General features: G+C 40.8%; 98 protein-coding genes, 2 tRNA genes and 1 other RNA gene (1 of these 101 only partly in view). 52 read left to right on the top strand and 49 right to left on the bottom strand.

Annotated elements, in window-relative coordinates; all coding sequences use genetic code 11:
- The 15 genes from FO440_RS21685 to FO440_RS21620 form a co-directional block, all read left to right on the top strand.
- Positions 1-961 carry the 3' portion of a DUF4832 domain-containing protein gene (locus FO440_RS21685; protein ID WP_144250408.1) on the top strand. It extends 545 nt beyond the left edge of the window, so only the last 961 of its 1,506 coding nucleotides appear in the window; its start codon lies beyond the left edge, outside the window; the stop codon is at positions 959-961.
- Between the two features lie 9 nt (positions 962-970).
- The gene (locus tag FO440_RS21680; RefSeq protein WP_144250407.1) at positions 971-3,013 is read left to right on the top strand and encodes an alpha-amylase family protein; all 2,043 of its coding nucleotides are present in this window, start codon (positions 971-973) and stop codon (positions 3,011-3,013) included.
- Between the two features lie 107 nt (positions 3,014-3,120).
- On the top strand, positions 3,121-4,272 hold the full coding sequence (locus FO440_RS21675) for a phosphotransferase enzyme family protein (protein ID WP_144250406.1): 1,152 nt from the start codon (positions 3,121-3,123) through the stop codon (positions 4,270-4,272).
- A 37-nt stretch (positions 4,273-4,309) separates the two neighbouring features.
- Positions 4,310-6,241, top strand: a complete 1,932-nt coding sequence (gene nagB, locus FO440_RS21670) for a glucosamine-6-phosphate deaminase (protein ID WP_144250405.1) — start codon at positions 4,310-4,312, stop codon at positions 6,239-6,241.
- 2 nt (positions 6,242-6,243) lie between these two features.
- Positions 6,244-7,629, top strand: a complete 1,386-nt coding sequence (gene glmM, locus FO440_RS21665; RefSeq protein WP_144250404.1) for a phosphoglucosamine mutase — start codon at positions 6,244-6,246, stop codon at positions 7,627-7,629.
- A gap of 378 nt (positions 7,630-8,007) precedes the next feature.
- Complete coding sequence (locus FO440_RS21660; RefSeq protein ID WP_144250403.1) at positions 8,008-9,147, top strand: phosphotransferase enzyme family protein; 1,140 nt, start codon at positions 8,008-8,010, stop codon at positions 9,145-9,147.
- A gap of 61 nt (positions 9,148-9,208) precedes the next feature.
- Positions 9,209-12,406 carry a SusC/RagA family TonB-linked outer membrane protein gene (locus tag FO440_RS21655; RefSeq protein ID WP_186292748.1) on the top strand — a complete coding sequence of 1,066 codons (3,198 nt, stop codon included), beginning with the start codon at positions 9,209-9,211 and terminating at the stop codon, positions 12,404-12,406.
- A 12-nt stretch (positions 12,407-12,418) separates the two neighbouring features.
- Positions 12,419-13,882, top strand: a complete 1,464-nt coding sequence (locus FO440_RS21650; RefSeq protein WP_144250401.1) for a RagB/SusD family nutrient uptake outer membrane protein — start codon at positions 12,419-12,421, stop codon at positions 13,880-13,882.
- Between the two features lie 43 nt (positions 13,883-13,925).
- Positions 13,926-15,320, top strand: a complete 1,395-nt coding sequence (locus FO440_RS21645; RefSeq protein ID WP_144250400.1) for a DUF4832 domain-containing protein — start codon at positions 13,926-13,928, stop codon at positions 15,318-15,320.
- Positions 15,321-15,341: 21 nt separating this feature from the next.
- Positions 15,342-16,202, top strand: coding sequence for a PKD domain-containing protein (locus FO440_RS21640; RefSeq protein ID WP_144250399.1), 861 nt, complete (start codon positions 15,342-15,344; stop codon positions 16,200-16,202).
- Between the two features lie 133 nt (positions 16,203-16,335).
- A complete protein-coding gene (locus FO440_RS21635) occupies positions 16,336-17,619 on the top strand; it encodes a sugar MFS transporter (RefSeq protein ID WP_144250398.1) in 1,284 nt (427 codons plus the stop codon).
- 67 nt (positions 17,620-17,686) lie between these two features.
- Positions 17,687-19,036: a Gfo/Idh/MocA family protein gene (locus FO440_RS21630; RefSeq protein WP_144250397.1), complete on the top strand. Its 1,350-nt coding sequence runs from the start codon at positions 17,687-17,689 to the stop codon at positions 19,034-19,036.
- A 138-nt stretch (positions 19,037-19,174) separates the two neighbouring features.
- Complete coding sequence (locus FO440_RS24565) at positions 19,175-19,330, top strand: hypothetical protein (RefSeq protein WP_186292747.1); 156 nt, start codon at positions 19,175-19,177, stop codon at positions 19,328-19,330.
- A 43-nt stretch (positions 19,331-19,373) separates the two neighbouring features.
- Entirely contained in the window at positions 19,374-19,664 is a 291-nt protein-coding gene (locus tag FO440_RS21625) for a hypothetical protein (RefSeq protein ID WP_144250396.1), read from the top strand.
- A 6-nt stretch (positions 19,665-19,670) separates the two neighbouring features.
- Positions 19,671-19,865, top strand: a complete 195-nt coding sequence (locus FO440_RS21620) for a hypothetical protein (protein WP_144250395.1) — start codon at positions 19,671-19,673, stop codon at positions 19,863-19,865.
- On the opposite strand, the gene FO440_RS21615 is transcribed toward FO440_RS21620, so the two are convergent.
- Together FO440_RS21615 and FO440_RS21610 are read right to left on the bottom strand one after the other, a co-directional pair.
- On the bottom strand, positions 19,837-22,089 hold the full coding sequence (locus FO440_RS21615; RefSeq protein ID WP_246104292.1) for a GH92 family glycosyl hydrolase: 2,253 nt from the start codon (positions 22,087-22,089) through the stop codon (positions 19,837-19,839). The genes FO440_RS21620 and FO440_RS21615 overlap by 29 nt on opposite strands.
- Before the next feature lies 1 nt (position 22,090).
- Entirely contained in the window at positions 22,091-24,310 is a 2,220-nt protein-coding gene (locus tag FO440_RS21610; protein WP_144250394.1) for a GH92 family glycosyl hydrolase, read from the bottom strand.
- 372 nt (positions 24,311-24,682) lie between these two features.
- Between FO440_RS21610 and FO440_RS21605 the strand changes: the two genes are divergently transcribed.
- From FO440_RS21605 to FO440_RS21580, 6 genes are read left to right on the top strand one after another with little or no spacing between them, the layout of a single operon-like run.
- The gene (locus FO440_RS21605; RefSeq protein WP_144250393.1) at positions 24,683-25,873 is read left to right on the top strand and encodes a glycoside hydrolase family 172 protein; all 1,191 of its coding nucleotides are present in this window, start codon (positions 24,683-24,685) and stop codon (positions 25,871-25,873) included.
- A gap of 39 nt (positions 25,874-25,912) precedes the next feature.
- Positions 25,913-28,489: a GH116 family glycosyl hydrolase gene (locus FO440_RS21600; RefSeq protein WP_144250392.1), complete on the top strand. Its 2,577-nt coding sequence runs from the start codon at positions 25,913-25,915 to the stop codon at positions 28,487-28,489.
- An 18-nt stretch (positions 28,490-28,507) separates the two neighbouring features.
- Positions 28,508-30,094 carry an aldehyde dehydrogenase (NADP(+)) gene (locus FO440_RS21595; protein WP_144250391.1) on the top strand — a complete coding sequence of 529 codons (1,587 nt, stop codon included), beginning with the start codon at positions 28,508-28,510 and terminating at the stop codon, positions 30,092-30,094.
- Positions 30,095-30,096: 2 nt separating this feature from the next.
- Entirely contained in the window at positions 30,097-31,755 is a 1,659-nt protein-coding gene (locus tag FO440_RS21590; protein ID WP_144250390.1) for a UxaA family hydrolase, read from the top strand.
- A 16-nt stretch (positions 31,756-31,771) separates the two neighbouring features.
- Entirely contained in the window at positions 31,772-32,608 is an 837-nt protein-coding gene (locus FO440_RS21585; protein WP_144250389.1) for a fumarylacetoacetate hydrolase family protein, read from the top strand.
- 32 nt (positions 32,609-32,640) lie between these two features.
- Positions 32,641-33,882 (top strand): DUF6786 family protein, encoded by a 1,242-nt coding sequence (locus tag FO440_RS21580; protein WP_144250388.1) that lies wholly within the window; start codon positions 32,641-32,643, stop codon positions 33,880-33,882.
- Positions 33,883-33,957: 75 nt separating this feature from the next.
- Here the strand turns inward: FO440_RS21580 and FO440_RS21575 are convergent, their stop codons facing one another.
- The gene (locus FO440_RS21575) at positions 33,958-34,842 is read right to left on the bottom strand and encodes an AraC family transcriptional regulator (RefSeq protein ID WP_144250387.1); all 885 of its coding nucleotides are present in this window, start codon (positions 34,840-34,842) and stop codon (positions 33,958-33,960) included.
- Positions 34,843-34,856: 14 nt separating this feature from the next.
- Entirely contained in the window at positions 34,857-36,743 is a 1,887-nt protein-coding gene (locus tag FO440_RS21570) for a glycoside hydrolase family 127 protein (RefSeq protein ID WP_144250386.1), read from the bottom strand.
- 131 nt (positions 36,744-36,874) lie between these two features.
- On the opposite strand from FO440_RS21570, the gene FO440_RS21565 reads away from it, so the two are divergent.
- Complete coding sequence (locus FO440_RS21565) at positions 36,875-37,948, top strand: arabinan endo-1,5-alpha-L-arabinosidase (RefSeq protein WP_144250385.1); 1,074 nt, start codon at positions 36,875-36,877, stop codon at positions 37,946-37,948.
- A gap of 223 nt (positions 37,949-38,171) precedes the next feature.
- Here the strand turns inward: FO440_RS21565 and FO440_RS21560 are convergent, their stop codons facing one another.
- Complete coding sequence (locus FO440_RS21560; RefSeq protein WP_144250384.1) at positions 38,172-40,622, bottom strand: ABC transporter permease; 2,451 nt, start codon at positions 40,620-40,622, stop codon at positions 38,172-38,174.
- A gap of 380 nt (positions 40,623-41,002) precedes the next feature.
- Here FO440_RS21560 and FO440_RS21555 point away from each other — a divergent pair, with 380 nt between their 5' ends.
- Both FO440_RS21555 and FO440_RS21550 read left to right on the top strand, forming a co-directional pair.
- Positions 41,003-41,194, top strand: coding sequence for a cold-shock protein (locus FO440_RS21555; protein ID WP_144250383.1), 192 nt, complete (start codon positions 41,003-41,005; stop codon positions 41,192-41,194).
- A 2-nt stretch (positions 41,195-41,196) separates the two neighbouring features.
- The gene (locus FO440_RS21550) at positions 41,197-41,649 is read left to right on the top strand and encodes a cold-shock protein (protein WP_144250382.1); all 453 of its coding nucleotides are present in this window, start codon (positions 41,197-41,199) and stop codon (positions 41,647-41,649) included.
- A gap of 362 nt (positions 41,650-42,011) precedes the next feature.
- On the opposite strand, the gene FO440_RS21545 is transcribed toward FO440_RS21550, so the two are convergent.
- The 5 genes from FO440_RS21545 to FO440_RS21525 all read right to left on the bottom strand — a co-directional run bounded on the left by FO440_RS21545 (position 42,012) and on the right by FO440_RS21525 (position 44,268).
- Complete coding sequence (locus FO440_RS21545) at positions 42,012-42,614, bottom strand: hypothetical protein (RefSeq protein WP_144250381.1); 603 nt, start codon at positions 42,612-42,614, stop codon at positions 42,012-42,014.
- 130 nt (positions 42,615-42,744) lie between these two features.
- A tRNA-Leu gene (locus FO440_RS21540) sits at positions 42,745-42,829 on the bottom strand.
- 113 nt (positions 42,830-42,942) lie between these two features.
- Positions 42,943-43,015 (bottom strand) — tRNA-Gly (locus FO440_RS21535).
- A 113-nt stretch (positions 43,016-43,128) separates the two neighbouring features.
- Positions 43,129-43,611, bottom strand: coding sequence for a regulatory protein RecX (locus tag FO440_RS21530; protein WP_144250380.1), 483 nt, complete (start codon positions 43,609-43,611; stop codon positions 43,129-43,131).
- A 45-nt stretch (positions 43,612-43,656) separates the two neighbouring features.
- A complete protein-coding gene (locus tag FO440_RS21525; protein WP_144250379.1) occupies positions 43,657-44,268 on the bottom strand; it encodes a hypothetical protein in 612 nt (203 codons plus the stop codon).
- A 113-nt stretch (positions 44,269-44,381) separates the two neighbouring features.
- Here FO440_RS21525 and FO440_RS21520 point away from each other — a divergent pair, with 113 nt between their 5' ends.
- The 3 genes from FO440_RS21520 (at position 44,382) to FO440_RS21510 (ending at position 48,167) form a co-directional block, all read left to right on the top strand.
- The gene (locus FO440_RS21520) at positions 44,382-46,844 is read left to right on the top strand and encodes a bifunctional UDP-N-acetylmuramoyl-tripeptide:D-alanyl-D-alanine ligase/alanine racemase (protein WP_144250378.1); all 2,463 of its coding nucleotides are present in this window, start codon (positions 44,382-44,384) and stop codon (positions 46,842-46,844) included.
- Positions 46,845-46,992: 148 nt separating this feature from the next.
- On the top strand, positions 46,993-47,292 hold the full coding sequence (locus FO440_RS21515; protein ID WP_144250377.1) for a hypothetical protein: 300 nt from the start codon (positions 46,993-46,995) through the stop codon (positions 47,290-47,292).
- A 281-nt stretch (positions 47,293-47,573) separates the two neighbouring features.
- On the top strand, positions 47,574-48,167 hold the full coding sequence (locus tag FO440_RS21510; RefSeq protein ID WP_144250376.1) for a DUF502 domain-containing protein: 594 nt from the start codon (positions 47,574-47,576) through the stop codon (positions 48,165-48,167).
- Here the strand turns inward: FO440_RS21510 and FO440_RS21505 are convergent.
- Genes FO440_RS21505 through FO440_RS21485 form a run of 5 tightly spaced genes read right to left on the bottom strand, consistent with a single transcriptional unit; the run spans position 48,141 to position 53,649 of the window.
- Entirely contained in the window at positions 48,141-49,436 is a 1,296-nt protein-coding gene (locus FO440_RS21505; protein ID WP_144250375.1) for a TCR/Tet family MFS transporter, read from the bottom strand. The genes FO440_RS21510 and FO440_RS21505 overlap by 27 nt on opposite strands.
- Before the next feature lie 43 nt (positions 49,437-49,479).
- Positions 49,480-50,706 carry a TCR/Tet family MFS transporter gene (locus tag FO440_RS21500; protein WP_144250374.1) on the bottom strand — a complete coding sequence of 409 codons (1,227 nt, stop codon included), beginning with the start codon at positions 50,704-50,706 and terminating at the stop codon, positions 49,480-49,482.
- Positions 50,707-50,757: 51 nt separating this feature from the next.
- A complete protein-coding gene (gene lepB, locus FO440_RS21495) occupies positions 50,758-51,417 on the bottom strand; it encodes a signal peptidase I (protein ID WP_144250373.1) in 660 nt (219 codons plus the stop codon).
- A 19-nt stretch (positions 51,418-51,436) separates the two neighbouring features.
- Complete coding sequence (locus FO440_RS21490) at positions 51,437-52,144, bottom strand: LOG family protein (RefSeq protein WP_144250372.1); 708 nt, start codon at positions 52,142-52,144, stop codon at positions 51,437-51,439.
- A 23-nt stretch (positions 52,145-52,167) separates the two neighbouring features.
- Positions 52,168-53,649, bottom strand: a complete 1,482-nt coding sequence (locus FO440_RS21485; RefSeq protein ID WP_144250371.1) for a sodium:solute symporter — start codon at positions 53,647-53,649, stop codon at positions 52,168-52,170.
- 217 nt (positions 53,650-53,866) lie between these two features.
- Between FO440_RS21485 and recR the strand changes: the two genes are divergently transcribed.
- The 3 genes from recR to FO440_RS21470 are packed head-to-tail and all read left to right on the top strand — an operon-like array spanning position 53,867 to position 56,122.
- Positions 53,867-54,484 carry a recombination mediator RecR gene (gene recR / locus FO440_RS21480; protein ID WP_144250370.1) on the top strand — a complete coding sequence of 206 codons (618 nt, stop codon included), beginning with the start codon at positions 53,867-53,869 and terminating at the stop codon, positions 54,482-54,484.
- Between the two features lie 2 nt (positions 54,485-54,486).
- Complete coding sequence (locus tag FO440_RS21475) at positions 54,487-55,323, top strand: glycosyltransferase family 2 protein (protein ID WP_144250369.1); 837 nt, start codon at positions 54,487-54,489, stop codon at positions 55,321-55,323.
- The gene (locus FO440_RS21470) at positions 55,307-56,122 is read left to right on the top strand and encodes an SDR family oxidoreductase (protein WP_144250368.1); all 816 of its coding nucleotides are present in this window, start codon (positions 55,307-55,309) and stop codon (positions 56,120-56,122) included. Before FO440_RS21475 ends, FO440_RS21470 begins: the two co-directional genes overlap by 17 nt.
- Positions 56,123-56,134: 12 nt before the next feature.
- Here the strand turns inward: FO440_RS21470 and FO440_RS21465 are convergent, their stop codons facing one another.
- Positions 56,135-57,082, bottom strand: a complete 948-nt coding sequence (locus FO440_RS21465; protein ID WP_144250367.1) for an ion channel — start codon at positions 57,080-57,082, stop codon at positions 56,135-56,137.
- Between the two features lie 303 nt (positions 57,083-57,385).
- On the opposite strand from FO440_RS21465, the gene trpD reads away from it, so the two are divergent.
- From trpD to FO440_RS21440, 5 genes are all read left to right on the top strand, one after another.
- Entirely contained in the window at positions 57,386-58,375 is a 990-nt protein-coding gene (trpD, locus tag FO440_RS21460) for an anthranilate phosphoribosyltransferase (RefSeq protein ID WP_144250366.1), read from the top strand.
- A gap of 1 nt (position 58,376) precedes the next feature.
- Entirely contained in the window at positions 58,377-59,018 is a 642-nt protein-coding gene (locus tag FO440_RS21455; protein ID WP_144250365.1) for a phosphoribosylanthranilate isomerase, read from the top strand.
- Positions 59,002-60,183: a tryptophan synthase subunit beta gene (trpB, locus tag FO440_RS21450; protein ID WP_144250364.1), complete on the top strand. Its 1,182-nt coding sequence runs from the start codon at positions 59,002-59,004 to the stop codon at positions 60,181-60,183. Before FO440_RS21455 ends, trpB begins: the two co-directional genes overlap by 17 nt.
- Before the next feature lie 104 nt (positions 60,184-60,287).
- On the top strand, positions 60,288-61,064 hold the full coding sequence (gene trpA / locus FO440_RS21445) for a tryptophan synthase subunit alpha (protein ID WP_144250422.1): 777 nt from the start codon (positions 60,288-60,290) through the stop codon (positions 61,062-61,064).
- A 277-nt stretch (positions 61,065-61,341) separates the two neighbouring features.
- The gene (locus FO440_RS21440) at positions 61,342-63,360 is read left to right on the top strand and encodes an ATP-binding protein (RefSeq protein WP_186292746.1); all 2,019 of its coding nucleotides are present in this window, start codon (positions 61,342-61,344) and stop codon (positions 63,358-63,360) included.
- Between the two features lie 8 nt (positions 63,361-63,368).
- On the opposite strand, the gene FO440_RS21435 is transcribed toward FO440_RS21440, so the two are convergent.
- Together FO440_RS21435 and FO440_RS21430 are read right to left on the bottom strand one after the other, a co-directional pair.
- A complete protein-coding gene (locus tag FO440_RS21435) occupies positions 63,369-63,989 on the bottom strand; it encodes an L-threonylcarbamoyladenylate synthase (RefSeq protein WP_144250362.1) in 621 nt (206 codons plus the stop codon).
- Between the two features lie 162 nt (positions 63,990-64,151).
- Entirely contained in the window at positions 64,152-64,670 is a 519-nt protein-coding gene (locus tag FO440_RS21430) for a YceI family protein (protein ID WP_144250361.1), read from the bottom strand.
- A 169-nt stretch (positions 64,671-64,839) separates the two neighbouring features.
- On the opposite strand from FO440_RS21430, the gene FO440_RS21425 reads away from it, so the two are divergent.
- Positions 64,840-66,492, top strand: a complete 1,653-nt coding sequence (locus FO440_RS21425; RefSeq protein ID WP_144250360.1) for an FMN-binding glutamate synthase family protein — start codon at positions 64,840-64,842, stop codon at positions 66,490-66,492.
- A gap of 67 nt (positions 66,493-66,559) precedes the next feature.
- Here the strand turns inward: FO440_RS21425 and sucC are convergent, their stop codons facing one another.
- Positions 66,560-67,750, bottom strand: coding sequence for an ADP-forming succinate--CoA ligase subunit beta (gene sucC / locus FO440_RS21420; protein ID WP_144250359.1), 1,191 nt, complete (start codon positions 67,748-67,750; stop codon positions 66,560-66,562).
- Between the two features lie 225 nt (positions 67,751-67,975).
- On the opposite strand from sucC, the gene FO440_RS21415 reads away from it, so the two are divergent.
- Genes FO440_RS21415 through FO440_RS21400 form a run of 4 tightly spaced genes read left to right on the top strand, consistent with a single transcriptional unit; the run spans position 67,976 to position 71,132 of the window.
- A complete protein-coding gene (locus FO440_RS21415) occupies positions 67,976-68,629 on the top strand; it encodes an ABC transporter ATP-binding protein (RefSeq protein WP_144250358.1) in 654 nt (217 codons plus the stop codon).
- Position 68,630: 1 nt separating this feature from the next.
- Positions 68,631-68,936 carry an ATP-grasp domain-containing protein gene (locus FO440_RS21410; RefSeq protein WP_144250357.1) on the top strand — a complete coding sequence of 102 codons (306 nt, stop codon included), beginning with the start codon at positions 68,631-68,633 and terminating at the stop codon, positions 68,934-68,936.
- Entirely contained in the window at positions 68,926-69,534 is a 609-nt protein-coding gene (locus FO440_RS21405) for an HAD hydrolase-like protein (RefSeq protein ID WP_144250356.1), read from the top strand. The genes FO440_RS21410 and FO440_RS21405 overlap by 11 nt, the downstream gene beginning before the upstream one ends.
- A gap of 56 nt (positions 69,535-69,590) precedes the next feature.
- Complete coding sequence (locus tag FO440_RS21400; RefSeq protein WP_186292745.1) at positions 69,591-71,132, top strand: S41 family peptidase; 1,542 nt, start codon at positions 69,591-69,593, stop codon at positions 71,130-71,132.
- Positions 71,133-71,206: 74 nt separating this feature from the next.
- Here the strand turns inward: FO440_RS21400 and smc are convergent, their stop codons facing one another.
- On the bottom strand, positions 71,207-74,746 hold the full coding sequence (gene smc / locus FO440_RS21395; RefSeq protein ID WP_144250354.1) for a chromosome segregation protein SMC: 3,540 nt from the start codon (positions 74,744-74,746) through the stop codon (positions 71,207-71,209).
- A gap of 200 nt (positions 74,747-74,946) precedes the next feature.
- Here smc and FO440_RS21390 point away from each other — a divergent pair, with 200 nt between their 5' ends.
- Entirely contained in the window at positions 74,947-75,585 is a 639-nt protein-coding gene (locus FO440_RS21390) for an NAD(P)-dependent oxidoreductase (RefSeq protein ID WP_144250353.1), read from the top strand.
- A gap of 1 nt (position 75,586) precedes the next feature.
- Here the strand turns inward: FO440_RS21390 and FO440_RS21385 are convergent, their stop codons facing one another.
- The 6 genes from FO440_RS21385 to lpdA form a co-directional block, all read right to left on the bottom strand.
- Complete coding sequence (locus tag FO440_RS21385) at positions 75,587-76,252, bottom strand: ATP-binding cassette domain-containing protein (RefSeq protein ID WP_144250352.1); 666 nt, start codon at positions 76,250-76,252, stop codon at positions 75,587-75,589.
- Positions 76,224-76,484 (bottom strand): hypothetical protein, encoded by a 261-nt coding sequence (locus FO440_RS24560; RefSeq protein ID WP_222104029.1) that lies wholly within the window; start codon positions 76,482-76,484, stop codon positions 76,224-76,226. Before FO440_RS24560 ends, FO440_RS21385 begins: the two co-directional genes overlap by 29 nt.
- Positions 76,485-76,572: 88 nt before the next feature.
- On the bottom strand, positions 76,573-77,277 hold the full coding sequence (gene nfi / locus FO440_RS21380; protein ID WP_144250351.1) for a deoxyribonuclease V: 705 nt from the start codon (positions 77,275-77,277) through the stop codon (positions 76,573-76,575).
- Positions 77,278-77,325: 48 nt separating this feature from the next.
- The gene (locus tag FO440_RS21375; protein ID WP_144250350.1) at positions 77,326-78,186 is read right to left on the bottom strand and encodes a sigma-70 family RNA polymerase sigma factor; all 861 of its coding nucleotides are present in this window, start codon (positions 78,184-78,186) and stop codon (positions 77,326-77,328) included.
- A gap of 138 nt (positions 78,187-78,324) precedes the next feature.
- Entirely contained in the window at positions 78,325-79,164 is an 840-nt protein-coding gene (locus FO440_RS21370; protein WP_144250349.1) for an MBL fold metallo-hydrolase, read from the bottom strand.
- A gap of 122 nt (positions 79,165-79,286) precedes the next feature.
- Positions 79,287-80,675: a dihydrolipoyl dehydrogenase gene (gene lpdA / locus FO440_RS21365; RefSeq protein WP_144250348.1), complete on the bottom strand. Its 1,389-nt coding sequence runs from the start codon at positions 80,673-80,675 to the stop codon at positions 79,287-79,289.
- A gap of 348 nt (positions 80,676-81,023) precedes the next feature.
- On the opposite strand from lpdA, the gene FO440_RS21360 reads away from it, so the two are divergent.
- Together FO440_RS21360 and FO440_RS21355 are read left to right on the top strand one after the other, a co-directional pair.
- The gene (locus FO440_RS21360; RefSeq protein WP_144250347.1) at positions 81,024-83,663 is read left to right on the top strand and encodes a TonB-dependent receptor; all 2,640 of its coding nucleotides are present in this window, start codon (positions 81,024-81,026) and stop codon (positions 83,661-83,663) included.
- Positions 83,664-83,683: 20 nt separating this feature from the next.
- A complete protein-coding gene (locus FO440_RS21355; RefSeq protein ID WP_144250346.1) occupies positions 83,684-84,889 on the top strand; it encodes a hypothetical protein in 1,206 nt (401 codons plus the stop codon).
- A 79-nt stretch (positions 84,890-84,968) separates the two neighbouring features.
- On the opposite strand, the gene FO440_RS21350 is transcribed toward FO440_RS21355, so the two are convergent.
- Positions 84,969-85,349 (bottom strand): SRPBCC domain-containing protein, encoded by a 381-nt coding sequence (locus FO440_RS21350; RefSeq protein WP_144250345.1) that lies wholly within the window; start codon positions 85,347-85,349, stop codon positions 84,969-84,971.
- Between the two features lie 9 nt (positions 85,350-85,358).
- Positions 85,359-85,943 carry an acetate uptake transporter gene (locus FO440_RS21345; protein ID WP_144250344.1) on the bottom strand — a complete coding sequence of 195 codons (585 nt, stop codon included), beginning with the start codon at positions 85,941-85,943 and terminating at the stop codon, positions 85,359-85,361.
- 101 nt (positions 85,944-86,044) lie between these two features.
- Here FO440_RS21345 and gpmA point away from each other — a divergent pair, with 101 nt between their 5' ends.
- Positions 86,045-86,734 (top strand): 2,3-diphosphoglycerate-dependent phosphoglycerate mutase, encoded by a 690-nt coding sequence (gene gpmA, locus FO440_RS21340; RefSeq protein WP_144250343.1) that lies wholly within the window; start codon positions 86,045-86,047, stop codon positions 86,732-86,734.
- 65 nt (positions 86,735-86,799) lie between these two features.
- A complete protein-coding gene (locus FO440_RS21335; protein ID WP_144250342.1) occupies positions 86,800-87,243 on the top strand; it encodes a nuclear transport factor 2 family protein in 444 nt (147 codons plus the stop codon).
- A 248-nt stretch (positions 87,244-87,491) separates the two neighbouring features.
- Here the strand turns inward: FO440_RS21335 and proC are convergent, their stop codons facing one another.
- Both proC and argB read right to left on the bottom strand, forming a co-directional pair.
- Positions 87,492-88,307, bottom strand: a complete 816-nt coding sequence (proC, locus tag FO440_RS21330; protein ID WP_144250341.1) for a pyrroline-5-carboxylate reductase — start codon at positions 88,305-88,307, stop codon at positions 87,492-87,494.
- Entirely contained in the window at positions 88,304-89,101 is a 798-nt protein-coding gene (argB, locus tag FO440_RS21325; RefSeq protein WP_186292743.1) for an acetylglutamate kinase, read from the bottom strand. The genes proC and argB overlap by 4 nt, the downstream gene beginning before the upstream one ends.
- A gap of 156 nt (positions 89,102-89,257) precedes the next feature.
- Between argB and FO440_RS21320 the strand changes: the two genes are divergently transcribed.
- Positions 89,258-89,620, top strand: coding sequence for a BlaI/MecI/CopY family transcriptional regulator (locus FO440_RS21320; RefSeq protein ID WP_144250339.1), 363 nt, complete (start codon positions 89,258-89,260; stop codon positions 89,618-89,620).
- 1 nt (position 89,621) lies between these two features.
- Positions 89,622-92,066 carry a M56 family metallopeptidase gene (locus tag FO440_RS21315; protein WP_144250338.1) on the top strand — a complete coding sequence of 815 codons (2,445 nt, stop codon included), beginning with the start codon at positions 89,622-89,624 and terminating at the stop codon, positions 92,064-92,066.
- Between the two features lie 72 nt (positions 92,067-92,138).
- Here FO440_RS21315 and FO440_RS21310 read toward each other — a convergent pair whose 3' ends face one another.
- Positions 92,139-93,098, bottom strand: coding sequence for an alpha/beta fold hydrolase (locus FO440_RS21310; RefSeq protein ID WP_144250337.1), 960 nt, complete (start codon positions 93,096-93,098; stop codon positions 92,139-92,141).
- 94 nt (positions 93,099-93,192) lie between these two features.
- Here FO440_RS21310 and FO440_RS21305 point away from each other — a divergent pair, with 94 nt between their 5' ends.
- Both FO440_RS21305 and FO440_RS21300 read left to right on the top strand, forming a co-directional pair.
- Positions 93,193-94,488: an NAD(P)/FAD-dependent oxidoreductase gene (locus tag FO440_RS21305; RefSeq protein ID WP_144250336.1), complete on the top strand. Its 1,296-nt coding sequence runs from the start codon at positions 93,193-93,195 to the stop codon at positions 94,486-94,488.
- A 22-nt stretch (positions 94,489-94,510) separates the two neighbouring features.
- On the top strand, positions 94,511-95,755 hold the full coding sequence (locus FO440_RS21300) for a cation:proton antiporter (RefSeq protein ID WP_144250335.1): 1,245 nt from the start codon (positions 94,511-94,513) through the stop codon (positions 95,753-95,755).
- Positions 95,756-95,772: 17 nt separating this feature from the next.
- Here the strand turns inward: FO440_RS21300 and FO440_RS21295 are convergent, their stop codons facing one another.
- The 13 genes from FO440_RS21295 to FO440_RS21235 form a co-directional block, all read right to left on the bottom strand.
- Positions 95,773-96,381, bottom strand: a complete 609-nt coding sequence (locus FO440_RS21295; RefSeq protein WP_144250334.1) for an FMN-binding negative transcriptional regulator — start codon at positions 96,379-96,381, stop codon at positions 95,773-95,775.
- A 7-nt stretch (positions 96,382-96,388) separates the two neighbouring features.
- Complete coding sequence (locus FO440_RS21290) at positions 96,389-97,336, bottom strand: Rossmann-fold NAD(P)-binding domain-containing protein (protein WP_144250333.1); 948 nt, start codon at positions 97,334-97,336, stop codon at positions 96,389-96,391.
- 44 nt (positions 97,337-97,380) lie between these two features.
- Entirely contained in the window at positions 97,381-98,511 is a 1,131-nt protein-coding gene (locus FO440_RS21285; RefSeq protein WP_144250332.1) for an aspartate aminotransferase family protein, read from the bottom strand.
- Between the two features lie 38 nt (positions 98,512-98,549).
- On the bottom strand, positions 98,550-98,912 hold the full coding sequence (locus FO440_RS21280) for a four helix bundle protein (RefSeq protein ID WP_144250331.1): 363 nt from the start codon (positions 98,910-98,912) through the stop codon (positions 98,550-98,552).
- Positions 98,913-98,952: 40 nt separating this feature from the next.
- The gene (argC, locus tag FO440_RS21275) at positions 98,953-99,936 is read right to left on the bottom strand and encodes an N-acetyl-gamma-glutamyl-phosphate reductase (RefSeq protein ID WP_144250330.1); all 984 of its coding nucleotides are present in this window, start codon (positions 99,934-99,936) and stop codon (positions 98,953-98,955) included.
- Between the two features lie 12 nt (positions 99,937-99,948).
- A complete protein-coding gene (locus FO440_RS21270; RefSeq protein ID WP_144250329.1) occupies positions 99,949-100,443 on the bottom strand; it encodes a GNAT family N-acetyltransferase in 495 nt (164 codons plus the stop codon).
- Positions 100,424-100,771, bottom strand: coding sequence for a cupin domain-containing protein (locus FO440_RS21265; RefSeq protein WP_144250328.1), 348 nt, complete (start codon positions 100,769-100,771; stop codon positions 100,424-100,426). Before FO440_RS21265 ends, FO440_RS21270 begins: the two co-directional genes overlap by 20 nt.
- Positions 100,771-101,967 carry an argininosuccinate synthase gene (gene argG / locus FO440_RS21260; RefSeq protein WP_144250327.1) on the bottom strand — a complete coding sequence of 399 codons (1,197 nt, stop codon included), beginning with the start codon at positions 101,965-101,967 and terminating at the stop codon, positions 100,771-100,773. Before argG ends, FO440_RS21265 begins: the two co-directional genes overlap by 1 nt.
- 82 nt (positions 101,968-102,049) lie before the next feature.
- Positions 102,050-102,697, bottom strand: a complete 648-nt coding sequence (locus tag FO440_RS21255) for a GNAT family N-acetyltransferase (RefSeq protein WP_144250326.1) — start codon at positions 102,695-102,697, stop codon at positions 102,050-102,052.
- 391 nt (positions 102,698-103,088) lie between these two features.
- Complete coding sequence (locus FO440_RS21250; protein WP_144250325.1) at positions 103,089-104,054, bottom strand: YpdA family putative bacillithiol disulfide reductase; 966 nt, start codon at positions 104,052-104,054, stop codon at positions 103,089-103,091.
- Positions 104,055-104,260: 206 nt separating this feature from the next.
- Positions 104,261-104,443 (bottom strand): hypothetical protein, encoded by a 183-nt coding sequence (locus FO440_RS21245; RefSeq protein WP_144250324.1) that lies wholly within the window; start codon positions 104,441-104,443, stop codon positions 104,261-104,263.
- Between the two features lie 100 nt (positions 104,444-104,543).
- Positions 104,544-104,642: signal recognition particle sRNA small type (gene ffs / locus FO440_RS21240), an RNA gene on the bottom strand.
- 203 nt (positions 104,643-104,845) lie between these two features.
- The gene (locus FO440_RS21235) at positions 104,846-105,931 is read right to left on the bottom strand and encodes a mannose-1-phosphate guanylyltransferase (RefSeq protein WP_144250323.1); all 1,086 of its coding nucleotides are present in this window, start codon (positions 105,929-105,931) and stop codon (positions 104,846-104,848) included.
- Between the two features lie 245 nt (positions 105,932-106,176).
- Between FO440_RS21235 and recQ the strand changes: the two genes are divergently transcribed.
- On the top strand, positions 106,177-108,369 hold the full coding sequence (recQ, locus tag FO440_RS21230; protein ID WP_144250421.1) for a DNA helicase RecQ: 2,193 nt from the start codon (positions 106,177-106,179) through the stop codon (positions 108,367-108,369).
- Positions 108,370-108,410: 41 nt separating this feature from the next.
- Here the strand turns inward: recQ and FO440_RS21225 are convergent, their stop codons facing one another.
- Both FO440_RS21225 and FO440_RS21220 read right to left on the bottom strand, forming a co-directional pair.
- Entirely contained in the window at positions 108,411-110,309 is a 1,899-nt protein-coding gene (locus FO440_RS21225; RefSeq protein ID WP_144250322.1) for an OmpA family protein, read from the bottom strand.
- A gap of 39 nt (positions 110,310-110,348) precedes the next feature.
- On the bottom strand, positions 110,349-110,972 hold the full coding sequence (locus FO440_RS21220) for a 7-carboxy-7-deazaguanine synthase QueE (RefSeq protein WP_144250321.1): 624 nt from the start codon (positions 110,970-110,972) through the stop codon (positions 110,349-110,351).
- 156 nt (positions 110,973-111,128) lie between these two features.
- Between FO440_RS21220 and FO440_RS21215 the strand changes: the two genes are divergently transcribed.
- Both FO440_RS21215 and FO440_RS21210 read left to right on the top strand, forming a co-directional pair.
- The gene (locus FO440_RS21215) at positions 111,129-111,893 is read left to right on the top strand and encodes a hypothetical protein (RefSeq protein WP_144250320.1); all 765 of its coding nucleotides are present in this window, start codon (positions 111,129-111,131) and stop codon (positions 111,891-111,893) included.
- Between the two features lie 5 nt (positions 111,894-111,898).
- Positions 111,899-112,237, top strand: a complete 339-nt coding sequence (locus FO440_RS21210) for a Rieske (2Fe-2S) protein (protein ID WP_144250319.1) — start codon at positions 111,899-111,901, stop codon at positions 112,235-112,237.
- A gap of 72 nt (positions 112,238-112,309) precedes the next feature.
- Here FO440_RS21210 and FO440_RS21205 read toward each other — a convergent pair whose 3' ends face one another.
- The 3 genes from FO440_RS21205 to lepA are packed head-to-tail and all read right to left on the bottom strand — an operon-like array spanning position 112,310 to position 115,323.
- On the bottom strand, positions 112,310-113,191 hold the full coding sequence (locus FO440_RS21205) for a bifunctional 5,10-methylenetetrahydrofolate dehydrogenase/5,10-methenyltetrahydrofolate cyclohydrolase (RefSeq protein WP_144250318.1): 882 nt from the start codon (positions 113,189-113,191) through the stop codon (positions 112,310-112,312).
- Positions 113,191-113,529, bottom strand: coding sequence for a hypothetical protein (locus FO440_RS21200; RefSeq protein WP_144250317.1), 339 nt, complete (start codon positions 113,527-113,529; stop codon positions 113,191-113,193). Before FO440_RS21200 ends, FO440_RS21205 begins: the two co-directional genes overlap by 1 nt.
- A 6-nt stretch (positions 113,530-113,535) precedes the next feature.
- Positions 113,536-115,323, bottom strand: coding sequence for a translation elongation factor 4 (lepA, locus tag FO440_RS21195; RefSeq protein ID WP_144250316.1), 1,788 nt, complete (start codon positions 115,321-115,323; stop codon positions 113,536-113,538).
- Positions 115,324-115,343 lie beyond the last annotated feature (20 nt).

Raw genomic sequence — 115,343 nt, 5'->3', positions numbered from 1 at the left:
CGAAAATTATTATTCGGATTATTTTGGCGATGCATCTAAAACCGGGAATGGCCGTGTACTTGATAGCAACTGGTGTGATCGCACATCTGTTCTTAAAGCGCTGCTGGACGCGTTACCAAAATCAAGGATGATTCAGGTGCGCGTTCCCCAACTGAAGCAGCGATATGTGTATGGTGTTTCGGCAAATGTACAGTCTGCAGCGCTTAATGAGGTAGAAGCATTTAACGGCACAGATAAGTCGCGAATAGGTTTCCATAATGATTGCTTTTTGTCAGGGCCCACAGATTATGGTACTTATAATGATTATGGCAATTCATCATCGCCCCAAAAAGATGCAACCCCCGAATTACGTAAATTTGAGATGGCCGACAGCAAATTTACCGTAGTAGGCGGCGAAACCTGCGACGATGCATTTAGCCCTCAAAATGACTGTGGCCCCACCGGCAGGGCACAACAGGAGTTTGCCGCTTTTCATTATAGTTTTCTTAACTCAGGTTATAATACCAATGTAAATGACGACTGGGTTACCGGTGGTTGTATGGACGAGATCAAACAAAAAATGGGTTACCGGTTGGTGCTTCGCAAAGCGGTGTTTCCTACCGTAACATTAAAGGGCAGTACGGTCAATTTTGCTTTAGATATCGAGAATGTCGGCTACGCATCACCATATAATGAAAGGCCGGTGCAACTGATATTAAAAAACAAAGCGAGCGGTACCTTAACAACACTTTTGGTTAAAACAGATATCCGTAAATGGTTTACAGGTGAAGTTGATCTGCAGCAAAAGCTGGCTTTACCGGCAAATTTAACAGCAGGCGAATACGAGTTATACCTGAACTTGCCTGACGCAGCAGCAAGTATTTCCTCAAGGCCAGAATACAGTATCCGGTTAGCTAATGATGATACCTGGGAAGCCGAAACCGGCTACAATAAATTGAACGCTACCATCAGAATAAAATAACACATATCAATGATCGCTATAAAAAGTAATATCCATTTATATTTTAAAAAATGCGCGCTATCTGCCATTGTTTATTTAATTGCCTGTGTTTCTTTAACCTATGCACAGGTAGTATATCCGGGTATTGCGCCCGGTGCAGCAATCGTTAAAAAAGAGGGGAGTATTTTATCACTAGAGAACAAGGTTATCAAACTGAGTTTTAAAAACACAGCTAATAAATTATCGCTTGCCGGTTTTGAAGATAAACAAACACGTCAGCAATTAGCGTTGACCAGCCGGCCTGTTTTTGAACTTACCATGGCTAATGGTAGTATTGTCAGTTCAAACGACTTTACTACTACCGGTAATCTGGTCACTAAAGACCTTAGAATTACCAAAGGTAATTCAGTCGAAATAGCAGAATGTAAAAGCATTACAACCGACCTGGAAAACGCCAAACTTGGCTTGAAGATCCATTGGGAAGCAGTATTAGGAGACAATGACAACTATATAAAGCAGGTTTTTAGCTTTGAAGCTAAGGATTCTATCAAAATAAATAAAATCACGCTTATTAAATTATCTGCTTCAATTGCTGCCAAAAAGATCGGTACGGTTGATGGTTCGCCATTAGTTTATCATAATATGTTCTTTGCGGTCGAGCACCCTATGAGCCAGGTATCAGAAAATAAAGGTAGTGCAGCAATTTATCTGCCCCGTTTAGAAGCCTTAAATTCAGGCAACCCGCTAACCATATCTTCGGTATTTGGCGTAGTGCCTGCTGGCCAATTGCGCAGAGGGTTTTTATACTATGTAGAAAATGAACGCGCGCATCCTTACAGGCAGATATTGCATTACAATTCATGGTTCGACCTGTCATGGGTTGACAGGAAATTAAGCGATAGTGTTTGCCTTGACCGAATTAAAGCATTTACCGACAGTCTCATCAGCAAAAGGGCCGTAAAGCTGGACGCCTTTTTGTTTGATGATGGCTGGGATGATAATAAAACTCTTTGGCAGTTTAACCCGGGTTTTCCTGATGGGTTTGCCAATTTAAGTAAAGCTACTAAAGCCGTAAAAGCACGTTTAGGTGTATGGATCTCGCCATGGGGAGGGTATGACGAGCCAAAGGAACAGCGGCTGGCATTTGGTAAAAAGCAAAGTCCTCCGTTTGAAACTAATGAGAATGGGTTTTCACTGACCGGGCCGGTTTATTATAACCGTTTCAGGGATGTTACGCTGTCTTTCATAAAAAACTACAATGTATCTATGTTTAAGTTTGATGGGGTAGGAGCCGGCAATTGCGCTGCCGGGGCCAGTATAACTTATCAAAAGGACATTGAAGCATTTTTAAAATTGATTACAGAGTTAAGAAGTAACAAACCTGACCTGTACCTAAGTCTTACTGTAGGCACATGGCCTTCTGTTTACTGGCTTAAATATGGTGATGCCATTTGGCGTGCAGGCGATGATACCGGCTTAGCTGGTGATGGTACCAAAAGACAGCAATGGATAACTTATAAAGATGCACAGGCTTATAAAAATATAGTTAAACGTGCGCCGCTTTTCCCGCTTAATTCGATTATGTATCATGGTATTTGTATTGCCGATAATGGTCTTCCGGGCAAACTTGAAATGGACGACAAGGATGTGGCCGACGAGATCTGGGCATTTTTTGGTACAGGCACAGGTTTGCAGGAGTTATATGTTAACCCGCATAAGCTAAATAGTGCCGACTGGAATTGTATCCGCGATGCGGCAAACTGGTCTAAAGACAATAAAAAACAGCTTGCCGACATACATTGGGTAGGAGGTGACCCTGCAAAGGGCCAGATATACGGCTATGCCGGATGGGCTGAAAAAAAAGGAGTGCTTACTTTACGCAACCCTGGTTCGACACCAAAATCTATAAGCATCAGTACCACACAAATTTTTGAAATACCTTCAGATTCAGATAATACATACACCTTTTACAATGCCCGCACACAATCTCATGAAAAAGTATATTCAGGAAGCACTATCACTGTGAAACTTGCGCCTTATGAGGTTAAGATAATGAACGCCACATCTATGTGAAAACGACGAATTAGAAAAAAAGTAAAATAATTATCAATTTGCGTGTACGTGCACGCAAAAATGTGTTACATTTGTAGAGTAAACTTTGAATTACCATATTCTTTATAATGAATAATAATATAGCGACTAATAATTTTGCTGATACCATTGCAAAATTCAATACAGGCGGAGGAGATTTTGAAATAAAAAATTTCGGTTCGGGTCATATCAATGATACGTTTATGATCCGGTCAAAAGCTAATAATGGCCCGGATTTTCTGCTTCAAAAAATTAATCATTTTGTTTTTAAGGATATAGATAGCCTGATGAATAATATGGTTTACGTTACCAATCACTTAAAGCAAAAAATAGCCAAAACGGGCAATCCCGAAAAAGAAGTACTAACGCTTATCAAATGTAACAACGGCAAATATTATTACCAGGACGAACAGGGTAATTACTGGCGCATGACCAATTTTTTGCATAACACAAAAAGTTATGACCTGGTCACCAACGTTAAACAAGCACAACAAGGCGGGGTGGCATTTGGCAGGTTTCAATACTTGTTATGCGATCTGCATCCCGATCTGCTGGTAAATACTATTCCTGATTTTTTGAACATTGAAAAACGCCTAAATGATTTTAGTATAGCGATAAAAAATAACAGCGCCCAAAGATTGTCGCATGTGATGAAAGAAGTAGAATTTTTGCTTAGTCGGGCAGGGAGCATGAGCGAAATTCTGCACTTGGGCAGAGGAGGGATACTTCCCATGCGTATTACCCATAATGATACAAAATTTAACAATATCCTGCTTGATCAGGCAGATGAAATTCAATGTGTTATTGACCTGGATACAGTTATGCCCGGCTATGTAGCTTATGATTTTGGCGATGCGATCCGCAGTATCATAAATACCGCACCCGAGGATGAAAAAGATCTTGATGCGATACAATTAAATATTCCTTTGTTTGAAGCTTTTGCTAAAGGCTATTTAAGTCAAACCATATCGTTTTTAACGGATGCCGAATTAAGCTCACTGATGATGGGTGTGCTTTTATTGCCTTATATGCAGGCAGTTCGTTTTTTAACGGATTATCTACAGGGCGATGTGTATTATAAAACCCGGTTTGCAGAACATAACCTGCAGCGCACACGTGCGCAGATACAATTGCTTAAAATGCTGGAATTGAATAAAGAAAAGTTAAGCGGTATTATTCAAAACGAATGGTTAAATCTTAAAAACACACTTAAATCAGAGTCAGCAGTAGTTGCCGGCTAATGTATTTAAAATTACCTAATTATCAATATTTTAAACTATGCCACGCTTAAATCTTTTAGAAGAAACACGATTTGAAAAACTGCCCGTCAAAGTTTATCCTGACATGCTTACAGCGTCAAAAACTGTAGCACAACGTATTGCTACCATTATCAAACAAAAGACACAAAAAGGCGAAAACACGATACTTGGCCTGGCAACAGGTGTGACACCAATTGCGGTTTATAATGAATTGGTGCGCCTGTATCGCGAAGAGGGGTTGAGTTTTAAAAATGTGGTCACTTTTAATCTGGATGAATATTATCCCATGAGCCCGGACACGTTGCAAAGTTATAATGTGTTTATGTATAAGCATTTGTTTAGTCACGTAGATATTGATCCGGAAAATGTTCATATCCCTGACGGGGCGTTAAAACAGGATGATATAACAGCTTTTTGCCTGGATTATGAAAAAAAAATCACTGCTTACGGTGGATTGGATCTCCAGATATTAGGCATAGGCCGTACCGGCCATATTGGGTTTAACGAACCGGGGTCTGCACCAAATTCAGGAACGCGTTTGGTGTCATTAGATGAGCTTACCCGCAGTGACGCGGCTTATGATTTTGGTGGTAAGGCCAATGTGCCTGTCAAAGCCATAACGATGGGCATAGGTACCATATTTAAGGCCCGTGAGATTATTTTGATGGCATGGAATGCCAAGAAGGCCGAAATCATAAAAAAAGCGGTAGAAGGTGAGATATCTGCTGATATACCGGCAACTTACCTGCAACATTCAGATCACGTAGAATTTGTATTGGACACTGATGCAGCATCAGCTCTTACCCGTTTTGATACCCCATGGCTGGTAAAAGATTGTGTGTGGGATGAGCAATTAATTAAAAAAGCGGTTGTATGGTTGGCTAAAACGCTTAATAAGCCTATTTTAAAGCTAACTGATGATGATTATAACAATCACGGTATGGCTCAATTGGCAACTGAAAAAGGGCCGGTATACAACATCAATATTCATATATTTAATAAACTTCAGCATACTATAACCGGCTGGCCGGGGGGGAAACCCAATGCGGACGATAGTCAGCGCCCCGAAAGGGCAGAACCGGCAAGAAAACGCGCTATTGTGTTTTCACCACACCCTGATGATGATGTGATCTCAATGGGCGGCACATTTATTCGTCTTGCTGATCAGGGGCATGATGTACACGTAGCTTATCAGACATCAGGCAACACCGCAGTGTGGGATGATGATGCGCTACGTTTTGTTGAGTTCGCTATCGACTTTTCTCGGTCTCAAAATTTGGAAGATAAAAAGCTTGAAGATATTTACAGGAACATGCGTGGTTTCCTGCAGGCAAAGCAACCCAATCAAAGAGATCCGCAGGAAATTGAAACCATAAAAGGTTTAATTCGCAAAGGTGAAGCTATAGCAGGCGCCCGGTTTGTAGGCCTTGACGATGCGCATATTCATTTTCAAAACCTACCGTTTTATGATAGGCGCAAAGTGAGCAGGGAAATATCATATGAGGATGATATCCTACAAACTATGGCGCTTCTGCAACAAGTTAAACCACATCAGATCTATTCGGCAGGTGATTTTGCCGACCCGCACGGAACCCATAAAACATGTTTCGACATTTTGCATGAATCATTACAGCGTCTTGGTAAAACCGAAGAGTGGGTAAAAGATTGCTGGCTTTGGCTATACCGCGGCGCATGGCATGAGTTTGAAACCTATGAAATTGAAATGTGTGTACCATTATCGCCAAAAGAAGTAGAGCGTAAACGCGAAGCTATTTTTAAACACCAATCACAAAAAGACAGACCTGTTTTTCCAGGTGATGACGCAAGAGAATTTTGGGTAAGGGCAGAAGACCGTACCAGCGAAACCGCGCGTATTTATAACCAGCTTGGCCTTGCTGAATATGAAGCGATGGAAGCATTTGTAAGATTTAAACTTAATGATATCCTGTAACTATGACACTAATAAAATCAATTTCAGGAATCAGAGGTACCATAGGTGGTAAAGCAGGTAACGGGCTTACACCTTCAGATATTGTAAAGTATACCGCGGCTTACGGTCGTTGGGTTATTGAAACTACCGGTAACCATAAAATAGTTATAGGTCGCGATGCACGGATCTCGGGCCAAATGGTAAATCACCTCGTAATCGGCACATTGATCGGAATGGGTATCAATGTCGTGGATCTCGGTTTATCAACTACACCTACTGTGGAGATCGCGGTGCCAGCTGAACAAGCCGGAGGGGGGATTATCATCACCGCCAGCCATAATCCTAAACAATGGAATGCGCTAAAACTGCTCAATTTTAAAGGTGAGTTCATTAATGACGACGAAGGAAAAAAAGTGCTTGAACTTGCAGAATATACTGAATGGCAATTTGCTGAGGTAGATAAACTAGGTAACGTAATCAATGATGACTCTTACCTGCAAAAACATATCGATAAAATATTAGCCCTGCCGTTGGTAGATATTATTGCAATTAAATCAGCTGATTTTAAAGTGGTTATTGATTGTGTAAATTCAACAGGCGGGATCTTTTTACCACCATTACTTAAGGCTTTGGGTGTAACTCAAATTGAGGAATTATACTGTACGCCAAACGGAGAGTTTCCGCATAACCCTGAACCCTTACCTGAAAATCTTACTGCTATTTCAGACAAGGTTTTAGAAGTAAAAGCTGATTTAGGAATTGTTGTAGACCCTGATGTTGACCGCTTATGCTTTGTAAATGAAGATGGTACTATGTTTGGCGAAGAGTACACATTGGTGGCAGTAGCCGATTATGTATTAAAGCATACGCCTGGTAATTCGGTTTCAAACCTGTCATCAACGCGTGCTTTACGTGATGTTACCGAGAGTTCAGGCGGAACTTACGAAGCTTCGGCTGTTGGCGAAGTTAACGTGGTAACAAAAATGAAAGCTGTTAACGCGGTAATTGGCGGTGAAGGTAACGGCGGAATTATTTATCCAGAGCTGCATTATGGCAGAGACGCCCTTGTGGGTATTGCATTGTTTTTAACTCACCTGGCTAAATCGAAGAAAAGTATTTCTGCTTTAAGACAAGATTATTCCGCTTATTATATCTCAAAAAATAAGATCACTTTAAATGAGGGTATGGATATAGATGGCTTGCTGAAAAGGGTAGAAGCTAAATATCAACACCAGCCTTACAGTACTATTGATGGGTTGAAAATTGAATTCGAAAAACAATGGGTGCACTTGCGCAAATCAAATACAGAGCCGGTGATCAGGATTTATAGCGAATCAGATTCGATGCAACGCGCAGATGAACTGGCTCAAAGTATCATAAAAGATATTGAGCAGTATTTAGATAATTAATGCCCTGATAATTGTCAAATTAATAAAAGAGGCTACTGAAATTAATTTCAGTAGCCTCTTTTGTTTTAAATCAGTGGTTCTCTACCGCCTGTTTCCTTGCAATACCTCTATACTTACCGTTTTAAACTTAAAGACCTGTGTAAATTTATTTATGTGTTCGGGTACGTGAAGGTTTTAAGTTCAATTTGATATTAAATTGTGCCTGTTCCAATCATTAAGAGAATTATTTTTACCTAATGTTAACTTTTTTTTAAAATTAATTTGCATTTGTGTGTGCGAACACACTATATTTAGGAAATATATAACAAACTGGTATTTAGTATTTAAGTGTACGAACACATAATATTTTTATATCAGCCAAACAACCAAAATATTTTAATGAATACACATGATTTTGATATAGCCGCAATTGCGCTTAAGTTTCAGGTAACAGGAAGTATAGCCGAAGTACGCAATTATGGTACTGGGCACATAAATGATACTTTTCTTTTGAAAAATAGCAACCCGACTCAGCCTGATTATTTACTGCAGCGCATCAATCATTATGTGTTTAAAGATGTAACTGGCTTGATGGAAAACATCGCTAGGGTAACAGATCATCTTGAAGGTAAAATTAGCCCGGACAGCAATCAAAAGTTATTAAGCCTTATTGATACAAAAAACGGAAATACCTTTTACAAAGATATTGATGGCAATTACTGGCGGCTCTATCTTTTTATCCCGGGATCAAGGAGTTATGATATTGCAGAAACAGCACAGCAGGCTTATCAGGCTGGGATAGCATTTGGTCGTTTTCAATCAATGTTGTCGGATATGGATCCGGCATTACTATCAGAAACAATTGTTGATTTTCATAATATCGAGAAAAGACTTAAAGATTTTCATGAGGCGGTGCAGGCGGACAAAGTTAAACGACTTGCGGATGTAGCTATTGAGATAGAAATTATTACCCGGCATGAAAAAGATATGTGTACCATAAATCAATGGGGGCGAGCCGGTTTAATACCCAAGCGAATTACCCATAATGATACTAAACTAAACAATGTATTGCTTGATGCCGATGATAAAGCTATTTGTGTGATAGACCTGGATACGGTTATGACCGGTTACGTCGCTTATGATTTTGGTGACGCCATCAGGACAATTACCAATACCGCAGCCGAAGACGAGGCCGATATTGAAAAAATACAGGTTAATACTGATTTATTCACTGCATACACAGAAGGATATATTAAAACAACCGGAAATTTTCTTACAGAGAAAGAAATTGAATCACTTTCATGGGGTATGCTATTGCTGCCTTATATGCAGGGGGTAAGATTTTTAACCGATTACCTTCAAGATGACACTTACTTTAAAATAGCCTATCCGGAGCACAACCTGGTGCGGGCTAAAGCACAATTTAGTTTATTTACAAAATTGCATGAACAAAGCCCGAAGTTGCGACAGATAATTACAGATACCGTAACTGCGCAAAATATTTCAACTGGAATAAATACACAACTATCAAATAATTAATGAATTAATTTTTACTGTACCACCTAAAAAACCAAGTATGTATAACAATTTTTTACACAAAATGAAGCTCTTTTTTGCGGCGATATTGCTTTTAAACTTGCAGTATCTCCCCGCAATGGCTGAAGGCAAAGTAAGGAGCGTAGCTGATGAACGCTGGCAGGGTCCCATCAGCGGAACAGTTACCGATGCAAAAGGGGAGCCACTTCCCGGTGTTACTGTATCCATTAAAAACGGTACAACAGGTACTACTACCGATGTAAAAGGAAACTTTTCCATTACGGCTAAAGTTGGTGATGTTTTAGTGATCAGGCTGATTGGCTTTACTACTAAGGAGATCCCGGTTATTGGTGATGCCGCTTTAGATGTTACCCTTGAAGAATCAAATACTGGCCTTAATGAGGTTGTGGTAATTGGTTACGGTACACAAAAGAAGAAAGACCTCACCGGCGCTGTTTCAACCGTAAAAACAAGTGACCTGGTGCTTGAGCAAGGTCCTGAAATAGGTAACATGCTAAAAGGTAAATTGGCAGGTGTAACCATCAGGCAAAACAGCGCACAGCCGGGCGGTGGTTTAGATATTTTGGTACGCGGTTATGGTGGTTCGGTATATGGTAATTCAGAACCTTTATATGTTGTTGATGGTTTTTTGATTTCTGAATTACAGCAACCAGAAACAGGTGGCAGGTATAACGCCGGTACGCAAAGTTTTTTAGCCTCGTTTAATCCGAATGATATTGAATCAGTAGAGGTGCTGAAAGACGCGAGCGCGACAGCAATATATGGCTCGCGTGCGGCTAACGGGGTTGTTTTAATAACTACTAAACACGGTTCAGAAGGTAAAGCCAAAGTCAGTTATGATGTAAATTATACCTATCAGAAATTTAAAAACCCGTTTGATGTGTTGCCATTAGATCAATGGATGCAGGTACGGAACGAACAAGGCCAGGAACAGTGGAATTTCGATAATCACATAGCGCCATACGGAACTGCAATAGCGTCTGAAGTTATTGCAAGCGGAGTGCAACCTTACCGTAAGCTCTACACGCAAAAAGCAATTGATAATGTGGGGGGCGGAACGGATTGGATAGGTTTGGTTACACGTAATGGGACAACTTTGCAGCAAAATGTTTCTATTTCAGGTGGTACTAAAGCAACAAAATATTTTATATCTGCCAATTATTATAACCAGGATGGCGTTATTAAGAACTCTGGTTTAAACCGTTATAGCTTACGTGCAAATCTTGACCAGGAGCTAAGCAAAATATTTAAATTCAGTGTGAATTTAACGGCCAGCCGTATTGATAATTTAAACAGCCAATTAGGTGGCGATCAGTACGAAAACTCGGGTGTTATCAGGGCCGCCATTCAGCAGGGACCGCATATCCAGGCAATTGATGAAGATGGTAACTATCCCATCAATCCGCAATTAGTGTTACAACCAAACCCCTATTCATTACTTACTATCACAGATAAGGGTAGAATAGATAGGATGTTGCTAAATACTTATCTTGATATTACGCCGATGAAAGACTTGGTTATCCGCCTAAAAGCCGGGGTTGATCATGGATATACTTTAAGAGAAAGCTATATACCCACATCAACCATACAAGGTGCATTAGAAGGTGGCCGTGCTTTTATAGGCGATGAAAATAGTGATAATTATTTATTGGAAGCAACTGCAACTTATAAAAAGACCATCGCACATTTACATAACTTTGAGTTACTCGGGGGGGCTTCTAAGCAAAAATTCAACGATCAGAGTAATACAGCCGGTGCCACAGGTTTTATCACAGATGGTTTTCTTTGGAATAATTTAAGTGCAGGAGCAAACATCCAGACCCCCACCTCTTCAGGCTCCAGTAGTGAAATAGCATCTTATTTTGGACGTTTAAATTATAATTTCGATAGCCGGTATTATTTTACTGCAACCCTTCGCTCGGATGGTGCCAGTATTTTTGCAAGAAATCACAAATGGGGTACTTTTCCATCAGCCGCGGTTGCCTGGAATGTAGCCGAAGAATCATTCTTTTCTAAAATTAAAAATACGGTATCGCAACTTAAGCTTAGGCTTAGTTACGGACAAACCGGTAATGCCAATATTGGAAAAAGTTTTTCACAGTATGCCAACGCTTTCGCGGCCTATGGCTCTTATCCAGCATGGTTATCGGGTTCAGATACCAGGCTTATAGGTGTTTCTTTATATAGACTTGAAAATCCTGACCTTAAATGGGAAACTACAAGTAGCATAAACCTGGGCTTAGATTATTCACTATTTAATGGCAAAGTTGACGGATCTATAGAAGTATTCCGGAACGTCGTGTCGGATCTCTTGGATGTTAAAAACCTTAATTCATATCAGGAGGTAAATACCGTAATATACAATGTTGGTAAAACATTAGGTAAAGGTATTGAGGTAAGCATCAATGTCCGTAATATTAAAACAGATAATTTCCAATGGAGAACTTTATATACTTTTTCGACAGTTAAAAACAACTGGAAAGAGCGTTCACCTGATTGGAAACCATTTGTTTATCAAAGCCCCAATGATCCTCTTAGGGCAAATTATAATTATGTATCTGACGGTATTTTACAGATCGGAGAAAAAGCGCCTGTTTCACAACCGTTGTTATTACCGGGTATGATAAAAATTAAAGACATTAATGGCTACGTGCGCGATGCTGCAGGTCACCCGGTTGTTGATGCTAACGGCAGGTTTTTAAGAACAGGTAAACCTGATGGTATAATTGACGATGCGGATGAAAAATTATTTGGTTCCACAGACCCAAGCGCAATGGCGGGCATCACCAATATTTTTACCTATAAACGTTTCTCGCTTAATTTTGATTTTAACGGATTGTTTGGCCGTTCAATGGAAGATCCTAATTATGTATCTTATGGTGTAAGCGCTTACGGTATCTACTCAAATGGCTACAATGCTTTAAAAACCGTTAAAAACAGGTGGACACCAACAAACCCAACTAACTCGCAACCAAGTTCATTTTATGGATTTTCTCCATACCCAGTAGGTAATTTCTTTGTAGAGAATGCCTGGTTCATCAGGCTGCAAAACGTTTCATTGGGATATGATATCCCAGTTAAATGGGCAAAAGGAACAATTTCTTCGATCCGTTTCCATATAGATGGCCAGAATATGTTTGTGATAACACCATATAAAGGGGTTGATCCTGAAACAGATTCATATACAGCTGCTTATCCAAACATACGGTCATTTTTAGCTGGTGTAAACGTTACATTTTAATTAGATATAAAGATGAAAAGATATAGATTAATAATTGCGTCGGTTGCAGTACTGCTAAGCAGTTGTACGAAAAACCTTAAAACTCTTGATTATTCAGACATCAACCCAAGTATCTTCCCCAAAACAGCTGCGGATATTGAAGCTTTGGTTAATGCAGCCTATTACCCGCTAAGAGGATCATATAGTAATGGTATTTTTTCCACCTCAGAAAGAGGTGAAATGTTTTTGTCGGACGCTACTACAGAAATACTGTGGGGACCTTATGGCGACCAAAATACAGCAACACTGCAAAGCTACCTGCCAAAAGATGCTGCTTTTACTCATTATTATGATGATTATTATAATAAGATAAGCCAAATGACACTTACGATTGACCAGATACAAAAATCAACTGTGACTGATGAGGTGAAAAAGAAAGCTATTGCAGAAGTGCGCTGCGCACGCGGGCTTTTAGCTTATACCTTATTTGATTTGTATGGACCGCTTGTAATTGCACCGCTTGACGTTTTACAAAATCCGTTAAAGGAAGTAACCCTTGCCCGTTTATCAAACCAGGAAATGGTTGATTATATAAAAGCCGACCTGGTTGCCGCAGCGGCCGATCTGCCTTCACCGGCAGAAGCCGAATATGGCAGATTTAATAAAGCACTGGCAAAAATGATCCAGATCAGGCTTGACCTTCATGAAAAGAACTGGGCTGAGGTGTTGACGCTTTGTAATGATATCATTGCATATGGTTATTACACCATTGATCCTAATTATGTAGGTATGTGGGACCTTGAAGGTGCCAAAAACAGTAAAGAAGTGATTTGGGCAATACCATGTGATTATGCAGGCACAAGCGAAAACCAATGGCAGTTGATGGTGCTTCCTGCTGTATTTGCCCCTAAAGGCGGTTTTGGCACTATACAAAGCACATGGTATTTCTACGATAGCTTTGAAAGCAATGATAAACGTAAAACTATGCTGATAACTGAGTTTACCGGCAGTGATGGTATTACGTATAACAGGGGCAATCCGGGGACACTTATCAACTATGGCCCTATACCACTAAAGATAAACCAGGATGCAGCCCGTACTACCGGTTTGACAACAGTTGACATCATCATGTACCGTTATGCTGACGTACTATTATCAAAAGCAGAAGCTGTTGCCAACATTTCAGGCCCTAACCAGGAAGCTATGGACTTGGTGACAACAATCAGGCAAAGGGCAGGTCTGCAGGCAAAACCATTGGCTCAATACAGTTCATTATCACAGTTCAATGATCTGATCCTTTTGGAAAGAAGTCATGAATTTTGGTGCGAAAATGGGCAATACAGGGCAGACGAGATTCGTATGGGCAAATTTATATCACGCTGCCAGGAGGTTAAACATTCAACCTTGACCAATGAATATAAAGTTTTATATCCTTTTTCTCAGGCACGTGTTGCCGAGGGTAAAGGCAAATTTATTCAAAACCCCGGCTATAATTAAGATTGCTTTAAGTGATTATAATTAGAAAACTTAAAACTATAAGATGATGAAGATTAAGAATTTTAATAAACTGATTGGGGCTGGTGCATTAGTTGTTTTGCTATGCTGCGGAATATTTGTGGCCTGTAAAAAAAGCAGCGGCGGTGGTAGTACCAATAACCCTCCGGTAGTTACAACGGATGATGGCGTTAAGTTTGACCTGTCAACAGATATATTCCCAAATCCGGAGCGGGGATTTACAAAAACATATACTACAAATACACCTCTGGACCCTGTATCATTAAATACTTTTCGTGTAAATCAAAATACAACGCTTATAGTAAGGGTTTTTTATCTGTCAGACTATAAAAACAAAGCAATTGATCAAACCTATCTTAATTTTATTCAAACAGATCTGAATACTATCCGTAATGCGGGCCTTAAAGGCGTTGTACGCTTTGCTTACACAGAAACAGATAGCGATGCCTCACTTGCTATAGTTGAACAGCATATGGACCAGCTAAAGCCCGTTTTCGAGGCTAATAAAGATGTGATAGCTTTTGTTCAGGCAGGTTTTATTGGTGACTATGGCGAATGGCATGACTCGACTAATGGCTTAGCTACTGCTAATAACGAAAAAACAATACTTACAAAATTGTTAAGTGTAGTGCCGGCAGATATCATGGTACAGGTACGTACGCCGTTACAAAAGCAACAAGTATTTGGTACTGCTGTAGCTATCACAGCAGCACAAGGATATTCAGGCACCGATATTGCCCGGGTAGGGCAGCATAACGACTGCTTTTTATCAAGCGACGATGATTACGGTACTTATGTAAACGCGACCCTTGAGAAACAATACATCAGTGACGAAGCTTTGTATGTGCCTGTAGGTGGCGAAACTTGTCCGCCGCTTGGTGGCTATTCAAGCAGCTGCGACCAGGGGCGTACCCAAATGAAATTGTTAAGATGGACCTATTTGAACATGGACTATTATCAACCGACATTAAGCGGCTGGAAAACGTCAGGTTGTTTTGATGAGTTTGTCAGAAACCTGGGTTATCGCCTCGCGCTGGTTAATGCGGTGTTACCCGCTCAGGCTACCGTAAACGGAAGTTTAAAACTGGGCATAAATATTACTAACGTGGGTTATGCGCCGCTTTACAATAAGAAAACAACCAGCATTATCTTAAAAAATACAACTACCGGCACTTATTACGAAGCTCCGCTTGCGTATGATATCCGCGGAGTAAAACCGGCAGCAACTGTTAAGCTTGATGAATCTGTTAGTCTGAGTGGCATACCTGCAGGTACCTATTCACTTTATATGCGTATTGCTGACCAGGCACCCGGCTTAAAAAGTAGGGTAGAGTATGCTATCAGGTTGGCTAATGTGGGCACCTGGGTTCAGGATAACGGCGGAATGAATGATCTGAAATCGACTTTAAAAATTATGTAAATCTTTAAAATATTAAAAACGATGAAAAAAAATATTACATATCTATGCTGCGCAGCGCTAATTATGCTCTGCATAAGCGCCTGTAAGAAAAATGACCAGGGCAGCGGCACCAAGGCTGTGTTTAGTTACGTTGCCGACGGGTTTAACGTTAATTTTACCAATTTTTCAAGAAACGCTTCAGAATACAGTTGGAATTTTGGAGATAATAGTGGCGAAACATCAACAAAAAAATCGCCGCAGCATATTTTTAAAAGTAAGGGAGATTTCCTGGTTACACTAACGGCAAAACAGGGCTCAACGGTAAGTACGTTTACCGATACGGTTAGTATAATAGGCCCCAATATCAAAATTGATGGCGACTTTACCGATTGGCAATATGTTGATTATTCGTTCACAAACACCGATCTTACGAATGGGGGCACTTTGCTTGGTATAAAAACCTTTGCATCGCCAACTGATATTAACTTTTACCTGGAAGGTACGCCGGATATGCAATTTGCCATTATTGATATGTATATTGATGCCGATAATAATCCTAAAACAGGCTTTACAACCGGACAATATCCTTTAGGATCAGGTGCCGAATTTTTATTTGAAGGCAGCTTAGTTGGCGGCTGGGGGAGTTTGTATACTCACACAGGTGACCCTGCAGCCTTTTCATTCTCGCCCATATTTGACATTGCCGATGTGTTACATTACTCGGCTATTAAAAGTGTAAGCGGTAAAAATGCAATAGAGTTTTCTATTAAGAAAGATAAACTTGGAACGTTAAAAAGCGCTATCAATTTCTGTATTGTGGAAAGCACATCCGGTTATGCGCAATTAGGTTCTATCCCTGCAAATAATACAGCTGCATCAGGCTTTTTACAAGTAAAATTGTAACATCTCATCATATTTAACCCGTATCAGCCAAAAACATTGGTTTGATACGGGTTAATGTACCCCTGATAAGCCATATTTAAAATTAGTTTGAATATATTAGGGTACTTTAATTAAAAAATAGCTTACAATTTAAATGACAACAGCCCAACTCTCAACTCAACAAGTTAAAAAAGCACTAAACCCAATTGTAATTATTGGTTCATTATTCTTTGTTTTTGGTTTTGTAACCTGGTTAAACGGAACGCTTATTCCATTTTTACAGTTAGCCTGTCAGCTTAATACGTCGCAGGCCCTTTTGGTAACTTCAGCTTTTTATATGGCTTATTTCTTTTTGTCGATACCATCGTCGCACATACTAAAAAGAACAGGCTTTAAAAATGGCATGTCACTGGGATTATTTGTAATGGCCATAGGGGCGTTAATATTTATACCTGCCGCTAATACCCGTACATTCCCGTTATTTCTTATAGGCTTGTTTGTTCAGGGTATGGGCTTATCATTATTGCAAACAGCATCAAACCCTTACATTGCTATTGTGGGGCCGATTGAAAGCGCCGCCCAACGTATCAGTATTATGGGCATCTGCAATAAAGCAGCAGGAGCACTTAGCCCGTTGATATTAAGTGCATTGGTTTTGAAAGGTGCACAGGGGATTGAAAATCAGTTAAAGACCATTACAGATGCTACGCAAAAAGAAGCTTTATTAAGCCAGTTGGCCGCAAGGGTAATATTACCTTACGTGATTATTGCTATTGTATTGATCACTTTGGCATTATTGATCAAATATTCGTCACTACCAGAGATAAATACCGAAAAAGATCACGTAAATGAAGATGGGGCAGTCTTAGCTTCAAAAAGCAGTATATTCAAATACCGTAATCTTAACCTTGGAGTACTCTGTTTATTTTTATATGTAGGGGTTGAAGTTATGGCAGGAGACGTAATTGGTACTTACGGAAAATCGTTAGGTATGAGCCTCGACCAAACCAAGATATTTACATCATATACGCTTGCATCAATGGTAATAGGTTACATCATTGGCATTGCAACCATACCTAAATACATCAGCCAGGAAAAAGCTTTAATGATCTCGGCCATTGTTGGTATCTTGTTCAGTATTGCAGCATATCTTACACATGGTTATTTAAGTATTGTATTTATTGCATTGCTTGGTTTTGCAAATTCATTAATGTGGCCCGCAATATTTCCGTTGGCTATTAAAGGACTTGGTAAATACACTAAATTGGGTTCAGCTTTGCTGATCATGGGTATAGCAGGTGGTGCTGTGTTACCGCAGATATACGCTGCTTTAGCTAAGTCAATACCAACACAACTGGCATTTTTAATTTGTATGCTGCCTTGTTATGTTTATATATGCTTTTATGCTATCTCAGGTCATAAAGATACGGCCAGGTAGCCTTTAATAATAAACCAAACAATGTCATTCGCCCTAAATGGATGATATATTAAATTATACACTAAATATGGAAAGAAGAAGATTTATAATAAACAGCGCGATAACCGCTGCTGGATTTGCAATATTACCATCAGGTAGTCTTTTTGCATCTGCGCCACAAAAAGTAAGAATGGGATACATCGGCGTTGGTGCACGCGGCATGAGTCACGTAAGCGAAGGCTTATTGCGCGATGACGTTGAAATTGTGGCTGTATGCGATATTCAGGAAAGTTCATTAAAGATTTTCAGGGAATACGTAGCCAAGAAAGGGCATGCCCCGATAAAAGAATATACCGGTGGCCTTGACGCCTATAAACAACTGCTTGACCGCAAAGATATAGATGCAGTTATAATAGCTACGCCATGGCAGTTTCATCATCCGCAGGCCATTGATGCCATGAAGGCAGGTAAATACGTAGGCTGTGAGGTTATTGCAGGCCTTACAGTCGAAGATCATTGGGATATTGTACATACGTCCGAAAAAACGGGAATGCCTTATATGACGCTCGAAAATGTATGTTACCGTCGTGATGTAATGGCTGCACTTAATATGGCGCGCCAGGATCTTTTTGGCGAAATAGTGCATCTTGAGGGGGGGTATCAGCATAACCTGCGTGGTGTACTATTTAACAACGGCAAGCAGTATTACGGCGGCGGTGTAGAATTTGGCCCGAATGCATTGAGCGAGGCCCAATGGCGCACGCAGTTTAACATTGACGTTGATGGTGATATTTACCCGACGCACGGCGCGGGCCCATGTATGCATTATGCCAATATCAATGCAGGGAACCGTTTTACCAATTTGGTGTCAGTTAGCTCTAAAGCGAGGGGCTTAGCTGCTTATGTTGAAGAGTTATCACCCGGTAATAAAAATGCGAAGATCAATTATAAAAATGGCGACGTAACTACCACAATGATCAACTGCGCAAATGGCGAAACCGTATTGTTAAGTCATGATACGCATCTGCCACGCCCGTATTCTTTAGGTTTTAGGGTACAGGGTACGAAAGGGCTGTGGATGGACGTAGCTAATAGTGTGTATATCGACCATAAATCGAAGGAAGATGATTCCTGGGATCCGGCGCAAACCTGGTTTGATAAATACGACCACCCGCTATGGAAAAAATATGAAAAATTTGCTGAGGGTGCCGGTCATGGTGGTATGGATTGGTTTGTGTTTAACGCGTTTGTAGAATCGGTAAAGCAAAAGAAACAAACCCCTATTGATGTTTATGATTCGGTAACTATGAGTGTAATTACACCGTTATCAACAAAGTCCTTAAAGGAAGGAAACGCTCCGCAAGAATTCCCTGATTTTACCCAGGGAAAATGGAAAACCCGGAAAAATACATTTGCATTAGACGATAGCGGATTTTAATAAGATACTCACCGTCTCTTTTAATTATAACGAAACTATTTAAAGCCCAATGGATTATGCGATCTGTTGGGCTTTTTTATTGTTTTTAGAAACTTTACTAAAACTTATATGTTGTTATAGTTAATAAAGAAGTAGTGTATGGAAACGGCAGGTATGAAAAAGAAGTTGGATAAAAACAGTAACGATAAAGCCGTGCGTGTCCGAAAAAAGGCCGCGTCAGCATCAGGTGATGAAAGCAGCGTGGCATCAGAATTAAAAAATCGAGAGCATGGTAATGAAAAGCCGGCCCGGTAAGTAAGTGGGGTAAGAAGGACACACGATTAAGATTTATCAGACAATGAACGAGATTATTGCATTTGCAGAAATTGCAGCAAAAACATTTACAACAGACGTTATACATATATTAAAAAATGAAATAGGCGACCAGGGAACAGTTGCCGGCTTAGGTAACCAGGTACTCATCAAGATCAGCCAGACGGATTTTGAGTTCAGGCTGGGCAATATGCTACAGCAGATCTACAGAGTTATCGATCAGCATTTTCCAACCCGAGATGAACACTTGTCTATCATCATCCGTGACACTGATGCACGTTATGAAAATGTGTTTAAGATCTGGAAATCAGTTTAATCGTTTATGAAAAAACATACCGTACCTAACGAACCAGAGGAAATGCCTCTCGAACCCGAGCGTCCGGAAATAAAGCAACCTGCCGACCCGAAGGAACCAGAGATACCTGAAAAGGAAATCCCAGAAATACCGCAGGAATTACCGCCTGGTCAGGATAAAAAAAGCGTTGTAATTACTCATATTTCTCAGGATCCACATTAATTGCAGATGGCGGAGCATTATATATTTTGCTACCCCAGGTTTTATTTGGTCGTGGCCCCATTTGCAATGTTAAAACACCGCCTTTAAGTAATTCTGAATGTGTGAACCATGGTTTATCTAAAGGTTTACCATTTAGCGTAGCTTTTTGAATATATACGTTTGTTTTTGAGTTATTTACCGCATTAATAGTAAACGATTTACCTGAAGATAGTTTAATAGTCGCTTCATTAAACGATGGGCTGCCGATATTGTAAACCGGCACACCCGGTGTAACAGGAAAGAACCCCATCATTGATAATACTACAAAAGCCGTTGTGCCGCCGCCATCTTCATCGCCGGGGATACCAAATACATTATCAGGGTACCAGGTATCTATCAGCATCCGGATGCGTTTCTGCGTTTTCCAGGGCGCGCCCATATAATTGTACAAATAAGGGATATGGTAACTTGGCTCATTACCCATTACAAACTGGCCCACCAGGCCCGAAGCATCCGGTTGGTTTAACCAAAATAAGAACTTGGGTAAACTCAAATCTTCTCTAAATAATTGATCGAGCTTAGCTTCTGCTTTTTGGCGGCCGCCCATTTTTTCAAATAATCCTGTCAGATCATGTTTAGGTGTCCAGTTATAAGTGTATGAGTTATTTTCTGTCACGTATTCGCGCCCCAGTAATTTGGTGTTATACGGGTAGATCCAGTTACCTTCTTTGTCCTTAGGCCAAACAAAGCCTTCTTTTTGGTTATAAACGTTTGCATACCATCCGGCTCTTTTCAGAAATAGTGGTTTATCCTTTGCGTAACCTGCAGGTGTTGCCAGTTGCGCTATGGCCCAATCGCAAATACTCCATTCTAACGTGATGGAAACACCTTCATTGCCACGTCCTTCCCACCATTTATCCATGTCCACACCGTCTTTGCTGCCGCGTTCTTCGGGGTGGGTAGAGTAGAGGTAGCCATGTGTGTTATAAAATGAATCGATAGCAGTTGCAGGCCCGTTTCTCCATGGTAGTAAAGTCCCTTCTAACGAGTTTTTCTTTAAGCCTTCGTACGCGGTTTTTACATCAAACCGTAAGCCTTTTGCCCAGGCGTCAGCCATCCATGATGCGGCATGGTTACCTGTCATGGCCGGCCAATCTCCGGTAGCTAAAGCAAATGTCGGCATCCATCCACTCTGTTTGTACATGGTGATGTATGAATTTATTTTTTGTACTTCCTGTTTTGGATCTAAGATGGTGTGCAATGGTTCATCGGCTATGTACATATCCCAGATCCAGTTATCTACAAAAAACGGCTGATCGCTTTTATGCACCTGGTGATCGTAGGCACTATAGTACTGGCCGTACTCGTTAATATCGACCATTCTTTCATAAGTACGGTAAAGCGAAGTATAAAAAGTGCGTTTTTGAGCGGTTGTACCGCCCTTTACTTCAATTTGGCTTAGTTTTTTATTCCAGATGCTTTTTGCTTTTTCTTTTACGGCGTTAAAATCCCATGCAGGTATTTCAATGCCCAGGTTAGCCTTTGCCTGATCTATACTGATGTATGAAATGGCATATTTGAATTTTACCTGCTGATTGTCAAAACTTGCCAGCATACGTTTTTTATCAGCATCATTCTGATATTTTAAGCTGCTGATATCCTGGTCTGCCTCGGCATAGAAATAAGTTTTAAGGCCGGTGATTTCTTCAAACCCGGTTATTACCCGCTTGCTTTGTTGTTGTACATTCCCGGCGTTACCATTTAAGCCAATCCGCAGGTAGTTATTGCTTTTGTCTTTAAAATCGATATTAAAAAAGCCGCTTTTTGTACTGGCGGTAAATTCCACAACCATGCCATTATCCTCGTCTTCGGCCTGGTAATAGTAAGGGGTTGTTTTTTCGGATGCTATGGTAAATTTCTTACCCCAAAAGCCATCGTCTTGCTTACCTTTTATCGGCAGAAAAGAAAACGCATATTCTGTACGATGCGAAACCACAGTCAGCGGGAAAAAGCTGATCTGATCATCCAACTGATCTTGCTTCATCGGGAACACCCGTAGAATAGAATTTGGCAAATGAACAAGCGGGCGGGTTGGCTGCAAAACTATACCCGATCCACCGATGTTGGGGTCGACATAGTCAAGCGGTGTTAATGCTGTTGATTTTTTCTGTTGAGCAAAGCTACTTACACTAGTCGCAATTAATAAAAGGGCAGTCGCTGCTAAATTTTTATAATTTCTCATCATCCTACCATTTATTATTTAAGTAAAGCGAATTACCATCTGACGGCGGGGCATCTTTAATCGTGCTGCCCCAATTACGGTTGGGTTTGTTACCCATTTTAAAATTGATAGTTGCTCCGTTTACAAGATCCGTATGTGTAAACCATGGTTTGTTTAATTCAGAACCATTTAAAGTCGCGCTTTGAATATATTTATTATCTGACGAGCTGTTAGCCGCGTTAATGGTGAATTTTTTACCATTCGGCAGGTTAATGGTGACTTTTGTAAACACTGGGCTGCCGATGTTATACACCGGGATACCCGGCGTAACAGGGAAAAACCCCATCATGGAGAATACTACGAATGAGGTCATACCGCCGCCGTCTTCATCGCCGGGGATCCCGAACAAGTTGTCAGTATACCAGGTGTTAAGCAGCATACGGATGCGTTTTTGAGTTTTCCATGGCGCACCCATATAGTTGTATAGATAGGGGATATGAAAGCTGGGCTCATTACCCATAACAAACTGCCCCACTAATCCCGAAGCATCAGGTTGTGTTTTCCAGAAAATGAATTTCGCTGTACCCAAGTCTTCTCTGAATAAGTTATCCAATTTGTTTTCGGCTTGTTTGGTTCCGCCCATCAGGTTAAATAAACCCTTCAGATCGTGCTTAACAACCCAATTATAGGTGTACGCGTTGTTTTCAGTAAAGAACTCCCTGCCAGCGCTTTTCGGGTCCATATTATCTATCCAGTTACCATCCTTATCCTTGGCCCACATAAAACCTTTGTCTTTTCTAAACACGTTCTGGTAATTTTTAGAGCGTGACATAAACAAATCTTCATCTTTAGGCAAGTTCAACTCGGCAGCTAAGCGGCCAATGTTCCAGTCGCTAAAACTATTTTCTAAAGTGACTGATACAGCCTGGCGTTTCTCCCAAACGTTTTCTACCTGCGGAACTGTCTCGGCTTCGCCATAATGTAAGCCCGGCATATAGCCATGTTTATTATAAAACGAATCTAAAACGGTAGCAGGCCCATTATTCCAGGGTAGTAAAGTGGCATCTAATGAGTTTTTTCTCAACCCTTCATAAGCAGTTTTTAAATCAAAGCTGCGAAGGCCTTTAAACCACGCATCGGCCATCCAGGAGGCGGCGTGGTTACCTGTCATAGCAGGCCAGTCGCCAAAAATTAACGCGAATGATGGCATCCACCCGCCTTGCTGGTACATAGTGATGTAAGAGTTTATCTTCTGCTGTTCCTTTTTAGGATCCAATATCATGTGCAGCGGGCCTAAGGCTATGTAAGTATCCCAGATCCAGTTATCTACAAAAAATGGCTGAGCGCTTTTATGTACCTGGTGATCATATCCGCTGTAATATTGGCCATGTTCGTTAATATCAACCATACGCTCATAACAGCGGTAAAGCGATGTGTAAAATACCCGTTTCTGCGCAAGTGTACCACCCTCAACATTTACTTGCGACATTACTTTATCCCATTCACGGTAAGCGGTGTTCTTAACCTTGGCAAAATCCCAGCCTGGTATTTCTTTCAGCAAGTTTTGTCGCGCTTGCTCAATGCTGATGTAAGATATAGCATATTTAAAACTTACATTCTTAGGTGCTTTAACCAGCATATCTTTTTTATTGGCAGACGCCTTACTGGCTGCTTCGGCTATATCTCCATCTGTTTCTGCGTAAAAATAGGCTTTCATGCCCCTGAAAACTTCTGTGCCTGTAAGTGTGCGCTTATCGGCAATGGTAATTTGCCCGTCTTCATTCAAAATGCCTAATCGCAGGTAGTTATTGGCATTTTCTTTAAAGGCGATCTTGAAAAATCCACTTTTTTCTGATGGAGCAAACTCTATTAAATTACCAACATCGCCTAATTCAGACTTATAATAGTAGGGGGTAAGTACTTCATAATTATAAACTTCTTTTTTATCCCAAAGTTCAGCTTTATCAGGTCCGTTAAGTGGCATAAAGCTGAATAGGGATACTACACGATGCGATGCTACTGTTAGCGGGAAATAAGAAACCTGGTCGTCCAACTGATCCTTCCTAACCGGGAATACCCTGATCAACTGATTTGGCAATTGCACAGTAGGGCGTGTAGGTTCTAATATAAGCCCCACACCGCCAATGGACGGATCGACATAGCTTAAATTAGACTTTTTTTGTTGGGCAGCAGCGGTAAGGCCAAATGCCATTAAAGCAATAAAAACTGTGTTAAAGTTTTTCATTTAATATGGTTTTATCAGGATTAATTGGTTGCGCCCGACAGGATATATCGAACAATCTGCGATAAATATAGATTAAAAAAATATATCTTGTATATACAACTTTAGTGAATTTTGTTTTTAAAATTTACATCCATTAAAAACTAAATAGATCACAACCGGCTACAATTTAAGCATTGCAGCCTAAGATTAAACAGTACTATGTTGTCTTTATAAAGAATACTAAATAATACAATTTATAGCGCTTTTGTCAGTCATTTTAGCCATGAAGCCAATATAGTATCAGAATTAGCTATTTATTGAAAGTTTTTAATTATGCATTGTACTTTCTTTGTAGTAATATTATAAACCAATATTGTAAACCTAAATAAAACGATGAAAAAGTTACTTTTTATCCTGACTGCTGTTTTGTTAGTTTTTAATTGTTACGCGCAACAAAACGAAAAGTTTAACGGCCTTGATATGAACCTGGGCAATTTATCAAAACTATCAGACGCGCAATCGCGTTCCATTAGCCCTGAGAATTTTACAGGTGAAAAAGGAAAAGGCGGAATGGCCGATCCGGAAAAAGATAAAGGAAAACGTAATGTCGCCAACGCGGCAGGCGCGGCCCGCGAATTAGGGCAGGGATGGAAAGTTAACCCATACATCCTTATCAAGCCTGGTGAAACAATTACCATTGCCGAAATGGAAGGCCCTGGCGCTGTACAACATATTTGGATGACGCCTACAGGCAACTGGCGTTTATCTATACTCCGCATTTATTGGGACGATGAAACCACGCCGTCTGTAGAAGCCCCGGTTGGCGCTTTCTTTGGCATGGGCTGGAACGCTTATGCGCCTATAAATTCACTTCCTGTTACGGTAAATCCGGGTAGTGCTTTTAACTGTTACTGGAAAATGCCTTTCCGTAAAAAATGCCGCATTACAATGGAAAACATAGACGACAGGGAGATGAGCTTGTACTACCAGGTTGATTATACGCTAACCAAAGTTCCGGATAACGAGGGCTATTTTCATGCACAGTTCAGAAAATCAACACCTAAAGACAATTCGGTTTATACCATTTTGGATGGTGTTAAAGGTAAAGGCCAGTATGTTGGTGTTTACATGGGTTTAGATATAAACAACAATGGCTGGTGGGGCGAAGGCGAGATCAAATTCTATATGGATGGCGACTCTAAATTTGCTACGATAGTGGGTACAGGCACAGAGGATTATTTCTGCGGATCATATGATTTTGATACACGTCATAAATTAGCAACAAGCACTGATGATGTTAATTATACAGAATTTTCAACCGCGTACACTGGTTTGCCGCAGGTTATCAGGGGAGACGGACACTACCAGATCAGGCAGCGTTTTGGCTTATACAGGTGGCATATACAGGACCCTATCAGGTTTGAAAAAGATTTGAAAGTAACCATTCAGGATTTGGGTTGGAAATCAGGCGGCAGATACCTGGCACAGCATTCTGATATCATATCAGTTGCTTTCTGGTACCAGGCAGGTCTGCATGGCGAGTATCCTAAATTGCCATCAAAAGACGAATTGGAGATCAATTAATACTAAGTTTTATCATTTAATATAAACTGATATCAGCTTATGAAAAATGGAACAGGCAGGCGTATATTCCTCCGAAATTTAGGGGTTGGCGGTGCTGCAGCATTCTTACCTATTGGGAGTTTAAAAGCATCTGACAATAAACAGGTTGAAAGCATTGCACCTGTAATTGATACAGCCAAACGAAAATATAACGCACCATATAACGGCTCCTATTTAAACAGGGTGGCTTTTCCTATCGGCGGTATAGGCGCGGGCATGTTTTGTTTGGAAGGCACAGGTGCTATCTCGCACTTGTCTGTGCGTAATAATCCCGAGGTTTTTAATGAGCCTGCCATGTTTGCTGCCATCAACATAAAAGGTGAAAAAAACAGCGCTAAGGTCTTAGAGGCTAAAGTACCTGCCTGGAAGAAATTTGGTAATCACGACTCAGGCCTTGGTGGCACCGGCGGCGCTACATGGGGTTTGCCCCGTTTTGAAAATGCCGAATTTACCGCAAGGTTTCCTTTTGGAGATGTAGCGCTACAAGACAAAGACATTCCTTTACAAATACAGATAACAGGATGGAGCCCTTTTATCCCCACAGACGCAGATAACGCAAGTTTGCCTGTTGCAGGGTTAGAATATCATTTTGAAAATAAAGGTGCTAAAGCACAGGAATGTGTTTTCTCGTACAGCAGCCGCAATTTCATGGAACAACCGGGTACTAAAAACGCTATTAAATCAATCAAGAACGGCTTTATTCTTTCTGCTGATGGAACTAGTGAAGACCCTCAAAAGCAGGGTGATTTTGCTGTTTACACCGATGATACGGATACTGTCGTAGATCATTGCTGGTTTAGGGGCGGATGGTTTGATGGGCTTACAATGGCCTGGAAAACTATCGCCAGCGGCGAAACAAAAATTAACCCGCCGGTTGAGCGTGATGCGCCCGGTGCTTCATTGTTTGTGCCTTTCAGCCTAAAACCGGGCGAGAAAAAAACTATCCGTTTAATGATGACTTGGTATGTGCCGAATACAAAATTACGGATGGGGGAGGTTAATCCTTCGGATAAAGAAAGGGTAGATAAAGATCCGCTATTGCAATTTCATAAACCCTGGTATAGCAGCAAGTTTAAAAATGTAGAGGAGGTAGCTAAGTATTGGGATACTAATTACACCGATCTGCAAAAGAAAACTAAACTGTTTACAGATACCTTTTATAAAAGCACATTGCCCGCCGAGGTTATAGAAGCGGTAGCCGCAAACCTGACCATATTAAAATCGCCGACGGTGCTAAGGCAATATGATGGCCGGTTTTGGTGTTGGGAAGGTAGCGGTGATAGCTGGGGGAGCTGTCATGGATCATGTACCCACGTATGGAATTACGCGCAGGCTGTGTCGCATTTATTTCCGTCGCTTGAGCGCAGCCTGAGAGATACTGAGTTTAACGAAAGCCAAAACGCCGAGGGCCATCAGATGTTCAGGTCGAATTTACCTATCACCCCGGTTTTACATAATTTCCATGCAGCATCCGACGGACAAATGGGTGGCATCATGAAAGTACACCGCGAGTGGCGGATCAGCGGTGACAACGAGTGGCTTAAAAATATCTACCCAAAAGTGCAGGCCAGTTTAGATTATTGTATCAAAACCTGGGACCCGAAGGGAAACGGCGTTATACAAGAGCCACATCATAATACTTACGATATAGAATTTTGGGGCTCAACCGGTTTTGCCACCAGTTTTTACTTAGGTGCGCTGAACTCGATCATTACCATGGGTAAGTTTTTGAAGAAAGATGTGCAGAAGTATGAGACGCTATATGCCAAAGGCAAAAAGTACATGGAGAGTGAGTTGTACAATGGTGAGTACTTCGCTCAAAAGATAGAATGGAAAGAGTTGCGGGCTGCTGATCCAACCAAGGTACAATCATTTAATACCCAATATACACCAGAGGCAGCAGATCTATTACTAAAAGAAGGACCGAAGTACCAATATGGTACCGGCTGTTTGTCAGACGGTGTAATGGGTGCCTGGTTATCGCGGATGTGTGGCTTAGGTAATCCGTTGGATCCAGATAAAACCAAGAGCCATTTAAAATCTGTACATCAGTACAATTTCAAAACTAACCTGCACGAACATTCCAACCCGCAACGGCCAACTTATGCCATTGGGAACGAGGGCGGTTTACTGCTTTGTTCATGGCCGAAAGGCGGGATGTTATCATTGCCATTTGTTTACAGCAACGAAGTTTGGACAGGTATTGAATACCAGGTAGCATCACACCTGATGTTGATGGGCGAGGTACAAAAGGGACTGGATATTGTACGTGCCTGCCGCGATCGTTATGATGGCGAGGTGCGTAACCCATTTAACGAATATGAATGCGGCCACTGGTATGCCCGGGCCATGTCAAGTTACGGCATGTTAGAAGGGTTAACCGGCGTACGGTATGACGCTGTAAACAAAGACTTACATATTGATTCTAAAATAGGCGATTTTACCAGTTTTCTATCAACCACGAGCGGATTTGGAACAGTAACATTAAAGGCCGGAGTGCCGTCGCTCAACGTAGCATACGGCAATATCCCGGTTAATAAAGTTATGGTTTCGGGCGTGTTAAAGAAACTGGCTTAGTTGCTAAAAAAACTACTTATGAAAATTACAGGAAAACAAATTATTGGGTATAGTATAGTTGATGGTGGCGCGGATTCTTTTGAAAGTACAGTGGCGTCGGATGAAAGATCAGGGCCGTATATTTTTGAGGAAGGATCGGCAGAGAATGTAGACCAGGCTGCAAAAAAAGCATCGGCTGCATTTAAAAGCTATAAACTATTACCAGTTGCAGATAGGGTGAAATTTTTAGAAACCATTGCATCCGAAATAAACAACATCCGTGATACTTTAGTATCTGTAGCGATGCAGGAAACCCATTTGCCACAACCAAGGTTAAACGGTGAAATAGACAGAACCATAAACCAGATAAATTCTTTTGTAAGCCTCTTAAAAGAAGGCTCATGGGTAAATGCAATTATCGACACGGCAAAGCCCGAAAGGCAGCCATTGCCCAAGCCAGCCATTAGCCAAATGCTACGGCCTTTAGGCGTTGTTGGAGTATTTGGAGCGAGCAACTTTCCATTTGCTTTTTCTGTTGCCGGTGGCGATACCATATCTGCCTTAGCGGCCGGGTGCCCGGTTGTTTATAAAGCACATTTTGGCCATCCGGTAACTTCTGAATTAACAGGTAACTGTATCATAGAAGCTGCCAGGAAAACAGGAATGCCGGATGGCGTTTTCTCTCTGATCCAGGGAAGATCAACAGAGTCAGGCAAGGCCCTGGTGACACATCCGCTTGTTAAAGCTATTGGATTTACGGGATCATTAGCCGGCGGACGTGCATTGTTTGATCTGGCGGTTAAACGTGAAGAACCGATCCCTGTTTATGCGGAGATGGGCAGCGTTAACCCGGTATTTTTATTGCCAGGCAAATTAAAAGAAGACGTGGTTGGAATTGCCAAATCACTTGTTGCATCAAACACCCTGGGAGTTGGCCAGTTTTGTACCAATCCGGGCGTTGTATTGATGATAAAAGGTGCAGAATCCGAACAATTTTTAACACAATACACCTCGTCGCTCACAGCGGCAGCGGGCGGCTCAATGCTTACTGAATCTATTTACAATGCTTACGTCAAGGGTATAGCTGAATTAGAATCGTCACATGTTTTAAAATCTGTCGGGAATGGGGTGAGCGGTAATGCAAATACCGCTACGCCGCATGCTTTCAAAGTATCAGGGACAGATTTTCTAAAAGACAGATCATTATTTGAAGAACACTTTGGCCCGGTGGCTTTACATGTAATTGCTGACGACATAGCACAATTATCAGAGATAGCCGAACATATCCCCGGGCAACTTACTACAAGTATCTGGGCAGATCAAAGTGACTTTGCAGAGTTTAAAGGTTTGTTCGATATCCTTGAGGAAAAGGCTGGTCGTTTGATGATCAACAATGTACCTACAGGTGTTGAGGTAACATATGCCATGCAGCATGGCGGCCCGTATCCTGCAACCACAGATAGCCGCAGTACATCGGTAGGTTCGCAGGCCATATACCGGTTTATGCGGCCGGTGGCATATCAGAATTTTCCGCAAGAGCTGCTGCCTGCCGAGTTGCAAAATACCAATCCGCTCAATATTTGGCGTAAGGTTGATGGCGAGCTTACAAAAATAAAAATAGATTAATTATGCCGGCTAAAACATTAAAGATCCATCCAAAGGATAACATTGAGGTTGCATTGGCCGATCTGAAAGCCAGGGAGGAAATAGCTTCAGGCGATAACCGGATTGTATTATTAACCGATGTTGCAGCTAAGCATAAATTCGCGCTAAACGATTTTAATCCCGGCGATGATATTGTTATGTATGGTGTTTTGGTAGGCAAAGCAATGCACGCTATCAAAACCGGCGAAGTAATAACCACTAAAAATATTAAACATGCCTCAGGTGATTATGAATTGGGCGATCGCAAAACTAAGTGGCTTATCCCTGACACCTCCACGTGGAAGAATCGCACATTTATGGGCTATCACCGTGCTGATGGTTCTGTGGGTGTAGCTAATTACTGGCTCGTTATTCCGCTGGTTTTTTGCGAAAACAGGAACGTTCAGGTTATCCAGGATGCCTTCGCAAAAGAGTTGGGTTATCAAAATGATATCTCAACCGAACGTGATCAGGTAAAACAATTGATCAAGCTATACAAATCAGGGAAAAAAGCCAGCGAGATCTTAGAAGTTGATTTTTCTGTAGAAACCGATGTGCTAACCGAAGATCAGAGGATCTTCCCTAATGTAGATGGCATTAAGTTTTTAAACCACTCACTGGGATGTGCAGGTATAAAAGAGGATACGCGTGACCTTTGCGGCTTACTGGCAGGATACATAACCCACGCCAACGTTGCGGGTGCTACCGTATTAAGCCTGGGCTGTCAAAATGCGCAGATAGACATGCTGAAAGAAGAAGTCTTTAAACGTGATCCCAACTTTTCAAAACCATTATACACGCTTGAACAACAACAGATTGGCAGCGAATCTAAATTATTGAGCCAGGCAGTGAAACAGACATTTGCCGGTTTGATCCAGGCAAATGAATTGTCAAGGCGACCAGCCCCGCTAAGCAAATTATGTGTGGGTTTAGAGTGTGGCGGCTCTGATGGATTTTCGGGTATCTCAGCAAATCCCTCATTAGGCCATGCATCGGATATTATTGTAGAATTGGGTGGCTCTGTTATACTTTCTGAGTTCCCGGAACTATGCGGTGTTGAACAAGAATTAAGCGACCGTTGCATAGATGAAGAGACCGCGGGAAAATTTATCCACCTGATGCGTTCGTATCATGATAAGGCTAAGGCATTAGGTTCGGGGTTTGATTCAAACCCGTCTGCCGGCAATGTTCGCGATGGATTGATCACCGATGCTATAAAATCTGCCGGGGCGGCAAAAAAAGGCGGTACTTCACCCGTTGCAGATGTGCTGGATTATCCCGAAAAGGTAAGAAAACCCGGCCTCACACTGTTATGTACGCCGGGCAGCGATGTCGAGTCAACCACAGCCGAAGTTGGGGCAGGCGCGACTATCGTAGTATTTACTACCGGCTTGGGTACGCCAACTGGCAATCCTATTACACCGGTTGTTAAGGTATCAACCAATACACGTCTGTATCAAAAAATGACGGACATAATCGATATCGATGCAGGTACAGTGATCAGCGGAGAAGAAACTATTAATCAGGCCGGCGAGCGGATATTAGAACATATTATCCGAATTGCGAGTGGCGAAGAAAAGGCCAAAGCAGTAGCGTCAGGCCATGACGATTTTATTCCTTGGAAAAGAGGTATATCCCTTTAAAACATAAGATACATACATGAAATTATTTAAGACAGTAAACGGCATCTATTTACAGAATAACGAATCCGTTTACAAGTTAGAACAACAATGGGATGAGGTGGTAAACCGTGATGATCTTTATGAGTATTTATCAGATATTACTACTACTGCGTCAAAAGTTGCCGGCGATGATTGGCAAAACGGATTGTTACCGCCGATAGCAAATCAGGAAGTATGGGCGGCGGGTGTAACCTATTTACAAAGCCGCGATGCAAGGGTAGAGGAGTCGCAAAGTTCTGGCGGATCTGATCTTTACAAGCGTGTTTATGATGCCGAGCGACCCGAGATCTTTTTTAAGTCGACACCACAAAGGGTAGTGGGGCATTTACAGGATGTAAGCATCCGTAAAGATTCGTTATGGAACGTACCCGAACCCGAATTGACACTTTTTGTAAATTCAAATGGTAAAATTCAGGGTTACACAGTCGGTAATGATATGAGTTCGCGTAGTATCGAAGGCGAAAATGCACTGTATCTGCCGCAGGCAAAAACTTACAACAAAAGCGCTGCGATAGGCCCCTGCTTAACCGTATTGGCCGAACCTATCAGCAGGGAAACTGTTATTAGTATAGTAATTAAGCGCAACGATGTGGCGCTTTACTCGGACAAGACACCACTTTCAAGAATGAAACGTTCTTTAGAAGAACTGACAGGCTTTTTATTTCGGGAGTTGACGTTTCCTAATGGCGTTTATTTAATGACAGGTACTTGCCTGGTACCGCCAAATGATTTTACTTTACAGCCGCTTGATGTTGTTGAAATTTCTATAGATGGGATAGGAGTTTTGATAAACACAGTAGCTTATAACCAATAAAATATTTATTTATACCTTATAAACCTGATGAAATGAGTACTCAATTAAAATTGAACTATGCGGCAATTGCGTTTGCCGCAATTTTTTCGGCTTGCCAAAGCAAAGTTAAAAAGGATGCCATCGATACCAGCATCTCTTCAACACATGCTAAGGGAACATTTGGCTACGACCTGGATTTTTTGAAAAAGAAAGACAGCGTGATGATATTAAGTAATGCTGATGGATCCGGTCAGGTTATTGTGTCTGCTAAATACCAGGCAAAGGTCTTTACATCAACTGCTGATGGTTTATCCGGAAAAAGCTTTGGTTGGGTAAATTATAAAGCATTTTCTGCTGATACCGATGCACACATGAATGGCTACGGTAGTGAGAATCGTATATGGTTAGGTCCTGAAGGGGGAAAATATTCCTTGTTTTTTAAACCGGGCGCCAAAATGGAGTTTGCTAACTGGCACACCCCTAAGGCGTTTGATACTGAACCCTGGAAGGTTACACTTGCTAACCAAAAAAGGATAATGATGAGCAAAGATATGGACCTGCAAAATTATGCGGGGACCCAACTTAAAATAAAGGTTGATCGTGATATAGCAATTCTTGAAAACGTAGCCATTGAGCTTGAACTGGGTATAAAATTAGATGCGAAAACTAAAGCAGTAGGCTTTCAAACGGTAAATTCATTAACTAATACTGGCAATTTTACCTGGGATCTAAAAACAGGCGCACCATGTATATGGAATCTGGATATGTTAACTCCGTCGCCTAAAGTAGTGATCATTATACCGTATAATAATGCTCAAACAGCTAAAGTAGCCACTACCGATTATTTTGGGCAAATACCTCCAGACCGTATCGTGTACAAAGACAATGTTCTTTTTTTTAAAGCTGATGGAAAATCGCGCGGTAAACTGGGCATAACTCCAAAACGAGCAAAACCGGTTATAGGCAGTTATGATGCCGAAAACAATGTTTTAACCATAGCCAAGTTTGATGTAGATAATAACGCACAATATTTAAACCAGGAATGGAGAACCGACAGGGACCCGGTAAGCGGTGATGCGGTTAATGCTTACAACGATGGCCCTTTAACAGACGGCAGCCAGATGGGGCCTTTTTATGAAATAGAAAGCGTTTCTCCGGCAGCATTTTTAAATCCGAAGCAAGTGATGTACCACCGTCATCAGGTATATCATTTTACCGGCGATAAGGCGTCTTTAAGTGTTATAGCCAAAACCGTGCTTGGTGTTTCATTAGACGAAGTTGAATCTGTATTTTAACGATCGAAGAACTTTTAAATTAACAATTAAATCTTAATACGGTCCTGTTTTCAAAATAATGAAGACAGGACTTTTTTATGCGACAAACGTATGTACGTGTACGGTATATGATTTAGCGTATTGCAGAGGAGTGATGTTGAGCAAAGATTTAAACTGCCTGTTAAAGTTCGACAGGTTATTAAACCCGCATTCATAACAGATCTGCGATACTGATTTTTCATTTTCTATCAGCAGCTTACAGGCGTAACCAATGCGGATCTCAAGTAAAAATTGCCAGTAAGTTTTCAACGTCCTTGTTTTAAAATACCGACAAAAAGAATTTGGGCTCAGGCTTGCGGCTTCGGCAGCGTCTTTAATGGAGATGTTATTCTTAAAGTTATTGAAAGTGTATGTATAAATAAGATTGATCTTATCGGTAGTGGTTAAATCGTAAGTCTTGTTAAACCCGGGTGTGGCCAGCAAAGAATATTCGTTGGTGCGGCTTATTATATCCAGTATGCCTAACAGAAATTCAACCCGTTTTGAGCCAGTTACATGGATGTTTTTCTCCATGGCATCAATAACAATATCTTTGGTTTTACCGGTTATTTTAAGCCCGCGTTTTGCTATGTCAAGCATTTCTTTTATGGAACGTAATTCAGGCAACTGCATAAAAGCTGATCCCCAGAAGTCTTCTCTGAAATGTATGGCTATCGCTTCAATGTTTAGGGTTGGGATATTTTTAAAGTAGATGGAATCACTGCGCCACATGTGGGGCAGATTTGAACCCAGTAAGATCAGGTCGCCATCTTCAAACGGGGCCATACTATCGCCAACCAACCTTATGCCGGTGCCTTTTCTTATAAATGTAAGTTCAATTTCCGGGTGATAATGCCAGTGATTATACAGGAATGGGTAAATATCCTCACGAATACTGAATGAATTATTGCCGCTGTCAACTTTTCGTAAGATCGGTTTCATCTTAGGACTATAGTTTAAAATTCATCACTCGGGTGAAATAATTGAGCAGACCACACCTTAAAAAACGAGTTTTCACTGTCATTACCTGCCGATGCATAATCGCATAAGGTAACAGCTATGGGTCCTTTAGCCGCTTCCGTATAAGATTCAGGGATAAAATTGGCTTTAAATAGCATCATGCCATCGTCTGTTGGTTTGTTGGGGATCTCTGTAAGATCGATATAACCGTTTTTATCAGCGACAGGCTTCAGCACAGCGGCAATCCCTGATCCTTCAAATCGTGTGTCGCGTGCTAAAACAATTGGGCCGCGTACAATAGCTTCGCTTTGTATGGCTGTACCTGTTTTAATTACGCGGCCCCGCATATCTAATTGTAAAGCTATTTTGTCGCCTGTATGCCAGCTGCGTTTAATCTTTGCGTAGGTACCAGGTAGAATAGCGGTAACAGCTTTGCCGTTTATACTTAATGTTGTCTTCTTACTCCATTCCGGGATACGTATTGCAATTTCCATGTCTTCCTCTTTCGGCAGGTTGACATCTATTTCTATTGCTCCGGATCTTGGATAGGTTGTATGTTGCGCTAAAGCTATATTCTGATCTTTCGGACTTTTTAAATTAAACATACCATCGGCAAAATAGTTAACCTGCAAGCCATCCTGTTTTTCCATTACCATAAATGGAGGGACGGCAAACAAACCTCTCGGGCCGCTGGCTACGCAACAATTAAGGCCCATGCCGCATTGTTCGCTGCCCGGTAATCGTTGTCCGTTTAGCGGTGTGTATTTTGCCCAGGTGGCACCGTGATCGCTCATAGCTCCTAACAAGGCGTTGTAATAGGTGCGTTCAGCTTCGTCAGCATATTTAGCTTCGCCTGTAAGGCGGAGTAATTGCTGGGTAAATTTTAGCCAGGTTACAGTTACACAGGTTTCCTGGAAATGATTGATCGGCGTATTTTCTACCGCCTTGCCGCCAAACCACATTTCGGTTGACGCGCCCGACCCCGCAATGTCTATCTCTGTTTTTTTGATATTGGCCCAAGTGTCTTCAGTCGCCTTTTTATAGGTTTCGTTGCCGGTAATGCGGTAAAATTCCAGCAATCCCTCGTAACATGACATCATTTCGTAAGCTTTTTGGCCTTGTTCGGGGCTATACCAATTCTTAGGTTTGGGGAATCGCTCGGCCACGTTGGTATTGGCTTTACTGATCAGATGCGGGCCTTCCGGGGTTTCCCATTGTCTAACGATCTCCAGCGCGAAGTCCAGGTATTTTTTGTTTGCGGTGCGGTTATATAATAGGCATATCGGTTCTAACACCGACGACGCGGCCATACCCCTGTAATTGCCCTTGGTAACAATGATGCCGTCCTGTTTCTTCAGATCATCTATCAGGTTATCAGCCACGCGCGCAGCTGCGATCAGGCTCTTCTTATCTTTTGTGATATCATAATAAGCCATCAGGCCTAACATACAATACTTTCTGCCCCATATATCCCAGCCCTCTAACCGGTGCGCTGCTGCGTAATTACCAATATATCCATCAGGCGTTTGGGTGGCCAACAGCCCGGCAACGGCTCGATCAAGCGTTGCTTTTAACCTCGGGTCGGGTTTGTATTTGTAGGCCAATGCTACAGACGTGAACCACTTACCCCAAAACTCGCTTTGCCATAATGAGGTTTCTGTCCGGTTCTCTAATTTGAACGGTGCTATCAGTCTATCCACATCCTGCGCCAGCAGCCGGTTTTCTATCGATCCGTTTAGTTTGTCAGCCAGGTAGCCATTTAAGTGTACTTCGGCAGCGGGGCGTAACGCGTCATTTACAGCAGGTTTACGAACGGTTTGCCCGTAGCTATTTATACCAATCAGCGTACAGCCCAAACGGCACAGGTTTTTCAAATTAAGCATACTTTTCAAGGTGATAACGAAAATCTGGTCTATATTATGTAATGCAAATATTACGGCTAAATTTATCATAATTATCACCAATCAACTAATTTAAGCCAATATTTGACGCATTGACTGCCATAAACCAATTTATGAAAGCTTTAAAGTATATCTTGATCATTGCGGGTGTTTGCCTTAACCTGTTTGCAAAGGCACAACAGTCTGCCGGTAGCGGGCGCGAACATGGTCGTTTCCAGGTAGGTGATATCACTACCGAACCCGGCGGGCACGACCCATGTATGGCCAAAGAAGGCGATACCTATTACATTTACTCTACCGGTGGCGGCATCCAGGTCTGGTCATCAAAAGATATGAAGAGCTGGACAAAAGAGCCTTCGGTCTTTTCGGTTGCTCCTGCATGGGTTGCGCAAAAGCTGCCCAGCTTTAAGGGCCTTGGCTTTTGGGCGCCCGATATCAGTTTTCATAACGGTTTGTGGTACCTGTATTATGCCACCTCAATCTTTGGCAAGAACACCTCGGTTATCGGTGTGGCTACCAACAAGACCTTAGACCCAAAATCAAAGGACTATAAATGGGTCGACGTCGGGATGGTAGTGCAATCGGTAACCGGGCGTGATGACTGGAATGCCATTGACCCCAACCTTGCTATAGATGAGGCGGGTACGCCCTGGTTAAGCTTCGGCTCGCACTGGGATGGTTTGAAACTGGTTAAGCTTAACCCCGACCTGAAAACAATAACCGAGCCCGAAGAATGGCACACCATAGCCAGCCGCCCGCGCGACTATAAATACAACGATGCCGAGCCCGGCGACGGCAGGATAGAGGGCGCGTTCATATTCAAAAAGGACAAGTATTACTATCTCTTTGCCTCATGGGACAGGTGTTGCGACGGCATTAACAGTACCTATAACATCCGTGTAGGCAGGTCTGAAAAGATCACTGGCCCCTACGTGGATAAAGAGGGCGTTAATATGGCAAAGGGTGGCGGCACGCTGGTGCTTGGCGGTGACACAGGCCCTAAGAAGACCTTTTACGCCTTAGGCCATAACTCTGTCGAGACTTTTGACGGAGTTGACTATATGGCGTTCCACGCCTATACAGACAGCTATGAACGGGTGATCATTGATCAATTGGACTGGGATAAGGGCTGGCCGGTGGTTAAAAGCCAGGTTTGCTGCGCGGTAACCATACCAAATAAACAATAAGTATGTTCAGTTTATGTATCCCGTCTGTACCACGTGAATGTGTGACAGTTGGAACATTTGATACACCTGTTTTTGCAATGTATTGATAATAAAATAATTAATTTCTTGATGTAGATTTCATGATACAGTTTGGCACAACTTTTATGTTAGTTAATTTATAGCTAAAAAGTATATAAATACCTAAATATAAAATACTTGTATTTTGTATTTTTATCCCAGTTAATTATTCGGATTTTAAACTTATTACCGGGTTCATCATGGCGGCTTTTACAGATTGAAATGCCACGGTCAATATAGCCACTACAATTGCTAAAACAGCCGCGAGCACAAAGATCCACCAATCAATAGGTGCACGATAAGCAAAGTCTTGCAGCCATTTGTTCATGCCCCACCAGGCTATGGGCGAAGCAATGACTATTGCTATAAGCACCAGTTTGATAAAACCATAAGATAACATAGCGGTAATGCCCTGGATACTGGCGCCCAATACTTTCCTGATCCCGATCTCTTTGCGACGTTGTTCGGCCATAAATGCTGATAATGCAAACAATCCTAAACAGGCTATCACAATAGCCAATACCGAAAAGGTGGTAAATATATGGCTGGTGCGTTGCACATCCGCATACATGTTTGCAAACTGCTGATCCATAAATGAAAACCTGATAGGCTGAGCCGGCGAGAAACTTTTCCAGGTACGTGTTATTTCTTCAATGGCATTTTTAGCATTGCTGCCTGCTATTTTAACCGATACTATAGAAGGGCTCAATCCAAAATGCAGGGCCAAAGGGCCTACATCCTCACGCATAGAATCATAATTAAAATCCTCTATCAAACCTATTACTGTAAACGCCTGGCCGCCGTCGGTTGAATTGGTAATGTGTTTGCCCACAGGATCTTTCAGGTTCAGTTTTTTAGCCATGCTTTGATTAATGATCACCGCATTTTCATCAGTTTTTATTGTAGCGTATGAGAAAGTACGTCCTGCCAGCAATTTTATGCCTAATGTTTTTAGGTATGTGTCGTCTATCTGCCAGAACTGTCCCCCCACGCCGCGGTCAATTTTTGCACGGCCTTCCTTATAAAATGTATTGCCGTTGCGTTTAGTGCCGGTAATAGGTAAGTAGTCACTTATAGATACACTTTTAACTATGGATAGTTTTGAAAGCTCATTCTTTAACGCCTTTACATTATCATCGCTTAAAGTATTAGTTCCCTGCACCAACAATACCTGGTCTTTGTCAAAACCAACCTTACGGTTTAAAATAAACTGCATCTGGTTATATATCACAATGGTACTGATGATCAGGACAACAGAAATTGCAAACTGGAACACAACAAGGCCATTTCTAAGCCCGGAGCTTTTACTGCCCGAACTGATAGAGCCTTTAAGCACCTGTACTGGTTTAAAGCCCGAAAGATAAAACGCAGGGTATAAACCGGCAGCAATACCCACAATTACAGCGGATAACAGGATTGCCGGCACAAACCACCAGGATAACCATGGCATGGCCAGCTCTCTTGATGCCAATGTATTAAAGTAAGGCAATAACAACCGTGCTATTATAACACCCACAATAAAAGAGATGACACTGTAGATCAGCGATTCCGTAAGAAACTGGTTGATCAAACTGCCGCGTTGAGATCCGACAACTTTTCTTAAACCCACTTCTTTAGCCCTGTTTGCTGATCGTGCGGTTGAAAGATTGATAAAATTGATACACGCGATAGTAAGGATAAATAGAGCTACCGCGCCAAACAGCCAGATAAAACGAATATCGCCATATGTAGTAAAGTCACCTATGTTATATGATTTAAGGTTTATATCTGCTACAGGCTGTAGCTCAAGCCACATTTGTTTTTCCATTTGTTCGGCACCAACGTTTCCGCCACGCTTCATATCGGGGATAATGTAATTATGAAGCAGGTCTGTAGTAAGTTTCTTACCGAATTCTTTAGGTTCTGTACCCGGGCGCAGCTTGATATAACTGGTGTAATTCCATGCTCCCCATTGCGTTTGTTCGCCATGCCACAACTCTTTATCGGTTAATGTTAAAAAGAAATCTAATGATCGTAGGTGCGAGTTTTGCGGAATGTTTTCCATAACGCCACCAATGGTATAAGGCTGGCTTTTATCGTCATTAAGGTACATTACCTTACCAATAGGGTTTAGCCCGGGGAAGTATTTATCAGCTTTACGTTTAGATATCAGCATTGATCGTGGCGCTGCAAGGGCGTTTTTATTACTGCCGTAAGCCATTGGCAATTGCAGTATATTAAGCGTCTCCTGGTCTATATAGGCAAAACCTTCTTCAAAAGTATTTTGTACCTGGTCTGCCCGGCGTAATTCATTGTTTCCGGCCCCTGCAAATAATGGGCTTGTCATTAACCTGCCTGATTTTTCTACTTCGGGGAAGTCGGCTTTTATAACCTTCCATGTCGGTGCGGGGAAAGCAAGGCCTTGCTGCAGTTTGCCATTGCCCGTATAATATTGAACAACGCGGTATATACGGTCGCCATCGGGATAGGTACGGTCATAACTCAACTCAAACTTAATATATAAGGCTATTAGCAGGCATGCCGCAATGCCGAAAGAAAATCCACCGATCTTGATAGCAGTGTAAAGCTTATGCTTGCGCAGTTGCCGTAGTGCTATTTTAAAATAATTTTTTATCATGATATATCAATGCCGTAATGAAACTTGCCTAAGTATCTGTGCATTACCTTTAAAAATATGCCTTTATTTTAATTGATTGTTTATCAAGTAATTATAAATTTATTAAATGAGCCTACTGTCCGTTTTCGTACGGTTTGCGCACGATAATAATACATTAGTATTGTAGTTAGTTTACCGCTTTAATGTTTGTATAAACATTAAAACTAACAGTAAAATAAAATGATAAAGATCAGGATCTGAGAGACCAAACCGAACGTTCTATTATCGCACTGAAACACCTGTCAATATTTAATTAATATCGCCACCCGGCAGGCTTCCGGTAATTTAATTGAGTCTAACCGGAAATTAAACGTATCTTGCATACTTATTCAAAACAAATCATGGCAACAGGAACAGTAAAATTTTTTAATGAAACAAAAGGCTTCGGCTTTATTACCCCGGATCAAGGCGGAAAAGAAGTGTTTGTACACGTAACCGGCTTAAAAGACGAGATCCGCGAAGGTGACGAGGTGACGTATGAAGTAGAAGATGGTAAAAAGGGTCCGAGTGCAGTTAACGTAAAAAGAAATTAAGCTTGGCCAGATCAACAGAAACATTCAGTAAAAAGGAAAAAGAAAAGAAACGGCTAAAAAAAGCTAAGGAAAAATTAGAAAAAGCCGAAGAGCGTAAAGCTAACGCGGTAAAGGGCAAAAGCCTGGAAGACATGCTGGCCTATACCGATGAGTACGGCAACATTACTTCCACACCTCCGGATCCTTCGCGTAAATTGAAGGTCAACTCGGCCGATATCCAGATCTCTATCCCAAAGCAGGAGGATATCGTACAGGAAATTGTACGTACAGGTATAGTTGGTTTTTTTAACGAAGCTAAAGGTTACGGTTTTATTAAAGATATGCAGACCCAGGAAAGCATCTTTGTTCACGCCAATAGCCTGACAGAACCTATCAAAGAAAATAATAAAGTGACCTTTGAGATAGAGCCCGGCGCAAAAGGGCCGACTGCGGTAAAGGTTAAGTTATCCAAATAAACCGATCGGTATTGTGGATGATTAGCCTCAGGGGTTTATTTTCTCCATAGAAATTATTAATGTTCCCGCAGGGCATCCGTAGATGCCCTGCGTAGACGAAAGTACTATGGCGCTTCTACATAGCGCTTGTTTCGCAGTAGTGTGAAACAGATGAAACACCTGAAACAAGCTTTTGGGTTTAACATTCTGTAAATAAATAAATTGATGTTTTGGTTAAACAAAAATGAAACAACTTATTGCACTTTTTCTGATGTTTTGCTGAAATGCGTTATGTAAATCAGCGTAAAATATCAAAAGTTGTGCGGTGATAACACCGACCACAAACTGAATTATCACTTAAGCCGTAAATTGGCATATATTAATTATTTAACATCCACCATCCAATAGTGCCAGTTTTTTTTTGAAATCCAATTACAAATAATATCATTCGGAAAGATAATAGGCCTATCACGGTCGACTTTCCATTTTCCTGCCCAGCCTGGTATAATTTCTGTATTTGAGGGATAAATAGTTCCGTGTTTAAGCATTACTGATTTACCATGGCCTGTTAACGTTGTTTTTGGATAATAACTATTATCTGTTAGACAGATGAATTTTCTTACCTCAAAACCTGAGAAATTATGTAATCGTTCAATATCTTTTAGAGCATCATAAGAGTCTAAATCTTTGGCACGGTTGCTAATCTTCATAAAGCATTTTAACTCTATTGCGGCTTTTACATTACCTAAGATGCAGACAATATCAATGCTTTTGTCTTGGTGATTTGTTTCCATTTCAATTTCAAAATTTTCGCCAGGGAGGATACAATATATATTTCCTAAATCAAAAATGAGCTTAGACAGGTGGAGTTGCAATGAAGATTCTTTATTAATCTTTAACTTTTCCGATACGATTTTTTCAAAAAGTATGTACCAAGACAACTCAATAATATGGTTTAGCCTTGTAATGGGATCTGTAAATATCATGAAATAAATATGGCGTTAAATGTATGCCCGATATAATATTGGACACTCTTAATTGATTGTAAGATATAGGTGTAAAACATTAGATGAATATAGCTATAAAACAACAAAAGCCCCGGGCTTGGGGCTTTTGTACTCAGAGCGGGAATCGAACCCGCACTCCGTTTACGGGAACAGGATTTTAAGTCCTGCGTGTCTACCAGTTCCACCATCTGAGCCGGTGTTTAGTACCCAGCGCCGGAGTCGAACCGCGGCATCTGGCTAAAGGTAAGGTTTTAGTAAAGTTACATAAACCTTTTAACAATAAATCCCTTCTTGTGAAAGGGATTTGAGCGAAAGACGAGATTCGAACTCGCGACCCCGACCTTGGCAAGGTCGTGCTCTACCAACTGAGCTACTTTCGCGTTGGTTATTTTCCTGCTTGAAGTTGGCTGTGTGCCTATCTCGTTTGCGGGAGTGCAAATATAGACAGAATTGAAGTTTCTGCAAGGAAAATTTTCACTTTTTTTAAAGGTTTTTATAAGTCGCTGTTTTTCAAAACGTCTGCTATCAAATCATTTTCATATCCGCGGCCCAAAGCGTACTGTTGCAGCTTGTACCGGCGCTTGTCGGCATCTTTTTCATTTAATAAAGCTGCCTTTTTAGTTAAAATGTGTAGCAAAGCCTGTAAATAGGCATCGCCGTCAATCAGTAACAGAGCTTTTTTTATCAATACGTCAGGCACTCTCTTAATTTTTAGTCCTTGTTTTATCTTGATCTTGCCCCAGGCTTTTTGGTTAAATTTACCTTGTACGTAAGCTTTTGCAAAACGTTCTTCGTTTAAAAAGCCGGTGGTTACCAGGTCGGTAATGATATTTTCGACCGCTTCGGGCCATAATCCCCATTCGTACAGCTTGTCCCGCATTTCCTGTTGCGACCGGTCCTGGTAGGCGCAATAATGCTCTGCTTTGGTAAGGGCAACTTTTGGGTCGGTTATTTTTTGTTTTTTGGGCAGGTCCATATCTGTTGCCCAAACTTATGGGATATAGATCACTTAGACAAATGTCTAATATGTGCCGCTTTCAATTATGCGAAAGTCGCCCGCTTTAGTTAGTACCGCCTTTGTGGATACTGGTGTATTGCTAATTAAATCACTGCTGTAACCTCCTAAAAGTAAAAGATAATCGTCTTTACGCTCCCGGTAGGAACCAGATTTTAACGAGTTATTGTAGATAGTATAACTATGATCTTTTACTACAAGTCGCACTTCATCAAGGTTGTCAATTTTACCTAAAAAGATTTTAAATGTCTCAGGACTATTAACTTGAAGTATCGTTTTGTCGGATCTGACCGCGATAATATAATATGAACAAAATGCGGGGGGGCAGCCACGCATAAAACCATTTCCAACCTTGTATTTTTTTATAAGCTTAGCGTATTTTTTATCTCCCGTCTCAAAAATTACACGGTCTTTAGCCTTACGAAAATAAGGACCGGCGTTGAAAACGCACCGCCAGTATAGATAGGTAGAATCAGGTATAACGTTAGCAAAATATTTGGCATCCTCTTTATACTTTGGGAATAATGTAAAATCAGGATCATTAAAATCTGTAGCAGTTTGACAAAAAGCCGGTTTACATAATGCCAGTAGTAATATGATAAATAATGATCTGAACATTTTATTGAGATAAGGTTACATAAATGTAAGGATAAATTTGATATGATGCCGCTTAAAATCAAATTGCCGATTATTGTGTTAATAGGCTAAATTATTAGCAATTTTACATCGCCATGCTAAGCAACCAATATTCAATTACAGCAGTTAAGCAAATTATAAACGCGCAGGGTGATATCGTAACAGATGATCTCATCAGTATATTATTGACAGACAGCCGCCGCATCAATATCGCGGCCGAAGGCCTGTTTTTCGCCCTGAGCGGCAGGCGCAACGGTCACGAGTTCATTGCCGAAGCCTATGCCGCAGGGGTGCGCAATTTTGTAGTAAAGCAAGGCCCTGAAATTAAACTGCCCGGCGCCAACTTTTTGATTGTTGACGATGTGCTTAGCGCGCTGCAAAAGCTGGCCCAGCATCACCGCAGCCGATTTAATTTAGACGTGATAGGCATTACCGGCAGTAACGGCAAAACCATTGTTAAAGAGTGGCTTTACCAATTAATGGCGGTCGATAAAAATATTGTACGTAACCCAAAAAGCTATAATTCGCAAATTGGTGTACCTCTGTCTGTATGGCAGATCAATGATAGAAACAACCTGGGTATTTTTGAGGCCGGTATATCCCTTCCCGGCGAAATGGATAACCTGGAAGCCATCATAAAACCCAACATCGGAATACTTACGCATTTGGGTACCGCGCACGATGAAGGCTTTGAAAACACGCGGGAAAAGGTATTAGAAAAGTTGAAGCTATTCAAGAATTGTAAACTGCTTATTCACAACTATGACCAGTTGCTTGATTATAAAAAGGACATTGCCAATTTAAAAACCTTTACCTGGAGCCGCAATTTTAAGCAGGCCGACCTATATGTTTTCAGTGAAACTATCATCAAAAGAAATTATTACCTGCGCGCCAGGTTTGATGGAAAGGAAATAGAATGCCTGATCCCTTTTCTTGATGAGGCATCAATTGAGAATGCCATTGTTTGCTGGGCCACGTTGTTATATTTAGGTTATCCATCTGCCGAAGCTGATAAACGTTTAGAGCGCCTTAACCCGGTTAGTATGCGGTTAGAATTGAAAACCGGCATCAACGATTGTTCAGTTATTGACGATTCTTATAACTCAGATATCCAATCGCTGGAGATAGCGCTTAACTTTTTAAATCAGCAAAATCAGCATAAGAAAAAGACATTGGTGCTGTCTGATATCTTTCAATCGGGCCTGCAGGAAGATGTTTTGTATAAACAGGTGGCCGAACTGATCAGATCAAAAAAGGTCGACAAGTTTATTGGCGTCGGCGAGGCGCTGGTGAAACACCAGGATTATTTCGAGCCTCCCGAAAAGTTTTTCTACAAAGATACCACCGAACTGCTTAATAGCCTGTTGGCGCTTGGCTTTAAAAGTGAAACCATCCTGATAAAAGGTTCACGGAGTTTTGAGTTTGAAAGGGTAAGCAGGGCGTTGGTTCAAAAAACGCACGAGACGGTAATGGAGATCAACCTTAACGCCATGCTGAATAATTTGAACTACTATAAATCAAAATTAAAGCCGGGCGTAAAGTTGATGGCAATGGTGAAAGCTTTTAGCTATGGCAGCGGTACTTTTGAGTTGGCCAATATGCTGCAATATAACAAAGTTGATTATTTGGCGGTAGCTTATACCGATGAGGGTATTTCATTACGACAGGCAGGCATAACCATGCCTATAATGATATTAAATGCCGAGCAATCCGCATTTGATAAGTTAATTGAGTTCAAACTTGAACCTGTGATATTCAGTTTTGGCTTATTTGATGATTTTATAAAATATGCCCAGCAAAACGATATCACCAATTACCCGGTACACCTTAAAATAGATACAGGTATGCACAGGCTTGGTTTTGAGCCTTTCGAGATAGAAACCCTATGCGACTTGCTGGAAGAGAATAAATATGTACGGATCTTATCCATGTTCTCGCACCTGGCAGCCAGCGAAGCTGCAAAACATGATGAATTTACTCAAACACAGATCAGCCGTTTTGAAAAGGCCGCTAAAAAGATAGAAAAATGCCTGGGTTATAAAGTAATCAAACACCTGTCAAACACCTCGGGTATTACGCGCTGGCCATCGGCACAGTTTGACATGGTAAGGTTGGGTATCGGTTTGTACGGTATTGATGCCGCGGTTCCTGCTGATGATAGTGCGTTGCAGCCCATCACCAGTTTAAAAACCAGTGTATCGCAGGTTAAGAAAATAGCGGCCGGCGACACCATAGGCTACGGTCGCAACGGCGTAATGCCGAAAGATGGCAAGATAGCCACCGTACGTATTGGCTATGCCGATGGTTATCTGCGTGCGTTTGGTAACGGGGTAGGTAATATGCTGGTAAATGGGGTGGTGGTACCCACCATTGGCAATGTATCAATGGATATGTGCATGATAGATGTAAGTGCTGTTGATGTTAAAGAAGGGGATGAGGTTATTGTGTTTAACGAGCAACACCGCATAGAAGAATTAGCAAGCCAGATAGGGACAATCCCTTATGAAATACTGACCAATATTTCGCAGCGCGTAAAAAGGGTATATTTTTACGAATAAGCGATAACTCAACTATCCAATATCAGTAGTTAAACGTATCAAAATGCGTATTTATACGGTAGAAACAGTTTGCTAAAGGATGTAATTTTGTGTATTAAATTTTTTAATACCTGTTGATTTACTAATATTTTTAGCATAAATTTGTGGTATGACTACCGCCGAAAACATAATGACCGAATATCTTACAAGGGTTTGTACCTTCCTTAAACAGGAATTGCCGACAAAATACTGGACCTTTATTTCTGTTGAAAATAATAAGATAATCATTACGTTAAATCAGTTTACCAAAGCCCTTAATGAAATTTATATCGAGTTACAAGAGCTAATTACTGAAAAGATCTTTAGGGTACGTGAGCGGCAATATGATCTGCACTTCGTGATATGGACACCTACACAAACCAGGGACTTTTCAGTTCTCAAATTGAGTAGTAAAGAACAAGAAATTTAAACACTGTCCTATGAACAATATAAATGATCCTAAACGAAAAATTGTTCGTTGCCCCACTTGTTCTACAGTATCGCATCACAAGATACCTAACGGAGAAATGTTTAAGATTTTCCTGTTTTGGTTACCCCTTCAAAGATATAGGTGCTATAGCTGCTTCAATAAGTTTTATGTGAAAGGGTAAATGCTTATTTCAAATTTCAAACGTGTAATCGAGCATTTTATAAAAATTTCTGTGCCTGTTTAAAAGAACGTACTTTTACACACAGAATTTGCAGATCAAAATGACCAAGGTAGCCAGGGCGTTATTAAATTATTTTTTTAAAGGATTGATCGTGGTTGTGCCGATAGGCGCGGCTGCTTTCCTGATCTTTTGGGCAATTTCGAGCATTGACAGCGCCTTAAATTTAAGCGATGTTTTATGGACAGACAGTAAAGGCCGGCCAATGCACATACCCGGAGTCGGGATTTTAAACGTCCTAATAGTGATCATGATTGCCGGTGTGCTGGTAACCAACGTAATTACCGACCCGATCAAGCGCTGGTTTAAAAGATGGCTGAATAAGTTGCCATTCTTTAATTTTCTCTACTCTTCAATCAAAGACCTTACCGAAGCCTTTGTTGGCGATGAAAAAAAGTTTAACGAGGCGGTTATTGTTGAGGTTAATGAATTTGGTCTGAAAAAAATCGGTTTCCTGGTGCAAAAGGACCTTGCTAAATTGGGCTTACCCGGCGAGGTCGCGGTTTATTTCCCGTATTCATATTCATTTGCAGGGCAGGTAGTTATTATTGCTGCGGATAAGGTTAAACCGATTGACAAAAATGCCGCAGACATGATGAAGTTTGTAATATCAGGCGGTGTGAGCGGGCTTGACTGATCTTGTCTTTTTAATCGGGTTCTTGAAACTTCTTATCGCCAAAAAAGTACTGATGATCATCAGTATTGCGGCCAGCAAATACGGCGCGCCCGGAAAGTAAATTCCCGAAGTTTTGTTAGTATAATGCGCAAATAAAAAGCTGAATATAAACGGCCCTACTATTACACTTATGCTGTTCAAAATGGTAATGGCACCCTGTAGCTCGCCTTGTTCATTTTTAGCGACTTTATTGGTGGCGTATCCCTGCAAAGCCGGGCCTGAAATACCTCCAAGACAATAAGGGATCATAAATATATATACCAGCCACCCACGATTTACAAATGCGATAAGGGTAAGGCCGATAGCGTAAAAAATTATACCTGCTATAATATTTTTCTGTTGGCCAAATTTGGGTATGGTATAACGGATCAAACCTGCTTGTATGGCAAACAGCAACCCGCCAATAAATAGTGCCAACCAACTAACGCTGTGCATAGACCAATTGAACTTTTCATATAGAAAGAATGACATTAAATATTCTACAGCTTTTTGTGCGATGTAAACTAACAGGATAGCGCCTATCAGGCCGGCTAAGCCAACGTGTTTGGTAAATACCCTTATCAACGATCCCAATGGATTGGCTCGTTTCCATTCAAATTTGCGGCGATGTTCGGGTTTAAGTGATTCGGGCAATACAAACAAACCGTACATGCCGTTTAAAAAAGCAAAGCCCGCTGCCGCCATAAACGGGAATTTAATATTAAGCTCGCCCAAATAACCACCCAGGCCGACACCCAATATCAGGCCTATGCCTGAAGCCGCACCGACTAAGCCAAAGTTGGCATCGCGTTTATGCCCTGTACTTACATCTGCTATATAAGCCGTAGCAGTAGCTGTACTGGCACCCGTTACACCGGCAATAAACCGGCCCACAAACAGCCAGGCAATTGATGGGGCAAATGCCATAAATAAATAATCGATACTAAAGCCAAAAAGCGAGATCAGGAGTACCGGCCTGCGGCCATACCTGTCACTTAAACTCCCCATGATAGATGCGAAGATCAATTGCATTGACGCATAAATCAGCGTAAGCCATCCGTTATATTTAGATGCCATGCTCAGGTCAAAATGCCCCAGCGTTTGTAATAGCTTGGGCATTACAGGTATGATAATACCCAAACCTAAAACATCAACAAATATGGTTATAAAAATAAAGCCTAATGCAGCAGAACGTTTTGTTTTGGTGACCTGCCCGGTCATGTTAGAAAAAGATGATTGCTCTTCGGCCATATAAGATAGAAATGTGAACTTAGCAGTTGTATAACCAATAATCTTAGTTTGTGTTTCTTTTAAAACTTCTAACTGCCAACAATACACTCAATAGCATCAGTATGGCACCTAAAATAAAAGGTGCTCCAGGTAAATAAACAGGCGTATTCTTTTGCGTGAATCTGTAAAAAAGATAGGTCATGATCCACGGGCCAAAGATGGAGCTTAAGCTGGCGAGGCTGGTAAGCGCGCCCTGTAATTCGCCTTGTTCATTGGCGGGTACCTGTTCGGTCATAATTCCCTGCAGGGCAGGGCCTGCAATACCACCAAGTGCATAAGGTATCATAAAGGCAAACATCATCCAGCCTTTGGTGGCTACAGCGAATAATATCAACCCGATAGCATAAAACGACAGCCCCATCCAAATGGCCCGCTGCTGGCCCAGTTTTGGGATAGCGATCCGGATCAAGCCACCCTGAACGGCGGCAATACTTAAGCCAACAAATCCTAAAGAATAACCTACCCAGGCCTCGTTCCAACCAAATTTGGTCATGGTATAAAAGGTCCACACGCTTTGTACGGATTGTGCCGCAAAATAAACCAGGAATAACGATGCGGCTAAACCTAAAACAGCAGGGTATTTATTCAGTTGTAACAATGACCCCAGCGGATTAGCCCGTTTGAGCTCAAAAGGCCTGCGATGTGCTTTATCTAAAGATTCAGGCAATACAAAATACCCGTATGTGGCATTTAGTAAAGCTAATCCAGCGGCAGCCAAAAAAGGGTAGTGGGTATTGTATTTACCAAGTATGCCACCAATTACCGGCCCTATAATAAAACCTAAACCAAATGCAACACCTATCATCCCGAAATTCTGGGCGCGTTTTTCGGGCGTGCTTACATCTGCTATATAGGCTGATGCGGTGGTGAAACTGGCACCGGTAATGCCTGCTATGGCACGGCCCAAAAACAACCAGCCTATGCTGGGGGCGAAAGCCAGGAAAAGATAATCAACACCAAATCCTAACAACGATCCCAGTAAAACAGGGCGACGGCCATACTTGTCGCTTAAATTGCCCAAAACCGGTGCGAAAATAAATTGCATCACAGCGTAGGCAAATGTTAACAGGCCCGCGTAGCGCGATGCTTCACTTAAGTTGCCATGTATCAGGGTTTCTATCAGCTTAGGTAATACAGGTATAATAATACCCAAACCGGTTACGTCGATCAGCAGCGTAATAAATATAAATCCTAAAGCGGCTTCTTTTTTTGACTTGGCAGGTTTGTCCATTATATTGAGTATAAACTATAATAATATGGTTTAATCAATGTTTATTGTGTCTTATCTTATAACTGTCGAAATTATATCATCACTTTTTACAAACCCAAAATATCGTGAATCGAACGCATCATGCCTGCTATCCCCCAATAAAAAATAGCTGTCTTTTGGAACTTTTACAGGTCCCAAATTATCCTCATTGTAACCGCGTGCTCTAAAATCAGCAAAAATAGCTGGATTTACAGTGTCAGCTGCCAAACGGGGTTTTAAATTAAGATGATATTGTTTTAATTCAGATGTTGTAAAATTACCAATAGCCAAACTATCATTAATAAGCTCTACAGTGTTTTTGTTTCTATTTATGTATCCTGCAATACTTAATAATTGTTTTTTTGAAATATAATACTCATTCCAGGCAAAAGAGTCGTTCAATGGTTTGCCGTTTAAATAAACCACAGCTTTTCTTATCTCTACTATATCATTTTCTTTTCCAATGCACCTAAATATCCAAACGCCCTTATCAGGACCGTTAAAGACTACAAAATCATTGTTATTTACTTTTTTTAATTTAGATGCGATCAGCCAATCACCAGGCATGTAAGTTGGCTCATTTGCCGTTGTCGGTACCGAATAAAAATTCAAAATATGAGTTGCCCTTAACGTTATCCACAGCGCGACTGTACATGCAAATAACGTTACAATCAGAACAGCAGGTTTTTTCATGAATAAATAATCGAGTTCTTTAGAAGTTTGGTTTCAGCACATACTTCTCGTAAAAACGGAAAATATGTTCAACTGCTTCTTCGGCAGTATCAACAACCCTGTACAGGTTAAGGTCGTCAGGATGGATGTTATGTTCCTGGTTTAACATTTTTTCAGTTATCCAGTTAAATAAGCCGCCCCAGTATTCTACACCCACAAACACAATCGGGAAACGTGCAATTTTACCGGTCTGGATCAGGGTAATCGCCTCGAATGATTCATCCAAAGTACCAAATCCGCCAGGTAATACAATAAAGCCCTGCGAATATTTCATGAACATTACCTTACGGATAAAGAAATAATCAAACTCAAGTACCTTATCCCGGTCGATATATTTATTATGAAACTGCTCAAAAGGTAGTTCGATATTTAGCCCTACGGATTTACCCCCGGCCTCATAAGCGCCTTTATTGGCAGCCTCCATAATACCCGGCCCGCCGCCTGATATTACGCCGTAGCCGCGCTCTGTTAGCAAACGGGCAGTATCTTCGGCAAGTTTATAGTAGCGGTTGTCATTCTTGGTACGTGCTGAACCGAATATGGATACACATGGGCCTATCTTAGCCAGTTTCTCAAAGCCGTCAACAAACTCGGCCATTATTTTAAAGATCTGCCAGGAGTCGGTTACCTTAATTTCCTGCCAGTTTTTGTTTTCAAACGCGTGTCTTATTTTCTCTTCGCCTGTCATATCGTGTCTTAAATGTAGTGTAATTATGCAACTGCCGCTTTTGTTTTGTTTTTTGATGTAAGCAGCAATCCTGCAAATGTAATGATCCCGTTTACAAGGATAAGTTCATTATCAAAAGTATAACCAAATAAAGTTGTAGAGTTTGCACTTAAGTAAAAACAAATAGCCGGCGACAGCACACAAATAAAAGGCACCAGCTTGTCTTTAACCTGCCTGCCGCTTAAAAATAACCCAAACGAATAAAGACCTAATAAAGGCCCATAGGTGTATGACGCTACTTTAAATATGGCGCTTACTACGGCATCGTTATTAATGGCGTTAAATATAATAATGGTTAGAAACAACAATCCCGAAAAAGCTATGTGCACATAATGGCGCACATTTACCATTTTTTTACTGTTGATATCTTTCCCTTTGTTAAAGTTTAAAAAATCAACACAAAACGATGTGGTTAAGGCAGTTAAGGCCGAATCGGTAGTGGCAAATGTGGCGGCAGTTAAACCCAACATAAATACTACGGCTGGTATAACGCCCAGGTATTTTAAAGCGATTGTGGGATAGAGGTAATCTGTTTTTGTAACCGTGATGCCATAACGTGTTGCGTACATATACAGCAATGCGCCGACACTTAAAAAGAAAATGTTGATCACCACAAACACGGCAGTAAAGCTGAACATATTTTTTTGCGCTTCGCGGATGTTTTTAAGGCTTAGGTTTTTTTGCATCAAGTCCTGGTCAAGCCCTGTCATGCCCACGGTAATAAATAAGCCGCCGATAAATTGCTTAGTGATATGAAAGTGACTGGTCATGAAATCATCAAAGAAAAATATCTTGGAATAACTGCTGTTTTTAATGGCGTCTGCCGCTTCAAACAGGTTAAAGTTCATGCTGCGGCAAATAAAAAATATCGATAGAAAAACAGACGATACCAGGAACAAGGTTTGCAAACTGTCTGTAATAATAATTGTCTTCAACCCGCCTTTAAAAGTATAGGCCCAGATCAATACCAGGCATATCAATACCGTAACGGCAAAAGGTACACCATAACTATCAAAAATAAATTTCTGCAATACAATCACCACCAGGTAAAGCCTGAACGACGACCCAATTACCCGGCTGATCAGAAAAATGCCTGCCGCTGTTTTATAACTCCATGTGCCTAAAGCATGTTCAATGTAGCTGTAAATTGAGGTCAGTTTCATGCGGTAGTACAAAGGCAGCAATACCGTTGCTATGATAATAAACCCGGCGGCATTACCCAGTACAAACTGAAAGTAAGCAAACTGATCGCCACCGGGCGAGCCAACTTTACCGGGTACCGATATGAACGTTACGCCGCTTAAAGCAGTGCCAATCATCCCAAATGCTACAAGGTACCATTTAGAATTGCGGTTAGCCACAAAGAAAGTATCGTTGTCTGATGATTTTCTTGAGGTTAGCCATGATATCACTAACAAGACTAAGAAATAACCAATTATAAATGAAAGCAGTAATCCGGGTGACATGTTATAAAATTATATGTCATTTCGAACGAGGTACGAGGAGAAATCTTATGCGACTGGCAGGTAAATCGTATAAGATTTCTCACTTTGTTCGAAATGACAAAGTGATTTATTAATTCTTGCTGACAAGTTATGTATAGTAGATTTATTAAACAAAAAAATAAACATTAAGGCCTTTTACATACTTTCCGACTTCCTGACTATTAACTATCTTCGCAATATGAACTTTTCGTCGAAGTTGTTGGAAAATGCGGTTGCAGAGTTTGCAAAATTACCGGGGGTGGGGCAGAAAACGGCGTTACGCTTAGTGTTGCACCTTTTAAATCAGGAGAAGGAAGATGTTGAGAAATTTAGCGGAACGATAAGTAAACTGCGTAATGAGATCAGGTTTTGCAGCACCTGTCATAATATTTCTGATCAGCAGTTTTGCGAGATCTGTTCATCGCATAAACGCGATCAGAGCCTGATATGTGTTGTAGAAGACACCCGCGATGTAATGGCCATTGAAAATACCAGCCAGTACAATGGCGTGTACCATGTATTGGGCGGCTTAATATCGCCGATGGATGGCATTGGGCCGTCGGACTTGCAGGTGGACACGTTGGTTGAACGTTTAAGCAATGACGAAGTAAAAGAAGTTATCTTTGCGCTTAGCGCTACTATGGAGGGCGATACTACCATCTTTTACTTGCATAAAAAATTAAAACAATTCAATATAAGTATCTCAACAATAGCCCGTGGCATAGCCTTTGGTGGAGAATTGGAGTACGTAGACGAGATCACCCTCGGGCGGTCTATCGCTACGCGTGTTCCGTATGAAAATTCTTTATCCAGGTAAGTATGAAACTATCGGTAATCATAGTAAATCATAACCGTTGTGATTTATTAAAGCTCGCATTAAATTCTTTAGTTAAAGCAGGTAATGCTATTGATTATGAATTGATTATAGTTGACAATGGATCAACCGATAATTCAGTTGAAATGCTTCATACCGATTACCCCGCAATTCGCCTGATTGCCAATAACATTAACGAAGGTGTAGCCAAAGCAAATAACCAGGGGATAGAAGTGTCTAAAGGCGAGTATGTTTTACTAGTCAATGCGGATACTATTTGCGGCAAAGAAACCCTGGATAAGATCATTGGTTTTATGGATGCTCACCCTGATGCCGGTGGTTTAGGGGTACGGATGGTTGATGCTAAAGGCAGTTTTCTGCCCGAGTCTAATCGGGGGTTAACAAAACCATGGATCAGCTTTTTTAAACTGATAGGTTTTGCTAAACATTTTGCCAAATCACGCATTTCAAACCGTAACCACAAAGAGTGGGTGGAGGAGTTTCAAACATCAGAGATAGATATCCTGAACGATGCATTTATGCTGATACGCAGGCCGGTATTGAATGAAACGGGCTTGTTTGATGAACGTTTTGTGCAATATGGCCATAACATCGATCTGTCTTACCGGATGCGACTGGCTGGTTTTAAGAATTATTATTTCCCCAAAACTTATATTATCAACTTTAAAAGCGACAATACGCCTAAAATTAGCTGGCAATACGTAAAGAATTTTTATGGTGCTATGCTTATCTTCGCCGCCAAGTACATGTTTAAACTGCCTGAAATAAAAATAACAGAAGGCATACAACTGTACCCGCCAGCGTATGAAGTTGAACAATAAGATAGTAATTATAACCGGTGCCTCTTCGGGCATTGGTAAATCATTAGCAGAAGAATTTGCGCTCCGTGGCGCTAACCTTGTTTTGGCTGCCCGCCAATATGTTACTTTATGCGAAATTGCACAGTCATTACAGGATCAATATCAAATTAAAGCCTTAGCGGTACAATGTGACGTCGCCGTTGAAAGCGATTGTGATCATTTGATCAAACAAACCATTACTACTTTCGGAAAAATTGATATATTGGTAAATAACGCGGGCATCTCCATGCGTGCTTTGTTTAGAGATGCAGAGTTGCAGGTATTAAAAACCTTAATGGACGTGAATTTTTGGGGCACGGTGTATTGTACCAAATACGCGTTGCCCGAGATCTTAAAAACAAAAGGTTCTGTGGTAGGGGTGTCGTCTATAGCAGGTTATAAAGGTTTGCCAGGCAGAACAGGTTATTCAGCTTCAAAGTTTGCCATGAATGGTTTCTTGGATGCTTTACGAGTCGAGAATTTAAAAACTGGCGTACACGTAATGACCGCTTGCCCGGGGTTCACAGCATCAAACATCCGAAATACTGCATTAAATAAAGACGGTAACCAGCAGGGGGAAAGTACGTTGCATGAAGAAAAAATGATGACTTCAGATGAAGTCGCAAAAATCATTGCCGATGGTGTTGAAAAGCGCGAACGCACTTTAATTATGACCGGGCAGGGTAAGCTGACTGTGCTTTTAAGTAAACTTATCCCTGCCAGATTGGATAAGTTGGTTTACAATGTTTTTGCCAAGGAAAAAGATGCGCTGTTAAAATAGGATCTGACCAGCTTATAAACTTATCGACTCAAAATCATCTATCTTATCCAGATTTAAAATAAAGCGCCCGTCATCGTCCCGGTCAAAAGTAGGTTTGAATTTGCCGCCCCATACCACTTCATCATATTGGTAAGATGTCCGTGAGTGTACAGTTTGCGAAAATGTATCGTCAAAAGCTTTTAGTAATACCGCGAAGCTGGCCTCCGTGCTTGCCAGGTCTTCTGGCGTAATGTCTTTCAACGGGCTGTCATCATTTAGCGGATGTACTACCGTCCAGCTTAATGTGAGTATACTTACCTTTTTTCTTTCTAATTCCAGTGGCAAAAACCTGCGTACCTTCTTGCCATTAACATCTTCGTTGTATGAAAATATAACTTCCATTTGCAGGTCTATCAATGTATTGCGACGCAGGTTGGTTAGCCTGAACATTAATCCCCGGCTGTTTTCAAGGTATGGGGCAATTAACAGGTGTTCACTGTATTTTATTTTGGCTGATGGTCTTGAAAAACGCCCATACAATAACCCTGTAGCCAAAGCAAATGCTAAAAGACCCGCCATTGATTCTAATGCCGCTATAGAGTTAGCCGCCATTCCCCTTGGGCTGATGTGGCCATAACCAACCGTGGATATGGTTTGTGCCGAAAAGAAAAAAGCATCCATGAAACGAGAGAAAAAGGTGTTACCCACAGCACCATCCAATGTACCCGGCCCCAATGACACATAAATAAAGGCAAATACAATATTGGCAGCCATGTACCCGGATAATACAATCAACCAGAACCTGCCCCAACTCATGGTGATCAGTGTATGGTAATTGTTAGCTGTATTAAAGAAAGATAAACCCTTGCGTTTTACGTTGATCGACCCGTCCCGGTTTACCAGGCGTTGGCTCTTCATAACAGCCTGTGTGCCAAATCCCAGGTCATCTTCGGGGTTGAATTTTCTTTTATGTATGGACATGGTTTGGATAATAGTTAATTAAATTTAGTAACAGATAAGTTAAATGAATTGGTTGATTTTGTCAATTAGTAAAACAAACCCTTGTAAATTTATCATTCTGCTTGCTTTTAGAAAAAACTATTTCCATATTTGCTGCATAATGATAATTAAAAGTTTAAATAATAATTGGTGGTGGCTTAACGATTAATCGTAAGGCAAACTCCTGTTATTATAAATCATATTTAAAGGGTTGCCGTACGGTAACCCTTTTTTGTTAAAAACGTTTAATGATCTGTAATTAAAAATCCCCAAAGGGGAGCTAATATGAAACAAATACTAAACCACCTTTTTGAGAACAAAACTTTATCACGCGAGCAGGCTAAAAATATCTTAACGCTTATATCGCAAGGCATGTACAACAATTCGCAAATGACCGCTTTTATGACGGCTTATTGTATGCGAACGGTAACTGTGACCGAGCTGGAGGGTTTCAGGGATGCCATGCTTGAACTTTGTTTATCCGTTGATCTGGGTACTGATGATCTGATAGACTTATGTGGTACCGGTGGCGATGGTAAGGATACGTTCAATATCTCAACACTGGCATCATTTGTAGTTGCAGGTGCGGGTTATAAGGTGGCTAAACATGGTAATTACGGTGTTTCATCAGGTTGCGGATCATCAAATGTGATGGAATACTTGGGTTATAAGTTTACCAATAACATAGACGATCTTAAAAGAACAATTGAAACGGCTAATATCTGTTTTTTACACGCCCCTTTATTTCACCCGGCTATGAAAACAGTTGCACCTATTCGCCGCGAATTGGGTGTAAAAACATTTTTTAACATGCTGGGGCCAATGGTTAACCCCGCTATGCCTAAAAATCAATTGGTTGGGGTTTATAATTTAGAGCTGGCAAGAATGTATGCCTATCTTTACCAGCGGTCTGACAAGCAATATACCATATTGAACGCACTTGAGGGTTATGATGAGATCTCGCTTACTTGCGATTTTAAAACATTTACCCCTGACGGCGAAAAGCTAAATACATTAAAAAGCCTGGGCTTTGAACGGTTAGATCCGCAAACAATTGTAGGTGGCAGTACAGTGGCCGAGTCGGCAGGTATATTTATGCGGGTATTAAGCGGCGATGCTACAACGGCACAAAGCAATGTCGTACTGGCAAACGCGGCATTGGCTATTAAAACAATAAAGCCGCAAAGTAGCTTTGCCGATTGTTTTTATGAAGCCGAAGAATCGCTGGTAAGTAAAAGGGCGCTTGAAGGCTTTAAGAACCTGGTTGGAAATTAAAATGAAAATAAAGGTTTGCGGGTTAAAATACCCTGATAATATTTACGATGTAACAGACCTGGCTCCGGACTATGTGGGCTTTATTTACTATGGTCGTTCGCCAAGGTTTGTGGGTGATATCGCTGCTGATACTTTAAACAATATACCGACATCAATTATCAAAACTGCCGTTTTTGTGGATGAAACAGAAAGCGAGATAAACCGGCTGATAAATAAACTTGGATTCAATGCTATACAACTTCATGGCAGTGAAAGCCCCGACTTTGCAAATGCCTTTAAAGACAGGGTTCAGGTAATCAAAGCCTTTGGCGTTAATGAGGATTTTGATTTTGAACAATTGAATGATTATGCCGGTAAAGTAGATTACTTTTTATTTGATACCAAAACCGATACACATGGCGGATCAGGCAAAACATTTAATTGGGATATCTTAAATAACTATAAGTTACCCGTACCGTTTTTTTTAAGCGGCGGATTAAGTCCTGATAATATTGAGCAGATTACCAAGATCACACATCCACAATTTTATGGTGTTGATCTGAACAGTAAGTTTGAGGTTTCACCGGGATTAAAAGACATTGAAAAACTAAAAAAGGCCTTTGGCCAGATAAAACAATATACTACGCATGAAATACGGAGTTAACGAGCAAGGGTATTATGGCGATTTTGGCGGTGCATACGTGCCCGAAATGCTATACCCTAATGTTGAAGAATTAAGGCAGCAATATTTATCCATCATCAACGATGCTGATTTTAAAGCCGAATTTGATCAGCTTTTAAAAGATTATGTAGGCAGGCCTTCTCCGTTGTATTACGCAAAGCGATATTCTGAGAAATACGGCGCTAATATTTTCTTAAAACGCGAAGACCTGAACCATACCGGTTCACATAAGATCAATAATGCCATAGGCCAAATATTGCTTGCTCAACGCTTGGGCAAGAAACGCATTATAGCAGAAACAGGTGCAGGCCAGCATGGTGTAGCCACAGCTACAGTATGCGCGCTTAAAGGCATTGAATGCGTAGTTTATATGGGCGAGATAGATATGGCACGCCAGGCACCAAACGTATCCAGGATGAAAATGCTGGGCGCTAAAGTAGTTCCGGCAACTTCTGGAAGTAAAACGTTAAAAGATGCCACCAACGAGGCCCTGCGCGACTGGATAGCTAACCCGGTTGACACACATTATATCATCGGATCGGTAGTTGGCCCGTACCCATATCCTGACATGGTAGCACGCTTTCAATCTATCATCTCATCAGAAACTAAAAAACAATTGCTTGAACATACCGGCAAAGAATTGCCTGAATATGTAATGGCATGCGTGGGTGGCGGTAGTAACGCAATGGGTATGTTCTACCATTTTTTAGATGATGAAAGTGTAAAGCTGATAGCTGTTGAAGCAGCGGGTAAAGGTGTTGATAGTGGCCATTCTGCAGCTACCACATTTTTGGGTAAAGAAGGAGTACTGCATGGCAGTCGTACAATTTTAATGCAAACACCGGACGGGCAGGTTGTTGAACCTTATTCTATCTCGGCCGGATTGGATTATCCGGGTATAGGCCCCCAGCATGCGCATTTATATAAGATCAATCGTGCACAATATGCAAGTGTTACTGATGATGAAGCCCTGCAGGCAGGTTTACTATGCTGCCAGTTAGAGGGAATTATCCCGGCAATAGAATCAGCGCACGCTTTAGCCCAACTGGAGAAAATGAAATTCAAAAAAGATGATAATGTAGTGATCTGCCTTTCAGGACGTGGTGATAAAGATCTGGATACCTACATTAAATATTTTAACTATTAATAAGTCCATGGTCGATAGTCCACAGACCATGGTATATACATAAATGGACAACAAATTAATAACAGACTATGGGCCATCGTCCATGGACTATGGACAGAAAAACTATGAACCGGCTAAACCATCTTTTCGACACAAAAAAAGATAATTTATTATCCATCTATTATACAGCAGGTTATCCTGCAATTGATACCACTGTTGACATTGCCGAAGCTTTAGAAAAAGCCGGTGTCGATTTTTTGGAAGTTGGATTTCCGTATTCTGACCCGGTAGCCGATGGACCTACCATACAAAACAGTTCGCAGCAGGCATTAGATAATGGAATGACGCTTAATGTGTTATTTGATCAACTAAAAGACCTGCGTAAACGTGTTACTATACCAATACTGTTAATGGGCTATGTTAACCCGATAGTGCAATATGGGGTTGAGGCTTTCTGCAAAAAAGCCGCCGAAGTAGGAGTTGACGGGATTATAGTGCCGGATTTGCCGATGTATGAATATGAAACCATGTATGCTGGATTCTTTAAGGATAACAACCTGAGCAATATATTTTTAGTGACCCCTCAAACATTACCCGAGCGAATCCGCAAAATAGACGAATTGAGTAACAGTTTTATTTACTTGCTTTCTTCATCATCAATAACCGGTGGTAATTTAGATGTGTCTGACAGTATCCAGGCGTATTATACCCGCGTTAAAGCTATGGCACTGAAAAATCCAACCATAATTGGCTTTGGTATATCTGACAACGCCACGTTCACTAAAGCCTGTGAATATGCAAATGGCGCTATAGTTGGAAGCAAGTTTGTAAAGTTGCTTGAAAGTGAAAATTACATGGATCAAATTCCCGATTTTATCAAATCTATTCGCAAAGGGAGTTAAAATTTTGTGTGGATATATGTTGTTTTCCTTTTAGGTTAATTTGTATTAACTTATAGATATTTTTTTATCAGCTTTTAACTTGTTTATATCTTCTAAAAACAAGTAGTAGTTCTTATTAAAACTATTTTCTTATCTTTCTGCATTAATGCATTAGTTTGGTGCGCGTACTGGTGAAAAATTAATTTAATACCCTAACCCTGATATGATTTTCTCTTCTCTGCGGAAAAAATTAAAGGATACTTCCATTTCCCGGAAATTGTATTTTACAATTGGAATCATGGCGGTGCTTGTGGTTGTTGAATTAACTACGTTAGGTGTTGCCATTAATACATTATCTGCGGTAAGGTCATTTGTTGAAGGTGAGGCATTATGGTCAAAATCACAAAAAGACGCTGTTTATCGCATCAGGATCTACTCATCCTCACATAACGAAAAGGATTTTCAAGCTTTCAGGCAATTTTTAGCTGTCCCGCTTGGCGATAAAAAGGCCCTGATTGAATTATCAAAAGGTAAGCCTGATTTCAAAATTGCAAAAGAAGGCCTTTTGGCCGGCCGTAATCATCCGGATGATTTAGATGGAATGATCAACCTGATTATGCGCTTTTCTGATTACTATTACCTGCGCAAAGCTTTTGATATCTGGGAGCATGCTGATGTTGAAATGCAGCAGTTGATACCTCTTGCAGACAAGATGCATGATATGATTAGGTCAAAAAACGCGTCGCAATCCGAAATTAACCAGGTAATGGACCAGATCGAAGCCATTAATGGTAAGTTGAGCCAAATGGTTGATGGATTTTCCTATACGTTGGGCGAGGTATCGCGTTGGTTGGAACGAACTGTATTAAAGGTTTTACTGGCCTTGTCACTTACCATCGGTACAATAAGTATATTAATTACCATATCCGTTAGCCGGGGTATTGAAAAAGGTATAAAGGCCATAATAGATGGTGCCGCTTTAATTAAGCAAGGCTTTTTTAGTACCCGTGTTCAAGTTTATTCAAACGATGAGATAGGAGTGCTTGCAAGCGCCTTCAACGATATGACGGTTGCGCTTGAAAATAAAATACAGGAATTGAAAAGTGCGGAAGAAAGTCTGAAGAAAGAACGCGACAGGGCAGAAGCATCAGAAAAGGTAAAACAGCTTTTCCTGGCAAATATGAGCCACGAGATCCGTACACCGATGAACGCGATATTAGGATTCGCAAGGCTGCTGGAGGAATCGCTTACTGATAAAGAATTGCAGGAGTATATCAGGGTAATCATAAAGTCAGGTGATGATCTGCTGGTGATCTTGAACGATATCCTTGATTTCTCAAGGATAGAAGCGGGCAAGGTGAATTTTGAAATGCAGTCTTTTAATCTGAAAAATACGATTGATTCTATCGTAACCATGATGGAGCCAAAAGCATTTTCAAAAAAGATCAAGTTGAAATCGACAATTGATAAGCAGATCCCTAAAATAATTATCGGCGATTCTGTAAGGTTGAGCCAGGTGATATTGAACCTGGTATCAAACGCTATCAAGTTTTCTGAAAACGGGGAAATAAGTATAGCTATCGCAACAATAGATGAGGATGCTGATAAAATTGTTGTTGAGTGTATAGTGAAAGACACCGGCATTGGCATCCCGCTTGAAAAACAGGCAAAAATATTTGAAAGCTTTGAGCAGGCCACAACCGATACCGTACGTAAATTCGGCGGTACAGGCCTTGGTTTAAGTATTTCAAAACAACTGGTTGAATTGCAGGGTGGTAAAATCTTTGTGAAAAGCGAACTTGGTTCCGGCTCTGAGTTTCATTTCACACTACCATTCTTAAAAGCCAAAAACGGGCAGTTAAAGCGCGCGCTTGATCATGAAAACGGAGTTGAAATTATACATACGCCCGGCAAGAGCGGCAAAGGCATCCGTGTTTTAGTGGTCGAGGATAATGGCATCAATCAAATGCTTATAGTAAAGGTTCTGCAAAAGCGCGAATTTGAAATCGATGTGGCAGATAACGGCATGACGGCGCTGGATATGCTTAAAGGAAAAGAATACGACATTATCCTGATGGATCTGCAGATGCCCGAGATGGATGGCTATGAAGCCACACGCCTTATTCGCAATTTAGAAAATAATAAAAAAGGTGTACCAATTGTTGCCATGACGGCACACACTATAAAAGGCGAGCGCGAACGATGTATTGAAATGGGAATGAATGATTATGTGCCTAAACCTTTCAATATAGAAGAGCTGTTTGATAAAATGTTTAACCTGGTAAAAAACAGGTTTGATGAAACAAGTATTATATAAATCTTTCTTTACAGGTACAATTCCAGTTCTCCTTTACCTTCACGGATAATCTCAAAGTCGCCCGATGTGCAATCAACAACCGTCGATGGAATATTATCACCATAACCGCCGTCTATCACTATATCAACCATACCTTTATACTTTTCGTGAATCAGTTCCGGATCTGTCGAGTATTCGATAATATCATCTTCGTCCCTTATTGATGTGGAGAGGATAGGGTTGCCCAACTCTTTTACAATGCAGCGTGCTATATTATTATCAGGCACCCGGATACCGACTGTTTTTTTATTTGAGCTTAGCAATTTGGGTACATTATGGCTGGCATTGAAAATAAAAGTAAAAGGGCCCGGCAGTGCCTTTTTCAAAACGCGAAAGGTAGTGTTATCAATAGGTTTTATATAATCAGATATGTGGCTAAGATCATAACATACGAATGAAAAATTAGCTTTTTCGGGCTTGATGTTCCTGATCTTGCAAATGGCTTCAATTGCTTTATGGTTAGTGATATCGCAACCCAAACCATAAACCGTATCGGTAGGATAGATGATTATACCGCCTTTGCGTAACACCTGTACTACTTGTTCAATTGATTTTTCGTTAGGGTTTTCGGGGTAGATCTTGATTAGCATTAGATAGATGTTTCGAATTGCTGAATTTCAGTTTCGGGTTTAAATTTTTGCAATATACGTCAAAAGCGATTGTACATTAGTACAATCGCTTTTGTTATAAGCATTATAAATGCTAATAGTTTTTCTAAGATCTGAAATTAGATATCAGAAACGCAGTATCAATTACGCTTGTTTAGCAAATTGAACGTTAATAGATAATTTGATATCTGAACCTAATACTACAGAACCTGCTTCGGTTACGCCATCCCAGGTTAAACCAAAATCTTTACGGTTAATTTTACCGGTTACTTCAAAACCAGCTTTAGTGTTGCCATAAAAATCTGTTGCAGATCCGCCGTGCTCTACTTCTAAAGCAACTGGTTTAGTAATACCTTTTATAGTCAAGTCGCCTTTCAATTCTTCGCCATCAAATGATGTTGATTTGAAAGTGATGGTAGGGTATTGCTCAGCATCAAAAAACTCACCTGATTTTAAGTGTCCGTCGCGTTGCTCTTGATTAGTATCAATGCTGTTAACATCTAATGAAAAGCTGATCTCTGCATCGGTGAAATCATCATTTTCGGTAGTCAATTCACCTTCAAATGTTTTGAAATTGCCTGTTACTGTTGATATTACTAAGTGTTTTACTTTAAATTGCACTTCTGAGTGCATTGGGTCTAATACCCATTTTGTTGCTGCCATGATATTGATTGTTTTATTTTAGTGAGACAAAGATAATAAGATAGGTGTTTAAACATGTAAATTAATTATTATATTTACATTATGTCGACAATGTCCGATTATTAACTTGAAAAATGGGTTTATGTTTACTTCAATTTTTTAGATTTACATAAATCATACAATTCTATCTATGCGAAAACTATTTATTGCATCCACTATAATTATCTTAGGTTTACTCATAGGGTGGACCTTTATCTGGCCGCCGGCGGTGTGGTCGTTTGTGATAGTTGTACCCATATTTGCCCTGGGTATTTATGATCTGCTGCAAACCCGGCATACTATTGAACGTAATTTCCCGGTATTTGGCCGATTACGCTTTTTGATGGAAGATCTTCGTCCTAAAATATACCAGTACTTTATTGAAAGCGATATTGACGGAACGCCGTTTAACCGGATGAACAGGAGTGTTATTTATCAGCGTGCAAAAAAAGTTGATGATACGCGCCCGTTTGGTACCGAGCTGGATGTTTATCAAAACGGGTATGAATGGTTAAACCATAGCATATCTGCAATTGATCACAGTAAACTTAATTTATCGCCAAGGGTAAAGGTTGGCGGGCCCGAGTGCAAGCTGCCTTATGAGGCCAGTGTGTTCAATATATCGGCCATGAGCTTTGGCTCGCTGAGCCAAAATGCCATACTGGCTTTAAATAGTGGCGCAAAGATAGGCGGCTTTGCCCATAACACCGGCGAAGGTGGTTTAAGTGACTATCACCTGCAGCCGGGCGGTGATATTATCTGGCAGATAGGTACCGGCTATTTTAGCTGCCGCCACAAAGACGGCACTATTGATTTTGACGCTTTTGCCCAACGGGCGGTATTGCCGCAGGTTAAGATGATAGAAATAAAACTGTCGCAAGGTGCAAAGCCGGGGCATGGCGGTATTTTACCGGCGGCTAAAGTTACGCCTGAAATTTCGAGGATCAGGTTGGTAGAAATGGGCGAGGACGTGATATCGCCTCCTTATCATACTGCTTTTAATAATCCTGTCGAATTGATGCAGTTTATTAAAAAGCTGCGCGAACTATCAGGCGGCAAACCAATTGGCTTTAAACTTTGCGTAGGTCACAAAAGCGAGTTTTTAGCCATATGCAAAGCAATGCTTAAAACAGGTATCTATCCTGATTTTATTACCGTTGACGGGGGCGAAGGCGGTACCGGTGCAGCGCCGTTAGAATTCTCAAACTCGGTAGGCATGCCATTACGTGAGGCGCTGGCTTTTGTATATGATGCATTAACGGGATTTGATATTAAAAAGCATATCAAATTAATTGCATCGGGTAAAGTAGCAACGGGTTTTGACCTGGTAAAAAACTTTGCCCTGGGTGCAGATATGTGTAATAGTGCCCGCGGGATGATGTTCGCGCTGGGATGTATACAGGCACTGGAATGTAATACCAATAGATGCCCTACAGGCGTGGCCACACAGGATAAAACATTAATGAAAGGGTTAGTTGTTGATGATAAAAAAACGCGTGTAGCCAACTTTCAGAAACAAACGGTAAGCAGCGCTATACAAATGATAGGGGCAGCCGGCCTGCAGCATCCTAATGATATTCACCGTATGTTTATTTACCGGCGAATAAGCCATAGTCAGATCCAAACCTATGCCGAGTTGTTTCCTTACGTTCCTAAAGGCAGTTTGCTGAATACACCTTACCCTTTAATATTTGAAATGGATATGGCTATAAGCAGTGCAGAAAGTTTTGTACCAGACTATACCAAGATAAGCCAGGTAAATGCCACAGAAGCCAGCGCTTATTCCGCCGAATCAAACTCATAGTTAGATAACAACAAAAAGGGAGAGCTAATTGCTCTCCCTTTTATATTTATGTCTTACGTAATAATAATTAAGCTAAAACCTGCTTAACAATTTCGGCAGCTTCTTTTAATAAAATAGCCGAGTAAACTTTTAAACCGGAGTTATCTATTAAGTCTTTTGCTTCCTTAGCATTGGTTCCCTGCAAGCGTACAATGATGGGTACTGGTATATTGCCAATCTCTTTGTATGCGTCAATAACACCTTGCGCTACACGGTCGCAACGTACTATACCACCAAAAATGTTGATCAATATGGCTTTAACATTTGGATCGCTCAGGATAATGTTGAAACCGGCTTTAACAGTTTGCGCATTAGCAGTACCGCCAACATCCAAAAAGTTAGCAGGCTCGCCACCGGCTAATTTAATAATATCCATGGTAGCCATAGCCAAACCTGCGCCGTTAACCATACAACCAACGTTACCATCAAGTTTTACATAGTTAAGGTTTGATTTACCTGCCTCAACTTCGGTAGGATCTTCTTCGTTAGTATCGCGCATAGCGGCATAATCAGCATGGCGATATAAAGCGTTATCATCTAAATTTACCTTAGCATCAACCGCTAAAATTTTGTTGTCAGATGTTTTTAATACCGGGTTGATTTCAAACATTGAAGAATCCGTAGCATCATAAGCTTTATATAATGCAGCGATAAACTTGGTCATGTCTTTAAATGCCTCGCCTGATAAACCTAAGTTAAAAGCAATCTTGCGGGTTTGGAAACCTTGCAGGCCAACCTTAGGATCGATCTCTTCTTTAAATATCAAATGCGGCGTATGCTCGGCAACTTCTTCTATATCCATACCACCTTCGGTAGAGTACATAATGATGTTACGTCCTTTACCACGATCAAGCAATACGCTGATATAAAATTCTTTGGTTTCACTCTCGCCCGGGTAATAAACATCTTGGGCAACCAAAACTTTACGTACCAATTTACCTTCGGGGCCGGTTTGTGGGGTAATTAATTGCATACCTAAAATATCGGTTGCTTTTTGTTTAACCTCATCTAAGTTTTTAGCCAACTTTACGCCGCCGCCTTTACCGCGGCCACCTGCATGTATTTGTGCTTTAACTACTACCCAACTCGAATCGTAGTCTTCTTTTAGTTTTTTAGCAGCTTCAACAGCTTGTTCAGGCGTATCGGCAACAATGCCTTCCTGTACCCTAACACCAAAACTTTTTAATATTTGTTTTCCCTGGTATTCGTGAATATTCATATGTGCTTTTTCGAAGTATTTGCGGTAAATCTACAGATTTTGTTTTGAAAGTTAGTGTTTAGTAATATGAGATTGATGATTAGTTTTACTTTGATATGATGAGTTAACCGTATAGCACGAAGCATCAACCAAAATCAAACAAAAATTTGCGAAATAGGTTTATCATTTCTGTGAAATTCAACAACTGATCACTGATCTGTAATCTCTAATTACTATTTTTACCGCATGCTTAAAGCAACAGCTATTAATAAATCATACGGACAGCTTCAAATTTTAAAAGGGGTTGACTTTGAAGTTGAAAAAGGAGAAATTGTAACAATAGTTGGCGCGTCAGGCGCGGGCAAAAGTACGCTGCTTAATATACTGGGTACGTTAGATAAGCCCGACTCCGGCCAGCTTTTTATTAACAATGTAGAATTAAATAAGTTAAGCAATAAAAGCCTGAGCAGTTTCCGTAACAGGGAAATAGGATTCATATTTCAATTTCATCATTTACTGGCTGAGTTCGACGCGCTTGAAAATGTATGTATCCCCGCGTTTATAGCAGGTACTTCACGAGCTGAAGCAGAAAAGCGGGCTACTGAACTTTTAGAATTGCTGGGACTAGGCCACAGGCTTCATCATAAGCCAAATACCTTATCAGGTGGCGAGCAACAAAGAGTAGCAGTTGCAAGGGCGCTGATAAATAACCCTGCGCTAATCTTCGCAGATGAACCATCCGGGAACCTTGATTCTACCAATGCGCGTGATCTGCATGAGCTTTTCATTAAACTGCGTAATGAGTTTAACCAGACATTTGTGATTGTTACTCATAATAAAGACCTGGCAGACATATCAGATAGAAAGATCTTAATGGTTGACGGTTTAATTGTTCAATAACATGAATGTATTAATTACTTCGGCTGTATCTGCACAGGCGCACCGTTTAAAAAGCAGGCTGACAGTTGACAATGTCATTTTAGGAGATTATCATGAGTTGCCCGGTTTTATGTTATCTGCAGGCAAAATGCTGAAATTGCCTGATCCTAATTCGATAGCATATGCGCATGAAATGCTTACACTAAGCCTTGACAACGCTATTGATGTTATTTACGTACTGGATAATATAGAAGCAGTGCTTTTAATGGAATCAAAACAATTGTTTACAGAATATAATATAGATATACGATCGGGCGATGAAATATAGTGACCTGGACAGAAATAAAACCGCCTTTGTATTTGAGCTGGATGATGTTATCTATCCCGAAAAAGATTACCTTTTTCAGGTATATTATCTGTTTGCCAGCTTATTAGAATATACCGAGTTGTTTGATGCTAAGGTGATGACCGATTTAATGGTTAATACTTATCATACAGAAGGACCCGAAAAGGTGTTTGATAAATTAAAAGAAAAGTTTGCCATTGATGAGAAGTATCGCGTCAATTTTCTGCATTTGATGCTTACTGCCAGGCTTCCATTAAAGTTACTGGTTTTTCAAGCCGTGCTTGATCTGTTACAGGATATTGTTGTAGACCGTAAGAAAATATTTATTGTAGCCAATGGTAACCCGGCTTTGCAATTAAATAAGATCAAACAAACAGAATGGCATGGGCTTGAAGCTTATTTGACGTGCTATTTCGCCGAAGAAACTTTATCGATGCCGGAACCCGATGTTCTTCATTTATTAATGAAGGAACATGATCTGAACAGAAGGGATCTGATACTGATCGGCAAATCAGAAGCTATGGAACTTTGTGCCGAAGCCTGCGGGGTTGATTATTATAACGTTAGTAAATTTTTATAGTGTTGATTGTAAAATAATTACAGTTTGTTTCGTTAATGAAAAATACATCGAATAATATGAAAAAAACAATATTGGTGGCTTTGCTTGGTGTTGCTTGTTTAGCATCTTGTAAAAAAGATAAAAAAAATGTTGATACTCCTCCAAAAAGTGGCTCTACATTGGATCTGATAAGGGATTCTGTTTTCTTATATGCTAAAGAAGCTTATTATTGGTATGATGGCCTGCCAACATATGATGCTTTTAACCCACGATCATTTACCGGTACCGACGATTTAACTGCCTTGACAAAAGAAGTAAATGCAATATCTCAATACAAAATTAACCCAGCAACAGGTAAGCCCTACGAGTATTATGCTCCATCAGCCGGCGAGGCAAAGTATTCATTCATCGATCAGGGCGAGGTTTCGACAGAACTGAATGGTACTAACAAGGATTTTGGGTTTGCACCACTGTTTAATGATGCCAATGATCTTCGTATTAAATATGTATATCCGGGTTCGCCCGCTGATTTGGCCGGCGTAAAACGCGGTTATAGAATATTGTCCATAAATGGGAATTCAAATATAACTTATGACGGCCCCAACGGTACAAATACGCAATTTGTTATTAACGCATGGGCAAACGGTACTACTATATCCCTGGTGCTGAAAAGAAGTGATACTGACCTAACTCCCGTAACCGTAACGCTAAACGCCGCCAGTTATAGTATAAACCCGGTATTAACCTATAAAACAGTTGATGCAGGTAATGGCAAAAAAATAGGATATATCGTTTTTAATTCATTTACATCTGACGACAATGCAGATCCTAAACTGGACGCAGCATTTAATTATTTCCAATCGCAGGGGATCACAGATCTTGTTGTTGATTTACGGTACAATGGCGGCGGTTTTGTATCAACTGCAGAATATATAGACAATCTTATAGTTCCGGTTGCTAAAAATAATACTACCATGTACACCTATCACTTTAATGATCTGTTAGTGGCCGGTAAACAAAAGCTGCTTTACAACCAGGTAAGATTAGACCCTGACACCAAAAAGCTTTACAACTATGGCCAGTTTGATTATACTGTTGCAGGTAACACAGTGCCTTTCACCAAAAAAGGATCATTAGCTATAACCCGTGTCTTCTTTATCGTAACCGGATCAACAGCATCTGCAAGTGAATTGACTATAAATAATTTGCGCCCGCATTTAGACGTACAATTGATAGGTACCACCAGCTATGGCAAACCGGTTGGTTTTTTTGATATAGATATTAATAAATATGAAATGTATATTCCTGAATTTGAAACACAAAATTCAGCAAGTCAAGGCGGTTACTATACCGGGATGGCACCGGGTACGGCAGATTATCCCGGTGTAAACGATTACGACGATCCAACCAAGGATTTTGGCGATACTACCGAAACCTTGTTAAGCCATGCAATACATTACGTAAAACTGGGAACTTATGCTTTACCATCGCAAAGGATCCAAAGTTTATCAACCAAACAAAAAACGTTCTCGATTGAGCAGTCAAACGCTGCGGCTATCGAGCTAAACAGGAATAAATTTAGCGGAATGGTATTTAATAAAAAGCTGAAGCTTAAATAGATGTGCAGATATGTAATATGCGGATGTGCAGATAAAGATTGAAAAGTCATCTGCATATCCCCGCATCTGCACATCTAATCTGCCAATTCTCTTAAATCAACCGGGACAACACGTGATATTCCCTGCTCAACCATTGTTACACCGTAAATTACGTCGGTGCTGGCAATGGTTCTTTTATTATGGGATACGATGATAAACTGTGAATCTTGTGAGAATTTACGGATGATATTGTTGAACTTATCAATATTGGTATCATCAAGCGGTGCGTCCACCTCGTCAAAAATACAGAAAGGGGCGGGTTTTAACAGGTAAAGAGAGAACAGGATAGCAGTTGCTGTCAGCGTTTTTTCACCGCCCGAAAGCTGGTTGATGGATAACGGTCGTTTACCTTTCGGCTTAGCCATAATATCTATCTCTGATTCTAACGGCCGCTGCGGATCGCTCAGGATCAGGTCGCAGGAATCTTCTTCATTAAACAACGAGCGGAACACCTTGATAAAATTTTCACGGACAAGGGTAAATGCCATCATGAATTTTTCTTTCGCGGTATCATCTATCTCTTGTATGGTCGCCATTAATGAAGCTTTAGCCTCGCCCAGGTCTTTCTTCTGCGTCTGGATAAATTCATAGCGTTCGTTCATTTCCTTGTAAGCTTCGACAGCCATTGGGTTAATGGCACCAAACTCATCCAGTTGTTTCTTTAATTTATCTGTTTTTTCGCGCAATTCCTGCTCGTTTTCATTGGCGGTTGTTTCATTTTCAGGTAGCTCATAGATATCTACATTAAACTCCACTGATAAGCGCTCTTTTAATGCATTTAATTCTATCCGCAGGTTATTGCGTTGGTCTTTTAATTCATTCTCAATTACTTCGGCCTGGTCTTTTTTACGGCGTAGTCCGCCTATAGTATCTTCGGTTTCAGTTATCTTGCCGCGTAATTTGTAGTATTCCTGTTCGGCCTCCTGCGTAGCTTTTTCAAGCTCTTCTTTTTGGCTGTACATTTCAAGCAGGCTATCGTCCGAAGTGTCTGACAATTGCAGGTTTTCCTGTATAGCCAATTTTACTTTTTCAAGCTCCCCGCTATTTTGCTTTATTCGACCCTCAAGGCTTTCCTGCTGTGTAAACCGATAGTCGAGATCTTTATTTAAGCCGGATACCTTATTTTGCTGTTGATGGAAACGGATATTTTCCTGGTTGTACGTATTAGACTGTACCGACACCATTTCGTTCAGCTCATTAAACTCGGCTTGTTTATCGGCAAGCAGCGCATTTTGAGTTTCTTTGCCCGCTTTCAGTTCGATTAGCAAGGGCTGCAAACGGGTAATTTCTTCCTTTATACCCGCTATTTTTTGAGCAATATCATCTTTACGGTTAAGGCTATTCTCAATAAAAGTTTCATACTGTTCCTGCCGGGTTTTAACGGTTATCAGTTCGGTATTTAAGCGATTTAATTCTGCTTGTTTTTGAACCAAATCCTGCGCTTTTCCGGCAGCTTTTAGGGATGCAGACCTCGTCTGTAATTCGTTAGAGCGGGTTTTAAACTCAAATAATTCTACCTCAAGTTTCTTTATCTCTTTGGCCAGGTTCTCCAGGTTTTTAGCGCGGCCGATTCTTTTCCCCTCAAATAAACCTACCGAACCGCCGGCCATAGTATACTTTGATTTATTGAACTTACCACTTTGCGCGATCACTACCAGGCCTTCTGTTAATCCGGCTGTATTTAATTCAGCTTCATCATTTACCAGGTAAACGTTTTTTAGTAAGTAATTTACCAGTGGCTGGTATTTCTTATCAACCTCAACTACATTTAAAGCCGGGATGCGTGAATTACTCATATCGTCCCTGAAATTGAGCGCCGTTTCTTCCGTGTAATTACTCAGAATAAAAAACTGTGCCCTGCCTCGAGATGAATTACTTAGCAAATTGATAGCTTTTACTGCCTCATTATAAGTATCAACTACGTAATGATTCATTAAAGGCTCCAGGTAATTCTCTATAGCCACCCGGTACTGTTCGCGACAAAAGAGAACATCACTAAACAGGGGAGCGTTTTTTGCCCACTCGTTATTGTTTTTCAGGAAACGGATCGACTCCGGGAAACCCTCAAGATTATCAACTAAACTTTTGGTAAGGTTGTATTCGTTTTGTTTGGCATCAAGCTTACGGCTTTCTGTAATTATGGTTTCCTTAACGGTTTCAGTTTCAGTTTCCAAGGTGCCTATCTGGTCTTGCAGGTCCTTCTCTTGCTTAAGCTCAAGTTGGTATTCTTTCTCTAAATTTTCTGTTTTGTTTTGTAAGCCCGCAACCACTTCGTTAAAATGTGAAAGCTCTACCTTTTTATTGGTAGCGTCTTCCATATTGCGCTGGCTTTCCTGTTCAAGGGCTTGTTCCTGTATCTGCAGGATATCAATGTCTTTTTCCGCTTTGTAGGCCTGGTTTTGTAAATTGTTATTTGCAGTAACCAATTCATTCAACTGGTTACGTGCGCTTGATTGCTGCAGGCGCAATTCATCAACGGTAAGTTTCAGGTCGGCAACTTTAGCGGCTATAGTTTGCAGATTTTCTTCTTCCTGTGCTTTTTCTTCGTTAAGGCGTTTAACATTATAAAGCACATGGTTTAACTGGTTCCTATCACGTTCTAATTCTTCGCTTAACCGGGTCTCTTTATCCTGCTGAAATTTTAACTGCTCATTCTTTATTTTCTTCTCGCTTTCGTATGCGCGTATTTTACTGACAAACTCATTAGTAGCTTTCTGCTGAACCGACAGGTTTTTTTCTTTAGTCAGGCTATCCAGTTTTTCCTGCTGTAACGCGGCTTCCAGCGTATCTAATTGGGTTATTACACCTGTCTTTTCTTCGCGTTGTTTAAGCTCCTGCTGCTCAATGGTGTTTAACGAATTACCAAAAGCTGCAATTTTAAAGGACGCCAGCTTAATGCTAAGTACTTTATATTCTTCTTTTATGCGATAATAGCGTTCTGTTTTTTTTGCCTGATTCTCAAGCATCTTCAGGTTTTTCTGGATCTCGAAAAGTAGGTCTTCTACGCGTTCAAGGTCGGCTTCGGTTTCTTTTAGCTTATTGAATGTCTGTTTTTTGCGTAGTTTATACTTTGAGATACCCGATGCTTCTTCAAACAGGTTGCGTCGCGACCCTTCTTTGTTTGATATGATCTCTTCGATCATTCTGAGCTCAATGATAGCATACGAATCAGAACCTATGCCCGTATCCAGGAAAAGGTCCGTAATATCCTTTAAACGGCATTGCACATCATTTAACCGGTATTCGCTATCGCCGCTGCGATATAGCTTACGGGTAAGCGTTACCTGCGAATAATCGGTAGGAAGTATGTTTTTAGTATTATCAAAAGTTAATGAAACTTCGGCAAGATTGGCAGGCTTACGACTTTTTGACCCGTTAAAGATCACGTTATCCATTTTCTCCGAGCGGAGCATCCGGGTACTTTGTTCGCCTAATACCCAGCGTATTGCATCAACAACATTTGATTTTCCGCAGCCATTAGGCCCCACAATAGCGGTAACACCCTCATTAAAATTAATGGTGATCTTATCGCCAAAGCTTTTAAACCCTTTGATTTCTAACTGTGTAAGCTGCATTTAATGGTGATACCCTGTATAAATTCCAAGGTTCAAATTAATCATAAAAAAATGATTTTAGAATATTTTTTAAGCAAAAAGACAATGAGTGTAGGTTAAAGGTAAAAGGCGCAAGGTAAAAGGTTGGCAGAACTATTGAATTAACTTTTTATCAAACAAAATACCACCTTTTGCCTTTTACCTTTAAAACTTTTACCTCAATGAAAATAGCAGTATTTGGAGCAAGTGGCCGCATAGGTAGCCGTATTGTACAGGAAGCATTAAACCGCGGGCATGATGTTACAGCAATTGCCCGGCATCCCGAAGATTATACTGTTATACATGATCATTTAAAAGTGGCAAAAGGCGACCTATTTGATGCGCAGGATGTGGAAACAGGTGCGTTTAACCAGGATGCTGTAGTGTGTGCTTATAGTAACACAAAAGGTGCCCCTGCATCTACAATTGCCGAATTGCCCATACCGCTGATAAAAGGTTTAAAACAAGCCCACACAAAAAGATTGATCATAGTAGGAGGGGCCGGAAGTTTAGAGGTGGCGCCGGGTACACAATTGGTAGATACGCCTAATTTCCCGGTCGAATATAAATCAACAGCTTTGGCGCACCGAGATGCTTTAAAGATCTTTAAGAACGAGAAAGAGTTAGACTGGACCTATGTAAGCCCTGCCGCAGAAATAGCGCCCGGCGAACGAAGCGGAAAGTTCAGGACAGGCGGTACACAATTATTAAAAGACGAACAAGGCAAAAGCTTTATATCAATGCAAGATTTTGCTGTCGCGATAATTGACGAGATCGAAAACCCGCTGCATATCAGAGAACAGATGACCGTGGCTTATTAAATTATCTGAAATTGCCAATATAATTATGGGTAATTAGGTCATCTATATTTTTAATAGGTTTTGTACAGCCATCTTTTAAAAGAATTATCCTGTCACTTATATCCAGCACGTCCTGATATTGATGATCTGTTATAATAATGCCTTTTGTTTGGGCAACTTTTTCTATTACACCTTTAAAATAGTCTGCTTGTACAGGAGTGACATGGGTGAAGGGTTCATCTAGTAAAATAAAATCAGCTTTGCTGTATAATATCATCAGCATCTCAAACTGTCTTAGCTCGCCACCCGAAAGCTGTTCAGCGTTTTTATGACGGTGATCCTGGTAGATGGAAAGGTTTGAAAAATCATTCCAATAAATTTCGTCGATAAGAATATTTGCCAACCTGCTTATTTTGATGCCCCTAGGCAGATAGTTATGTTGCGGTAAATAGGCTATCCGGCTTTGCAGATAACCGTGCTGAATAAAGTTACCATCAATACTTACATGTTTGAAAGATGATCTTAGTGTGCCGAAAACTATTTTCAGTAACGAAGATTTACCGCTGCCGTTACGGCCAAGCAGGCCGACAACCTCGCCCTGTTTACATTCAAGGTAAATGTCTTGTAGTATTTTACGTTCGTTAAACGCAAGCTGTACGCTATCTATTTTTAAGGTAAGCGGCTGCATGTTGTATTGGTGAAGGTAAAACTGCTATGAGTATGTATATTAATGTGTCAACTGCAAAAGCACCGATAAAAATAGTTATAACGTGATAACCTGCATTTCGAAAGTAGAAATAGCTTTGTTTTGATGAGTAATAATGAAGGCCGATTGCCGAAAAGAAACCTATTATTTTGGCAAATAAGAATACCCCCGAATTAAGCTGCCCTGTTTCTAATACTAAAATTAAAATAGCCAAAAGGGTGAATGCTATGTTGTATAGCAACAGTAATTGATAAAATTGAATGATCAGGATACTTAAACGTTTCAATTAATAATTGTGACAACTAATCAAACAGATTAAATTGCATATTATTGTTTTCGCCGCTTTCTATCCTGATTTTATTTACCAGTAAATGCGCTTGTCTTGTAGGTTCAGGGATTCGATAACCGCGGATGCAGTTCTTAATGATTTCCACACTTTGCTCCATGCTCACCATATTGCCCGGCGATATGTAGATCGGATTGCACTTTTTCTTGCTTCGTAAAGCTACTCCTATCAATTCGCCTTTATCATACATCGGGCTTTGTGCGAATTGTTCATCTCCGGGTTCTTCGTATTTGCCGGTTAAGCGGCTTTTGGCGCTGCCGATGGTTGGTGTATGGGCAATTAATCCAAAATGCGTGGCAATGCCTAAACGACGTTTATGTGCTATGCCTTGGCCATCTAAAACCAGTACGTCCGGTTTGTCGGATAATTTATTCCAGGCATCAAGTAAAGCAGGCACTTCGCGAAAAGCTAATAAGCCTGAAATATACGGGAATGTTGTTTTGCTGATGGCTGTCGATTGTCCGATAATTTTCAGATCAGGATAAGAAAACAAAACGATGCCTGCATAAACAATGTCTGAATATTTATTGAAAGAGATATCTGCGCCGGCAATAACTTTTATGGGTTTATCAAGCGGAGTGATGTTGATTAGCTTTCGTAATTCGTGCTGGTAAGCAATTGCCTGGGTAGGAGTGAGGCTTTCGTAATCGGATGGTTGCATAACAAGCTAACAAAAAAAATCCCCCGGTTGTTTACCGGGGGATGATCGTTATCCTAAATATGATTTCAGAATTTTACTTCTGCTGGTATGTCTTAGTCGTTGTAAGGCTTTATCTTTTATTTGTCTAACACGTTCACGGGTAAGATTAAATTTCTCACCTATCTCTTCTAATGAAAGCGGGTGATTAGTACCTAAGCCAAAGAATAATACAATGATCTCACGCTCACGCTCTGTTAAAGTTGAAAGCGAACGTTTGATCTCTTCGGACAATGACTCATTGATCAGGATCGAATCGGTATTTGGTTCAGAGTTCTCCAATACATCTAACAATGTATTTTCTTCACCCTGTACAAATGGCGCATCCATAGATACATGACGGCCTGAGTTACTTAATGTGTCAGAGATTTTGTCAACTGTGGTTTCAAGCATGTCAGCCAACTCTTCAGGTGAAGGTTCGCGCTCATACTCTTGCTCCAGTTTTGAAAATGCTTTGCTGATCTTACTTAATGAACCTACCTGGTTTAAAGGTAAACGCACTATACGAGATTGCTCAGCAATAGCTTGTAATATAGATTGACGAATCCACCATACGGCGTAAGAAATGAATTTGAAGCCCTTGGTTTCATCAAAACGTTTGGCGGCTTTTATCAAACCCAGGTTACCTTCGTTTATCAGATCGCCCAGGGTTAAGCCCTGATTTTGGTATTGTTTAGCTACAGAAACAACAAAGCGAAGGTTGGTTTTTGTCAGACGCTCTAAAGCGGCCTGGTCGCCTTCCCTGATCTTTTGTGCTAAAATTACTTCTTCTTCGGCTGTAATTAGGTCAACTTTACCAATTTCGTGAAGATATTTATCAAGTGATTGTGACTCACGATTGGTAATGGATTGTGTTATTTTGAGTTGTCTCATTTATTTTATAAACCTCGATTCTTAGTTTTAGAATTGAACGTGCAAAGGTATAAAAAGTTTTGCCTATATTTTAGTATAAAAAAAAGATTATATATTATTCATAATCAGCAATTAATTGCATGATTTTTGCTAGTGTACTTATAACGCATTGAGTTTGAAAGTTTCACCTAAACGTATCCCTTTTTCAGTCTGCTGTAACGTGCAACATTCGTTTACCGGATCATGTTCAAAAAATAAAACATAGTTTTTTTCAAGCGCTTCATTCAAAAAAATCTTCTTTTCTGTTAAAGTTTGCAGCGGAAACATATCATAGGCCATTACATACGGAAGCGGTAAATGTCCTACAGATGGAAGCAGATCAGCCATGTACAATATTTGCTTGCCCTTATAATTTATTAACGGCAGCATCATTGATTCTGTATGCCCGTACACAAAACGTATGGCTATATCATTAGTAAAATCGACATTGTCATAAGCATCAATAAATTTCAACTGTCCGCTTTGCTGTATCGGTAATATGTTTTCTTTTAAAAAGGATGCTTTTTCACGATCGTTGGGGTTTACGGCCCAATCCCAATGCTTTTCGTTGCTCCAATACGTGGCATTTTTAAATGCAGGTATCAATTTTTCGCCTTCGCGTTTAATGGCCCCGCCAACATGATCAAAATGCAGGTGGGTTAAAAATACATCGGTTATATCATCCCTGTGAAAGCCGAGTGCGGCTAAGGAACTGTCTATGGTAGCATCGCCGTGTAAATAATAATGACTGAAAAACTTTTCGTCTTGCTTATCCCCAATCCCGGTATCGAACAATATCAGCCTGTCGCCATCTTCGATCAGCAAACAACGCATAGCCCAGGTACATAAATTATTACTATCAGCCGGGTTGGTTTTATTCCAGATGGTTTTGGGGACAACGCCAAACATGGCGCCACCATCTAATTTAAAAAAGCCGGTGTCAATGCTGTGTAGGTTCATCTGGTTAATTCAAAAGTAAAAATTAAAAAGTCAAAATCAATAGATAGAGTAATTCTATAATAAAGAAAAAGCCGATCACTAATAGCGACCGGCTTTTTTAATTTTGACTTTTTAATTTTGAATTATAAATGGATGCACTCGCCGTATGCTTCGGCAGCGGCTTCCATTACGGCCTCGCTCATTGTTGGGTGAGGGTGTACAGATTTGATGATATCATGACCGGTAGTTTCAAGCTTACGCGCGGTAACCACTTCGGCAATCATTTCGGTAACGTTAAACCCAAGCATGTGGGCTCCAAGGAACTCGCCATATTTAGCATCAAATATCACTTTAACAAAACCATCTTTTGCACCGGCAGCACTTGCTTTACCCGAAGCAGAGAATGGAAACTTGCCCACTTTAATTTCATAGCCCGCTTCTTTTGCCGCTTTCTCAGTATATCCTACAGATGCGATCTCAGGGCTGCAATAAGTACATCCCGGTATGTTGTTGTAATCTAATGGTTCAGGTTTTAAACCTGCAATTTTTTCAACACAAATAATGCCTTCGGCTGATGCAACGTGTGCCAGTGCCTGGCCTTTTACAATATCGCCAATAGCATAAACGCCTTCTACATTGGTACGATAGAAATCATCAACCAGTACTTTGCCTTTATCAGTTTTTACACCGTTTTCTTCAAGGCCGATGCCTTCAATGTTAGTAGAGATACCTACAGCTGATAATACGATCTCGGCCTCTAAAATCTCCGTACCGGCAGCGGTTTTAACAGTTACTTTACAACCTTCGCCACTTGTATCAACCGACTCAACATTTGAACCTGTCATGATGTTGATGCCTTGTTTTTTAAGGATACGGCCCAGTTGTTTTGAAACTTCTTCGTCTTCTAAAGGAACGATGTTGTCTAAATACTCAACTACCGTAACTTTTGTACCTATTGAGTTGTAGAAGTAAGCAAACTCAATACCTATAGCGCCTGAACCTACAACGATCAGTGAAGCTGGTTTTTTAGGAAGAACCATAGCCTGGCGATATCCTATAACTTTTTTACCGTCCTGTTTAAGATTTGGCAATTCGCGTGAGCGGCCGCCGGTAGCCAATATGATATGTTTTGCCGAGTATTCTTTAGCACCGTCAGTACCTGTTACGGTAACAACGCCTTTGCTTTTTAATTTACCTGTACCGGTTAAAACGTCAATTTTATTTTTCTTCATTAAAAACTGAACGCCTTTGCTCATACCATCAGCAACACCGCGGCTTCTTTTAATAACACTTTCAAAATCAACCTCGCCTGCACCATTTATCTGGATGCCGTAGTCGGCAGCATGATTAATATATTCAAACACCTGCGCGCTTTTTAATAATGCTTTGGTTGGGATACAGCCCCAGTTAAGGCAAATACCACCAAGCGACTCTCTTTCGACAATGGCGGTTTTTAAACCAAGCTGTGAGGCACGAATTGCAGCCACATAGCCACCCGGGCCAGACCCTATAACAATTACATCGTAGTTCATATTCTTTAGATCTGTTATTTTAAATTTTGGAAAGCCAAAGCTAAGTAAAAGGGCTGAAAGCAAAAAACGGGTTATATGATATTTGGATCATCAAATTATCATATAATATCAATAGGATATAGTAACAATATGGATTAACTCATAGGTAAATAAATTAAAGTAAATGAGGTTATTGTAATATTTTTGATACTTTTTTAGGTATTTGGGCTATTTATAGGTAATGTGTTGATAAAAACATAAATTGATTTTGGTATTGTTAACACAGAGTTAACACGCTACCGCATAGTAAGATTTATATTTGCACCTGCAATTTTTAGTTTACATACACTTAAGAAAAACAAATTACCAATGAGGAAGTATTTACTATTACTATTTATCAGCCTTTTTACAACCGGGGTTGTGCTTGCACAAGACGGCACTGTAATAAAAGGCAAGCTGCTTGACGCGCAAACAAAAGAGCCGCTTATCGGCGCAACCGTAACTATTAAAGGGACAACCAATGCCACGTCGGCGTCGCTTGATGGTACATTTAAGATCACTGCGCCAAATGGCAGTACTTTAGTTGTTTCATACATTGGTTATGTATCAAAAGAAGTACAGGCAACAAGCAATAACTTAGGTGATATTTTTGTTGACCCTTCGTCAGGTTCGTTAGGAGAGGTGGTAGTTTCTGCAAACAGATCACTTGCAATTGACAGGCAAACGCCTATTGCAGTATCTTCAGTAGGCGCCAAGTTCATAGAAGAAAAAGGTGCCCTGGCTGAATTTCCGGAATTGATGAAATCTACCCCGGGTGTGGCTGTTAGCCGTGCCGGTGGTGGTTATGGTGATTCACGTATAGCTATACGTGGTTTCAACAGTAATAACCTTGCCTTATTAATTAACGGTTTACCGGTTCAGGATCCTGAAGCAGGTAAAATATTCTGGAATGACTGGGCCGGTTTAGCAGACGTTACTACCTCAATGCAGGTGCAACGTGGTTTAAGCGCTTCACGTGTAGCTGTGCCGTCATTGGGTGGTACTATAAACATTACTACAAAAAGCCTTGAAAGCCAGGAAGGTGGTACAGTATCACAATCTATAGGTAGCTATGGCGCTTCAAAAACCAGCTTTTCTTATGCTACAGGTTTAACGCCAAGCGGTTGGGCTGCATCATTCCTGTTGTCAAAAAGCACAGGCGATGGTAACGCAGAAGGCTTATACTACACAGGCTACAGCTATTTTGCCAACATTTCAAAAATTTTGAGCAAAAACCAAACCCTGTCTATCAATTTTATGGGTGCTTCGCAAAGCCACGGTCAGCGTTATACTTATCAAACTATCAATACTTATCGTGCAGCTCCACAAGGCGAAAACAGGTTTAACTCTGACTGGGGTACTTTATACGGTAAAACTTATAGCGCAGAAATTAACCGTTACAACAAGCCATTATTATCAATTAGCCATGATTGGAAAATAAATGAAACCACGTCATTGTCAACCATATTATATGATTCGTACGGTACCGGCGCGGCAGTTTATTTAACAGGTGCACAAGGTTCAATAGTATCTAATACTAACGTAAATCCTACAGTTCCAAGAATTGGTGACGCATATTCACCTATTGATTTTGATGCTATTGTGGCTACCAACAAAGCCCGTACTGACGGAAGTACAGCAACTTACATCAATCAGGCTCAAAACAATCACCAGCAATATGGTTTAATCAGTACTTTCAAAAAAACCGTAAATGATATTAATTTCCTTGCCGGTGTTGATTTAAGAGGTTATCATAGGCAAAACTATTATGTGATGAATAACTTGTTAGGGGGTTCATACTGGTTAGATAACACAGATGTAAATAACCCGGGCAGGCATACTGTCGTAGGTGATAAGATTAACCAGGATTATAACGTAGATATTTTCTCTGAAGGCGTTTTTGCCCAGGCTGAATATGTTAAAGATGCATGGTCTGGATTTATTACAGTTGGCGGTAATAACACAAGCAATAGAAAGATTGACTATTTTGATTACCTGACATCAAATTCTAAGCGTCAGTCGCCTTGGGTTAACTTTATTGGTTTCCAGGTAAAGGGCGGTGCCAATTACAATCTTGATGCTCATAACAATATTTTTGCCAACATAGGTATGGTAGAAAAACCGCCATTGGTTGCTACTATTTTCCCTAATAACAAAAGTACAGATGTTAATGACACCAAAACCCTTGAAAAGTTATTTAGCTATGAATTAGGTTATGGTTATAAAGATGCTATGTTTAATGTAAACATTAACTTATACCGTTCACAATATAATGACAGGGCGAAAAATATTCAAGGCCAGCAAAATCAAGATGGTTCATATCCATATGCTAACGTAAATGGCATTAATGAATTGCACCAGGGTATAGAGATTGATGGTAAATTCCGTCCTGTAAAACAAGTGACTTTAAGCGGTATGCTTTCTATAGGTGATTACCACTATACTTCAAATTCAGGTTCAGGTTTAATCAGCAGTGACAAGCCAAACGCAACTGCAACTGTTATAAAATCATTAATATTAAAAGGACAGCCAATAGGTGATTTTGGTAGTTCAGCTGCTTCAAATGCACAAACTACTGCTGCACTTGGTTTGGATATTGATGTATTACCCCAGGTTAGGATAGGTGCAAATGCCAATTATTATGCACGTTTCTTCGCTTCTTATGACCCATCAAAGTTAGTTCCTACTCCTGCAAATGGTAGTACCCCAGCATTTGATCCTACTACTTACAAACCAGTTCAATTACCTAATTATGAAACAATTGATTTGAACATTGTTTACAGGTTTAAATTTGCAGGTCTTGACGCTTCGTTTATTGGTAACGTTTATAACTTGTTAAACGCTACTTATCTTGGAGAAGGCTACGAAAGTGCTCCATCAAATGCAAGCAACACTACAAGATTAAGTACACTTGGCGTAAACTATGGCATAGGCAGACTGTATATGACTACTCTTAAAATCAATTTCTAATAATTGTAAAAAATATTATCATGAAGAAAATTTATTATTTTATTGCATTGATAGCTATTACAGCTTTTAGTGCTTGTAATCCGTTAGATAAAACTTACAAAGATCTTGGAAGTTTGCCGGCACCTACAACTATCTACCCGGTTACATCTACAACAATTACGCTAACTGCAGCAGATTATGCTTTGTTACCCAAAAGCAACACAGCTACAAAAACATTGAGCTTTAAAACTTTGGATTCTGCAAAGGCCGGCATACCGATTATATTGGCTGCCAAATTTCCCACTGCTGGCGATAAATCATCAGCGTTGGTAACTTATGGTATTACCAACCCAACGTTTAAACCGGCAGACAGCCTTTACTCACATGTATATTATGCCGTTGTAACCCCGGATGATTATGTAGCGGCTCAAGGGATCACCAACACTACTTTTAAAGATTATTCAGACGCCCAGGTATTGTTGTTTCTGACATTTAAATATCCTACACCTGTAGATAACCAGCTTGTGGTTTTAAATTATACCTATTATGCATCAGGAATTACCCCATCATCAGGTGTAAACGCTACCGATTCATTTATTTATCTTAACGGCGCGTGGGTAAAGATCTACACCGTATCTAATGCACAATATGCTTCAGCCGGTCATGGTAATTATAATCAGTTTGTCACTGCAGATGCTCCTGCTACGATAGTAGGTTATATCAATACTTTCCTTAAATCAGATCCAACAGTTGCGGCTACTGCTAAAGTTGGCGATGTAAAATATGTAAGCTATAACTATTATATCAGCAGTGGTACAAGCAAAGGTACTTACCAGCGTGTTCAGGTTGTAACATTTGACGGAACTAACTGGGTAACCACACCAATAGGTTCAACAGCACTTACATTCTTAAAAACAAACGGTACCTGGGTTGCAGATAATACTGTTAACTATAAATTGACCAGTGCTGATTATGCTTTTATAAAAACTACTACTGTAGGCGTTTCAACCGCGAGAGATAATGTTGCTCAATATGGCGATTTTAATATCACTACTCCAATTTCGGCAACTATCGGTTGGAGCGATGCTGACATTAATTCTGTAATAGCTTTAATATTGGCTCATGATTATCCGAATGCTGTTGCAAACCAAAAGTTTGTCATTACTTATGCAGTATACAATGGCTCAACAATTTCTGTCACCAAAACATTTGTATTTGACGGAACAACTTTTGCTATTCCTAAATAAAAAGTAAACTCAATAACGACGAAAGCCGCTTCAACTGAAGCAGCTTTCGTCGTTTTATGAGTTAAATGATGGGTAAATATTACCAGTGATAAAAGTCTATCAGCGCGCCAAAATAGCTGTTGTTCCAGCCCTCAACCATATCGTCATAATCAGCATCCGGGATGTTGGTATGCCTTAGTTCGGCGGATGTGCCGGCTTTATCCGGGTGGAGTTTAATAGTAACAATTGACTCTTCGGGTTGCCCGTCAAAGTACCATTGCTGTACTATTTTCTTCCCGGTTTCAAACTCAATGTTCTTGCCCACAATACTTCCGTCCCACATAGAAAAATCAGAGCCGGGCTCTGTCGACATTTCTGCCGCATCGCCGGTCCACAATTCAATGGTAAGTGGGTTTGTTAATGCTAAATAAACTTCGTCGGGCGTTGCCGGTATGATATAATATTTCTTAAAATCTTTCACCTGCGCAATTTAGCTATTTACAGGGCCAATTGGTAATACAGTTTTTCCATAAACCTCATTCAATACCTGTGCAATGCCTGTGTAAATGGCAGACGCGCCGCAGATAATACCTTCATAGCCCGCAAAATGGGTAATGCTTTTATTTTCAGTAGCATCGCCGATAGCCAGCAAAGCAAATAAAATAGTAAGTGATCCAAATACAAACTGAAGTGCCCGGTTTAACCTTAATGTGCCAAAGAACAGCAAAAAGGTAAACAACCCCCACATTGCCAGATAGGCTACAACAGCGTTACCTGCCGGTGCTGTTGTCCAACCTAATTTGGGCAATGTCCATAAAGCTACCAGTGATAGCCAAAAGAATCCGTATGATGTAAATGCGGTAAGGCCAAAGGTATTGTTCTTCTTAGCTTCAATTATCCCCGCTATAACCTGTGCCAGGCCACCGTAAAAAATACCCATGCCCAATATCATGGAGCTGTTTTCAAAATAGCCGGCATTATGGATGTTTAACAGAACAGTGGTCATGCCAAATGCGCATAACCCTAACGGCGCAGGATTGGCAATGCCATCCTTTACTGGAGCAATTGTTGTCATAAAGTATAAGTTTATAATTGGTTTATGTATGCAATTTAAATGATTTATAATCATTTACAAATATTAAAACCGAATTATAACTTTACCGTTAACCCTTCAGTATGCAGAAATTAGTATTGATAAGACACGGCGAGAGTATTTGGAACCTTGAAAACCGCTTTACAGGATGGACAGATGTCGACCTGTCAGCCGAAGGATATGAACAGGCCAAACGTGCGGGACAGCTCTTGAGAAAGAATGGCTATAACTTTGATGCAGGGTTTGCGTCTGTGCTAAAAAGATCTATTAAAACGCTGCATATCGTGTTAGAAGAGCTTGATCATCTGTGGATCCCGGTTAAGAAATCATGGCGCTTAAACGAGCGCTTTTATGGCTCATTACAAGGGTTGAATAAAGACCAGGCTATTGCCCAATACGGGGCAGAGCAGGTTCAAAAATGGCGACGTGACCCCAATGAAGACCCGCCCCCGGTGACTAAAGAGGATGAGCGCTATCCCGGCCACGATATCAGGTATAAAGCCCTTACCGAGCGCGAACTGCCATTGACCGAAAACCTGACGCAAACCATGGATAGGGTACTGCCGTTCTGGAATGAGATCATTGTACCCAGGATCCGTAAAAACGACCAGGTTATTATTTGTGCCCACGGCAACAGTTTACGGGCACTGATCAAATACATGGATAACCTGTCTGACGAAGAGGTTACTCAATTAGAGATCCCTACTGCTACACCTATAGTTTACGAGCTGGATGAGGGCCTGAACAGGATACGGCATTACTACCTTTCGTAACTTATTTGATAGAGTATAGCATATCTGCTTTTGGCAAACTACTTTCGCTTTTATTTACATCTGAAATGAAACGACTGATTGGGACCTTATTGATTTGCTTTGTATTTGCAGGTAGCGCGTTTGCCCAAAGCGCCGATGAAAAAGCTATTGCAAGCCAGATAGAAACGTTACGTAAAGCAATGATAGCAGGGGATAAGGCCAGCCTTAATGATGTTACTTCAGATCAGTTAAGCTATGGGCATTCTTTTGATATGGTTCAAAACAAAGCGCAATTTATTGACGGACTTGCGACCGGTAAGTTTGCATTTACCAAAATTGACATTAAAGACCAAAAGATCTGCGTTGATGGCAATACTGCTATTGTAAGGCACAAGATCTTTGCTGATACCAATGATAAAGGCAAAACAATGACAATTGCCTTAGGCGCGCTTGAGGTTTGGAAAAAGATAAACAACAAGTGGCTGCTTTATGCAAGGCAAGGTTATAAATTGCCTAACCAGCCTAAGTAATACTTGTTGTCCCAATTGTCCCACGCGAGTGTGAGACACCTGGGACAAGTGGGACACGATTTTAATTTAACTGTTTGAAAACAAATAAGTTGATAAAAATACGTGGGCCAAAATGAGCCAGCGGATAAGTCAGTAAATTTATAGCTAAAAAATCTATAAAAAATTGTTAATCAAATAATTGAGCTTGCTGATTTTAGCCAGCCTGATCTGTCTTGATTTTACTTAAAATCGCGTAGCTAAAAACCTAACTATTCATCTCCCTTGTAAAGCTCGCCGGCCTTCTCTGCCGATAACTTGATACCTTTTATCATTGCCGAACTGAAACCATTATGTTCCATTTCATTTAAACCGGCTATGGTACAACCTTTTGGCGATGTAACTTTATCTATTTCCTGTTCGGGGTGTGATGCTAATTGCAATAGTAAATTTGCAGCGCCTTTTGCGGTTTGTGCAGCCATTTTAAGCGCGTCGTGCGCGTGGAAACCAATTTCTGTACCGCCTTGTGAGGCAGCACGTACTGAGCGTAAAAAGAATGCGATACCGCAAGCGCAAAGCGCGGTAGCGGCAGTCATTAATTCTTCATTTATCTGAATGGTAACGCCAACGGTGTCAAACAAGGATTTTACAATGTTGACGTTTTTTGGTGTGCCATTATCAGTAGCGATACAGGTCATGGAGTCACCAATGGCTATAGCGGTGTTAGGCATGGCGCGGATAACCTGCACATTCATTTCTAATTGCTGGCGGATATCATTACAGCTAACACCGGATATTACAGATACCAGGAATTGCTTTTCTGATTTTATGGCCGGCTTTATTTCGTCAAGCAGTTTGTTAAGTTGCTGCGGCAATACAGCCAGAATAACTATATCGGCCTTTTTAGCCGCTTTGGTATTATTGTTTGTAGTCAAATAGCCCTCATTAGCGTACTCGGCAAGCGCGTCAATATTACGTCTTGTCAGCGTAATTTGCTGCGGGCTGCAAATGCCCGATTTTACCAAGCCTTTAGCTAATGATAAACCAATGTTTCCGCTGCCTAAAATGGCAATATGTTGTGAATTCATACTGTTTTACTTAATCGTGTTCCAAATGGCTTATTTTTCTTCAGTTCGCCCAGATCATCAGAGTGGCCTATAACAACTGCCTTAACCCCGCAAGCTATTGCCGTAAAAGCATTCTCGAGTTTTGGCAACATACCGCTGTGAATAATTTGCTTTATTTTTAATTCCTCGTATTTAACCGGGTCAATATCCCTTATTATCGAATCGTCATCGTTCACATCCATCAATACGCCTTTCTTCTCAAAGCAATATATCAAAGTGGTTTCAAACAGATCAGACAAGGCGACTGCCAGGGCAGACGCTATAGTATCGGCATTGGTATTTAATAATTGCCCCTCGCCATCATGTGTCAGCGCGCAAAAAACAGGGGTAAAGCCTGCTTCAAGTAATTTACCTATCCCTTTGCTGTCAATTGATCGTTCGTCTATATCGCCCACAAAGCCATAATCAATGGTTTTTACCGGGCGTTTTTTGGTACGGATAAAATTTCCGTCGGCACCGGTTAGCCCCATGGCGTTATTGCCGAAGCGTTGCAGCTGTGCCACAATGTTTTTATTGATTAACCCGCCATAAACCATGGTTACTACGCGTAGTGTTTCAATGTCGGTTATCCGGCGCCCGTCAACCAGTTTTGCCTCAATGCCAAGTGTTTCTGACAGTTGTGTGGCTACCTTGCCGCCTCCGTGTACCAGTATCTTATATCCATCAAGACCGGTGAAATCTTTCAGAAAATGGTGCAGATTTTTTGAATTATCTATAACATTTCCACCGATTTTGATAATATGTAATGATTTCATGCTCACAAAGTGATAATTAGTTGCAAAATTAATTAATTATCGGTCAATAAACTTCGCTTTTGATAACAAATTGCTTTAAAATAGATATAACTGATAAAAAAGTTATATAACTTATAAAATAGTTGTATAACTGAATAATAAGTTATAGGTTTGAGTATGGAAGATTTAACAAAAACAGAAGAGCGGGTAATGCAGGTTTTGTGGAAGCTGAAACAATGTTTTGTAAAGGATATTATTGACGCTTTGCCTGACGACCCCAAGCCACCTTACAACACCATATCGTCTGTAGTGCGCCTGCTGGAAAAGAAAGGGTATGTAGGTTACAAAGCCTACGGAAAAACCTATGAATATTTTCCGCTGATCTCAAAGACCGAGTACCGTAAAATATTTTTCAAAAAAATGGTATCCGGCTACTTTGATAATTCGGTTGAGAGCCTGTTATCATTTATGGTGAAAGAGGAGCAGTTGAACGAAGACGATATCAATAAGATAAAAGACATCATCAATAAAAATAAATAACATGAGAGTAATTATTTATTTGCTACAGGTAAGTGCCGGCACCAGCATATTTTATGGGTTTTACTATTTTCTGCTACGCAGGATGACGTTTTTTACCATTAACAGGTGGTACCTGGTAGTTACGCTGGCGTTAAGTTTTATGATCCCATTGATTACGATAACGGTAAGTAAACAGCCCGCACCCGTTATACAACAAGTAGTAAATATTAATCAATGGCAAAATACACCGGTTGTACAGATGCAATTTAACCCTGTTAAAGATACGACCCCCACCTTTAACTGGCGAAGCCTGATTATACCATTGTACACAGTCTGTTCATTGATATTGCTGATACGGTTATTGGCTGTAGTTGTCGCGTTCTTTTTAAAAATAAAAGGTAAGCGGCGTACAAAGATTGATAATGTTGAAGTAATCCATGGCGATAAAAAACTTGATAACGGCTCTTTCTTCAATTATATCATCTTAAACGATGATGAACTAAGCGCAGCAGAGATACAGCAAATTATAGCACACGAATTGATACATGTTAAACGCTTCCATTCGGCAGACAGAATGCTGGCCAGTCTGGTACAGGTGGTATTATGGTTTAATCCCTTTGTATACCTGTATTCAAGAGCGATTGAGCAGAACCATGAGTTTGAGGTTGACCGCGAAATGGGTTTGCAGGCTGATAAAAGAATATATGCTGATATGCTGTTGCATTTGTCGGTAGCACGGGGTGGCACACTTTATAATAGTTTTAGTAAAGTACCGCTAAAACGCAGGATTACGATGTTATTTACTAAACCTACAAATCATATGAAAAAAGTAATCTACCTGCTTACTATACCTGTGGTAATGATAAGCTGCCTGGCATTTGCCAAGTTTAAAAACAATGCCAAGAAGAACGGATCAAGCGCTTCGGTTTTTACTAAATTAAAAAAGGACATCAAGAAAAATGTATCCAACATTCTGCCTGTTGCTGAGGTTGAAAATAACGTTGAACTTAATAAACATAGCGTTATTTATGGTGTCGAAAAAATGGGCAATAATATTGAGGTTATAATAGATGGGAAACGATATGAGAAAGATATTTTATACAAAATAAGTTCATCATGCATCAAAAACTCAACAATCTCTGGAGAAAACCAGCCGAAATTGCCAAATGGTAATACAGCAAATAATGGGACAGTAAATATTGAAACCAAGGCCGGCAAAATAATTTACATGACACCAAATGAAAAAGAAAATCTGATAAAAGTGCGAAGCATACCTGCCGGACAATTTTATACCAGGTTACCTCTAAAAGACGAAAAGGGTAAAAGTTATGACAAAATTATTATCCAACTGACGAATGGTAGCATAGCAACTGCAGACTTAGGAGTTAAAGAAAAAGCAACTTTTGATATTGATGATGACAGTTATACTGAAGAGCAAATCCAAAATCTTTCTGCTGAAAAAATAAACAGTATATCTGGCGAGATTAAGGTAACGTTTAATATACAGCCTGCTTCTATAGCAAAAAATTATCAGTATCACGCTTTCTTTAAATTTAAGACAAATGCCGCGGTGGCTGCTGAAAATGAAAAAACCATTAACGTATCTAAAACAAATCAGCCCAACTTAACTCCGAATACTGTCGCAAAACCGTTGCCTGTCGTATCTATGACTGCCGACGAAAAACAAAAGCTTTCAAAGTTAATGGATGCTACACCATCGGCATATTTTTATAAGAGGGAACATTTTCAGGATGCTGATGGCATACGACACGATAAAATAACTTTTAAATTATCAGACGGTTCTGTATCAGCAGACCTTGGCCCGGAGGATAAAGTAGGGGTATTTATTGATGGTGAATTTTATAATGAGGATGCGATCAAAAAAATCAGTATGGAAAAAGCAGAATCGTTAGAGATAACACGAGAAGGATATGATGCTAAAAAGATTCCAGAAGAGCAGAATTATGCGGTACCGTTTGCCCTTAAAACAAATAAATTTACAACTCCTGCAACTCCTGTAAAGGATAAACAAAAAACAAAACTTACGCCCGTTATTAAACAAGGACCTGCAAAGCAAAATGCAAAGGCGAGTACTGATGATGGCCCAAGTTTAACAACCGAAAAAGAAGATCAATTAATAAAAAAGAATCTTTCCAAAGAAGGAAGTCCATTTTTTAAAAGATATCATTTTGATCGTCCGGGGAGTAAGGGAATTGACTTAATTACCTTTAAAATAAGAAAACTTAGGGATACGGCAACGCATATAGTAACAGCTACTTTAGATAGTAATGTAAAAGCAGGTGCTTTTATTGATGGTAAATTTTTTACTGAAGAAGAAATGAATAAACTAACACCCCAGAAAGTAGCCTCATTAGGATTTAGTTTTAAGTCGGATACTAAACAGGAAAACTTACCTGATAACTATGGTTTTTCGGTTAGTTTTAAAACTGAAACGGTCAGTGAATGATAGTATCAATTAAGTACTCACAACCTAAACCTTGAAAAATAAAAAAGGGGACGCCTAAACAGCGTCCCTTTTTTATTTAGCTAAAAACTCATTAATGATCTTAAACTCTTTCTCGGGTTCTTCTACCTGCGGGTTATGGCCTGATTTTTCGAAAATGACAAATTGCGCCTGCGGGCAGTATTCTTTAAATTTTACAGCCATCCACGGTACGGCTACACGGTCATAACGACCGGTTACGATCAGTACCGGCATTTTCAGATCTTTTAATTGTTTGCGGTAATCAAAAGTGCCTATGTCGCTGCCAACAATAAAGTCGCCGTCTTTGCCAACCATCTGGTAGTATAGCTTTGAATTGTAAGCGTTAGGGTAAGGCTTACTTCCGCGGCTTGCAAACTTATCTGGATTGTAAGCATATAGAAAGCCGTAAGGTACTTTGCCATAAATTTCCTGGTGGATCGCGTCGCTTGATACAGCACCTTGTTCTCGTACCTTCATTAACTCATCCCATACTTCGGGATAACTGTTTTTGATCTCGCGGTTCGAGCTATCGTCATTCTCCTGCCACATTACAAAACTATGAAAGGTATCCGCCAAGATTAAATGGCTTAAATGGCCGGGATATTTTATGGCATAACCCTGTGCCACCACGCCACCGTACGAATGGCCCAGCACGGTGATCTTATCCAATTTTAAAGCCTTGCGCAAACCTTCAATATCATCTATATCACGTTCCAACGTATATTCGGTAACATTTTTTGCTGTGTCTGATTTGCCCCTGCCAAAAGCATCAAAATAAATTAACTGGTGGTGTCCGTTAGCCAGCGCGTCAAAGCTGCGCAAACCTGTGTGCGCGCCGCCCGGCCCGCCTGCTATAAATATGATGGGGTCGCCTTCGCCAACGGTTACTACCCATAATTTGGCATTATTAATGTTAACGTATTTACCGTCAGTCCAACTGTCAACAGGTTTAACCTGTGCTTTGGTTAAATTGACAAACAGCGATACTAAGGCAATAAGAAAAAGTTTTTTCATTTTGATTTTTGTAAAGCTAAAATTAACAAATTGGGGTTACATTTTTATGAATAACAAACCCTGTTTAAAAGCTAAGTTTATCACAAAATAACACATGGATCAAAATACTAAAACCAAGCCCCGGGTAGTAATTATTGGCGGAGGGTTTGCAGGTTTAAATTTAGCCAAAAAGCTAAAGAACGCGCCGGTTGATATACTGATGCTGGATAAACATAATTACCACACTTTTCAGCCCCTGCTTTACCAGGTGGCTATGGGCGCTATCCCGGCAGATTCCATCGCTTTCCCTATTCGACGGATATTTACTTACCAGGATAATTTTAGTTTCAGTTTAGCCCATGTCGAATGTATAGATGCCGAAGCTAATAAAGTAGCAACAAACATTGGCGATATCTACTACGATTACCTGGTGATAGCGACCGGCTCAAACACCAATTTTTTCGGGAACAAGGACCTGGAGAGCTGCGTCATGCCGATGAAGAATGTGCCCGAAGCATTGAACCTTAGGGGGCTTACACTACAGCATCTTGAAAAAGCGCTTATCACAACGGATAAAGAAGAAAAAGACGCCTTAATGACCTTTGTGGTGGTAGGTGGTGGCCCTACAGGTGTTGAGCTTGCCGGTGCCCTTGGCGAAATGCGGCACCTGATATTGGAAAAGGATTATCATGGCCTGAGCAAAAATGATATGAAGGTTTACCTTGTTGAAGGTAAGGACAGGTTGCTGGCAGCGATGTCTGACGGGGCTTCAAAAAAAGCCAAGCAGTTTCTTACCGCCAATGATGTAATGATATACAACAGTGTACACGTTGAAAGCTATGACGGCCTGACGTTAAAGATAGATGATGGCATGACCATTAAAAGTCGCAACGTGTTCTGGGCGGCGGGGGTAATGGGCGAGGTGCCTGATGGAATGACCAACGCAAGCGTGGCGCGCGGCTCACGCATCCGTACGGACGAGATCAATCGGGTGGTTGGTTATCAGAATATTTTCGCGATAGGGGACGTGTCGGCAATTATCAGTGAGGAATACCCTAACGGGCATCCTGGCGTGGCACCCGCTGCTATACAGCAGGGCGCGTGGCTGGCAAAAAACCTGGTACATCTAATCAAGGGTGAACCTACCGTTCCGTTTAAGTATAAAGACAAAGGTACGCTAGCAACCATCGGCCGTAATAAAGCTGTTGCTGATCTGGGGAAAATACATTTCCAGGGATTTTTTGCCTGGATACTCTGGGGATTTGTTCACATTATTTCGCTGGCAGGTTTCTCCAACAAAACATCAGTTATTTTAACCTGGGTGATCAATTATTTTACAAAGAACAGTGATAACCGATTAATAATCCGCAGCTTTAACCGCAGTACTCGTACTGTCGAACCCGAGAAATAAACCTAATACTCATGAATAACCCATGGATCTGTTTGTAATAATTGCTTTATTGGTTATTGTCAGCGCGTTTTACTCGTATTTAAACGCACGTTATATTAAGCTGCCCGGCACTATCGGTATTGTTACCATTGCTATCGCGGTGTCAATAATTACTATAACTGTAGACAGGCTTGACCCGGGTATAGCGCGTTACCTTACCGTGCTGGCTAAAAATATTAATTTCTCGGGTACGGTATTAAATATTATGCTGGGGTTCCTGCTTTTTTCGGGGTCGTTCTCATTAAATACCAAACGCTTAAAAAAAGAAATGCGGCCCGTATTTGTATTAAGTACCATTGGTGTTATCCTGTCGACTGCGGTTTTCGGTGGGTTGTTTTACGGTATTACTTTGATGTTTCATATCCATATACCTTTGGTTTATTGTTTTTTGTTTGGGGCTTTGATTTCGCCTACAGACCCCGTAGCTGTCGGCGCTATCATCAAAAACTCAAAACTGCCAGTAAATTTAGAAACCATCATATCCGGCGAATCATTATTTAATGATGGGATAGGATTGGTGTTGTTTATCACTATCCTTGAATTTACCGAATCGGGCGATGACCATCTTGATTTTATTAAAACAGCGCTCTTGTTTGTACGTGAAGTATTTGGCGGGATAATGCTTGGCTTGTTGTTTGGATTTATCGCTTTCCGTTTAATGAAAACCATTACCGATTTTCAAACCATTGTACTGGTATCGCTGGCTTTGGTAATGAGCATATCAGTAGTGTCGTCCTATATGCATTTTTCTATCCCTTTGGCCGTAGTATCAGCGGGTTTATTTGCAGGTAACCGGTCGATCAACATAGACAACAACGAACACTCGCACCAGGCGCTCGAGAAATTCTGGCAACTGATAGATGAAATGCTTAATACCATACTGTTTGTGATGATCGGTTTCCAGATGATCAACCTGCCATACCTTGAAAACTACTGGCTGATAGGTGGAATAGGGATAGTTATTATACTGGTATCCAGATGGTTTAGTATCCTGATACCTTTAACGTTTTTCAGGAAAATTGTAAATATCAATTTTAAAAACATAAACATACTAACTTGGGCGGGCTTGCGCGGCGGGATCTCTATCGCGCTGGCGCTGTCATTGCCCGCGTCCCCATACCGGCATATCATACTGGCGGGCAGTTATTTTATTGTGATCTTTTCTGTGGTGATACAAGGGCTGACCTTAAACAGGGTTATCAACGCGTCTGTACCTGCAGAAAAATAGGTTGATCCTTGGCTGTATTATTTCAGGCGCGACATATAAGCTGCAATTTCCTTTTCTACACTATCGGGTTTATTGCTTAACTCGTTAATGATGCTTTCGCGCTCTTTTTCGCTTTTGTTTTGGCTCAGCTTTTTCTTGGCTTGTAGGTCCTCGACCACTATTTCAAAACCGACTATTCCTTTCATCATATTCAGCTTAAAATCTTGTGGCAGGTTATCCCATTGGTTCAGATAATCAGCCTCATAAAATTTGATGGTTTGCGCTAATAATTGCGCCTTGCTTTCAGGACTGTCAATTAATCGGGCTTTGCCGTAAGCATGAATAGCTATGTAATTCCAGGTAGGCACGCTTTTTTCGCTTTCGTAATGTTTCGGAGAAATATAAGCATGGGGCTCGGCGAATATGACCAATGGATTGTCCGTAAGTAATTCATCAGCCTGCGGATTTGCTTTGGCAAAATGCGAGGTCAATATGATCTGATCATCGTGCTGCGAAACAACAAATGGCAAATGCGTAGCAGATGGAACGCCGCCATTAACGGTAACTATGGTAGCAAAACTGTACCTCTGCATAAAGTTGATCGCTTCCTGCCTGTCGGTCATCAGGTTTTGCTTGGGGATGTACATGATGCTATTACAAAGCTTCCAACATCTGCTTTAAAACCGCTTGCGCGGCCCATACGCGATTACCCGCTTCATGTACGACTATCGAGTTCGGTCCGTCCAAAACCTCGGCAGAAAGCTCTAAATTGCGGCGTACGGGCAGGCAATGCATTACCTTAGCATTATTGGTAATCTTTAACCTGTCGTTTGTTAGCATCCACTCTTCATTGCCGGGTAGTACCTTTCCGTAAGGCTCATAAGCCGACCAGTTTTTTACATAGATAAAATCAGCGTCAGCTAAGGCTTCATCCTGGTTGTGTGTTATGGTAGCGCCCTGTGTAAAATCTGTGCTCAATTCATAGCCGGCAGGGTGGGTGATGGTGAAATCAACATCGGCCTTGCACATCCATTCGGCAAATGAATTTGGAACCGCTTGCGGCAATGGCTTAATATGCGGAGCCCAGGTCAGAACAACTTTAGGCCGTTCCCTGGTTTTTAACTCTTCAATAGATACCAGGTCGGCTAAACTTTGCAGCGGGTGGCGGGTGGCCGACTCAAGACTAACCAACGGTACACCACAAAACTCTACAAATTTATTAAACACCACTTCGGTATAATCTTCTTCGCGATCCTTTAAACCCGGGAAAGAACGTACGCCGATAATATCCACATACTGGCCCATAACAGCGGCCGCTTCGCGGATATGCTCTACAGTGGTTCCGTTCATTACAACGTTGTCACGCAGCTCTAAAGCCCATCCTTCTTTATCAACATTAAGCACCATAACATTCATACCCAAGTTAAGCGCCGCTTTTTGGGTGCTCATGCGGGTACGTAAGCTTGGATTAAGGAAAACTAAACCCAAAGTTTTGTTTTTACCCAAATGCTGATGCGCATACGGATCTTTTTTTAGCTGCAATGCTTCGGCTGCAAGCGCCTTTATATCGGTTACGTCGTTTACGGAAGTAAAAAGTTTCATAATGTTAAGTTCTCTCTGTCATCTCGCTATGATCGAAGTGACAACTATTGATTATTAAGTACGTTTGTAAAAGCTTCTAAAAACTGATCTGCATGTGCTTTGGTTAAATTTAAAGCAGGTAATAGCCTGATCACATTTGGTTTAGCTTCGCCGGTAAAGATATGGTGTTTAAATAACAGATCTTTCTTGGCGTTTGCATATTCGGCAGGCAGGTCAATGCCAATCATCAACCCACGGCCCCTTACTTCGGTAACCTGTTTAAACTTTTTGAGCTCGTCTATCAAGTATCCCCCAACTTCGGCGGCATTTTGTAACAGGTTATCCTGCTCAATCACTTCTAAAACAGCTAAAGCGGCCGCGCATGCCAAGTGGTTACCGCCAAACGTGGTTCCTAACATGCCATAAGCAGGCTGTATCTTAGGCGATATACTGATGGCGCCAATTGGGAAGCCATTACCCATGCCTTTAGCCATGGTATAAATATCCGCGTCAACACCCGCAAAATCATGCGAATAAAATTTACCTGTACGCCCATACCCGCACTGCACCGAATCGGCAATGAAAACCGCGTTATGGGTATCGCAAAGCGATCTGATCTTTTGTAAAAAGCTTTCAGGAGCTACCTGGATACCACCAACACCCTGGATACCCTCGATTATCACTGATGAGATCTCGTTATCAGCAAAAGCCTGCTCTAAAGCGGCTTCGTCTTTCCATGGCAGCTTGATCACATCGTCAGTTTCGTTTACCGGGGCAATGATCTTTGGATTATCAGTAACCGCGACAGCCAATGAGGTACGGCCGTGAAACGCGCCTGTAAAAGCTATGATCTTCTTTTTACCATTGTAAAATGAAGCCAATTTTAAGGCATTTTCATTTGCCTCGGCGCCAGAGTTAACCAGGAACAACTGGTAATCTTCTTTGCCAGAAACATGGCCAAGTTTTTCGGCTAATTGTTTTTGTATCGGGATCTCGATAGAGTTAGAGTAGAAGCCTAACTGGTGTAATTGATCTTCTAATCTTTTTACATAATGCGGATGGGTATGGCCGATAGAAATAACGGCGTGACCACCGTAAAGGTCAAGATATTCCTGGCCTTTGTCATCGTAAACGTGGCTGCCCTGACCTTTTACTATATTAATGTTGTTTATTGGATATACGTCAAAAAGTTTCATTCTTAAAGAGGCTAAGGTAAAAGGACAAAGGTGAAAGGTTATTTTTCATTTCTCAAAAAGTTTATAAATGAAATTAACATTGCTTTTACTTCGTTGATTAATAAGTTAATAGGGTCGTATTGATCCTGATTTATATATTCGAGATCAAAAATCAGATAACAGGTATATTCTGCTTCAAGAGCCGATCCTAAAGCATTGTCTAAATAGTGCGCGAAATCTTTATCTGTATTTTTACCACAGCCTTCCACAATATTTAATGGGATTGAATAAGTTGATCGTCGGAGTTGGCTAGTTAAAGCAAATCGTTCTTCAATAGGCATTAAAGGCAATATTGTCTTATACATTTGCTTTGTTAGCAAATGCGATTTTTTCCAAACTTCAAGTTTTTTATAATCTCTCATTGTTTAAAAACCTTTTACCTTTCGCCTTTAACCTTTTAACTTAAAAAGCGTTAGCTTTTAAACAAAGTCCTGCGCGTTCATCAAGGCCGAACAACAGGTTCATATTTTGAACTGCCTGGCCTGAAGCGCCTTTAAGTAAATTATCTAACATGCTGATAATAAATAATTTATTATCATATTTTTTTACCTGTATAAATACCTTGTTGGTGTTCACTATCTGTTTAAGATCTATGTTTCTGCTGGTTATGTGTGTAAACGGTGCATCGGCATAAAAATCCTGGTATAGTTTTAAAGCATCTTCTTCAGACAGATCACAGTCGGTATAAATAGAAGCAAATATCCCCCGGGTAAAATCGCCCCTATAAGGAATGAAATTGATTGCCTGGTTAAAAGCAGGTTGCAATTGCTTTAATGATTCGCCTATCTCATTTAAATGCTGGTGGCCAAATACTTTATAAACCGAAAGATTATCATTACGCCAGGTAAAGTGCGAAGTCGCGGCCAAACTTTGCCCTGCACCGGTTGAACCTGTTGTGGCCGATACATGAACTTCATTATTTAACAATCCTTTTGATGCCAAAGGCAACAAACCCAATTGCAGGCAGGTAGCAAAACAACCCGGATTAGCTATGTTTTGTGCCGATTTGATAGCTTCGCTGTTTAATTCAGGCAAGCCGTAAACAAATGTTTTTAAACCGATTTTTGCATTCTTAGCCAGCCTGAAATCCTGGCTCAGGTCAATTATTTTTACGCTGTCCGGAATGGCGTTAGCATCAAGAAACTTTTTAGCATCGCCATGTCCAACACATAAAAACAATACGTCTATCGCTGTTGACAGTTCATCCGTAAACTTCAGATCGGTATCGCCAAGCAAATCTGTATGAATGTCATGAATAAAATTACCCGCATTACTATTGCTGTGTACAAAAGCAATCTCTACATCAGGATGGTTAACCAATATCCGCAGCATCTCGCCGCCGGTATAGCCTGCACCACCAATTATTCCTGCTTTTATCTTTTTCATTGCTTTATATTATTAGTCGACACTTTTCCGATACACAATAAATTCTGCATCAGGTGCCTGTTTTATAAATCCTACCGACTCATATAAACTTTGAGCCGTATAATTATCAGTGGCTGTTTCTATTTGTACATATTTAGCGCCACCGTTTTTGGCAAAATCAATTGAGGCGTCTATCAATTTATTGCCGATACCCTGTTTACGATAAGCCGGGTTGACATACAGATCATTCAGGATCCAGTTTTTTACAGCTTTTACAGATGAATATTTTGGATACAGTTGCGTAAATCCAACAGAAAGGGCGGTATCATTAAACTCGATACAGGCCACAAAAATAACCGACTCATTATTTTGTAAACGTTCGGTTAAAAAATGTTTTGCCAGTTCAAGATCGCTGGCTTGTTTATAAAACATCCTGTATTGATCAAAAAGATCAATAACCTCGTCTATCTTTTCAAAATCTATCTGTCTTACAGAAAGATTAAGCTCATCAGCAGTTAACTCTGTCATAATTGGTAGATGGATAAGAGTACAAAATAAATTCCAGGTCGGTATTCTGATGGTTGGCTATAAAGTGCCGCTGTGCCGGATTTATTTGAATAGCTTGTTGCTCTTTCAGTTCAACCACTTCACCATCAATTGTAAACTTTGCACGTCCCTTTAAAATATAAAAGAACTGGGTAGCTTTTTCATGATAGTGCAGCTTTTCGGCTGTATCGGGCGGCATTAGCTCTTGTTTAACAGACAGCGATTCGGTATCAACAAAGGTCCAGCCGTGGCAATCATCGCCCCAGATGTAATGTGCTAAACATTCGCCTTTTGAAAATACCGTATTCATTATCCTTCGCTGTTAACTTTATGATAGATCATCACCTGGTTGCCAAATATTTTAGAGAAGCCTTTTACATCTTCGCCGCTCCATGAATTGTTCATTTCGCCATAGCTGCCAAATTTGTTAGACATCAGATCATGATCTGACTCAATACCTACTACCTGGAAACGATATGGCAACAATTGTACAAATACCTTGCCGCTAACGTTTTTCTGCGTGTCTGTAAGGAAAGCTTCCATATTGCGCATAATAGGATCATGGAATTGTCCTTCATGCAGCCAGTTACCGTAAAACATAGACAATTGATCTTTCCAGGTTAGTTGCCATTTGGTTAACGTGTGTTTCTCTAAAGTATGATGCGCTTTAATAATTACCATTGGTGCAGCAGCTTCAAAACCAACCCGGCCTTTAATACCGATAATGGTATCGCCAACATGAATATCGCGGCCAATACCGTAAGGCTGCGCAATAGCCTGCAGGTCTTGAATAGCTTGTGTAGGGTGATCATATCTTTTTCCGTCAAGCGCAACAAGTTCGCCTTTTTCAAAAGTTAGCTCGATATTTCTTGCTTCTGTTTCGGTAACCTGTGTAGGCCATGCTTCTTCGGGCAGGCCTAAGTTTGATGTTAAAGTTTCTTTACCACCTACAGACGTACCCCAGATACCTTTGTTGATAGAGTATTTTGCTTTCTCAAAATTCATGTCGACACCATGTTTTTTAAGATATTCGATCTCAGCTTCACGGCTCAATTTCAGATCGCGGATAGGGGTGATGATGCCGACATTAGGTATTAGGATATTGAAGATCATATCAAACCTAACTTGGTCATTACCGGCGCCTGTACTGCCGTGGGCAACAAACTCGGCACCAATTTCTTTGGCGTAGTTGGCAATGGCAGTGGCCTGGCTAACCCGCTCCGCACTTACCGACAATGGATAAGTGTTGTTTTTTAACACGTTACCGTATATTAAATAGCGAACACAGGTATTATAAAAGTTTTCGGTTTCATCAACCACATGGTGTGATGTTACGCCCATTTCGTAAGCGCGTTTTTCAACAGTGTTTAGTTCTTCAGCGCTGAAACCACCGGTGTTTACAATTACCGAGTGTACTTCATAACCTAAGTCCCTTGTTAAATAGATGCAACAAAATGAGGTATCCAGGCCTCCGCTATACGCTAATACTACTTTTTTCTTTTCCATTGTTTATTTTAATGTAGAGACGCAATACTTTGCGTCTTTTTAAATATGTTCAGGAGACACAAAGTGTTGTGTCTCTACAAGTTTATTGTCCGAAACTTTTAATGACGCTTTCAATGCGTTGAAAAAGCGTAGCCTTTTTAGTCATTTTTTCAAGATTTTCCTGCTTCTGTTTTTCGGCATCTTTGGCTTTCTCGACAGGATCAAATAACATGGCGGTGCACATGCAATTCTTGCGTTCTTTCATGGTCAGGATATCGTAATTAACACAACTTTTGCAGCCTTTCCAGAAATCCTCGTCCTGTGTTAATTCAGAATAGGTAACCGGCTCATAACCCAGGTCAGAGTTGATCTTCATTACAGCCAGGCCGGTAGTCAAACCAAAAAGCTTGGCATCAGGATATTTAGTTCTTGATAACTCAAAAATTTTATGTTTAATGGCTTTTGCCAAGCCTGCTTTTCTGAATAATGGTGATACGATCAAACCCGAATTGGCCACAAAATCGCCGTGGCTCCAGGTTTCTATGTAGCAGAAACCCGCCCAGGTGCCATCTTTATGTAAGGCAATTACAGCTTTGCCCTCAAGCATTTTAGTAGCTACATATTCAGGCGAGCGTTGCGCAATGCCGGTGCCGCGAGCTTTTGCCGACTCGGCCATCTCATCAGTAATGAGTGGTGCATAGTCTACATGCTGGGCAGTAGCAACCTGAATATCAAAATCTTTTATAGTCATTGTAAATAGAAAAAATTACCGTTAAAAAATGGCTTTATGCCTAAGTAATTAGATTGTTTTTGTTGAAGAAGTTTAAAAAGAACTTCTGTTGACGGGCAGTAGGTGTGCTGACAATTAAACCCGGGGGATGAATAGTCTTCGTCGTGACGGACTAAATAAAACAGTTGAAACCAAAGCAGCGGCAACCGGAGCAATAGCTGCTCTAACAGTGGGCATATTTAAGGTTTGCAGTATCATTTTGATAGATTGTTGCTTTATTTAAATTTGATGCAAAAGTTTGCATTAATTTTAACTTATGCAAGAGAAAAGTTAATTAGTTTACAGCGCAAATAGATGATCAGGTGTACAGCTGATTAAGTTTACATAAAGATAACATAGCCAGGCTGCTGGGTTAATCCTGGTTGTTGCGTTTAGCAACAATATCATCAACTATCATATCAGCATGTATGCGCGAGTTTTCTATAAACCAAAGGTGAGTATCAAGCCCACCGCAAACTACGCCCGCAAGATATAGGCCAGGCAGGTTGGTTTCCATCGTTTCAGCATTATATTGCGGAATAAATTTATCGTCAGATAAGATCAATCCCCATTTTTTTAACTGGTCAAAATTGGGTTTGTAACCGGTCATGGCCATCACAAAATCATTAGGGGTAGTCAGCGTACCCTCAGGGGTATCAATATCCACCTCAGTTTGTCGGATGGCCTTTAAATTTGAATTGAAATAGGCCTTTATGCTACCTTCTTTTATGCGGTTGATAATATCGGGCCTAACCCAATATTTAACCCTGTGACTTATCTCATCGCCACGCACAACCAAAGTTACCTCAGCGCCTTTACGATATGTTTCTAATGCCACATCAATTGCCGAGTTGCTTGAACCTACAACCACTACTTTTTGCATGGCAAAAAAGTGAGGGTCTTTGTAATAATGCTGTACTTTGGGTAGGTCTTCGCCCGGGATATCCAGGTTGACTGCCACGTCATAAAAGCCGGTACAAATGATGATGTGTTTGGCCTCGTAAGTTGCTTTGCTGGTAGTAACTGTGTAGCTATCAGTATGCTCAATTGCGGTTACTTCTTCAAACAGGTTAATAGGCAGATGATTGGATGTAGCTACACGGCGATAATATTCTAACGCTTCGGCGCGGGTGGGCTTATTGCTGATAGTGACAAACGGAATGCCGCCAATCTCCAGTTTTTCTGAGGTTGAAAAAAAAGTCATGGTAGCCGGATAGTTGTAAAGAGAATTAACCAGGCAGCCTTTTTCAATGATCACGAAGCTTAATCCCGCTTTTTGTGCCTTAAGGCCGCATGCTATTCCGATAGGTCCGCCACCTATAATGAGTATATCGAGCATTTAATTGAACTTTGTGCAATAATAATCAGTTTTGATCTATTAAAGTTCAATGATTAATCAATAGGCTCATTTAAATGCCGAATAATGAGTTTACAATGACTTATGCTAAAGTTTTATGTTGAGGTTATAATAGTTTTTAAACGGACAAAAAACATCACACTGTGGGTACACTCACAGCAATTAATAAACACCCGATCAATTAAATTTTAGAAGCACTCAGGCCCATGGCCACTCCCAAACGGAAATTTATTAGCCCGACCATGGATATGGTAATCGGCAATTTTGTGGTCGCGGTACATTTTGGGGTTAGCAGTGCGGATGATAAACAACTCTGAGCTATCGGTTTCAGTCTTATCAGACTTTAAAACCATTGTAATTTTTTTCTTCATGATCACTTCCTCCTGAAATTAACATTTAAAGAAATTGTTATATAAATTTAACTATAAAAGGTGGTGATTTGCAAGGGTTTTGCGAAAAAAAAGACATAAAAAAGGGTAAGCTACTCTTATCGCGCCGCTCAACTCTCTACCCTTGCTGCGTTCCCACCCTGGGGGAGTTCAAGAGGAGCTGGCCGTAAAAGACTTACCCCGGAGCAAATATAGCAAATGGTTTGTTTTTGGGTTAATAAATTGTTAAAAAGGAGAGGCTTTAAGCAATTTTAAGATAAATGAAACACGCAAGTAGTTGGTAATGTGCTTTTTGTTAGCAGCTGTTTTTTTCTGTTTTAGTAGCAGTTAGAAACAGAAAAGCGCCCGGTGTGGCGGGCGCTTTTTACAAACTTTCACAAAAGCTTATATATATTTTGTTCCAAATTGCTGCTTAACGTCAGCAACTACTTTCTTTACATTTTGTTCCTGGTCGCGCGGACAGATCAATAATGTATTGTTTGATTCAACCACAATATAATCATGTAGCCCCTGTATAATAACCAGTTTATCTTCAGGTATGTTAACCATGCAGTTTGATGAATCGTACATGATCACTTTTTCGGCAGGGATAACGGCATTGCCTACATAATCTTTATGGGCCAATTCATAAATTGATGCCCAGGTACCCAGGTCAGACCATCCAAATTCTGATGGCAGCACGTAAACATTATTAGCTTTTTCCATGATCCCATAATCAATAGATATATTGGTACATTGCAAATAAGCCTGGTTTACGTGTGTTTTTTCGTTTTCGGTGTTGTAATGCGGGCGGGCTTCGGCAAAAATATCACTCATTTCAGGTAGGTATTGTTCAAACGCCTTAACAATAGCCTTTGCAGACCATACAAATATGCCTGCATTCCATAAAAAATCGCCGCTTTGCAAAAAGGTCTTTGCAATTTCAAGGTTGGGCTTTTCAGTAAATGTTTTTACTTTATGAAAATCACCGTCAATAGTGTTGTCTGTATATTGGATATAGCCATAACCGGTATCAGGCCTTGACGGCATAATGCCCAGTGTTACCAGGCATTGGTGTTTGGTAGCGGTCTGTAATGATTTTTCGATGGATGCTATAAACGCGGCTTCATCTAATATTAGGTGATCTGAAGGCGCTACAACAATAGCTGCATCAGGGTTAATACTTTCAATTTTAAATGAACCGTAAGCAACGCAAGGGGCGGTGTTGCGCATAACCGGCTCTGTAAGTATCTGGTTGTCGGCCATATCAGGCAACTGCTCTTTTACAATACCGGTATAATTTTCATTGGTAACCACATAAATATTCTCTTTTGGGCATACCTTCAAAAAACGATCATATGTATTTTGTATTAAAGTTTTTCCTGTACCTAATATGTCAATAAATTGTTTTGGATAGGATGTGCGGCTGATGGGCCAGAAACGGCTTCCGATACCGCCCGCCATAATTATGGCATAATAGTTTTTATTCATTTTAAATTGTAGAAAATATAGTTTGGTATTATCCGTAGCAAAAGTGGGTATTTATCTGTTAAATAATAATTAAACAACACTAAATAATTAACAGTAAAAATACCACAGGATATAAAAGATTAAATAAACAAATTGTTTTATTTCAAATAATCATTTTTGTATAAAATTTTAAAGTAAATCTGTCGTTTATTCTTTAAATTTTGTTACTTTAAACTTTTAAACAATTACGAATACCCATATCAATGATAGAAACAAAGAAGTCGCTCTTTGATAATCTCCAGAACTTTTTCGGGTTCGATAACTTCAAAGGAGAACAGGAAGCGATTATAACCAACATTTTGGCCGGTAATGATACGTTTGTTATTATGCCTACAGGTGGTGGTAAGTCCATGTGTTACCAATTGCCCGCGTTAATGAGTGAAGGCACTGCTATAGTAATTTCGCCCCTTATTGCTTTGATGAAGAACCAGGTTGACCAGTTAAGGGCTTTTGGCGGATCAGACAGCATTGCACATTTTTTAAATTCATCATTAACAAAGGCAGATATTATAAGAGTTAAGGAAGATGTGCTGGGCGGTAAAACCAAATTACTTTATGTTGCACCCGAGTCGTTAACTAAACAAGAAAATGTAGATTTTTTACGCTTAAATCAAGTATCGTTTGTTGCGGTTGATGAAGCGCACTGTATCTCAGAATGGGGCCATGATTTCAGGCCCGAATATCGTAAAATCCGTCAGGTAATAAGCAACATTGGCGATGATATACCCATCATAGCTTTAACCGCTACAGCTACCCCTAAAGTGCAGCAGGATATCCAAAAGAACCTGCAGATGAATAACGCCACGGTTTATAAATCATCATTTAACAGGGCAAATTTATTTTATGAAGTACGTGCCAAACGTAACGTAATAAAAGAGATTGTAAAGTATGTTAAGCAAAACCAGGGAAAATCAGGTATTGTGTACTGTTTGAGCCGTAAAAAGGTTGAGGAGGTGGCAGAAGCGCTTTCTTTAAATGGCGTTAAAGCATTGCCTTACCATGCGGGTCTTGACCCAAAAGTAAGGGCCGATACGCAGGATAAATTCCTGATGGAAGATGTGGATGTTATTGTGGCAACCATAGCCTTTGGTATGGGTATTGACAAACCCGATGTGCGTTACGTTATTCACCATGATGTGCCTAAAAGCATGGAAGGTTACTACCAGGAAACAGGCCGTGCCGGCCGTGACGGAGGCGAGGGTGTGTGCGTGGCGTTTTATTCGCAAAAGGACATTGACAAGCTGCAAAAGTTTATGAAGGATAAACCGGTTTCTGAACGTGAAATCGGTACCCAGATATTGAAGGAAGTAATTGATTATGCCGAATCATCTGTATGCCGTCGCAAGCAGCTGTTACATTACTTTGGCGAGAACTTTAATGAAGCTGGCTGTAACAACATGTGCGATAACTGCTGTGCGCCAAAAACACATTTCGATGCCGAAGAGCAATTGCATAAAGCGCTTAACCTGATCAAACAAATAGGCGAGAAGTTTGACGACCATCACATTATTAATATTTTGATGGGGGTAGAGACCCAGCAGATCCATAACTATGAACATCATTTGCTGGAACTTTTCGGTTCAGGTAAAAACGATGGTGAAATATTGTGGAACTCGTTATTGCGCCAGGCTTTGTTAAACAATTACCTGTCAAAAGACATTGACCAGTACGGTTTATTAAGGCTGACCAAATTAGGTCATTCGTTTTTAGATAACCCGCACAGCATCCGCTTTATCCTGAACAGGGTGATTGAGGCCGCTGATGACGATGATTCTGAAGACGGGCCAAAACAAGCCGGTGGCGCGTTGGATACCCAGCTATTGCAAATGCTGAAAGATCTGCGCAAGAAGATAGCCAAGCAAAAAGGTTTGCCTCCGTTTGTACTGTTCCAGGATCCGTCGTTAGAAGAAATGTGTACGCATTATCCTATCAGCCAGGACGAGTTGAAACAGATCTCGGGCGTGGGTGCGGGAAAAGCCATGAAATTTGGCGCGCCGTTTATTGATCTGATCAAGAAATACGTGGAAGATAATGATATCGACCGTCCAATCGATATGGTGATCAAAAGCGCTGCAAATAAATCGGCGTTAAAGGTATTCATTATCCAGAATATTGACAGGCATTTAAACCTGGACGATATAGCAGCCTCAAAAGGATTAACCTACGAAGAGGTTTTAAAAGAAGTAGAAACCATTGTTAACTCGGGTACCAAGCTTAACCTTAATTATTATATTGATGAGGTTATAGACGAGGATAAACAGGAAGAAGTATTTGATTACTTCCGCACCGCCGAGGTCGACTCGATAGACGACGCGCTTGCCGAACTTGGCAGCGATGATTATACCCGCGAAGAAGTACAGCTGATGCGGATAAAATTTATGTCTGAGTTAGGAAACTGACGAAAAAGGGAGGATTTAAATTCTCCCTTTTTTTATTGTCGTTATTTTACAGTTATCTTAAATTCTGTCCTGCGGTTTTTAGCGCGGTTTTCATCATTGTCATTGGGCGCTATGGGTTGTGTTTTGCCATAGCCTTTGTAAACCATCCGGGCCGGGTCAACCTTGCCGCTGAGCAGAAAATCATAAACAGATTTCGCGCGGTTTTCTGATAGTTTTTGGTTCAGATCATCATTGCCTACATTGTCTGTATGGCCTGATATTTCTATATGCACTGTGGGGTTAAGCGCTAAAAATTCTATCAGCTTTTGAAGTTCTGATCTTGATTCGGGTTCCAACTGGTATTTATTGGTATCGAAAAATATATTTTTTAATATGACCTTGTTGCCTACTTCAATAGGTTCAAGCATTACCATAATATTAAACGGATTGCCGGATGTATGGCCCACCAGCGAAAAGTTTTCTGAGTAAAACAGGTATCCTGGTTTTGAAATATTTAAACCATAGTTTTTGCCCGCGGTAATGGTCGCCAGGAAGTCGCCTTTTTCAGGCGAACTGTAATCCTGGTAAACGGGTTTATTGGTTTCAAGCGCAATGATCTCCACTGCCGATTCAAGCGGCTGTTTGGTTTGCGCGTCGCTTACAAAGCCCTTAACATAAGTAACCAGATGCGGCCGCAGATTTGGCGGTAATTCAAAGGTGTAAATATCAAAGCCACCATAACCTTCCAGTTTGTTTGACGAGAAAAAGGCATAGTTGCCGTTTGCGGTAAGACTTAGCCCGCTTTCGTCGCCGTTGGTATTTATAGGGTAGCCCAGGTTTTTAGGCACCTGCCATTTACCATCTTTGCCTAAGCGGCTTACAAAAAGATCCTGGTTACCCATGCCCGGCCAACCGTTCGAGCAAAAGTATAAGGTGCTGTCGTCAGGGTGTATAAACGGCGATTGTTCGTTATAAGAAGTATTAATGTTTGGTCCGAGATTCTCAGGTTCGCCCCAGCCTTTGTCGGTTAAAGTTGATTTCCAGATGTCATACCCGCCATAGCCGCCGGCACGGTTACTTACAAAATACAGCGTCCGACCGTCCGCGCTGATAGATGGCTGAGACTCCCAGCCACCGGTATTAACCGGGGGGCTCAGATCAAATGGTTTGCCCCAGTTGTCGCCCTTTTTCTGGGCTACGTAAATGTCACAACGACCGCGGCCATCAGGGCGGTTACATCCCGTAAAGAAAAGAAACTTGCCATCCTGCGACACTGATTCTGATCCCTCATTATAGTTAGGCGTGTTGATCTTATCGCTTAAATAAGTTGCTTTTTGCCATTCGTTATTTACGTTGCTGCTTTGGTAAAAATCTTCGTTATAATTTATCTGGCGGGTGTAGATGATCGTTTTATCATCGGCAGTCGCTACCGGAGAATATTCATCGGCAGCTGTATTGATATTGGCCCCCATGTTTATGGGTTTAAATGCTACCGGGTGCTGCAACGCCTCAATACTAAACACACAATCCTTTATCAGTTTTTGGCCATGCAGTTTATTTTGCTCTGTTATGCCTGAATAACTTAAATATTTTTGCAGGTGTGCAAGCGCGTTGGGGTAAAGGGCTTCTGATATTTCCATATCGCCAACTTTAAGATATACAGCACGGCTAAAATCAGGACTTATGGCAATTACTTTCTTTAGTTCCTCTATAGCACCTTTGTTGTCATGCTTAACGTGCATCATGTCGGCAAGCTGGGCATGGGCCTCAATAAACTTGCCGTCCTCTTTAATGGCCTTTTGTAATAGTTGTATTGCCTGGTCGTACTGGTGTTCGTCAATACTTTGATTGGCTTGCGCGAAGTATTTTATGGCATCCTCATTGGTCGTACTGTATTGCTGTTGAGCATAGGCAAATACAGACAGACAAAGCAACAAAGAAAGAAGAATTATATTTTTCATCCCGCGGATAAAAACAGATTATCCTCTAAGTTACAATTATTAGGGAATATTTAAATATTTATGCGTTTGTAATGAAATTTCCCATTTCGGGTTATTCATCACATAGTCGACAATAAGAGGGGTCATTTCTTTCGACTTAGACCATTCGGGCTGTAAATATAATTTGCAGCCTACAGGTACTAGCTCGGCATGTTGCTCGGCAAATAAAAAGTCTGATTTGTTAAATACAATTACCTTCAACTCGTTGGCGTGCCTGGCAATTTCAGGTGTAGGGCCTTTAAATTTTTTAGGTGACAGACAGATCCAATCCCAGTGGCCTGAAAGAGGGTAAGCGCCAGATGTTTCGATAAATGTCTTAATGCCTTTGCCTTGTAACTGCGATGTGAGGTAATCCAGGTTATAGATCAATGGCTCGCCACCGGTCACTACAACTGCTTTACCGGGATATAACATGGCATTCTCAACGATCTTATCGGCGTGTGTTAGTGGATGTAATTCGGCATCCCAGCTTTCTTTCACATCGCACCAATGGCACCCCACGTCACACCCGCCAAGGCGGATAAAATACGCGGCCTTACCGGTGTGATATCCTTCTCCCTGTATCGTGTAAAACTCTTCCATTAAAGGAAGCAATGTGCCATCTTCCGGAACCTGGTGTGCCATAATAGGGCGCAAAGGTAAATTTTTTGAGCCGAAAGCCGAAGGCTTAAAGCTTAAAGCTACTTAGCTATGACTTATTAATAGGGAAAGTATGTTGTTAATAAATGCTTTCAGCTTTTTGCTTTTACCTTTCAGCTTATTTATTTAAGTTTGATACACATGAAGAAACTTTACATTCCGGTTTTCATATTGATCATATTTTGCTTCACATCATGCGTGGATATAGAGGAGCATTATGACTTTAAATTGGATGGATCGTGCAACGTGGTTTATGGTTTTGATATGGGCAGGGCGGTGTCTGTATTTAAAAACCTGATGTCCGACTCGTTAAAGCAAACGCCGCAGTTTAACCTGGTTAAAGATACCACCATGAGTTTTTTGGCGGCTATGCCGGATAGCCTTGAGCATAAGTTAAGTAAAGATGAATTGGCCATGGCCAACAACAGTAATTTAAGCATCAAAATGGATCTTCAGAAAAATATTATGAAGATGAGCATTACACACACGGCCAAAAACGCTACAGACCTGCAGTATTACCTTGATCATCTTTCAAAAATATCTATGGGAAGTCAACTGGACGCGGTTACCAAAAAAAACAAACAAACCAGCGGCTTTGATGCGCAGCAATTAGTTGCCGGGCAGGATTATTACCAGTATGAAGTTACCCCGCATAAATTTTACCGCATAATTGACAAAACAAAGTTTAATGCTTTTTTAAAGAAAACGCAAAATACACTGGTAATGGCCAAAGCCATGCTGATCGATATGCCTTATAAGGTAATCTTAAACTTTGCCAAACCAGTTAAGAAGGTGAATAACCCCAAAGCTATTGTATCTGCTGACAGGAAGCATATTACACTGGTAACCACAATGGATGATATGATCAAAAACCCATCGGTAATGAACCTTAAGATCGATTTTTAATTGATATGAATTGGTACAAGGTTCCTGATCTTCAATACACTAAAGAGCCATTCATTAAAAAAGTTAAGGTAAATGGTAAAGGCATTTGCCTGGTAAGCTATGAGGGCGATGTTTACGCGTTGTCGTCAACCTGCCCGCATGCGGGTGCAGAACTAAGCGGCGGCTGGTGTAAAGATGGGAAACTGATCTGTCCGTTCCATAGATACTCGTATGACATACACACGGGCAAAGGTGATCACGGTCAGAATGATTTTGTAGATACTTACCCGGTTGAAGTACGGGAGGATGGGATTTATATTGGGATAGCTTCTTTTTTAGAGAAGTTAAAGCAGGCGTTTAAATAGTTTGGAGAGTCAAGAAACAAGAAACAAGACTGGTAACTTTAAATCTTGACTCTTGTTCCTTGATTCTATATTCTATTTATATACTTCTTTCTTAGCTGATACCAATGTGTTTTTTAACAAACCGATAATCGTCATCAGGCCGACGCCGCCCGGTACGGGGGTTATCCATGATGATTTAGGTGCTACGCCTTCAAAATCAACATCGCCATAAAGCTTAAAGCCTGATTTGGTTAGGGTTGATGTTTCGCGGTTCATGCCTACGTCAATAACCACTACACCGTCTTTTACCATATCGGCTGTAATAAAGTTCTTTTTGCCGATAGCCACAATAAGGATGTCAGCATCAAGCGTGAATTTTTTGATATCAGGTGTGCGGCTGTGGCAAATAGTTACCGTACAGTTACCCGGAGTGGTGTTACGCGCCATCAGGATGCTCATGGGCGAGCCAACGATATTGCTGCGGCCAACAACTACGCAATGTTTGCCTGCCGTTTCAATGCCGTACTCTTTAAGCATTAAAGTAATACCATAAGGCGTAGCCGGAATAAATGATGGCAAATTACGCTGCATACGCCCCAAATTAATAGGGTGGAAGCCGTCAACATCTTTGCGGTAGTCAATACGTTCTGTTACTTTTTCAGGGTCGATATGCTTTGGTAAAGGCAGCTGGACGATAATACCGTCAATATCGGCATCAGCATTTAGCTCTTCTACTTTTTTAAGTAACTCATCTTCGGTAACGGTATCTTCATAACGCACCAGGGTTGATTTAAAACCAACGTTCTCGCAATTTTTGATCTTGCTGGCAACATAGGTTTCGCTGCCACCGTCATGGCCAACCAATACGGCTACGAGGTGAGGTTTACGGCCACTTGCAGCCAAATAATCAGCCGCTTGTTGTGCTATTTCACCTTTAAGTTTTTCTGATACGTATTTTCCGTCTAAAAGCTGCATTACAATATATTTTGTACCCAATGCTCTGGGAGTGGAGTAAGATTTAAATTAATTGATTCTTCCTTTTTTATTATTTCAATTAAAGGCCTTTTTCCAAAAGATAGTTTAGTTCCTTGTTGTCGATTTATTTTTTTTATAATGCTATCCATTGTTTCTTGCTTTTTATTGAGCAAAGAATAAATGAGAGTATTAGAGTTATCTTTTTCAAAAACGCAAACATGATACCTGGGCGTTTGAACGTCATATATGATCCATTCACCGTAAGTTATATCACCCAAATCAATTCGTTTTTTAATACCTGTTAAAGTATAATAACTTATTTGGAGATATTTTCTCATCCCCGCTTAATCCAACTTCAATACCGCCATAAACGCACTCTGTGGTATCTCCACATTACCAACCTGGCGCATGCGTTTTTTACCTGCTTTTTGTTTTTCTAACAATTTACGTTTACGCGATATATCGCCACCATAACATTTGGCGGTAACGTCTTTACGCATGGCTTTTACTGTTTCGCGTGCTATGATCTTGGCACCAATTGATGCCTGTATAATGATCTCAAATTGCTGGCGCGGTAAAAGTTCTTTCAGCTTCTCGCAGATCTTTTTACCAAAATCATAAGAGTTACCGCGGAAGATCAATGACGATAAAGCATCAACAGGCTCCGAGTTTAGTTTAATATCCAAACGTACCAGGTCGCTCGGGCGGTAACCTATCTGGTGGTAATCAAAAGACGCGTAACCTTTTGAAATTGTTTTCAACTTATCGTAAAAATCAAATACGATCTCGCCCATCGGCATTTCAAAAACCAGTTCTACACGGTCGGACGTTAAATACGATTGATTTTTAATGAAGCCGCGTTTCTGGATACAAAGCGACATTACCGGTCCAACAAAGTCAGACTTGGTAATGATAGTAGCTTTTATATACGGCTCTTCAACCCGGTCAATTTTACTTGGGTCGGGCAGGTCAGAAGGGTTGTTTACAACAATTTCCTCTCCTTTGGTAGAATAGGCCAGGTAAGATACGTTGGGTACGGTAGTAATAACCGTCATGTTGAACTCGCGCTCTAAACGTTCCTGGATAATTTCCATGTGCAGCATGCCCAGGAAACCGCAACGGAAACCAAAACCTAACGCGGCAGATGATTCCGGTTCAAAAACCAACGACGCATCGTTTAGCTGTAATTTAGCCATCGACTCGCGCAGCTCTTCAAAATCGTCGGTATCAACCGGATAGATCCCCGCAAATACCATTGGCTTTACTTCCTCAAAACCCTGTATACCTTCTTCGCACGGCCGGTTAATTGTAGTAATCGTATCGCCTACTTTTACCTCCCGCGCTTCTTTTATGCCGGATATGATGTAACCCACATCTCCGGTTTTAATAACGTCTTTAGGTAGTTGTTTTAGTTTTAACGTGCCAATCTCATCAGCAATGTATTCCTTTTCAGTTGCTACAAATTTTACTTTGTCGCCTTTCCTGATCTCGCCGTTTACCACTTTAAAGTAAGCTATAATACCACGGAATGAATTGAAAACCGAGTCAAATATCAACGCTTGTAGCGGTGCTTCAGGATCGCCGACAGGGGCAGGCACACGCTCAACAATGGCGCGTAATATATCATGTACACCCAAACCGGTTTTACCAGATGCGGCTAATATCTCTTCGCGTTTGCAGCCTATCAGGTCAACAATCTGGTCTTTAACCTCCTCTGGCATAGCGCCGGGAAGGTCCATTTTATTCAATACCGGAATGATCTCCAGGTCGTTCTCTAAAGCTAAGTATAGATTTGATATGGTTTGTGCCTGGATCCCCTGCGCAGCATCAACTATCAATAATGCGCCTTCACAGGCTGCAATAGAGCGTGACACCTCGTACGAAAAATCCACGTGTCCGGGCGTATCGATCAGGTTAAGGACATATTTTTGTCCGTCAAGCTCATAGTCCATTTGTATGGCATGGCTTTTTATGGTGATACCACGCTCGCGTTCCAGGTCCATGTCATCAAGCAACTGGGCCTGGCTTTCGCGCTGAGTAATAGTGTTGGTGTATTCTAATAACCTGTCGGCAAGCGTACTTTTACCGTGGTCAATATGTGCTATAATACAAAAATTGCGTATGTGCTTCATTCAACTGCAAAAGTAGTTTT

This window comes from Mucilaginibacter corticis, from assembly GCF_007558865.1.
GTDB lineage: Bacteria > Bacteroidota > Bacteroidia > Sphingobacteriales > Sphingobacteriaceae > Mucilaginibacter > Mucilaginibacter corticis.
This window is presented reverse-complemented; position numbering and strand designations above follow the sequence as displayed.

Bases quoted from the DNA above. Each gene is read 5' to 3' on its own strand.
- FO440_RS21680 (WP_144250407.1), top strand. From the start codon at position 971: ATGATCGCTATAAAAAGTAATATCCATTTATATTTTAAAAAATGCGCG.
- FO440_RS21675 (WP_144250406.1), top strand. From the start codon at position 3,121: ATGAATAATAATATAGCGACTAATAATTTTGCTGATACCATTGCAAAA.
- nagB (WP_144250405.1), top strand. From the start codon at position 4,310: ATGCCACGCTTAAATCTTTTAGAAGAAACACGATTTGAAAAACTGCCC.
- glmM (WP_144250404.1), top strand. From the start codon at position 6,244: ATGACACTAATAAAATCAATTTCAGGAATCAGAGGTACCATAGGTGGT.
- FO440_RS21660 (WP_144250403.1), top strand. From the start codon at position 8,008: ATGAATACACATGATTTTGATATAGCCGCAATTGCGCTTAAGTTTCAG.
- FO440_RS21655 (WP_186292748.1), top strand. From the start codon at position 9,209: ATGAAGCTCTTTTTTGCGGCGATATTGCTTTTAAACTTGCAGTATCTC.
- FO440_RS21650 (WP_144250401.1), top strand. From the start codon at position 12,419: ATGAAAAGATATAGATTAATAATTGCGTCGGTTGCAGTACTGCTAAGC.
- FO440_RS21645 (WP_144250400.1), top strand. From the start codon at position 13,926: ATGATGAAGATTAAGAATTTTAATAAACTGATTGGGGCTGGTGCATTA.
- FO440_RS21640 (WP_144250399.1), top strand. From the start codon at position 15,342: ATGAAAAAAAATATTACATATCTATGCTGCGCAGCGCTAATTATGCTC.
- FO440_RS21635 (WP_144250398.1), top strand. From the start codon at position 16,336: ATGACAACAGCCCAACTCTCAACTCAACAAGTTAAAAAAGCACTAAAC.
- FO440_RS21630 (WP_144250397.1), top strand. From the start codon at position 17,687: ATGGAAAGAAGAAGATTTATAATAAACAGCGCGATAACCGCTGCTGGA.
- FO440_RS24565 (WP_186292747.1), top strand. From the start codon at position 19,175: ATGGAAACGGCAGGTATGAAAAAGAAGTTGGATAAAAACAGTAACGAT.
- FO440_RS21625 (WP_144250396.1), top strand. From the start codon at position 19,374: ATGAACGAGATTATTGCATTTGCAGAAATTGCAGCAAAAACATTTACA.
- FO440_RS21620 (WP_144250395.1), top strand. From the start codon at position 19,671: ATGAAAAAACATACCGTACCTAACGAACCAGAGGAAATGCCTCTCGAA.
- FO440_RS21615 (WP_246104292.1), bottom strand. From the start codon at position 22,089: ATGATGAGAAATTATAAAAATTTAGCAGCGACTGCCCTTTTATTAATT.
- FO440_RS21610 (WP_144250394.1), bottom strand. From the start codon at position 24,310: ATGAAAAACTTTAACACAGTTTTTATTGCTTTAATGGCATTTGGCCTT.
- FO440_RS21605 (WP_144250393.1), top strand. From the start codon at position 24,683: ATGAAAAAGTTACTTTTTATCCTGACTGCTGTTTTGTTAGTTTTTAAT.
- FO440_RS21600 (WP_144250392.1), top strand. From the start codon at position 25,913: ATGAAAAATGGAACAGGCAGGCGTATATTCCTCCGAAATTTAGGGGTT.
- FO440_RS21595 (WP_144250391.1), top strand. From the start codon at position 28,508: ATGAAAATTACAGGAAAACAAATTATTGGGTATAGTATAGTTGATGGT.
- FO440_RS21590 (WP_144250390.1), top strand. From the start codon at position 30,097: ATGCCGGCTAAAACATTAAAGATCCATCCAAAGGATAACATTGAGGTT.
- FO440_RS21585 (WP_144250389.1), top strand. From the start codon at position 31,772: ATGAAATTATTTAAGACAGTAAACGGCATCTATTTACAGAATAACGAA.
- FO440_RS21580 (WP_144250388.1), top strand. From the start codon at position 32,641: ATGAGTACTCAATTAAAATTGAACTATGCGGCAATTGCGTTTGCCGCA.
- FO440_RS21575 (WP_144250387.1), bottom strand. From the start codon at position 34,842: ATGAAACCGATCTTACGAAAAGTTGACAGCGGCAATAATTCATTCAGT.
- FO440_RS21570 (WP_144250386.1), bottom strand. From the start codon at position 36,743: ATGCTTAATTTGAAAAACCTGTGCCGTTTGGGCTGTACGCTGATTGGT.
- FO440_RS21565 (WP_144250385.1), top strand. From the start codon at position 36,875: ATGAAAGCTTTAAAGTATATCTTGATCATTGCGGGTGTTTGCCTTAAC.
- FO440_RS21560 (WP_144250384.1), bottom strand. From the start codon at position 40,622: ATGATAAAAAATTATTTTAAAATAGCACTACGGCAACTGCGCAAGCAT.
- FO440_RS21555 (WP_144250383.1), top strand. From the start codon at position 41,003: ATGGCAACAGGAACAGTAAAATTTTTTAATGAAACAAAAGGCTTCGGC.
- FO440_RS21545 (WP_144250381.1), bottom strand. From the start codon at position 42,614: ATGATATTTACAGATCCCATTACAAGGCTAAACCATATTATTGAGTTG.
- FO440_RS21530 (WP_144250380.1), bottom strand. From the start codon at position 43,611: ATGGACCTGCCCAAAAAACAAAAAATAACCGACCCAAAAGTTGCCCTT.
- FO440_RS21525 (WP_144250379.1), bottom strand. From the start codon at position 44,268: ATGTTCAGATCATTATTTATCATATTACTACTGGCATTATGTAAACCG.
- FO440_RS21520 (WP_144250378.1), top strand. From the start codon at position 44,382: ATGCTAAGCAACCAATATTCAATTACAGCAGTTAAGCAAATTATAAAC.
- FO440_RS21515 (WP_144250377.1), top strand. From the start codon at position 46,993: ATGACTACCGCCGAAAACATAATGACCGAATATCTTACAAGGGTTTGT.
- FO440_RS21510 (WP_144250376.1), top strand. From the start codon at position 47,574: ATGACCAAGGTAGCCAGGGCGTTATTAAATTATTTTTTTAAAGGATTG.
- FO440_RS21505 (WP_144250375.1), bottom strand. From the start codon at position 49,436: ATGGCCGAAGAGCAATCATCTTTTTCTAACATGACCGGGCAGGTCACC.
- FO440_RS21500 (WP_144250374.1), bottom strand. From the start codon at position 50,706: ATGGACAAACCTGCCAAGTCAAAAAAAGAAGCCGCTTTAGGATTTATA.
- lepB (WP_144250373.1), bottom strand. From the start codon at position 51,417: ATGAAAAAACCTGCTGTTCTGATTGTAACGTTATTTGCATGTACAGTC.
- FO440_RS21490 (WP_144250372.1), bottom strand. From the start codon at position 52,144: ATGACAGGCGAAGAGAAAATAAGACACGCGTTTGAAAACAAAAACTGG.
- FO440_RS21485 (WP_144250371.1), bottom strand. From the start codon at position 53,649: ATGTCACCCGGATTACTGCTTTCATTTATAATTGGTTATTTCTTAGTC.
- recR (WP_144250370.1), top strand. From the start codon at position 53,867: ATGAACTTTTCGTCGAAGTTGTTGGAAAATGCGGTTGCAGAGTTTGCA.
- FO440_RS21475 (WP_144250369.1), top strand. From the start codon at position 54,487: ATGAAACTATCGGTAATCATAGTAAATCATAACCGTTGTGATTTATTA.
- FO440_RS21470 (WP_144250368.1), top strand. From the start codon at position 55,307: ATGAAGTTGAACAATAAGATAGTAATTATAACCGGTGCCTCTTCGGGC.
- FO440_RS21465 (WP_144250367.1), bottom strand. From the start codon at position 57,082: ATGTCCATACATAAAAGAAAATTCAACCCCGAAGATGACCTGGGATTT.
- trpD (WP_144250366.1), top strand. From the start codon at position 57,386: ATGAAACAAATACTAAACCACCTTTTTGAGAACAAAACTTTATCACGC.
- FO440_RS21455 (WP_144250365.1), top strand. From the start codon at position 58,377: ATGAAAATAAAGGTTTGCGGGTTAAAATACCCTGATAATATTTACGAT.
- trpB (WP_144250364.1), top strand. From the start codon at position 59,002: ATGAAATACGGAGTTAACGAGCAAGGGTATTATGGCGATTTTGGCGGT.
- trpA (WP_144250422.1), top strand. From the start codon at position 60,288: ATGAACCGGCTAAACCATCTTTTCGACACAAAAAAAGATAATTTATTA.
- FO440_RS21440 (WP_186292746.1), top strand. From the start codon at position 61,342: ATGGCGGTGCTTGTGGTTGTTGAATTAACTACGTTAGGTGTTGCCATT.
- FO440_RS21435 (WP_144250362.1), bottom strand. From the start codon at position 63,989: ATGCTAATCAAGATCTACCCCGAAAACCCTAACGAAAAATCAATTGAA.
- FO440_RS21430 (WP_144250361.1), bottom strand. From the start codon at position 64,670: ATGGCAGCAACAAAATGGGTATTAGACCCAATGCACTCAGAAGTGCAA.
- FO440_RS21425 (WP_144250360.1), top strand. From the start codon at position 64,840: ATGCGAAAACTATTTATTGCATCCACTATAATTATCTTAGGTTTACTC.
- sucC (WP_144250359.1), bottom strand. From the start codon at position 67,750: ATGAATATTCACGAATACCAGGGAAAACAAATATTAAAAAGTTTTGGT.
- FO440_RS21415 (WP_144250358.1), top strand. From the start codon at position 67,976: ATGCTTAAAGCAACAGCTATTAATAAATCATACGGACAGCTTCAAATT.
- FO440_RS21410 (WP_144250357.1), top strand. From the start codon at position 68,631: ATGAATGTATTAATTACTTCGGCTGTATCTGCACAGGCGCACCGTTTA.
- FO440_RS21405 (WP_144250356.1), top strand. From the start codon at position 68,926: ATGAAATATAGTGACCTGGACAGAAATAAAACCGCCTTTGTATTTGAG.
- FO440_RS21400 (WP_186292745.1), top strand. From the start codon at position 69,591: ATGAAAAAAACAATATTGGTGGCTTTGCTTGGTGTTGCTTGTTTAGCA.
- smc (WP_144250354.1), bottom strand. From the start codon at position 74,746: ATGCAGCTTACACAGTTAGAAATCAAAGGGTTTAAAAGCTTTGGCGAT.
- FO440_RS21390 (WP_144250353.1), top strand. From the start codon at position 74,947: ATGAAAATAGCAGTATTTGGAGCAAGTGGCCGCATAGGTAGCCGTATT.
- FO440_RS21385 (WP_144250352.1), bottom strand. From the start codon at position 76,252: ATGCAGCCGCTTACCTTAAAAATAGATAGCGTACAGCTTGCGTTTAAC.
- nfi (WP_144250351.1), bottom strand. From the start codon at position 77,277: ATGCAACCATCCGATTACGAAAGCCTCACTCCTACCCAGGCAATTGCT.
- FO440_RS21375 (WP_144250350.1), bottom strand. From the start codon at position 78,186: ATGAGACAACTCAAAATAACACAATCCATTACCAATCGTGAGTCACAA.
- FO440_RS21370 (WP_144250349.1), bottom strand. From the start codon at position 79,164: ATGAACCTACACAGCATTGACACCGGCTTTTTTAAATTAGATGGTGGC.
- lpdA (WP_144250348.1), bottom strand. From the start codon at position 80,675: ATGAACTACGATGTAATTGTTATAGGGTCTGGCCCGGGTGGCTATGTG.
- FO440_RS21360 (WP_144250347.1), top strand. From the start codon at position 81,024: ATGAGGAAGTATTTACTATTACTATTTATCAGCCTTTTTACAACCGGG.
- FO440_RS21355 (WP_144250346.1), top strand. From the start codon at position 83,684: ATGAAGAAAATTTATTATTTTATTGCATTGATAGCTATTACAGCTTTT.
- FO440_RS21345 (WP_144250344.1), bottom strand. From the start codon at position 85,943: ATGACAACAATTGCTCCAGTAAAGGATGGCATTGCCAATCCTGCGCCG.
- gpmA (WP_144250343.1), top strand. From the start codon at position 86,045: ATGCAGAAATTAGTATTGATAAGACACGGCGAGAGTATTTGGAACCTT.
- FO440_RS21335 (WP_144250342.1), top strand. From the start codon at position 86,800: ATGAAACGACTGATTGGGACCTTATTGATTTGCTTTGTATTTGCAGGT.
- proC (WP_144250341.1), bottom strand. From the start codon at position 88,307: ATGAATTCACAACATATTGCCATTTTAGGCAGCGGAAACATTGGTTTA.
- argB (WP_186292743.1), bottom strand. From the start codon at position 89,101: ATGAAATCATTACATATTATCAAAATCGGTGGAAATGTTATAGATAAT.
- FO440_RS21320 (WP_144250339.1), top strand. From the start codon at position 89,258: ATGGAAGATTTAACAAAAACAGAAGAGCGGGTAATGCAGGTTTTGTGG.
- FO440_RS21315 (WP_144250338.1), top strand. From the start codon at position 89,622: ATGAGAGTAATTATTTATTTGCTACAGGTAAGTGCCGGCACCAGCATA.
- FO440_RS21310 (WP_144250337.1), bottom strand. From the start codon at position 93,098: ATGAAAAAACTTTTTCTTATTGCCTTAGTATCGCTGTTTGTCAATTTA.
- FO440_RS21305 (WP_144250336.1), top strand. From the start codon at position 93,193: ATGGATCAAAATACTAAAACCAAGCCCCGGGTAGTAATTATTGGCGGA.
- FO440_RS21300 (WP_144250335.1), top strand. From the start codon at position 94,511: ATGGATCTGTTTGTAATAATTGCTTTATTGGTTATTGTCAGCGCGTTT.
- FO440_RS21295 (WP_144250334.1), bottom strand. From the start codon at position 96,381: ATGTACATCCCCAAGCAAAACCTGATGACCGACAGGCAGGAAGCGATC.
- FO440_RS21290 (WP_144250333.1), bottom strand. From the start codon at position 97,336: ATGAAACTTTTTACTTCCGTAAACGACGTAACCGATATAAAGGCGCTT.
- FO440_RS21285 (WP_144250332.1), bottom strand. From the start codon at position 98,511: ATGAAACTTTTTGACGTATATCCAATAAACAACATTAATATAGTAAAA.
- FO440_RS21280 (WP_144250331.1), bottom strand. From the start codon at position 98,912: ATGAGAGATTATAAAAAACTTGAAGTTTGGAAAAAATCGCATTTGCTA.
- argC (WP_144250330.1), bottom strand. From the start codon at position 99,936: ATGAAAAAGATAAAAGCAGGAATAATTGGTGGTGCAGGCTATACCGGC.
- FO440_RS21270 (WP_144250329.1), bottom strand. From the start codon at position 100,443: ATGACAGAGTTAACTGCTGATGAGCTTAATCTTTCTGTAAGACAGATA.
- FO440_RS21265 (WP_144250328.1), bottom strand. From the start codon at position 100,771: ATGAATACGGTATTTTCAAAAGGCGAATGTTTAGCACATTACATCTGG.
- argG (WP_144250327.1), bottom strand. From the start codon at position 101,967: ATGGAAAAGAAAAAAGTAGTATTAGCGTATAGCGGAGGCCTGGATACC.
- FO440_RS21255 (WP_144250326.1), bottom strand. From the start codon at position 102,697: ATGACTATAAAAGATTTTGATATTCAGGTTGCTACTGCCCAGCATGTA.
- FO440_RS21250 (WP_144250325.1), bottom strand. From the start codon at position 104,054: ATGCTCGATATACTCATTATAGGTGGCGGACCTATCGGAATAGCATGC.
- FO440_RS21245 (WP_144250324.1), bottom strand. From the start codon at position 104,443: ATGAAGAAAAAAATTACAATGGTTTTAAAGTCTGATAAGACTGAAACC.
- FO440_RS21235 (WP_144250323.1), bottom strand. From the start codon at position 105,931: ATGAATAAAAACTATTATGCCATAATTATGGCGGGCGGTATCGGAAGC.
- FO440_RS21225 (WP_144250322.1), bottom strand. From the start codon at position 110,309: ATGAAAAATATAATTCTTCTTTCTTTGTTGCTTTGTCTGTCTGTATTT.
- FO440_RS21220 (WP_144250321.1), bottom strand. From the start codon at position 110,972: ATGGCACACCAGGTTCCGGAAGATGGCACATTGCTTCCTTTAATGGAA.
- FO440_RS21215 (WP_144250320.1), top strand. From the start codon at position 111,129: ATGAAGAAACTTTACATTCCGGTTTTCATATTGATCATATTTTGCTTC.
- FO440_RS21210 (WP_144250319.1), top strand. From the start codon at position 111,899: ATGAATTGGTACAAGGTTCCTGATCTTCAATACACTAAAGAGCCATTC.
- FO440_RS21205 (WP_144250318.1), bottom strand. From the start codon at position 113,191: ATGCAGCTTTTAGACGGAAAATACGTATCAGAAAAACTTAAAGGTGAA.
- FO440_RS21200 (WP_144250317.1), bottom strand. From the start codon at position 113,529: ATGAGAAAATATCTCCAAATAAGTTATTATACTTTAACAGGTATTAAA.
- lepA (WP_144250316.1), bottom strand. From the start codon at position 115,323: ATGAAGCACATACGCAATTTTTGTATTATAGCACATATTGACCACGGT.